The following is a 115343-nucleotide window of genomic DNA, read 5'->3' as shown; positions in this document are numbered from 1 at the left end:
ATTTGTCAGATTACTTTTCACTTCTTTAACAACTTGTTGAAAGCTCATATCTGATAATATTTCCATACCTTCTTCTATGGTTTTTATTGGATATATATGAAATAACCCATTTTTTGTTGCTTTTATCACTTCATCATCTAATACGAGATCTATTATATTTTGTTCTGGAATTATAACTCCATGTTCCCCTGTTAAGCCATGTTCCTTACACAAACTAAAGAACCCTTCAATCTTCTGCGTTACTCCTCCAACAGGTTGTATCTCCCCCTTTTGGTTTATAGAACCTGTCACAGCAATATGTTGTTTTAATGGAATTCTGCCTAAGCTAGACAATATGGCATATAATTCAGTACTCGATGCACTATCTCCATCTATACCTCCATAATTTTGTTCAAAGCATACTTTTGCAGTGACCTCTAACGGGTCATATTTTCCAAATTTTTCATTTAAATATCCTTCTAGAATCATAATTCCTTTATTGTGTATGTTTCCACTCATATCCGCTTCTCGCTCTATGTTTATAACTCCGTAGCTGCCAGAATAAGTAGTTACTGTTATTACCGATGGCTTTCCAAAGGAATGGTCTCCTAGATCAATAACTGATAACCCATTTATTTTACCTATCTTTTTACCCTTCGTATCTATTAATATTCTTCCTAGAGTATACATTTCACTAGCTCTTTCCTCTATTTTTCCATTTCTATAAGATTTTTCTTCAAATGCCCTTTTTACGTGTTTAGAACTAATATATTCGTCACCTTCGTATTCTGCCCAAGTATTAGCTTCAATTATTAATTCTATAAGTTTATCAAACTCTGTAGTCAACTTTCTTTGGTTCCCAGTGATTTTATGACTATATTCTAGTATCTTTGCCACGCCCCTGTGATTAATTTCTTTAAGGCTCGTTTTATTACAATAATCATATACGAATTTTGCCATTCTCATTTGATTTCCTAAATTAGCATCCATATTCAAATCAAAGTCTACCTTTATCTTAAAATACTTTTCAAATTCATCATCATAATTATAGAGTAAATAATATATATGAGGACTACCTATTATTATTATTTTCAAATCCATTTGTATATCTTCTGGTTTTAAAGACACTATATCGAAAAGACCTAGTTGATTTTTTAAACTTTCAAGAGTAAGCTTTTTAGTCTTTAAAACTCTTTTTATAGTATTCCAAGATTGAACATTGCTAAGAAGATCATTTGCCTGTAGTATTAAATAACCTCCATTAGCTTTATGAATAGCTCCAGGTGTTATCATAGTAAAGTCCGTTTTTAAGGTGCCCTGTTCATTTTCATATTCAATTTTACCTACTAAATTACTATAATTAGGATTATCTACTAATACTACTGGTGCTCCTATTTCTTTACTATTATCTACAAATACATTTACTTCGTATTTTTTTAATATACTAATCTGAGCAGCTATTTCTTCATCTTGTTCCCCACCATCAAGCTCATAGATATTTTTTAAAATATCCATCTGTACTAATCCAAGATATTTTCCTATCCTATTATATTCACTATATTTATCTTTCATATGGCTAATAAGAGGAGAGACTATACCTTTAACTATTTTATTATCTAATTCCATTATTTTGTCTTTAGCTTCATTCTCTAATACTTTGATCTTCTTTACACATTCAATCGCCTCTAACTCAACCTCTACAGCCTTTCTCTCTATTTCTCTCTTTACTTCAGTCTCCAGCTTTTCATATTCATCATCATCTATAGGCTTTCCATCTACTAAGGGTCTTAAGGTAAATCCCTTAACACTGTTTCTTAATAAAAATCCATTTTCTAAACAGTAATCTTTTAAATATGCCATTAAAGTGTCACCTTTATTTTGGTAAACTTTTATTATTTCAGTCTTTTCCTTTTCATATTCCCCCTTACTAAAGGCCCTATTTATTTTTTCTATAATATCATCTAATAATTCTCTCATATCATCTTTAAACATATTTCCCATTCCAGGCGGCATACTTATAGACATAGGTGAAAAAGGATCTTCAAAATTATATACATAACACCAATCATCGGCTACGTTCTCTGTTTTCGCATAACTTTTAACAATTTTCTCCACATATGTTTTTCTACCTGTTCCTACATTTCCCATTACAAATATATTATATTTAGGATTTCTTACCTTAAGGCCAAATTCCATTGCTCTTACTACTCTTTCTTGGCCTATAATGTCTAAATCAATGTCTAAGTTACCTATTTTACTATATTGAAAATGTTCGGGGTTATATGTTTTTTTCAATTTGTTATAACTCAATTCTTTGTATCCCATAAAAATCCCCCTTGTAGTATAAAGACTTTTAATCCATATTATTCAAGTCTCTTGTCTTTTTCTACATAAAATTTTCTTTTAACTTTTTAATTTTTGTCATCTATTAAATTAATATATGCTAGAATAGGTTTGGAGGTGAGAAAATGATTAAAATAGTTGTTCCAGGAAAACCCATTAGCAAGTCTAACTTTAAACTAAAAAACGTTCATGGTCATTTTTGGATGCCTAAATCAGGTAAGCATAGTAAATATGTTGCCTATGAAAATACAATTGCAGGCCACATAAACCAACAGTACTCAGGGCCTACTCTAGAGGGAAATATAATAACTATCCTAAACTTATATTTTTCAGACAAAAGGATGGGAGATATACACAATTACCCTAAAAGTATTTGTGATGGTATAGAGAAAAGTGGAATAATATTAAATGATAAACAACTAAAACCCGTTTTAATATTTGACCATATAGATAAGGAGAATCCACGAATAGAAATAGAATTATACGAGAAAGATAAATATGCTATTTCCTATGAAATCAAAAAAAAATAAAAAGGTAGATAAAAAATCATCTACCCTTTTATACTATTTTATTAATACTAACTATTATTTTTTTAAGTCCTTTAATAATTTTATTTCTCTGGCATATCCTTCTATTTCATTTGGTGTTTCAAGTAGCAATGGAATATCTTTTAATTTAGGATGATTAATAATATTAATAATTGCATCCAATCCAATAGTTCCTTCTCCTATACATTCATGCCTATCCTTGTTACTATTAAAAGGCATTTTACTATCATTTAAATGTATGGCCTTTAGTCTATCTAATCCTAATATTTCATCAAATTCCTCTAGTACCCCGTCTAAGTCGTTTACTATATCATAACCAGATGAGTATATGTGGCATGTGTCTAGGCACACACCAAACTTTTCAGGATACTTGGTTCCATCTATAATCCTTTTTAATTCTTCAAAAGTTCTTCCCACTTCACTTCCTTTGCCAGCCATAACTTCTAATAAAATAGTAGTAGTATGTTCTTCTTTTACCACATCATTTAATATTTCTAATATTAACTCTATACCCTTATCTGCACCCTGACCTGTGTGGCTACCAGGATGGAAATTATATAGACTGCATGGTAATTGTTCTAATCTTTCTAAATCATCTGCAAAGATCATCTTTGCAAATTCTCTAGTTTCTTCCTTTTGTGAACACATGTTTAAAGTGTATGGAGCATGGGCTAATAGAGGCCCAAAGTTGTTTTCCTCCATTATCTTTTTTAATCCTTCTATATCCTTTAAATCTAATTTTCTAGCTTTACCACCCCTAGGATTTCTAGTGAAAAATTGAAAAGTATTAGCTCCTATTTCTAAAGCTACCTTCCCCATGTTTTTAAACCCCTTAGAAGTGGATAAATGACATCCTATATACATATCTTAGCTCCTTTTCTTTTGTTATATATAACTTAGTCTCTAAAGCAACTTCCTCCTACGAACTCTTTAAGAATTGAAGTTTGAGGAATCACTTCGTCTCTCTCTATTGATAAGAAATAATGCAGGAATTTAAGAAGTCTTTTAGCTTCTAAGAATTCTTTATCATCCTTAGTTATTTCTTTAAGTAGTGGTTCTGCATATTTTTTAAGTACTGCCAACTCATAAAATAATGCTGAGTTAAACATTACATCAGCTTCTTCTTGATATGGGAATATGTTTCTCTTTTCTCCCCTTCTTACAGATTTCCAAAGACCTAAAGTAGTTTTAGCAGAGTGTCCCCTGTATTTAGAGTCCCTAACTATTCTTCTAATAAGTCTTGTATCTGTTGTAGGAATTCTGTTATGTCCATCAATGTTTAATTGAGTAAGGGCACTAATATAGATTTTAAATTTCTTATCATCTGAAATGGCCTCTGTTAATTTATTGTTAAGACCATGAATACCTTCTATTATTATTATTTGGTCCTCATCTATTTGCATGAACTTTCCTCTATATTCCCTTTTTCCCGTTTTAAAATTAAATGTAGGTATTTCTACCTTTTCTCCCTTTACAAGCTTATTTAAGTGTTCATTAAACAATTTCAAATCTACGGCCTCTACAGCCTCAAAATCGTACTCTCCATTTTCATCTAGTGGTGTATCCTCCCTATTGACAAAATAGTCGTCTACAGACAATTCTATAGGTCTCAAGCCATTTACTTTAAGCTGAATAGATAACCTCTTAGAAAAAGTAGTTTTGCCTGAGGAGGAAGGCCCTGCTATAAGGACTATTCTCTTATTTTGTTCCTTTATCATGTCTGCTATTTCAACAGTTTTCTTTTCATGTAATCCTTCTGCCACCCTTATTAGTTCAGGATAAGTATTGTCTTTTATATGTGTATTTAAATTTGCTATATAGGCGACTTCTAATATTTCTCCCCATTTTTCCGACTCTCTAAATATACTTGAAAGCTTCTTTTGTTCAGTGAATTCAGGAATTTCATTTGGATTTTCCTTTTGTGGATATCTTATTATGACCCCTGGTTCATAAAATCTTAATTGGAAATTTTTCAAATAAGAAGTATTCGGTACCATATATCCATAAAAATAATCTTGCAGCCAACCACATGTATAAATATTTAACTCAGTTCTATCTTGGAACTCAAATAGTTTAGTTTTTGACTCCATTCCAAGATTTTTAAATATATCTTTAGCTTTATTAAGAGGTACTCGATCTTTTTTAATATCCACACCTTCATCTACTATTTCTTTCATTCTTTCTTCTATTCTTGTAACATCATCCTCACTAATAGGCCTTTTATAGTGAATCTCACAATATAACCCCTTACTAAGGGAATGTTCTACACTAATTCTTGCTCCCGATAAAATTTCTTTGGCAGCTCTTATAAATACAAATGATAAACTTCTTCTATATATTCTGTAACCATCAGAATCCGTTAAGTCTAAGAATTTTAACTCACAAGATTCTTTTAATCTATAGTTTAACTCCCTAAGTTCATTTTCAATTTTAGCTGCCACTATGACAGATTCTTTCTTTGGTTTTAAGTCTTCCATAATATCTAAAATTTTAGTTCCCTCATTTACTTCTATTACTTTACCTTCATATTCAACATTAATCTTTTTATTCTTACTCATTAATCTACCCCCGCTTTTTACTCAATTATATGTATTATACCCAATATAACATGACATAAAATTATAATTTAGACATAATTCTAATTATAATTTTTTTCCTAACATAAGATTAAATTCTCATTATCTATATAGTAAAAAGATGTGACTGTGGATTATACCATGTCACATCACTTATACTACTTCACTTTTCCAATTTTATTAAAAGGATATAGCCTAACTAAGACCTTTCCTCTTACCGTATCTGTTGGGACAAAACCTACTCGTTCATCTCTACTATCTAAACTATTTTCCCTATTGTCCCCCATTACAAATAAAGTATCTTCAGGAATGACAGCATCAATTTCACCAGATGTATATTCACCATTTATATATTTCTCATCTAGCATTTCTCCATTCACACTTACTTTCCCATCTGTAATAGTTATCTGATCACCTTCTACAGCTATGACTCTTTTAATTAAATCCTTTTCTCCACCCGTGTCCGTTTTTAGGTGGGACTTAAAAACTACAATGTCGCCCTTTTCAGGATCATGAATCATATATGGAACTTTATTTATTATCAAATAATTATATGGACTCAAAGTAGGGTACATGGAGTATCCTTTTACCAAAGTAGGTCTTACAAAGGCTGTTATCACCATGGCTATAACAACTGCTATAACTATGGTCTTTAGCCATTCATATATTTCTTTTCTCAATCTCCCCATCTCCTCTGAAAATCATTTCCATATTTATTTTAGCACTTATTTAGCCTTTAAACAATTATAATACATGTCTCTTTCTATTTCATCTATTAAGTATCGGTTTACCCTATCAAATTGGTTTTTATATATTTTTACATTTAGTGAGTCTAATATATATATGAAGTCATCTACAATTTCAAAGGGGTCTCCATATATATCATTTAGTATTTGTCTGCTTACTCCCAAAAAGCCATGCCCAGATATACTATTATGTCTCAGCTCTATAATATTATTCATCTTAGTTGAATTTAAAATACTTAAAACTCTCACATATCTTTTATCTGAATATAAATGCTTATTTATATATTGAGTTACACCTAAACTTAAATTTGGATTATATATTTTATATCTTTTTTTTAAAATTTTTAGTATTGCTTTTTTTTGCACTCCTTCATCCATGAAAGAAAATTTTTCTTTCCCCGTATGATTTACTATAAATATATATTTTAATATGGCTTCTTTCAGTCTATATACCCTACTCAAAAAGTCTATATATCTACTACTTAAAAGTTGTATTTTCGTATTTTCTATTAACTCTGAAAAGATTTCTTCTGCACTTCCATATTGTAATAACTTCATATAGGTTTCTAACATTTTTATAGTTTTATCCCTGGAATTTGGCTTAATTTTCTCTATTTCCTCCATTGCAGATTTAAAATCAAAATTTAATCTATGTTTACATGAATATAATATTTTCAAGGCCTTGTGGTTTAGAATTCCTTCTATCTCCATAATTTCTATTGCCCCTCTATAATCATATCTTTCAATAAGTCTTTCTATTATTATTCTGTTGTCCGATAGATCCATAATGCCCCCCCTATTAAAACAATGATTTCTCTATTTTTTAAGTTTAGAAGGAAGTTCTCCTTTAAACTCCTTCCCTTCTAAGTATTTTAAATTTCCTAAAGTGCCATTAAATCTTATTTTATAAGCATGTAAAAATTGATTTCTCAACTTATATTTTTTATTAAACTCTTCATTTGTTTTTTTATCTCCATACTTTCTATCTCCTATTATAGGTGTGTTATTAGAAGATAAATGCAGCCTAATTTGATGACTTCTTCCTGTAATTAACATTACTTCTACTAAACTGAAATTTTTATTAGTACTTATTACACTGTATTTCGTATGTATTTCCTTTGCTCCATTTACTTTTCTATTTGTAAATACAGTTTTATTATTCCTTTCATCTTTTACCAAATAACCCTTTAATTCTCTTTTTCCTTCTATTGTTCCCTTTACAACTGTAATATAATACTTTTCTATAAAATCCTTATTTCTCATCATTTCATTTAGGTTTTTTAAAGACTCATAATTTTTAGCAATAATCACTAAACCACTAGTATTTCTATCTAATCTATTTACACAGGCAGGCACAAAGGTCTTCTCACTCTCAGGATCATAATCTCCCTTACTATGTAAATAACTAAGAACTTGATTAACTAATGTATTTTTACTTTCACTTTTATCTTCATGGATCAATAAATTATCCGGTTTACTTACAATGAGAATATTATTATCTTCATATACTATTATAAAATCCCTTTTCAAATTAAATATTTCCTTTTTTTCTATAAACTTCTCTATAGTATCCTCACTAAAATATAATTGAATTTTGTCATTTCTATTTAATATGTAGTTTTTTTCTACCCTTTTATTATTTACTTTTATATTCTTCTTCCTTATCATTTTATATAAAAAGCTTAAAGAAGCTTTGCTTAAATATTTTTTTAAAAATCTATCTACCCTTTGTCCCTCTTCGTTTTCTTTTATAACTATTTCTCTCATTTCTTCACCTCTTTTAATATTATGCCATAATAACAAGTTATTTTGCATTTTTTTCTATTTGTATCTTTAAAATAACAATTTATTATGATATCCTAAAACTATCCTTATTATACACAAGAAAAGAGGTGTAGGCATGATTGATAGATTGAAAGATTTACTATATGAAATTAGTGATATACTAGTAGCTGTCCTAATAGTTATCCTAGTTAGTGGAGTAATAGTATGGCAAGTTACAGATACACTGGCCTTTTCAAAGGAACAGGCAGATTCAATTACTGTGGAAAAACAACCTGTTACTGAAGTCATATCAAATGAGCCAGTGGAAGAACCAGTAGAAGAATCAGTAGAAGAACCTTCCATTATAGTGGAAGAAAACAATCCATCTAGTAATCAGGCAGAAGTCATTCCTGAAGAACCTAAAGAGGAAACTCCTCCACCAAAACCTGTTTCTAAGGATGTTAAGGTAACTATTCCAAGCGGAAGTCCTGGAATTAAAATTGCAAATATCTTACAAGAAGCTGGACTAATAAAAGATTCTAATGACTTTGTAAAAAGATCATCTGAACTAAAAATGGATTCTAAATTAAAATCAGGTACTTATACAATAAGCACATCTAATTCTATCGATGATATGATATACATCATTGCTGGCAAGAAAAGATAGTCGTAGAACCCTTAACGGGTTCACGGCTTTTTTATTTAAATAACAATAAGCTACCAAACATTTAATCTAATCCGTACATCTTCTTCAGGTAATATATATTATTATATATATATGTCTTAAACGCCTTTCCTGATACTATAAATCTGCCTCCGTTTTCACTATGAAACAAATTTTCTTTGAAATCATCTACAAGCTTCTTAGTTCTTTCTTTTATAATACATTTTTTACCATTGGAACTATAAAAAAATATACTCCCTTATGCACATAAAGCATAGGAGTACTATAGGAACTTAATATATTAATTGTTATGTAAATCCTTTAAATTAAATATTAGATATTTCCCCCAATTTTACCATGTAAAATTATTGAAAATGATTTCAATAATTAAGTATTATTAATAAAACTATAATAACTTTAGGAGCAGTACAATTATTATTCCTATAATGCCTAAAAGCCCTATAGTTCTAAATATGAATTTTTCTTTATATTCCCTATTTTTAGCTTCTAACTCTGCAGCAATTTCTAGTTTTTCTCTTTCAACCTGTAACATGTTTTCCCTATGGATTCTTCCTTTCTCTTCTTCAATTTCACACATGGCCTTCTTCTCTATTTCCATTGTTTCTTTTTTATACTCAATTAAATATTTATTAAGTTGCATGCCTAAGGTAGCCACTGTAGCAACTATCACCGTCACATCATCCGCTAACCCTGCCACAGGTACTATATCTGGCATAGCATCTGCTGGACTAATTAAATATAACAAGGATGCAATAGCCATTGCCTTTGAAGTCCAAGCAGCCTCCGGGTCTTTTGCCATCTTATATAAGGCCTGTACTTTGGGCCAAATATTTTTTATCTTGCCTTTATTCATGGCGCTTAAATTACTTTGAATTTTTTTAATATCCTCTTCCTTAGCATTTTCTTGAAAATCTTTAAGCATATTTTCTTTTTTTCCCAAAGGTAGTCCTCCTCATATTAGAATTTCATCATACTTCCTATTATATAAGATTAATTAGTTAAACAATACTTTTCCATTTGACTTAAAGTTAGTCTTAATTCTTTCAGTATTCTCAATACTCTTCACAAGTATTTTACCATATAATATATGTACTAGATTATATAGGAAGTAGCAATATACTTATATTTCAAGTTGTTTTTCTTATTAACTTGAATATATAATTGTAAATATGAAAAAATTAATGAAGAGACTATGGACAAAGTATGAATGCAAGATTTCATAAAGATACAATATTGGAGGTAAAAATGAAAAAACATATAAAAAAAGTCCTATCTATTATTCTAATAGGAATTGTAATAGGAATATTTTCAATTGGATTAATTAATTACCATGTAACTAATTTTGCAAATGATTATATAACATCTATTGAAGATGTTCCACAATCACAGGCATCTTTGGTTTTAGGAGCATTAGTTTATAAAAATGGAAATGTATCTCCAATCTTATCTGATAGATTAGATATTGGAATTGAACTTTATAAAAATGATAAAGCAGAAAAACTTTTGTTAAGTGGAGATCATGGAAGAACAGATTACGATGAAGTTAATCCCATGAAACTATATGCAATGAAAAACCATGTAACAGAGGCAGATATCTTCATGGACCATGCAGGATTTAGCACTTATGAAAGTTTATATCGGGCTAAAGATGTATTCGGAGCAAAAAAGATAATTATAGTAACACAAAAATATCATTTATCTAGAGCCGTATATATTGCTAGAAAACTAGGCTTGGAAGCTTATGGTGTACCCTCAGACAAGCATCTTTATCCAAAGATTACACAATACAAGTTAAGGGAAAGTATCGCTAGATGTAAAGACTATGTTTTAGTTAATTTTTTAAAAACAAAACCTAAATATTTAGGCGAGCCAATTAACCTCACGGGAGATGGACGAGCAACTAAAGGATAAAGTATATAAATGCTCCTCCTGCCAAACTCTTAGTATACTTCTATTTTCAATTAATAACACTCATCCCACGCAAAAACACCTAGACTAATTTAGGTGTTTTTATTGTGACCTCTATTTTTATCCTTAATTATTTATTCTCACAAGCTACTATTGCTGAAATATTTTTATTAGTAATATTATATAAAACTCCAATATCACCATTAATAAGGCGAGGAGCTGCTTCTATTAGTTCCATAGTATATGTGCAGCAGTCACTATCACAGCAATCTAAACATTCACAAAATATAACTGTAAAGAAATCTTTAGATTCTCTCTCTCCCTCTTCATCTTCAAGATTACCTTGGATATACTCCCATTCTTCTAATATCTCTTTTTCTTTATTTTTACACTCTCTAATCAATCTAAATTTTAAAGTTATATCAAGGCTTTCATCAATAGTAGCTATAGTGTCAATAACAGAAGAATATTCAATGTTTACACAAGGCTTACGTATATGTTTAGTATCTACAGTAACAGAAGCTAGCTTTATTGGTGGCATTATTGAATTATTTGGATCATCGTTAAGTCTAGGTGGTAAAGATGGATTGAATATTTGCCCACATTTTACTTGATCTTCACAAGCTACGATTGCTGACATATCTTTATTGGTAATGTCATATAAAACTCCAGGATTATCACCAATAATGAGAGTAGGTGCTGCTTCTATTAATTCAATAGTATATTGACAGCAGTCACTATCAAAACAATCTAAACACTCACAAAAACTAATTGTAAATGTATCTTTAGATTCCCTCTCTGCATCTTCATCTTCAAGACCAGATTGTATATACTCCCATTCTTCTAATATTTCTTTTTCTCTCTCTTTACACTCTTTAATTAATCTAAATTTTAAGGTTATCTCAACGTCTGGACTAGTAGGATCACTAGCAGCTAAAGTTCTAATAATAGAAGAATATTTAATGTTTACACAGGGCTTACTTAAAAATCGAGTATCCACAGTAACAGAAGCTAGTTTTACTGGAGGGCTCATTGGATTACTTGGATCATCATTAAGTCTCGGTGGTAAAGGTGGATTAAATATTTTCCCACATTGTAAGTGATTTTCACAAGATATAATTGCTAAAATGTTTTTATTTGTAATGTTATATACAATTTCAACATTGTCATTATCAAGAGATGGAGCAGCCTTAATTAGTTCTATAGTGTATGTGCAACAGTCACTATGAAAACAGTCTACACATTCACAAAAAGTCACTGTAAATGCATCTTTAGCTTCACCCTCTCCCTCGTCATCCTGAAGACTCCCTTCTACATACTCCCATTCCTGTAATATTTCTTTTTCTCTATTTCTACATTCTCTTGTTAGTCTAAATTTTAGAGTTATAGTAGTATCAGAACCAGGATCAAGAGATACAACGTTAATAATAGATGAATATTCAACATTTACACAGGCCTTACTTAAAAATCGAGTGTCAACAGTAACAGACGCAAGTTTTACAGAATGCCTCATTGGATTATTTGGATCATCATTAAGTCTAGGGGGTAAAACTGGATCAAATATTTTCCCACATTCTAAAATTAACTTACAATCTTTTTCTTTTTTTTCCTTATAATACATGACTATATAAAATTCTCCTTTCTAATTTTCTTTAAGTGTACAGGCTATGGTTAATACATTTTATTCAGTAGTTGGACTATAAGCTACTACTTTTATAATTTATAAGATTTCTTAAAAAGGTTTCACTACCACAAGCATCTGACCCGTACCCACAATAAAAACACCTAAACTAATTTAGGTGTTTTTATTGTGGCATCTATTTTTATCATTAATTATTTACACAAAACAAAAGCCACAAACCCTTATTAGGTTCATGGCTTTTTCCATTTAATCCTTTAAATATTTCATTACCTTCTCTAACTTTTTCCTTTGCTCATCATCTAAGAATCCTTTTAATTCTTCTATGGCCTTCATCTGCTTTTTATATTTATTAGTATTTTTCATCATACTATTTTTTACCTTCTTTAATTCTTTCATGATTTCTTCTTCACTTTTATCTTTATATTTATCAGATAAATCATTAAGCATTTCCATTTGGTCGTCGTCTGGCTGTGCATTCTTCATTGCTTTCATCATTGCTTGCATTTTTTTCTTATCCATCAATAGCCCTCCTTATAATTTCAAGTTCATTACAACTTATGAGTTTCACCTGATTTTTATTACTTAAACTCAGATTATTAATAGAAAGTTTGAAAATATGCACTTAGTTTTGAATTTTCTATTAATAATCTGAGTTACAATTTATTCTAGTCCTCATTTAACAACCTAGTAACAGAATTTCTTCTATGGCATATGATAAATCAAGAGTTTATTAATAGGAGGCTTATTATGAACAATATTGTTCCTAGGGAAAATTACGAATTAATTGGTCCAATTGAGGAAGAAATCAGCTTAACTCGCCTACTTCCTATAGCTGCTTCAAATCCTGCTGCTTTGGTCCTTATCCCCTTTGCATTTATAGCATTTAACAAGAATATAAAGGGTGCCACCACATCTGGTGCTACAAGTGAACGTAGAAAAAGAAAACCTAGGCCAAAGGTTAAAAAAGAGAGAGCAGGCATACTTGATCAAAAATCAATAGATAAAGTATCTTACTTATTAGATACCCTTGAGAAAGCTTCTTCTTTGAACGATGCAAAGAAATCGGCTAATAAAACCCATAAAACCAATTTTAACTTTATGAAAGAAGCTATAGATATACTAGGAGGGTCTCAATCAAAAGAAATTATGCAAAGTGTATCTAACGTAGTCACTTTAATGGACAGAGCTAGAGACATAAAAAATATTGCAAATTTGAAAAAAGTATTTACGTCTGATTCAGCTAATTTTAGTGACCAGATAGATACTGTAGTTCAAACTATAAAACCAATGCTCTCTAAACAGCAGTTCCAAAATGTAGAAAACTTCAAGAAAATGGCCCAAATGATGAAGGTCATGTCAGCTTTAAATATGGATGATGATGATGACGATGATGATTTAGCTGTTGATACAGATGTGGAAGTTTCAACTGTAGATGATGCTCCAATCCAAGTTGAAGAGGAAGACTTTAAAGAACTAGAAACTGACCAGGAAGAAGATATTCCTACAACAGAGAAAGTAAGCAATGTAGATGACAATGACATCTTTGAAGAGTTGACCACCATAAAAGATAATGATGAACTTGAAGAATCACAATAAAAAATAGAGCTTTAAAGGATTAATCCCTATCCTTTAAAAGCTCTATTTCTTCTTTTGTTATTTCCCTATATTCGCCTAACTCTAAGCTCTCATCAATTTTTAATCTCCCCATTTGAATGCGCTTTAAATAAACAACTTCCATGCCTATGGCCTTAAACATTCTCTTTACTTGATGAAATTTCCCTTCATGTATAGTAACTTCTATTTTAGAAGTAGGACCCCCTTCTAAAACTCTTAAGTCAGCTGGAAGAGTTTTGTAGTCTTCATCTATGTAAACTCCCTCTTTAAACTTTTTCACATGAATATCAGTTACGTGTCCATCTATATGAGCGTAATAGGTCTTAGGTACATGCTTCTTAGGAGATAATACCTCATGGGATAATTTACCATCATTAGTAATAATCAACAGGCCCTCTGTGTCCTTATCTAGTCTTCCCACAGGAAATGGCTCAAATACTCTAAATTCATCTTCTAATAAATCTACAACCGTTTCATGTAAATTGTCATAGGTAGCTGAGATTACTCCTTGAGGCTTATTTAACATTATGTATACAAATTCTCTATAGTTTATTTCTTCATCATTTACTTTTATCACGTCTTCGTAAGGGTCTACATGGGTTTTGGCTTGTTTTATGACTTCTCCATTAACTGTAATATATCCCCTTTTTAAATAATCCTTTATTTCTTTTCTAGTTCCATACCCTATGCTGGATAAAACCTTATCTATTCTTTGCTTTTTCACCACATTTCCTCCTACATCCATCTCCAAGGAGCTGGATAATAATTTTTCAAAGTATTGCCCATCTGTTTAGCCCATCCTAGTGGATAATTATCTACACACACTAGTGTCCAACCCTTTTCTGATTCCACATTTATAGTCTCGCCCTTTAGATACTTAATTACATTAGGATCATCACTACTGAAGTTTACTACTCTTTTAGCATCTTTCCATGTAAGTCCCATAGCAAAGGCTTGAGATGGCTCAAATCTATTTTTCTTGTATTTACCTAGTAACCATCCAGATCTAACTACTCTTATACCTGCTAAATTAGGCATATTATCCGGTACAATATATAGGTTTTCATTTATTTCTCTAAATTCACCATGAATTTGGCAATTTAGATTATCCTCTACAAACTTGCTAAAAGATTCTAATGGCTTGTGTTTTTTATCTTTATTTTTTATCTTTGACAGTTCATCACTATCTTTTTTCAGAACTGCTACGAAATGTCCTTCTCCCTTTAATTTATGGGGCCATAGCCTAATACATTTTTCTACTCGTTTATCTCCATGAGCAAATTCACTAAGACCATCCATAAGGCCATTATCCTTTGGAATTTCTACTGTATCATAATCTATATTCTCTTCTAAAAAACCATGGATTATTTCTTCATTTTCATCCGGGGAAAAGGTACAAGTTGAATAAACTAACCTGGAATCTCCGCTCATGACTTCATCCACCTGGGATAAAATATCCTTTTGAATGTTACTATATTCACTAGTAGGGGTTCTCTCCCAACTCTTTACCATAGATGGATCTTTCCTAAACATGCCTTCTCCAGAACATGGAGCATCTATTAAAACCTTGTTGAAAAAGTGTCTGCAACTTCTATTTAAATCTTCTATGACTCCATTAATAACTATGGCATTTTTTATACCACACAGTTCCACATTCTTTAAAAGAGCCTTTGTCCTACTATGCTTTATATCATTAGTAATAAGTATTCCTTCGCCCTTCAGCTTCGCCCCTATTTGAGTAGTCTTTCCTCCAGGAGCAGCACATAAATCTAATACTCTATCTCCGGATTCCACATGGAGAACTTCTGCCGGTAGCATGGCACTTGGTTCTTGTATGTAATAAAGTCCTGCATGATAATATGCATGTTTGGCAGGTCTTTCATTTTCTTCATAATAAAATCCCGTTTCACACCAGGGTACTTTAGTTAATTTAAAGGGGTTTATCTTTAAAAATTCTTCTACAGATATTTTTAAAGTGTTAACTCTCAACCCTTGTATTTTACCATCATTATAAGAATTCATAAATTCATCATATTCATCTTTTAATAATTCTTTCATCTTGTCTAAATATATCTTAGGTAAATTCATTTACTGTATTCCTTTCATCATAAGATAAGGATAGGTTATTAATTATATTATTGCAAATTTCAAGGTTTTTATTAGTTTATAACCTTAATGTTCAATAACCGTCCCCATAATTAGTTTTCCTTTTAAACGAAACTATACCCACCTATGATAGGTGGGTTTAAAAATTATCTCTTTTTTAATTTTATTTTCTTGCTAACCATAGCATAAGATAGGAATATCATTAATCCTAACACTAACACAAGATTTGTAGCATATTTAGTAGAATATAGAGCCATTAAAGCAACTAATCCACCACAGGCCGTTATAGGTATACCCATATATACACCTTCAAATTCAGTTATGTTGTATCTTGCTAATCTTACCGTTCCACATAGTGCAAATATTAATGTAACTAAAATTCCTAGTGTTCCCATTTTTATTAAACTTAAATTCCACATTAAAAGTGCCGGTGCAACCCCAAAAGAAATTAAATCACACAAAGAATCTAGCTCTTTTCCAAAATCACTAACCACATCTAGCTTTCTAGCTAATTGACCGTCCATTCTATCTAGCATGGTAGCTACTATTATAAGTAGAGCCGATTTACTGTACTGACCAGAAAAAGTGTATATAATGGCCAATATACCCATAGACATATTTAACAAGGTAAACATGTTTGGGATTTGCTGTTTATATTTCACATTAATCCTCCTCAATTCTATTACTTTACTACGATCTTAGGACATATTCGTACCCATATTATAATTTCATGTACATAAAAACAATAATATAATAATCTGTCTATAATAATATTCTACAGTAAAACATTTCACAATGGAAGTTTTTTTATATTTTTTAATCGTTTTTTAAGGTTTGTCATTTAATGGCAATAGCTATGAAATCCTTTTAAATGGCCATAGTAGGTACCTTTAATTGAATAATGTCCTATTTTATGGTATAAATAAATAAATGTTTTTAAGAAAAAATCATACTATAATATAAGAGGTGATGCTGGTGGATAAAGCTGTATTGGGAATTGTAATAAATAAAGACAAATGCCTCCTTGTACATAGAAGATGGCCTCCTTGTACTTGGGGTCCTCCTGGAGGTTTTATGGACAAGGGAGAATGTGAGCTAGAAACTGTGCAAAGAGAAATATTTGAAGAAACTGAAATAGTTTGTGAAGTTATAGAAAAGATTCATGACTTTATATATAGCGATGCCTATTATAACTCTTCCATAAGTGTATATGTTTGTAAATACATGTCTGGAGAATTATCCTTTGATAAAGAAAGTTTAGATGCAGGATGGTTTTCAATAGATGAAATGCCAAAGGGAGTTTCCCCTGGTGTAGAAGTTTTTGAAAAAGCCTTTAGCATAGTAAAAGAAGTGGATTAATTAATCCACTTCTTTTTATTATTAAAGCTTCTCTGGTGCTTCGTATTCTTCTCCAAAAGTATCCACTGTTACTTTCTTCATTTTTTGCTCTTCTTTTGGCTTATCTTGGAAATTAGTCTTAGTTCCAGCGATCTCATCAACTACATCTATTCCTTCTATTACCTTTCCAAAGGCTGCATATTGTCCATCTAAGTGCGGAGACTTTGCATGCATAATGAAAAATTGAGAACCTGCTGAATCTGGATGACCAGATCTTGCCATTGATAATACTCCCTTATCATGCTTTAAATCATTTTCAAAATTGTTCATTGAGAATTCACCTTTAATACTATATCCAGGTCCACCAGTTCCAACTCCCTTTGGACAACCACCTTGGATCATAAATCCAGAAATTACTCTATGGAATATTAATCCGTCATAGAATCCTTCCTTTACTAAGGATACAAAGTTCTTCACCGTATTAGGTGCAACCTCAGGATAAAGCTCTGCTTTTATTACCTTACCATTTTCCATTTCAATAGTTACTACTGGTTTTTTCATAATTACATCCCTCTCTATCTATTATTTTAGTTTATATTCAATAGTTTTAGTTAAGTTTTCTAACTTTCCTAATATTGACCAATATTTTATTCCTAGTTTATTGTAATATTTTACACATATCTTTTCAATAATATATAAGATATTATTTACATAAAATAAGACACATCATTCAATTCATAACATACTTCCTTTGAATTAGTTTCATTCTTAATATAATTACCTATTTTTTCTATCCTATCTAGTATATTATCATAATTTTTCAAATATGAAAGTATTACTTTAGTATCCATTTTTTTCTTAACTCCCGCTGCATCTCTCCAGTAGCCAACTCCTTCTAATACAGTAGCTCCACCCCCTAACTTTATAAGTTCATCTACAACATAATCTTCTATATGTTTAATCTTTTTCTTATCTAAATTCATATCATTTCCATCTTCATAGGGTATATAAAATATTGCCTTCTTATTTAGCATCTTCATTGAAATCAACTCCTTGCGGAAACTAGTATTAGTATTTAATAGGAACTCTTAAATAATTCAATTTTTTTCAAAAAGAAAAAAGGTAGCTGGTAAATAGCTACCTTTTTCTAAGATATTCATATGTAGATACATTCTAACCTTTTATTCTTCTCAGGTTATATAAGATGCCAATAAGAAAACTTATTGCAAATATAACATTTAAACCTAGTAACTTTCCTAACAAAAAGAAAATCATAATCCCCATGGCTATATTAGCCATCATAAAGCTTTTCTCCATAACACTCACCCTTATTGTTAAGACATAATGTATTAATTTAATTTTACAAAATTTGAATGAAAATTTCAACTATTTTGCATTTCCTCGACAAAAGAAGAGGATTTTCTATGATTCTCCTGTCTTAATGCAATAATATTAATTTGTCCCTACAAGGTAAGAGGATTAAATCTCCATTACCTACAAGGTGAAATGAATTAAAATTTTTTTAAAGTTGGAACATCAGAATATCCTATGCTGCAAACAATTATGACCCTTCTAGCCTGATAGTGACTTAACTTTGAAACGTTTTAATTTATTGAGCTGAAGTAGGTTCAACAAACTATCTAAGAACATCTACTCCTCAATCTCTTTCAATATTCCATCAACTACATGTTCATTTCCTACTACTACAAATATATGTCTTCTATCTAGAAACTTAACAACGCCGCCAGCTTCCTTTAATATCACATTGGCAGCCGCCACATCCCAAGGACCTAAATTCATCTCCCAGTATCCGTCTATTCTTCCACAAGCCACGTTAACTATATCGTAACTAGCAGCTCCCATTCTCCTAATTCCCCTTATCTTTGGAATCATTTTAGAAACATACTCCACATTATTCTCAGGATTTCTATCCTTATCATAAGGAAATCCTGTAGCTAGTACACATTCCTTTAGAGTTTTCTTAGTACCCACATTAATTTTTTTACCATTTAAATAGGCACCTTCACCCTTTACTCCATAAAACATTTCGTCAAGCATTGGAAAATATACTACTCCTAATACACCCTCGTTCTTATATCTAAGACCTATACATACGGAAAATATAGGTAATCCATATAAAAAATTAGTAGTTCCATCAATTGGATCTATTACCCATACATAGTCAGATTCTATGTCAGACTTTCCCGTTTCCTCTCCTAAGATACCATGATCAGGGTAAGTAGTCTTTATTAATTTAATCAATTCATTCTCACAAAGTTCATCAACTTCCGTAACAAAATCTGAATGATTTGATTTAGTACTATATTTTAAATCTGCTCTCTCATAATTTTTCCCTTGGATTTCACCAATTTCTTTTGCCCACTTTTTTGCATTTTCTAATACATCTTTTAATATCAGCATCTCTTTCACCTCTATTTATTAGTTATTTAACAACATATTATATATAATACTACCAATGAAAACCAATTGTCCATAGTACTTAGTAATAAAAAATAGAGTCCAAAATGGACTCTATCTCATATTAAATACTTTTTCTCTTAGATATAACTAAGTTCTTCCAAGCATGTAATCCTAATGATACACCTATAACTCCATAGGCAACGAAAGTTCTGAAGTACTCTCCGATTTGAGCATTTCCGAATAGGTTTTTACCTGCTTGAGGTGATACGATAAATAGGGTATGGAATAATGTAACCCCTAGTATGGCCTGACCTATAGTTGCCCTTGATACAGAAGCTCCACCTACAAGTAGGGCAGCAACGGCAAACATACCTGCCTGTTCATGAGAACCATAAGTGTTTAATATTCCTAAGTTCTGTAAGAATATTAATTGTCCCCATGCAGCTAATACTGTGGAGATTATTATGGATATGATCCTTACCTTATCCACATTAATACCAGCAATTCCAGCTATATGTCTACTTTGACCTACTGTCCTAAAGTCTTGACCAAGTTTTGTTTTTATTATTAATACATTAAACACACAAAGTCCAACTATAACTGCATAAGTTGAAATTGGTACTTTAATATTTGCAAATAATGATCCAGTAGATTTAAAGTATACAGATAAAGCTATGAATAAAGCGGATACTCCAATATAAACAAATGGCTTATTTCCAACTTTTTCTTTGTATACTTTACTTCCCTTAGATTTCTTCATTATCCATAGGGATAATAATATTCCCATTACTCCCATTATGATTAATAACTCAGAGAATGGTCTTTTATATATAGTATCAACGGCATATCTAATACTATGATTCATATCAACAACATTCTTTATCCCTACTCCACCACTAATCATTAAAACAGGGTTTTCCATAGGTATTAATGTTCCCACTAGGAATAAGAATAATAATTGATATAATCCATTTGCAAAGAAACCTAGCATCATGGATGTTATCATTTCTTGACCCTTAGTTTTATTTAATATAAGACCCGTTACCCATCCAAAGAAAATGGCAATAGGAGTACTTATAACTACTGCAATTAAAAATCCTGTTACTCCTGTACATGCTTCAACACCCTTTAGGGCATAGTTAGTAACTAGTATTATGGACATTTGTCCAGCCATGGCACCAACTACTATACCGAAGTTTAGACCCATACCAGCTAGTACTGGAATAATCAAAGACAATACTAAGAATGAGTTTCTTCCTATTCTAGTTAACAATTGGGATGCTATGAAGAAAAGAGGCAATTTAGAAGCCACTATCCCTGCTAAACATAAAATCACAAAGATTATAGTAACTATATTATCAAATATTATACGCGAAAACTTATTATTCATGACTATTTGCCACCTCCAGCCTTAGTAAGAGCATAAAGAATTATTCCATACTGTACAACAACTCTCATTACTTCCGATAAGTTACCTTCAGGTACTAATACATTGGCAACAGGTAGGGCTACAACTAATAGTCCTTGGAATAGGAATGATCCTAATATTACATGGAATATAGTCGCATAAGTAGATGATGCTCCCCCTATTAGTATGGCAGCAACTGCACCAAAGGCCATCATAAGCGGAGCTGTATACAATTGGAAGAATCCATAACTTTGTGCATATACTATTATTCCTATAGCTCCTAGTACAGTAGATACTACAGTAGATATTATTCTATATTTATCTACGTTTATACCTGATGCTATGGCAAACTTAGGATTTTCTCCAACAGCTTTCATGGCAATACCTGCTTTAGAGTTTAAGTATAACCATACCAAGAAACACATGGCAAAGAAGAATACAAATAACATAGTAGGTATAGTTATAGAACCTATATTAAAAGCAAGAGAATCATTTAATATTTTATCAAATCTCTTTCCTAAAGAAATAGTCGTTCTAAGCCCTGTACCTATAGGCCATTTCATTTCATTACTAGTAAAAGGTAGTATTAACCATCCTATACACATTAGTGATACTACAGAGAAACCTGCATAAGTAGCAACCATCATTTCTGATCCTTTTACCTTATTAAGTAATACTCCATAGAAATATCCTCCAACAGCAGCTAGTGGAATAGAAATAAGTACTGCTACCATAAATGCATTAGCTCCATATAGATCTAATTCAATACTCATAAGTCCACCAATTATTCCACAAACGATTCCAATTGGGATACCAAAGTTTGGACCGATTCCTGATAAAATTCCAGGTACCATGGCAAGTACAAGTACTCCATTCATACCCATACGCACTAAATGACTATTAACAAGACCAGCCACTGGCAACTTTAAAAAGAAGGCTGATACATATAAGATAGCTAAGAATGATATTATTATAAGTCTTGGTATTCCTAAAGGTTTAACAACTTTTTCTGCTATAGTTTTCATCTTATTTTGCCTCCTTTCTATTTGCCTTATGATAATCCCCAGACATCATAAGACCAAAGTCCACATCAGAATCATTAGGTCTTAATATTCCTTCAACTTTACCTTCTGTTACAATGGCAATTCTGTCGCATATGGACCTTAATTCTCCCAATTCAGAAGAAGTCATAATTATAGTCATTCCTTGCTTTTCATTTAATTCTTTTAATACATCAAGTACTAATTTCTTAGCACCAATATCTATACCACGTGTTGGTTCTGATACTAAAAGGATATTTGGTTCTAGGGTAATAGCACGAGCTAAACATACCTTTTGCTGATTTCCACCACTTAACCTTCTAGTTAATTGATGAGGGCCAACACATCTAATATCAAATTGTTCAACCATATTATTAGCATGATTTCTTATATGTTTTGTATCCTTATGACTGAAAAATCCAAACTTCTTTAAGAATTTTTCATTTACCTGCATGGCTGTCATGGCAATATTATTCTCTATTGATTCATCTAGTAAAAGCCCAACTTCACGTCTATCTTCAGACACAAAGGAAAGTCCACTTTTAAGTGAATCTATAGGAGAATTAAGTGTTAGTTCTTTGCCGTTTATATAAACTTCCCCCTGGGAAGGATAAAGCCCCATTATACCATTGGCAACACCAATTTTTCCTTGACCTGCAAGTCCTCCTATACCAAATATTTCTCCCTTATATATTTCTAAATCAATACCCTTTACTTCTTCACCAGGCATTTCAACTACAAAGTCCTTAGCTTTTACAGCAATTTCTCTGTTTTCATAATCTTGTGACCCTTCATTTATATCAGACAAACCTTCAATTTTTCTTCCTACCATAAGTTCTGCTAATTCCATTACATTCGTATCTACCTTCTTAAGAGCAGCCACACTTTCACCATCTCTTAAAATACTAATGTTTTTAGACACATTCATAACCTCATCTAATCTGTGGGTTATAAATATAATAGATATTCCAGAATCCGTAATACGCCTCATGGCATCTAATAGGTTGTCCGCTTCACTTTCTGTAAGAACGGCCGTTGGCTCATCAAATACCAATAATTTAACATTTAACTTATCTATTTCCCTGGCAATTTCTATGAACTGCATATATCCAACCGGAAGTCCTGATACCTTTACCCACTCATCAATATTCATATCTAATTTGTCTAGGGCAACTCTAGCATCCTTATCCATAGACTTAGTATCTAGCGTCTTTAAAGATTGTCCAAAAACTCTACTAAATCCATTGTCCTTTAGTGTTTCTCTATTTAATTTAATATTTTCACTTATAGTAAATCCAGGTATCAGCATGAATTCTTGATGCACCATTCCGATTCCCATTTCCATAGCCATTTGAGGTGAATTAATGTTTACTTTTTTACCATCTATAAGTACCTCTCCCTCAAACCCACCAGTAGAATGGATAACTGGCATACCAAATAAAATATTCATAAGTGTAGATTTTCCTGCACCATTTTCTCCTAAAAGAGCGTAAACTTCTCCCTTTTCTACCTTTAAATCTATTCCTTTTAAAACCTTATTCCCAAAATAGTCCTTTTTTATATTCCTCATTTCTAGTACATACTCAGACATTCAATATAGCCTCCTTCATACTTCAAACAAATTTCTGACTCACAACTTTCAATTTTTCATTGTTTAAAGTAGTCCATAAACAAAATCCATTTACACAAATTTATCTTAAATCATATTACGTAAAACAAACCTTTTCATTTGAATCCGCCATCCATGTTTTTTCAATCTTTCCCATTACCTTAATAAAGAATTTTAATAAAGGTTGTCGAAAATACGACAACCTTTATACTTTGATTTAGAAAGTTATATAACCAGATAGAACCATAAAGAAGTTGTCATGCTTTTTGCCTGTCTCTTCGTTTTCATATGTAGTAAGTTCCATTTCAACTCCTGCATACTTTTCAAATAATTCTTTAACCTTAGCTTGGTCAGCTTTTCCGTCAGTTTGACCTTCAATGTAAGCCTTTGCATATTCAACTCCAGCTTCAACGAACATCATATTAACTGGTACTGGCCAAGTTGAGAATCTTCCAGTTCCATTTCCTTCTGCAACTTTTCCTTTGATTTGCTCTACAGCAAACTCAATGTCACCTTTTTTGTCATCTGGAATCTCAATTCCTAATGCCCCTGGATATCCATGGTATGGAGAAGGACAACATTGTTGTGGTAATATAGCTCCACCTTGTAATGATGCTTTAATAAGTGGCTCTTGCATAGAACAGTTTGTTGAGAAGAATGCAGTATCTTTACCAAATTCTTCAATCTTTCTAGGAACATCTTCTAAAATAAATTGTTGCGCTCCTGGAACACCAGCATCTCCTGTTGGATCTGGAGCAGTTGCGTCTACAAACTTAATTCCTAATTCTTCACATCTAACTTTAAATAAGTCTCTTCTCTTTGCAAGTAATGCATAAGACATATGTCTTGGGAAAGAGTAGTGTACGAAAGTCTTAGCTCCCATTTTGTTAGCTTGATCTATAACAGCAGTACCCATTCCAAGTTCATCTGCCTGGAATACTACGTCTGCTTTAGAAGCGATAACGTCTGGGTCTTCACCAGGAACTCCAGCTATGAATAGGATATCTGGTCTTACTTCTCTTAATTGGTCAATAGCTGCAGATGTTCCAGGAATAGCCTGAACCATAACTATAGCTTTTACATCAGGATCTGATGCAACACCTAATATGTTAGAGATTGTAGTTTCTTGCTCTTTCATGAAGTTATCAGGATATGTTTGAGTAACAATCATGTCACCATACATTTCCTTAATTTTTTGTCCAGCTCTAAACTCTTCTTCACCTTGTGATACAGTTCCAGTTATTACTCCTATTTTATACTTAGGAGCTTCTGTAGTTTCTTCAGCCTTAGCTTCTTCCTTAGTTTCTTCTGTACTAGTTTCTTGTTGGCTTCCACATGCTGCTAATGAAAACATCAACACGAAAATTAGCAAGAACGATAATAATCTTTTCAACCTTCATTCCTCCCTATTTTTTGGATTAGTTTTGTGCTTAAGTTTTTGGAGTTTTAATCCTCCTGACACAACTCTCTTAAACTATATTCTCTCCAAAATCGGAAATTCCTTCAATTTTTACAAAAATTTTGATAGAAATGTCAATTTCAAATTTTCAAACTCCTAAAAACATATGTCCCTAATATACATACTATTACTGCATCTTCACTTTTATGAACAAGTTTATAAAATTTGATATTTTTAAAAAAAGAATGGGAGAATATTATACTCTCCCATTCTTTTAGCTTATACCTTTTCTAATTTTTTCTGCAAAGGCGCTAGGAATTTCACTTTCCTCTATGGCCTTTGCCATTTTCTCATAATCATATTCAACTTCCACAATTTCCATATGTATGTCATCTTTAATATCTAAGATCACATAGGTTCCATTTGGATTGCCATGTTTAGGTTTACCTACACTACCAGCATTTACTACAAATACATTATTTACATATTTTCCGTAGGGTTTGTGTGTATGACCACAAACTAATATATTAAAATCTGCCTTTTCAGTTACTTCCTCTAAAACATCTGCATCTTCATAAAGATACTCGTTATTTCGTCTCGGGCTACCATGAACTAATTTTATTTTATTTTCCTCTACTTCCACATCCATTTCCTTTGGTAATTCCCTTAACCATTTTTTATTTTCATCACTTGTATTTTCTTGAGTCCAATATAGGGATTTCACACCCATTTCCATTACCTTTTGATCCTTATAATCACAACCGCAGGCCATGAGCTCTTCTCCTACACTTTGGTCATAGTTCCCTTGAATTGTAGGTATTTTTTCTTCCTTTATCTTATTTATCACTTCATTTGGAAAGGGGCCATATCCAACTAAATCTCCCATACAAAATATTTTATCTAAGTTTCTCTTTTTTGTATCCTTTAGTATCTCCTCTAATGCATATTTATTAGAATGAATATCTGTTATAAATCCTATTCTCACCATAATCCTCCTTTGTATTTTATAATTTAATTATAATTTTATAATAATATATTAAAAGTTAAAAGGTTATTTTTATTGTAAGGAAGAGAATCTTAAATAGTATTTTATTCTTCCCTAATCTTTGTCACCTTTTTTAGTAAGCTTATTTTCTAAGTGTTCTATTTGTTCTTTTAACATTTTAATTTGATAATACATTTCATAATCTTTTGATTCAGGCATATTGGCCTTTTCTTGCTGTTCACCTGCCGCACTTATAGTTAGAATACTTTGCCCTAGAGTTTGTATAAAGTTTCCGAATACATTTTGTTGGTTTAAATCTAGTCTTTCTGCCACTATTATGGCAAAAACAGCAGCTAAAATAGCATATGCATTTGTTATAGTATTATTTATGTTTTTCCCCATAGTTTTCTCTCCTTACTTTTTGATAGTACATTATACTCAGGAGAAAAGACCATTGTGTATAGGTTGTCTTAATTCTTACAGAAAGTATAAAATAATCATATTTTCTTTAATGTCCTAGATTAACTTTCATTATTTCAGCCATATTTTTAGGAATTGTTGTATTATCATTGTATCCACCAAACTTTTCAGCTCCTACCCCAATGGCTGTAAGTGGCACTGGTACCCCTGTGTGCACAAAGGTAGTCCAATGTATATTAGCCCTTTCGGATATTATATGGGCTGTTGCCAGAGCCACTGGACTTTTAAACAAATGGCCGTATTCATCTTTATCACCTTCTATGTTTTTGTCCTCTAATTCCATGGCTTTTTCTAATTTTTCCATTTCCCTTTTAGTTAAATTATCCAATCCATATACTTCTTCTAAAAAGTTCAAGTATGCCAATCTATCTCCTGCATATTTTTTATTTCCCGTTACTAAGTGGTCAATAGAGCGTTTCACATCTTTTAGTTCTTCTAGCTTCATAAAATAACCAACACCTGTGCCAAGTCCCAAGCCACCAGTTTCATGGTCTGCTGTCACTACTATTAAAGTTTCTTTGGGATGTTTTTTATAAAATTCATAGGCCTTTTTGATAGCATGATCAAAAGCCAGTACTTCATGTATAGTTCCCACCACATCATTATAATGACAGGCATGGTCTATTCTTCCGCCTTCAACTACCATAAAGAAACCCTTTTCGTATTTACATAATGCATCTATTCCCTTTTGAGTCAATTGCTCTAAATTTGGAGTATTTAAATTATTCCCCCTATCAAGCTCGTAGGGTAGATGGGAATCTACAAGTAGAGCAATTACTTTTTCCTTTCCTACGGGCTTATGTTTCAAGAAATTATTAGTTTCCTTTTCTGTTGCAAAAACTCTGTAACCCTTCCTATGAAATTCCTTTAATATATTCCAATTGTCTTTTCTATCTGACTCTCCATATTTCCAATTTTCAGGTACAAAATGTCCATATCCTCCAGCTCCTAAAAATTCCACATTACTATTTAAAAAATCTACTGCAATTTCATTTTCATTATGTCTATCCCAATTGTGAGAAACAAATGAAGCTAATGTGGCGTGGGTTAATCTAGTATCTGATATCAATCCCGTTGCATATCCCTTTTCTTCTGCCGCTTCTAATATGCTCTTTACATCTGTACCATCTGGCAATTTCCCTATAACACCATTATTAGTTTTATATCCTGTGGCCAAGGCAGTACCTGCTGCTGCCGAATCTGTCACCAGCGAATCGGCAGAGTGGGTAGTTTTAATTCCTACAACAGGAAAAGTATTCATGGTAAGTTTACAATTAGAGTCACCCTTTTTAATTCTTACGAACAATTGAGCAATTGCCCTTTGAGATAGGCCTAAGCCATCTCCTATAAAATAAAATACATACTTAGGTGCTTTTTCTTGAGAAAATGATATACTTGATAATAGAAATAAAAAAGTTAATGTGAAAGTAAAAATTCTCTTTAAAATTTTTTTTGTCATAAATACCTCCAGAAGTATCTTAATATAAAAGTTTATAAGTTAATATTTAAGGATATTTAATATTAGTGTTAACTTTAAGTAAATATTTTAAAATCTATGTTTTTGCTATTTAATTGTAAGTTTCTGTAGATTTTGTAAATTTTTATTTTTTTATTTATTATTAAATATCTTATATAATAATGTTATTGGCGAAAGGAGTGCAATTTATGGATAATTTATTAAAAAAGCTCTACGAAAAAAATAAAGTTTCTGAGGATGAGCTTCTTTATATTTTAGATAATATGAATGAGAGCTACAAAGAAAAACTTTTTACATATGCCCATGAGACAAGCAAAAGATATTATGATAATAGAATATATATGAGAGGTCTTATAGAGTTTTCAAATCATTGTAAGCAAGATTGTATGTACTGTGGTATTCGTGCTTCTAACAAGGTAGCTCATAGATACAGATTAACTCACGATCAAATATTACAATGTTGTGAAATTGGATATAATCTAGGATATAGAACCTTCGTATTACAAAGTGGTGAAGATTTTTATTATGATACGGAAAAACTCTGTACCATAATAAAGGACATAAAGAGTAAATATGCAGATGCAGCCATTACCATGTCCATAGGAGAGAGAGATTACGACACATATAAAGCTCTATACGAAGCAGGAGCTGATAGATATTTATTAAGACACGAAGCTGCTTCTGAAAATCTTTACAATAGATTTCATCCAGGAATGAAATTATCTAATAGAATAGAATGTCTTAACAATTTAAAGGAAATTGGTTTCCAAGTTGGAGCAGGATTCATGGTAGGACTTCCCTATCAAACAAATGAGGATTTAGTAGAAGATTTATTGTTTTTAAAAAAATTAAATCCCCACATGATAGGAATTGGACCATATCTACCTCACAAGGATACACCTCTTAAGGATGAGAATAGTGGTACCCTTGAAAAGACTTTAATAATGCTTGCTTTAACTAGATTATTAATTCCCGATTGCCTACTTCCTTCTACTACAGCTGTAGGGACTATTGACAACAAGGGTAGAGAGAAGGCCCTCCAAGCAGGAGCTAATGTAGTTATGCCAAATCTTTCTCCAACTAACGTACGTGAGCTTTATTCCCTATACGATAACAAAATTTGCACAGGTGATGAAGCAGCCCATTGTAGGGTATGTATTCAAAAGAGAATTGAGAGTGTTGGCTTTGAAGTTGATATGGGTCGCGGAGACAGTGTTAGATTATAAAAATAAAAAAGGCATACGGAGTATGCCTTTTTTATTTTAAGTAAACCATATAGCCTACAATCTTTTTTATAACCTAATAGACTTTAATACACTTCCTTCTATATCTTTAATTTCTAATAGATTATTTTCTAATATACCATAGGAATTTGGATTATTTTCCTTTGGTAATGTTATAGAACCTGGGTTTACTACGTATTTATCTGCCACTTCCTTAGCCACAGGAATATGGGTATGGCCATGGATTAATACATCTCCACCAGATAATCTATCCATATTATTCTCATTATATATATGTCCATGGGTTAAAAATAATCTTTTATTTCCGTATAATATGTAATTATAATCTGCCATCATAGGAAAGTTTAACACCATTTGATCCACCTCTGAATCACAATTTCCCCTAATGGCTATTATTTTACCCTTATAAGCATTTAACAGTTCTGCCACTTCAGAAGGACTATAGTCCTTAGGTAACGGATTCCTTGGTCCATGATATAATACATCCCCTAATATAATTAATTGGTCTGCTTTTTCCTTCTCAAATATATCTATGGCCCTTTTAGCATAATATATGGAGCCATGTATATCTGATACAAACATTAATTTCATACTTATCAACCTTTCTTTATGTATAGATTGGTCAAATCAGAGCTTTCCCTATACGTAATTTGTCTATGGAGGTAAATATACTCCCATAAAGCTAGCTTAAACATTTTATACTTAATTATAACAAAAAAGAGCACATACTTAGTTATGCACCCTTTAAAAATAATTATTTGTCTTCTGTCATATCTTCTTTAAGAATTTCTAATAACTTCTCTGCTCTTTCTTTCGTAGATCCACTTAGTTGAATAAATGGGACATTTTCTGCTTTTAAGAAAGACAAGATAGCTTCATCTACTTCTTTAGCAACTTCTTCATCTTGCCATCTTACTCCGTCTTTTTTATATCCAAATTCTCTAGGTAAGTATATTATGTGATCGTATCTAGGAATATCTTCAATAGCTAAAACATATAGGTCTTTTAGGATTTCAATTTCTTTTTTATTTCTTTTCTTACTACCTAACATGAATCTTCCGTATATATACGGAACAAATGTAGCATAGTCTGTCAATGCATATTCGTGATTTTCTAAATTGTCTTCTATTCTCTTTTGTCCTAAATAGATTCCGTATTGTTCGCTTATTGATTGGATCATTCCCTTATCTCTTAAATACTCTGTAGAATATTCTAGTGCATAACCTACGTTAATTCCCATAATTTTCATATCAACATATAATTGCTGTATTAAAGTTGTTTTACCACAACGTGGTCCACCTAAAACTGCTACTCTCTTTGCCATTTGCCTAACTCCATCTCTTTTTTTGTTTTATTGACCTATTTAGTATACTATTTAATCCTTCATTTTTCAACAAAATATGCAGATATTTTTGATGAAATACCGAACAATAAATTTTTAAAGAAAATTAAAAGGCGGTTATTTTTCGCCCCCTTTTTATATTTTTTTCTTGTTGACATTTATTCCACATGTGATAAAATCGTACTGACCCTTATCTTTACAATATCAAACTCAAATAAAAAGGAGTGACGGTATTGTGTCTTTAAACCAATTTTCCACACCATTAATTGATGCTTTAAAAAAATATTCAAATAGTAGTATAACACCCTTTGACGTACCTGGACATAAATTCGGTAAAGGCACAAAGGAACTTAGAGACTTTTTCGGACCCAATCTAATGAAAATAGATGTAAATTCCATGAAATGTCTAGATAATTTATCTAATCCTACTAGTGTTATAAAAAAAGCCCAAGAACTTTTAGCAAATGCATACGGGTGTGACCATAGTTTCTTTTTAGTAAATGGTACATCTTCTGGGATACAAGCTATGATAATGAGTGTTTGTGCTCCTTATGATAAAATTATCATGCCTAGAAACGTTCATAAGTCTGCTGTAAGTGGATTAGTTTTAAGTGGTGCTATACCCGTTTATATTCAACCAGAAACTAATAAGGATTTAGGAATTGCTATGGGTATGTCTTATGAATCTATAAAAAAGGCTATTTTAAGTAACTTAGATGCAAAGGCAGTATTTATTATAAATCCTACCTATTATGGAATGACATGTGATTTAAAAGCTATTGTAGATTTAGCTCATAAACATAATATGGTAGTACTAGTAGATGAGGCCCATGGTGCTCACTTTCATTTTCATGATGAACTACCCATGTCAGCTATGGCAGCTGGAGCGGATATGTCTGCCATAAGTCTTCATAAAACAGGTGGTTCTTTGACTCAAAGTTCTGCTATTTTATTAAAAGAAGGAAATATTTCTCCTATGAGAATTAAAAATATTTTAAATTTAACTCAAACAACTAGTGCGTCCTATCTTTTAATGAGTAGTTTAGATGGTGCTAGAAAAATATTAGCCACTCGTGGCGAAGAAGTTTTTTCTGAAATTCTTAGTGTGTGTAGATATGCTAGGGAAAAGATAAATACAATACCACACTTATATGCTTTTTCTAAAGAGTTAATTGACAATAAGGGTGTTTACGATTTTGATGAAACAAAACTGAGCATTAAAGTTTCAGACTTAGGTCTTACAGGATTTGAAGTCTATGAACTTTTAAGAGATAAATACAAAATCCAAGTAGAACTTGGAGATATTAACAATATACTTGCAATAGTTAGTTTAGGTGATGATAAAAGCTCTGTAGATAAACTAATTAATGCTCTATTCCATATAAGTAAAAATCATAAAAAAGATAAATCCTTTAACTATAATATATTATTAGAAAATCCAGATATAATAGTTTCTCCTAGGGATGCCTTTTATAGTAGAACAAAAATAATCCCTTTAAAGGATTCTATTGGAGAAGTTAGTGGAGAATCTATCATGGCATACCCTCCAGGGATTCCTATAATAAGCCCTGGTGAAAGGATTAGTAAGGAAATAGTTGATTATATAGAAGAACTAAAAAATCAACACACATTAATTACAGATTGTCATGACCCTGAAATTAATCATATTAAAATATTAGGAGCCTAGAAGAAGCCTTTTTACAGGCTTCTTTTTTTTATTCTTATTTTATAAAAATTTCTTTCATATTTTTCCTATGAAAACTATTGACTTTTTTTCAAAACATAGTATATTTATATTTAGTAAAAATAAACTGTATGTTTAGTAATAGAAAACAAACACTAAAAATAAACTGAAAGTTTAGTAATAAAAAACCATTCTATTTTTAAACACAAAGTTTATTATTATTAAACTTTTTTCATTGAAAATAATTTATTTTTAAAATTATATAATATTGTAAAGATGGGTCAAAGGTTGAAATTTAAAAGTTCAGGAGTGATTAATTATGAAAATAGAACAATTAGGAAGACATATCTTAGTAGAATTTTATAATTGCGATAAAGAAGTATTAAACAACCATGCTTTAATTGAAAAATACATGAACGAAGCTGCTATAAAGGCAAAAGCTACAATTGTGCAAAGTGCGTTTCACATGTTTAATCCATGGGGTGTGAGTGGTGCTGTAATCATTCAAGAATCTCATCTTACTATACATACATGGCCTGAATATGGATATGCAGCAGTGGATTTATTCACATGTGGAGATAGTGTAGATCCATGGGTTGCTTTTGATTATTTAGCAGAAACGCTAAAATCTGAAAAAAGTGAAACTACGGAAGTTCCAAGGGGATTAGTAGATAAGATAAAACATTATTCAAAAGAGGATTTAGGTACTATTACATTTAAACCTGTAGATAATGCTGCATCTTAATATTTAGGAGGAATAGACATTATGGAATTATGGTATAGCGAAAAACATACTGAAGACGTAAAGTTTTCTATTAAAGTTAACAATCATTTGTTTACAGGACAAAGTGATTTTCAACGTGTAGATGTTTTTGAAAGTGACGAATTTGGAAAGTTTTTAACATTAGATGGATTAATGATGGTAACAGAAAAAGATGAATTCATATATCATGACATGATTTGTCACGTACCGATGGCAACTAACCCAAATATTAAAAACGTGTTAGTTATTGGTGGTGGAGATGGTGGTACAGTAAGGGAGCTTACTAGATATCCTTCTATCGAAAAGATTCATATGGTTGAAATAGATAAAATGGTAGTTGACGTATCTAGAGAATTTTTACCTATTACATCATCAAAATTAGACGATACTAGAGTTACATTATTTTATGAAGATGGTATTGAGTTTGTAAAAAACAAGCCTAATACTTACGACTTAATATTAGTTGACTCTACTGACCCTATTGGTCCTGGAGAAGGATTATTCACTAGGGAGTTTTATAGAAATTGTTTTGAGGCTCTAACTGAAGAGGGAATATTAGTTAATCAAAATGAAAGTCCTTATTATGAAGGTGATGCAAGAGAGATGATACGTGCAAGCCAAAAGGTTAAAGAAATTTTCCCAATTGCTAAGGTATATCAATTCCATATGCCTACATATCCATCTGGACATTGGTTATTTGGATTTGCATCTAAGAAATACGATCCTATTAAAGACTTTAATCCTTCTAAATGGGAAGAATTTGGCTTAAAGACAAAATACTATAATACGGATATTCACGTAGGATCATTTATGCTTCCTACATACGTGAAGGAGATGATTGAAAGTGGTACTTGCTAAAAACACTTTATCATTTATAGGTTTTGAAAATGATTATGAGGAATCTAGTTTAGTATTATTTGGCGCTCCCTTTGATGGAACCACGTCCTTTAGACCCGGAACTAGATTTGGTCCAATGCATATGAGAAATGACTCTTATGGATTAGAAACTTATAGTCCCTACATTGATATGGATTTAGAAGATTATAATTTATATGATTATGGAGATTTAGACTTTCCCTTTGGTAATACAAAAAAAGTCTTAGACATGATAAGAGATTTTTCTAATAAAGTAGTACAAGCTAATAAAATTCCCCTAATGATAGGTGGAGAACACTTAGTAACTCTTCCTGCTGTGGAAGCTGTATATAATAAGTATGAGGATTTACATATTATCCACTTTGATGCTCATACTGACTTAAGGGAAGATTATATGGGAGAAAAACTTTCCCATGCTACTGTTATAAGAAAAACTTGGGATTTCCTTGGCGACAATAGAATCCATCAATTTGGAATTCGTTCAGGATTAAAGGAAGAATTCATGTGGGCCAAAGAGCACACTAATTTAAATAAATTTGACTTTACTAATTTAGATAAAACAGTTGAATCTTTAAAAGGAAAGCCCGTTTATGTGACTATAGATTTAGATGTACTAGACCCATCTATCTTCTCTGGTACTGGTACTATAGAACCTGGTGGTGTTACTTTTAAAGAACTAATGGATGCCATAGTATTATTAAAAGATTTAAATATTGTAGGTGCTGATGTGGTTGAATTATCACCCCATTATGACCAAAGTGGTATGTCGACTGCTGTTGCATGTAAAGTATTAAGAGAATTAACATTGAGCATATTATCTAAGTAAACAGGACTGGTAACTGGTGGATAATATTCTTTAATAATAAACAGAGACTGGGTTTCTCACCCAGTTTTTTGTTTTTTGATTGTTTATTGTACTTTTTTAGCTTTGTTCATATTTTATTAATATTTATCCTGTATTATAAATACCAAGCACAACACTCCTTTATTCTATCCCCTTAAAACAAGACCACTAAGAAAAGTGGTCTTTTTATTTTATAGGAAATTATAATTTTGCATAGGTTGTCGAAAAATAAGGTTTTGTTCATATTTTATTAACATTTATCCTGTATTATAAATATTAAGCACAACACTCCTTTATTCTATCCCCTAAATAGGTCACATTAAAAGTGACCTATTTTTATTTTTTGTAAAAATATAAAAGCCTACTAAAAAAATTTATTATAATATAAATTTTAAAAACTTACTAAAATATTAATACTTTATTCATAGTTTATTAATATTTATCCTGTATTATAATTATTAAGCACAACACTCCTTTATTCTATCCCCATAAGAACAGTAAGTTCTTATATAATAAAGTGTAAGTGAAAAACAATTTTTTTCATACCTCCTTAATAGGCTTCTAATTAGAAGCCTATTATTTTGGGAAATTAAGAAAACAGGTAGTAATCTAAAGCTTACTACCTGTTTTTTTACCTATTTTTTATTTAACTATTTCTCCATTTATTATAACTTTGTGTACTTTACTTCTTAAATCAAATGGATGTCCATCAAAGATTACCACATCTGCATCCTTTCCAACTTCAAGACTTCCTACCCTATGGTCTATACCCAATATTTTAGCTGGGTTTATAGTTATGCTCCTAAGAGCTGTATCTTCCTTTAACCCTTCCCTAGCAGCTAAACCTGCACATACGGGTAAATATTGAAGAGGAATTACTGGATGGTCTGTCATTATGGCAAACTCAATACCTTCCTTTTCTAATATGCCTGCCGTTTCAAAAGTAAGATTTTTAAGTTCTATTTTAGATCTATTAGATAGAGTTGGCCCTATTACTATACCCTTTTGGTAACCTTCTTTTAAGTATTTAGTTATTAAATGGGCTTCTGTACAATGCTCTAGTGTAATATCTAAATCAAATTCTTTAGCTATTCTTAAAGCCGTCAAAATATCATCAGCCCTATGTGCATGAGCCTTTAACGGAATTTCCTTATTAATAACCTTTTCTAATGCTTCATACTTCATATTAAATTTAGCATCTTTATCCTTTTTCTTGTTTTGAACATATTCCTTTGCCTTCATAAGAGTTTCCCTCATAATAGATGCTGTTGCCATCCTAGTAGAGGGAGATTTTTTAATATCACTATAACATCTCTTAGGATTTTCTCCAAAGGCACACTTCATGGCTAAGGTTTCCTTTACTATCATGTCATCAACCCTATCTCCATGGGTTTTTATAACAGAAAATTGACCTCCTATAACATTTGCACTCCCAGGTCCTGTTGCTACAGTAGTTATCCCCCCAAGTAGTGCCTCTTCAAAACATCTGTCCATAGGATTAATTGCATCGATGGCTCTTAACTCAGGACTTACAGGATCTACTATTTCATTTCCATCAGCCCCTTCAAAACCAACAGCATCTTCCCACATACCTAAGTGACAATGGGCATCAATCATACCAGGCATTACAAACTTCCCTTTAGCATCTATGACTATTTCAGCGTCTTTCTCTTCTAAATTAGGACCTACATATTCTATCTTCTTGTCTTTAATTAATAGCGATCCATGTTCATAATTTTTCTCACCCATAGTGTAAATATAAGCGTTTTTGATTAAAATCATTTTATCCACCTCCATATTTTCTTTAAATGACTTGATTTTACAAATTTAGCATGTTACTATTTTCTTATATATTAAAATTATTTTAATAATAATAATTAAATTTAGAAAACTAATATAAACTACACTTATAAAAAGGAGCTATGTTATGAAAGTTAGTATGCAAGAATTAATGGATTTAGTGATACAAAATTTCAAAGCACCTATTAGTCTATTAGAATTTAAAGCTGGTAAGACTCAATTAATTAACGGCTTACCAATAACTTACTTTTTAAGATTCATATCTAAAAATGCTGAAGAAATAGCAGACTTTAACGGTGAATTTCATGTGGAAGAAATTTCATCTACCATATTGAAAATAAAGGTTACTGAATCTTATATAATTATAATTGAACAAGATACAGAGGAAAATGTATTAAATTTTGATATTGGATAAAGTGAGTCCCTTGACTCACTTTATCTTTTTTTAATTGCTTTTGATTAATTCTTTATTATAAATGAAAACTCCTCTTTTCTTCATAATCTTTTTTATATTAAAATTTCACAAACAAAAGGATGTGCTAATATTTATTTATCACATCCTTCTTCCCTTGTTACTATTTAAAATCCATACTAATTTTCACTATTTCTGCATTAGTTCCAAACCTTATAGGTGGACCCCAAGTACCAACCCCTGATGATACTATCACATTTAAATTATCCTTTTTAACATGGCCCCAATCTACTTCATAGACCCTTTGGGTAATGAAATTATTAGGAAACATTTGGCCCCTATGTGTATGGCCTGATAACTGCATATCTGCCCCAATATTCTTTGCTTCCTCTAACTCTTTAGGCTGATGATCCAATACTATTATGGGCAAACTCTTATCTATCCCTTTAGTTAACTCATCTAAAGATTTCCTTTCAGTTCCCTTTATATATCCACTAGCTAGGTCATCCCTTCCTACCACATAAAAGCTATTATCTACTTTTGTAACCTCATCTACTAATACATTTATATTTGCACTTTTTAACTCTTCAATTATCTCTTTATCTTTTCTTCCTATATATTCATGATTTCCCATGACAAAATATGTTCCATACTTAGATTTTAACTTTTCTAACACTTCCCCCATCTTGTGTTCCAAAATAGGTGAAATATCTTCATCAACTAAATCTCCACAGATAAAAATTATATCTGGATTTTCTCCGTTAACTTTCTCCACTATTTTCTCTAATTTTTCCTTATCTATTAAAACCCCTAAATGCACATCACTAATCATTATGGCATTTAACTTTTTAATATCTCCAGCACTTTTAGGTATTTTCACATTATAATTTATAACCTTTAAATTATTAGCATTTATATACCCTATAGTGCATATTACAATTACTGTGGATACTATTAAAATACCACTTCTCATTGCAAATTTACTACTATTAATAATATCCTGAGGAATTATTTTTACTCCTTTGTTTATTAACAGAAACATATATACAATTCCCAATAATAGAACCATATAAAATAATAGGGCCATCCAATAGGAACCTACTTTTAAAAAAATATTCGCCAATCTCCTAGGAAGAATTTCATGCCCAAATCTAGATATTATAAACGAAAAGGCTGTAATCCAAAATAATATCCAAAATATATATTTATTAACTTGTATAATTCCTAGATTGGCAAAATTGAATATATACCTTCCCACAAAAAAATTTATTGCCCCATATATTCCTAAAAATATTATCATAAAAACATATTGCAACCATATCACCACTTTCTTTAATTCATTATATATTTCCATATATTATTAGGTTTGACTTTTTTTGTTTATCTTATTATAACTATAATATTTATTTTTGAGATGAATTTATTAAATTCTTAATATTAGTTAATATTTTTTTAATATAAGAAAAATTACTTATGATACGGTTCACCTCACAACATTCTAAAGGATTTATCCTTTTAGAATTGCATCATTAGAACTATAGGAGTTGCTCAACTATACTTGAATCATTCCTATTGCGACACCATCAGAAAAAAGTTGGGAATAAAAAACACTCACCTCTCTAATTGAAAAGTGAGTATTTCTAATATTTGTAGCGTGCCTAAGGGATTTGAACCCTTTAGGGTGGCCAGGATATTGGAAGCGCTGGGTTGTTATAATGCAACCTAGCATTTCTTTATTTTTTCATTGCAGATAATTCTAGATAGATTCATTTCTTATTTTTCTCCCTACGTATTTTATTGAACTGCGAGCCAATATCTTTGTAGGATCTATGTATTTTTCATTGATGTCAAACATTTCAAAAGCTATAGGAAGCTCTGTGCATCCCAGAATAAAAGCTTCTACCTCTTGCTCTTTCAAATCCTGTAATACAGTATGGAAATTCGTAATGTCTATGTCACTCCTACCGCTTTTTATCCCATATATTAAATCCATAATATATTTCATTTTATCAGAATCAGGCTTTATTAATTCCAAGCCATATTCACTGAACACTTTATCGTATATCCCAGAGTTATAAGTACCTGCTGTTGCCAGGAGACCTACTTTTTTACCAGAATACAGTTTTTCTGTCTCCTTTGCTGTTTCTACTATCATATTCAAAAAAGGAATATCTATATACTTAACAACTTCATCATAAAAATAGTGGGCAGTATTACAAGGCATGATGATTACATCTGCTCCCATCATTTCCAAGCGTATTGCAGATTTAATTAAATAGTTTGTTGGGTTTTCTCCATTATTGATTATATGGTTTGTTCTATCAGGAATTCTTGTATTGTTATCTACAATTATTTCAATATGCTCATTATCACTATTTGCTTCGGTTAAGGTAATTATTTTGTTGAATATATCTACTGTTGCAAGTGGTCCCATTCCACCTAATATTCCTATGGTTCCCATTATAATCGCCTCCCTTTACTTAATCCATGACATTGTCTTCTTTCCACCAGCATCTTTTGCCTTACATAAAATCAATTAAGCGTTTATTCAGCATACAATAGTCGTTTTTGCACATAGTCAGATGTCATGAGACTTAAACACCCGCCATATGTCAACTCAAACACCATATCATCACCTATTTGATAGTCGGTCTTGCTTTGAGTTACATCTAATATTAAATGGTCACTGCTGCCTCCAAGGATCACAATATCCTTATCGATTGGAATCAGATTCGACGGACTAACATCTTGCTTTCCAATCCCACAGATACATCGAACAATATCACCTTTATCTTCAAATACAGGTTTATTGCCGAATGCATCTAAACCAATTTTTCCAACCGGTACAGAAGGTTTTTTCTTCACCTCAATCACTTCACATACCAATCGAAATGCATTATGGTTCAAGCCCTCTATTGGTTCATCATTGAGACCAATTCCCATGAAGAGTGATGCTCCCAATCTCAACTGATTAATCCCTTTGGGCAATTTCCCTTCATTCATCAGTAAACTCAGGGTTCCAGAATTCCCTCCTGATACAATCTTCATGTCTAAACCATAATTATTATTCAATGTCTCTTTTAATGCAACAAGGTTTTCCAATACTTCCTGCGTGGGCATCACGCCACCATAACATGATAAGTTGGTTCCAATTCCGATAATCCGAATTCCTGACAAATCACGGGCTCTATTGATTGTGGTATGAATATTATCCTCGTAGAAAATCCCTTCCCTTAAGTCGCCCATATCAATCATCACGATCACATCATGGATTGTATGCCTTTTCAATGCAGATTCACTAAGAAGACGCATCATTTCAAGGTCAGATACTAAAGATACATTACAAAATTCAACCACTTGATCAACTTGACTTCGCATTGGAAGTCGAATCATCATTTTAGGTATATTGATGTGCTTATATTTTTTTATGTTTTCAATTCTCGCATCAGAGAGCATTTCGATTCCCGATTCCACTAAAACCTCGACAATCTGTGGATTGCCGCAGATAAGTTTTGTAACAGCTGCAATCTTAATATCCAGATATTCACAAAGTTCAACGACCTTGTTGACATTTTCCTTTATTAATTTGAGATTCATCTCAATTCTTGGATAATTGTACTCATCAATAACAACTGAATTGTCTGATGCTGGTTTTAAAGGCTCATTACATTGAAAAAACTTCATACAATCGCTCCTTTACCTCAGTAAACTCATTACTAATAAAAGTTTCATGATTTCATCAATTGCAAAATAGCATTGCAGTAAAAGAATGAGATAGTGTAAAATTACGCTATCTCATAATCAGTCCCTAAAACACATTCAATTTGCGTCTCGCTCATACATGGAATAATGCACTAAAACGTCTGTGTTTATTGGTATAAAGGGTAGCTATAGGCAATACCCCTTAACTAAATCCCAGCAGAACTGCTGCGATTATGAAAATTGATGCAAAAAGCATCAGGATTGCTTGAATCTTAATCATAAATTTCGCCCAGGTACTCCATTCCAATCTTGCTATTCCAAGCACTCCCATCAGTACACCTGAAGTTGGAACAATCATATTCGTGAACCCATCACCTAACTGGAATGCCAACACTGCAACCTGTCTATTAACGCCTACTAAATCGGCAAGCGGCGCCATAATCGGCATTGTTAATGCAGCCTGCCCTGAACCTGACACAACGAAAAAGTTGAAAATAGATTGGAATATATACATGAACCATGCCGATACAGCTGCAGGCATGCCAGCTAGACCAGATGACATCCAGTTAAGAACCGTATTTAAAACAGAAGGTGTACCTGCATCAGTCCCTCCAAGTACTAATACAATCCCATTGGCCATACCAACGACTAAAGCTGCACCTAAAAGGTCTTTCGCACCATCTCTAAAGCTTGTAGCAATATCATTTAATTTCATATTATTTAGCTTAAATATGACGCCAATAATACCTGAAACTACACCCATAATGAAAAATTGAGTAGCTATCTCAGGCAAATAGTATTCGTATCTTACAACACCATATATTATCCAACATATCCCCAGAAAGATAGTCAGTAGAACCAATTTATGTCCAGTGGTAAATTGGATCTTAATATCCTTTTTAGCCTGAAGATCATTTCGGAAATATGCATCTGTTTGATAAGCTATAGAGCTTTCAGGATTTTTCTTAACTTTCTTTGCATATCTGTATGAGTATACTATCCCAAACAGAGTGAAAAAACTCCACATGACCAGTCTGAAACCGGCACCAGATAGAATAGGTACATCTGATACACCTTGTGCGATTGCCACAGTAAAAGGATTCATCCATGAAGTTGCAAATCCGATTTGTGCACCAATATAGGTCACAAACAGTCCTGTTATTGAGTCATAGCCTAGGGCAACAATAATAGGGATTAAAATCATTGCAAACGCTATTGTTTCTTCTGCCATCCCGAAAATCGCACCACCAAGTGAGAACAGGACAAATATAATTGGAATGAAATAATTTTCATTACCTTTGGTCTTCTTAATGAGTTCAAACATTCCGGCATCAACAGCACTTGTTTTAATGACAATACCGAATGCACCACCAATTATCAAAATAAAGGCAATTACACCTACTGCCGTACCCCACTTACTACCGCTAACCAAACCTTCGAACATGTAATTCGTAATTCCTACACCGCCATAAGGTTCGAAGATTCTAATGCCATTTCTTATAGGCGTTCCAGAATCATCTGTTTCAAAATGAAAACTGTCTGCGACTGGTACTGTTTTTGTTTTTTCCACCCCTTTATACAGATAAGTTACCTCTTCCATCTCGAATGATCCGATGGGAACCAGATAGGTCAATAGAGCTGCAAATAGAATAACAAAAAATATTATTAAGTATGTGTCTGGCATTTCCCACGCTCGTGGTTTCTTATCCCCTTCAATCTGATGCTTCCCTTTGATAGACATTTATATCACCCCTTTAAATTTGTTACTATAATATAGAGCAAATTCCATGCCAACTTTAAAACAATACTCAGTCCAATAAAATTTGACCAAATCACAATTTATGGTCACCATATTCATAAAAAATGGTGATATGTGGTGAATCGACATCACCATATACCACCACTTTTAACCACATATTTTATTTGTTGATTAGGTTCGCTCCTGCATCTGTCAGTGAAGTTCCAAAGCGTCCTTTCCTCTTCTGAATAAATCCTTCCCTTTCCAGTTTATTCAATCTGCTTCGAATCTGATTTTCTGTCAGTCCAACTTCAGCTGCATAGCTCAATTCAGACAACAATTTTCTGCCTATTCCTGGATTCTCATAAATCGTATTCAGTAGAAAGCTTTCAAAACGGTCGAGTCTATACTTTTCTTCATTTCCAATCCTCTCATCCTTGCTTTCCACCGGTTTTCTTTCTTTGAAAAAAGACTTTTGAGGTAAGTCATTAACTGTCACTACATTACCAGATTTAACAGCCAACATATAGGTGATCGTGTTCTTTAATTCCCGTACATTACCCAACCACTCATATTCTTTCAATTTATCATACACTTCGTCAGAAATCTCAACGTTCTCTATTGTTGAGGTGCTTAAAAGCTGATTCAACAACAATGGAATATCCTCTCTTCTCTGTCTTAAAGTAGGCAACTGGATATAGCCCATCTTTAGCCTGAAATAGAGGTCTTCTCGAAATTGTTTTTCTTCAACCAGTTCAGATAGATTCTTGTTTGTTGCAGCAATAACACGAACTTTTACAGGACGGATCTTATTCCCTCCTACCCGCATTATTTCTTTCTCCTCAAGGACCCTTAGCAACCTAGCTTGAACCTTCAAAGAAACATCTCCAATTTCATCTAAGAAAATAGTTCCCCCATCTGCCTGTTCGAAAAAGCCTTCTTTTCCACCTTTCTTGGCTCCTGTAAATGCGCCTTCCTCATAACCAAAAAGTTCACTTTCAATGAGATCGTCAGTCAAAGCACTGAAATTGATTGCAAGAAACGGCCCATTTTTGCGATCTGAAATGTTATGAATTGCACTAGCAAACATTTCTTTTCCAGTGCCGCTTTCCCCCTCAATTAAAATGGTCATATCCCTTTGGCCAAGTTTTTCGGCAATGCTTTTCGCCTCTATGATTGAACGGCTTGCCCCAACAATGTCATCCATCGAATATTTAGCAATATAGCCTTTATTTATAACTTTCTTCCTATTGATACCAATCGCAAAAGCATCAGGACGCCTTGCTTTAAAGGTTGCAATCGTAACACCCTTCCACATGACTTGCGTTTTATGAATGATGACCTCTTCACCTTCCAAAGTCATGATCATATTCTCATGCCTCTTCTCATCCATTAAGTATTCAAGCAACTTCTTATTAAAAATCACTTGATTCAGCTTCATGCCTATCATTTCATCAAATCGTGGTTTTAAAATCCGTTTCAGATTTTCATTAAACACTGTAATTTTTCCATTTTGATCATAAGCAATGAGACCTTCTTCCAAACCTTCAATTACATTCTTGAGGTTCTCACGCAGCTCAGAAATTCGATTTTTTGACATTGAAAGCTTTTGGGCTACCCTAATGATTTTTTGGAGGTAATTCTTGGAAAACATACCACCTTTGTCATTAATTACTCCAAATGCACCCAGTATTTTCGCAATGGTTGTGAAGTCAAAAATCCTGGTTCCAATATCAATAACTGTTTCAATTCCATCAGGAATTAGCCCCGACTCTCCCGGAGTTATTCCAATGGTCGCTTTTATATCAGTCAATTCCACACCCGGATAATAGGGAATGTATTTGATATGATTCACACCTAATTCATTCAATATTTTAATACTGTCGTAGGTTGATTCTTCTGAATCATTAACAAATAACACTTCTGTTTTATCAGGTATTTCAACAATCTGATCCAAATTCTCCATATTAACAGTTCGCTTTCCAATAATGACATTTTTGCCTTCAAATGGATAGCCTGCTTCCACTAGTTCACGGTATTGAAGGTCACTTGATACGATATATATATCCGCGTCAACCATGTCCTCAAGGCCGTGCTCCACAGTGTACCCAATAACTTCAATATCATTATCGAGGTATTCATTAAGTTGGTTAACCAAAGCATCCCGAGTCACATCAGACGTTGTAAGCAGCACTGCACGTTTTTTATTCATAATCCCTCCCTAAACAAATACTACGGCTTATTCAAACATATCTCCAATCACAGGTGCTCCATCTCTGCACATGATAATACCCTTTGATATAACTGTTTGAATTTCGTAGTTTCGATCATCGACAAGAACGATGTCGGCATCCATTCCTTTTTCAATTCGACCTTTATTCTTCAATTGTAATATATTTGCCGGATTCTCAGTAATTACTCTAATAGCATCTTCTATCTCCACATTCAACTCCATAATGGCTTCTCTAACTGACTCATATAAAGAAGATACCCTTCCAATTTTTAAACCTTCAAATTCCCCGTTTTCATCAAAACAAGGCAAGCTTCCTTGAGCGTCTGATGAAAAAGTTATATGTCTCTTGGACACCCCTTTTTCCAAACAGATCTTCAGTGCTTCAGCTGCTTTCACCTCCCCTTCTGCAATGTATTGCGGGGTAGTACTTGTTGTAAAATCAACATAACCACCCTCTTTTGCATATTCAACTGCACAAGAGAAAAGCTCTGGATTCTGATTCACATGTGTTGGATGAAACTGAGTACGCGGCAGTTCCGTTTCTCTTATAATCTCATTAATTATATCCAGCATGGCTTTACCACTACCAAGATGCATATGAGCCACACCGGCTTTTCCAGCCAGCAAACCACCCATTCTTGCATCTGCAACCAATTTGGTAAGGATTTCCTTCGAAGGCTGAGATGATCGGTGATCCGAAATTGCTATCTCACCAACACCAATGACCTCATCTATAAACATGATATCTTTCACTACATCACCTGTCAATGTTCTAACAGGCACTTGGTAAGATCCAGTATAAACATAGGCAGATAAGCCCTCTTCTTTGAGTCCTTTTGCTTTCGAAATAAGGTTGGCCATATTCCTTCCCATACCATCTGTCCCTAAACACCCAACAACTGTTGTTACACCTGCAGCCGTTAAGTCCGTCATTTTAATCTCGGGAGTTCTTGTTTTGAATCCCCCTTCTCCGCCACCTCCACAAATATGCACATGGGAGTCAACGAAGCCTGGGAATGCCATTTGCTTGTCACATTCCAAAACCGTCACTTCTGATAGCTGAGCATATTTATTTAAATCCTCAGAGACTACTAGGATCTTCCCTCCACTCATTAAAATGTCTTTCTTCCCTAAATACTCAGGTGAATAGATTTCACAATTCTTCAATAAAAGCATAATATTCTCCTCCAATACAATATTCGTCATTTATATAATGCAAAATTCATGCCATTTTTAATGTTCTAACATTACAATCAACTTTTCTCTCCATTGCCAAGTATCAGAGAAGACAGTTGAATCTGACGAATATAATGGAGAATATAATGAACCGGAGAAGCTAGATGATACATCAATGAACTTTAAGCTGATTGCTTTAAACAAATACAAATATCACTCAAATAAAAGAGTGATATTTATAGCTTTATTATAGAATTTTTGGCTACAAGCAAGCTTCCCTCAATCTTCCCTTTGTCTACTAAATACCACAAAAATCATATCACTACTCCAAACGAGGATGAACATCCTTAGCTTGAGTAAACCAGTTTATCAAAGAAGTCATGTACTCATGAATAAATTCAGCTGGAGGTGTCATATGTACAAGATGGTCTTCTGCAAATATGCCGACACCACCTTACCTAAATACACCAGCTTCATTTGTCAATCCTTCCATCAATATTCTGTGAGCAAGTAAGAAATCATTTAGAGATTATTGATTCATATCAAGTAATCGTTCATACACATCCAAAGCGTTTTCTACTTCTTGGATTTCTTTCGGTGGTCCCAAAACTCTCTTTCCATTAATTATGTCTGTTACTTGATTCATCATCTACAACTGGAGCCAACAACATTTGGGTGAACATAGAATATAACTCACTAGCTAAGGATTCAATTTCTAGATCTTCATAATTCTGAATACTCCTAACTTCATCATCATCTACTCCTCTGAACTCAAAAGTATCAATTTCAATTTCATAGGTGAATTATACTATATAAATTAATTAAAAGGGCCGTCAAGAGAAATAGAACTTTCGGAAGTAATTATAAGCTAGTTGCAAAAACCGCAAACTTATTTAGATTAAAAATAAGTTTGCGGTTTTTTTATTTAGAAATTGATTCTATAATCATTGTTTTTTATGACTTTTTTAAAGTTTAGTCTTGATAAGAAATCCTATCTCCTTTTCAATATATTATATATGTATAATATATAATTATTTAGATTTTTCAAGCACTTTTTAAAATTAGGTATTGATAAATATTAAACTATTCATCCTATATCTATAATACTATATTTAAGAGGTCCCTACTTATTTTCAAACGCATCTTTAATTGCTTTTAATAATTCTTTATCCATTATTACATCATATCCACTTAAAGCCATGGCACATGCACCTTGAATTATTCTTTCGTGGGCCTTAGGTGTAATAGTATTATCTGCAAATTCTTTAGTGTGTGCTACTACACCCTCCTTTATGCCTATATATGGGTGTATGGATGGTACTACATAACTTACATTGCCCATATCTATAGACCCAAGGCCTGATCTATTCTCTTCTAAATCATCTACATCCATATATTTCATATTATCTTTAAAAACCTTCGATAAGACCTCATTAGTTCTCATATCGTCATAACTAATCTCATAATTTCTAATATTTAATGTGGCACCAGTCATCAAAGAAGCACCCTTAGCTATATCGTTCACCTTATCTACCACTTCATTTAAATAATTTCTTTTCTTTGATCTCACATAAAATTGTGCTACAGCCCTTTCTGGAACTATATTAGCTGCCACACCACCTTCTTTTATGATTCCATGGATTCTAACATCTGATTTTAAATGTTCCCTTAAAGCATTTATACCATTGAAGGTCATAATAACTCCATCTAATGCATTTATTCCTGCCTCTGGTTCTGCTGCAGCATGACTAGGTTTCCCTATAAATTCAAACTCTATGGCATCCATAGCTAATGAAGTTCCACTATTAAAACTCTTTTCTGCTGGATGAACAATCATAGCCACATCTATGTCTTCAAATACTCCTGCATTTACCATATGTACCTTTCCTCCATCTGTTTCTTCAGCTGGAGTTCCTAGTACGACTATCTTCCCTCCTATTTCATCTATCACCTTACTAAGAGCAATACCAGCTCCTACTCCCATAGTACCTATCATGTTATGTCCACATCCATGTCCTATATCTGGTAGCGCATCATATTCGCATAAAAATCCAATGGTAGGACCATCTTTTTTACTATCATAAACTGCCTTAAATGAAGTTTTTTGATTAGCTAGATTACTTTCCACTGTAAAACCATATTTTATTAGAATGTCCTTCAGCAATTTAGAGCTTTTAAACTCTTCATTCCCAAGTTCCGGATAATTATACATAAAATCATTTATCTCTATAAGTTCGTCTTTTATCTCTTTAATCTCACTTACAATAATATTTTTCACAATGCTTCCCCCTCTACTTTTTGTATATATATACATTTTACTTATTTAAATGTGCACTTTCAACCAAAATTTTCAAAAATAAAAAGCTTTATTCTAAAATTTTAGAATAAAGCTTTTAACCCTAAATACTTCTGTCTATATTATTAAATCCATCTTTAAACCAATGATAGATAGATTTTTTTAAAGCTAATAAATTAGTCTTTTTATCTTCTGCCTTTAAGTCTTTAAATCTTTTCACATTAGTAGATATAGCATCTGCTCCTATTAATAGGCCATTACCCATAGGAGTTTCTATTCTAAAGGACTTATTATCTTCGTATGTACAATTCTCTTCCTTAGAAAAGGCCATGAAAGTTCTGCATTTAACAGGTCTTACTTGATAGATACCACATTCCTTCTCCTCATTTAAAAAAGGACAGGGTATTTGTTTACTCCAATAGGAATCTAACTGATCACTCATCTTTTCTAATCCTACTAATTCTCTATAGTCTGGAACAAGGTCTTTATTTTCTTCTAATCTACACATTATTTTTTCAATTTCTTCATTAGTAAAATTTTCAATTACAAACTTTCTTATAACTTCTGCTTCCATAGCTGTTAAGTCCACGTACATATGGCAACATTGACTACATCCTTTAGTACAAGAAGAATATTTACTAAAGATAGATATGGAGTCTTCATATAATCCATATAATTGCTTTAATGATTCCACCCCATAAGACACACTTAACCCATTTTCCATATCTGCCTTATTAATAGTATCTAATACTACTCCTGTGATTTTTCTGTATTCCCTATCACATTCACTTTCTTCTATTAAAATATTTTTATCCTCATGATTTTTTCCGTAATTTCTATATTTTAATCCTTTTTTAAGACAACATTTTTCATAGGTCTTTTCACTTCCACAAGGACAAGCTTCCTTCTTCTCAACATTCTTAGGTATCCATATTCTGCCTTCCATTTTTAGCCCTCCCACCATTATAATCCATCTTAGATTTTATCACTTTTTATCCTCTCTGTGTACAAATAAAAGAACTAAGGGTAAAAATTTCCCTTAGTTCTTTCAATCTTATAAATTAACTATTTGTATCATATTTATATATAATTTCTTCTTCTCCCTGTCGAAGTTCACTCATAGAACCACCTTTAATTCCATATTTATGGGCAGTAATCCAAATTAAAGTTCCAAAAATAACGAAACATACTAAACCTGTAATTAGTCCATATCCATTAACCATTAAAATAGGTAATAGGGATATTAATAGTATTTCAATAAATGACATGAATACATAAGCCATACCATAATCCTCTAGGGTTTTGCTCTTAAATTCTGGATCAACTATTCTCAAAAGAGTTACTCCTATGGCTATAACACCTGTTGACCAACCAAATATAAATATGGACCTTTCAAACCAAAAGTTATTAAATAATCTTCTTCCCACTAAAAATAAATAAGTTACACAGAATATGGCTCCAACTAAAAATAATATAAATATAGGAGCAGCATATTTAACAACTATAGCAAGTTTTATTGATGCTACTCCAAATGCTACTAAATAGTCTGTGGCTGAGCTACCTATCCTTGTCATAATCTTCTTATCCACGTATTCCCCTAATCCAATTAGGTTTAATATTAATTGTAACAGCACTCCCATAATCATTGTCACAGAAAACATAGGTAAGCTTATTTTAGGAAGTATAATTTTAAACCAGTTAGTGAAATAATACCCTCCAGCCGTAGCCATTAATACTAATAGTACATGCCAAGTAAGGGGATCTATAGACATGGGGTTAACTGTTTCATACCCCATAGGACCTCTTTCATTTAAAGGAACTAACCCTGTTTGCATACTTTCTGGCAATTGACTCATGGTTTTAATAAATCTAGTTGCCTTTTTCCTAGTTCCTATATTAATTATGACAAGTCCTCCTAATACTCCAAATAGTAATCCTACAGTAGCAAAAGTCTGTCCAATAGGAAGTGCTTCTTCCCATCCAATAAGTTCCTTAAATGCTCCTCCAAAGGCTGCTGCTGCTCCATGTCCACCTATGAATCCACCTGGCATTAATATGGAAAACCCTTGGTTTATATTCGGATAAAATTTACTTAGGATAAATCCACCTATTAAAATTGCTACTCCATATTGTCCAAAATATACAGCCGAATTAATAGTGAAAGTATCTCCTACTTTATCTATAACCTCTTTAAAGGAACTTTTTTCTGTTCTCCCTATAAAAAGAGACGCAAATAAAACTACAACTAACATATATGGATAAGTACTTATTTTATCTGAAAATGGTATGATATTTATAAACTGCTTCCCTAAGAATAGACCTATAAATCCCGCCACTAGGGATGATGGCAAATATAAGTTTTGTATTAATTTTATTTTAGCCCTCATTAATTGGGCCATGAAAAGTAATATGGACATTAAGGCAAAATCCATCAACATATTGTAGGGTCCAAAGTTCATAGAAAAACCACCTTTCAAATTTAATAGTATTTAAAGTCTGATTTCCTATAGATGTAATTAATTTAGTAGCATGGGATAATTTACCCCATGCCCCTATATAGTAACGAACCTAACCTAATATTGGATTTTCCCATAAAGGTAATCTCTTTCCGATTCCCATTTTCATGGCATTTTCATATACCCTATGAGCTTCTGATAAGTCATGAATTCCCATTCCTATTGGATTAAAGAATATTTTTTCTTTTCTACCTTGTCTTCCAGGTTTTGTTCCAACGATAATTTCTCCAAGATCACCTCTTATTTTATCTTCTGGTATGACCCCATCTCTCACAGCTCTACAACTTACGTCTACTCCATGGTGTTTTACTTGATACCAGCTATCTACAACTACAAAATCCATAGCTTTTAGAGCTTCTGGTGGTGTATCCCAAAATGAAATTTCACAATGAAAAGCTCCTTCTTTATACCACTCTCCATTTACATAAGCCTCTTTAGCCATAGTAGCAGTACTAATAACATCAGAATCTCTAAATGCTTTCTCAGCACTATCAACAATTACAAATTCCATATCCACTTTATCTTTCATTTCTTCTACAAATTTTTTACTTGTTTCTGGATTTATATCAAACACCTTACATACTTCTAATGATGGAACACCTTCTTTAAGAGCTAATGTTTGGGTTATCCCTTGTACACTTGCACCAACAAGTCCCATTACCTTTGAATCTGGATTTGCAAGATATTTTGCTGCTACACCTGATGCTGCACCTGTTCTCATTGCACTTACTAACGTGCCATCCATAATACAAGAAGGCATCAATGTATCAGGGTCATTAATGATAATTACTGCATTTGCTCTAGGCAAACCATATTTCTTTGGATTGTGAGGCTTACTAGGTATGTATTTGATTCCTGAAGTATTTATAGGTCCAATCAAGTCCATATCTTCTAATTCTTTTGCATATTTTTGTCCCCCTAAAAATGCAGGCATAGACATAATTCTACCAGTTTTTTCTTCTGTCTCTGGGCCACCCCATCTAATAACAGGTTTTCCTGGTAGTATGAAATCACCTTTACCATGTAAGAAGAATGATCTTTCAGTAGCTTTCATACAGCCTTTCATGTCATATCCGCCAGCTTTTACACAGTCCTCTTGTTGTAAATATAAAAATTCTACTTTTCTACTCACTTATAATCCCTCCAAACAATTTTATTAATAATAAGATCTATTAATAAAATAATTTAAGGACTACAAAAAACTATAAAAACTATATAGATTCCTATATAGTTTTTTCTAAGTTTTTCGAATTTTGATTTTATTCTTATTTTATAATTCATTTAAAACTTCTATTACTATTCCATCTATGAACTTTTTTATGTTTATTTTTCCTGGGTGTGTACTTTTGCCTTTTATATAGTTCATCTCTCTTCTCACTTCACTAAAATCAAATAATGAATTAGAGTATTTCATGTATATATCATTAGCATAATCTTCTAATCCTAAGTTAGCTATATTCTTTAACCCCTTACCAACTGCCCTTCTTATTCTCTGCTCAAAAGCACCTATACTTAACTCTTTTTCATACAAATTTTTATATCTATTTTTTAACATATCGTAAATTTCATATACTTTCTTATTACTAATTGTATTTATATTCATTTCATTTTTTTCCATTAGCATGTTAATGATTTCTATAATGTCATTACTTCCCGCTTCACCTATTATGCCTAATTCTAATAATATTTTCTCCCCTTTATGCTTTTTATTTTTCTTATGACTTCCAAATTCATCATTACCTTTTAGATCCATTATACTATGTAAGGTTTTTTCTAATGAATTCACAATTTTTTTCATTTTTATGTTCCCTTTAACTTTGTTTATAATGGATATTACTTCTATTTGATTTATTGGTTTATGAATAAAAAATTCAATATTTTTCTTGTAAGCTTCTCCCACCATATTAGGTGAATCCACTTGAGATATCATAATAAAGGATATATCCCTATTCATTGAGGTCACCTTATCTACTATGGTAATCCCATCACACTTTGGTAGCAATAAATCTACTAATACAATATTAGGTTTTAAGTCTATTATGTTTTCAATTCCATGTATGCCATCACTAGACTCTCCTATTACATATCCTAATTTGTTATCCCTTATGACCTTTTTTAATATGGCCCTTATATTCTCATCATCATCTACTATATATATGCTAAATTCCATTTTCCCCCTCCTATCCACAAAGCCTTTTATTCCTAATTAATCATGTACATCTTCGGTATTTCTATTTTAAATACAGTTCCAACCCCTTCTTTAGATTCAACTTTTATTCTACCTTTAAAATAATCTCCAACTATATTATGCACATGGGTCAATCCTATGCCCGTTGATATTGCTCCTGTGTCCTTATTAAATTTAGTTGAATATCCAGGATTAAAAATTAATTTAATTTCATCTTTATGAATACCTTCTCCATTGTCTTCTATAGTAAATACAATGTAGTCTCCATGTATTTTTTCTTCTATACATATATATCCACTTTCATTAATTGATTCTATGGAATTTACAATCAAATTATTTAGTATGGATATGATAGGATAAAATTCATTTGTATGAAAGTCATCTTCCACATTAATCTCCAACCTTATTTTCTTATGAGATAATTCTATAATTTTTTGTGTATTCCCCTTTATTATGTTTTTTATTTCTTCAAAGGACATTACAGAGATAATACTTTCTCCATCTAAATTTTTCTCCATACCCAATATTACTCTTATATAATCCTTTTTTATTTCGTGTATATCCTTTGATATGGATAAGGCATCCTCTTTCAAATCTTCTATCTCTAATCGTTTATACATATGGAAGCATTTGTCCATGGCATTCTCAATATCCCTACTAGATTTTTTTAATAAAAATAATTCTGATTTTAAATTTGCAATGAATGAAACTAATTGTCTATATTTATTTTCCTCCTCCTTAATTTTTCTTCTTTTCAAATAATTACATATTCCATAATACAAGGCTAAAGTTATACAAGTTCTTATGGTCCCAACTAGGATTATTATCTTTAACATTTCATCAAAGGAATAATTAATATTTCCTTTACTTAAGAATATTTCTATGAAATTAGCCAGTACTTCACATATAAATAAAAATATAAAGTTTAATCCTATTTTGTCTATTTTTTCTCTTATTTTAAATACATAAAATAGCACTCCAAAAAATATATAAAAGAGGGCTCCCCTATAATACCCTACAATTGATTCATATAATGGAATATTAGGATTAGTTATTAGTTGTACAGATACTCTAAAAATAAGAACTGACATACTAACCATTATAGAGGTTGTTATTATTGAAATTTCTTTAAAATATATAAATAAAAGAGATAATGTTGTGACACTAAATGAAAATCTAAGGGTCCATTCAAAAAAAGGAGTTATATATATTTGACCTGTAAATACTACCAGTACACAAATGGCGCCTATAGTTTCTACTACTTTCCTATTCATAGTCTCCTTCTCCTTTTTATATAATTTTTAATTTTATATATTTTTCTATATTCCTTTCATAATTCCTCCTTATTGAGGACCATATGTAAAGATGATTTTTTTCTCACCTTATTATGATTTTTAATTTTCTCATAAAAATGATATAATATAGGTTAGTATAGTTTTAAGGAAGAGGTATGCAATGACAAAGGATATAGGTAAAAAAATTAAATTTCTAAGACAAACTAACGAAATGACTCTAAAGGATTTAAGTGAAAAAACAGGTCTTTCTTCTGGTTTTTTATCACAGCTAGAAAGGGGCCTAACTACTATTGCAATTGATTCTTTAGACAAAATAGCCTCTGCATTAAATATAGAGTTAACTTATTTCTTTTCTTCTCCTAAGAAGAACAGTGGCCTTATAATGAAGAGTTATGAACAAGAAGTTTCTCAAATAATGAACTCTAAAATAATTTATTATAGTCTTTCTAATAACTTATCTGAAAGTACAATGGTTCCAAAATTAGTAACAGTATTACCAAATGAAGATAGTGAAGAAATCCAAAAGTATCCCCATGAGGGAGAAGAGTTTATATACATATTAGAAGGTATATTGACCCTTTATATAGACAAGGAGAAGCACATTCTTCATCCTGGTGATTCAGCCCATTTCAATTCTTCATTAGATCATAATTGGACAAATCACACTAATAAGAATGTGAAATTATTAGTAGTAAATACACCAAACTTTTTTAAGTCTAAAAAAAGTGATTAGGATAGCCTAATCACTTTTTATTTATAACTCTATCTTCTGACCAATATTTTTTTCCTTAGCCTTTTCATAGATTATTTGAGATACTACCATATCAAATAAAGCCATTCCTACTGATTTAAACAAAGTAGTCTCTCCCTTTTCAACTTTTCTATCCATTAACTCTGTAAATAATTTTACCTGCTCTTTTTCTATCCATCCTTCATTTAATGGAGTTATTAAATCTCCCGATTCTTCACAGGCAAAATCATTATCAATATATATATTGTCAATTAGGCCATATAAACTCTTTGGAAACTCATGCATATCAGGTTTATAAGACCCAATACCCACAATATGCTTACCCTTTAATAGTTCTTCATCATCTGGAAGAACTGGCTCATTAGATGATGTGGCCGTAATAATAACCTCTGAGTTTTTTACCAACTCTTCTGTAGTATCTGCACTTACAATTTCCATATTAGGTAGTTCCTTTTTTAATCTCGCAATAAATCCTTCTACCTTTTCCTTTGTTCTGTTATACACAGTAACCTTTTTAAAATCCCTGGCTTCACATGCAAATAATACTTGATAAAATCCCTGCACTCCAGTTCCTATAAGGCCTAGACTAGTCACATCTTCAGGTGTAACATATTTTACTCCAACTCCGCCTACAGCTCCTGTTCTATAGGCTGTAAGGTAGGCACCATTTAGCATACCCACTGGTTTGCCCGTTTCTATATTATTAAGTAATACTAATCCATCTATCACCGGTAGATTCTTATGTGTGTTTTCTGGAAATAAACTAATTATCTTAGTACCAAATATATCTTTAGTAAAACAAGGCATATATAACAAAGTGTTTGGTTCCTTATCTATGTGAATTCTATCTGGCATAAAGAAGTTCTTGTCCTTATATATATGAAAGGCCTTTTCTACACCTTCCATAACATCCTTAAGTGATACAGACCTTTTTATATCCCTTTCATTAAGATATAACATATAAATTCCCCCTCAACTTAAATTCCAATATAATTGTATCACTTTTTGTCATAAAAATCCTTTTCTTTAAAAAGAAAAGACCCCTACGATAAACGTGTGGGCCTAAACTTTTTTAATTAACTATTCTTTTATTGGTTTTTTAAGAAAACCTAACATTAAAGCTGTAATTCCAGAACCTATTAGGATGGCTACTGAATATAATAGTGGACTTCCTTCCACAATAGGAATTACAAACAGTCCACCATGGGGTGCTGGTAAACCTATATTAAATACCATAGTTAATGCTCCTGCTATGGCAGATCCTACTATTATAGAAGGAATAACTCTACCTGGGTCTGCTGCTGCAAATGGTATAGCTCCCTCTGTAATAAATGAAGCCCCCATAATATAACACGTTTTTCCTGCATCCTGCTCACTCTTAGTAAATCTATTTTTAAATATAGTAGTAGCTAACGCAATACCAAGGGGTGGAACCATTCCACCTGCCATAACTGCTGCATGAGGTGCAAAGTTACCTCCATCTATCATAGCTATACCAAAAGTAAAAGCAGCTTTGTTAATAGGACCTCCCATGTCCACAGCCATCATTGCACCAAGTATTAATCCTAATAATACCTTGTTTGCTGTTCCCATGCCATCTAACCAGCTTTGAAGGGCTAAGTTTGCTCCCTTAACTGGATTTACTACTACAAGTAACATGATAGCTCCCGTTAAAAATATTCCAAACAGAGGATATAACAATACGGGCTTTATTCCTTCTAAAGAATCTGGTAACTTTGAGAACGTTTTTCTTAGGAATAAAATAATATAACCACCTAAGAAACCTGCTATTAGTCCGCCTAAAAATCCTGCGCCATTATTAGCTGCTATAAATCCACCTACCATGGCTGGTGCAAATCCTGGTCTATCTGCTATACTCATTCCTATAAATCCTGCTAATACGGGAATCATAAGGGCAAAGGCACTACCTCCACCTATATCCATAAGTAATTTAGCAAAGGGATGGAATGCTGGATCACTTGGGTCAAAGGCCTTAATACCGAATATGAATGATATGGCTATTAATATACCTCCACCTACTACAAAAGGTAACATGTTAGAAACACCATTCATTAAGTGTTTATAAAAACCTTTTCTTTCTACCTTCTTGTTAAAATCACCATCTTTTTTATTATGATGATAAGTAGTACCATCTCCCTTTATGGCAGCATCTATTAATTCTCCTGCCTTTTTTATGCCCTGGGCAACGGGTACTTGTATAATCTTTTTACCTTCAAAACGGGACATTTCCACTTGCTTATCTGCTGCAATTATAATTGCCTTGGCTCTTTTTATCTCATCATCTGTCAACCTATTTTTTACACCAGTAGAACCGTTAGTCTCTACCTTTATGGAAACTGCCTTTTTGCTCCCCTCATTTTTAAGGGCATCAGCTGCCATATAAGTATGAGCTATACCTGTAGGACAAGCCGTTACAGCTAAAATCAGTTCATCACTATTATTCACTTCATTAGAATCTTCTAACTCTATATTTTGTTCTTTATCTATAATATTTAATAATTCCTCTTTATTCTTTATCTTTGATATTTTGCTTCTAAACTCTTCTCTCATAAGAAGTACGGATAATTTAGATAAAGTATCTAGATGTTCATTATTTGAATCATCTTTTCCTGCTATCATAAAGAATATATGTGCTTTTTTCCCATCTAATGAATCGTAGTCTATACCCTCTTTAGAATATCCAAAGGCTAGTGCCGGTTTTTTCACTGCTCCTGTTTTAGCATGTGGAATAGCTACCCCATCACCTACCCCTGTTGAAAATTCCTTTTCTCTTTTAAAGATTGCCTCTCTAAATTCTTCTTTGTCATTTAATTTATCTGCTGTGTCTAATTTCTTAATAAGTTCATTTAATACTTCTTCTTTTGTTGTACCTTTTAAATTAAGTATTATGGTATCTTTCTTTAAAAGATCTGTTATTTTCATACTTTCCCTCCTTTAATAGATTTATTTATATTAGCTTTGCAAAACTACAGGGTTAAAATTTTAATTTCCTTTAATAACTTCTCAACAAGGGGTCTTTCACATAAATCCATAGAAAATGCTGTAGCACTCCCACAGGCAATGCCCCATTTAAAACCATCTAATAGATTTTTATTTTTGCCATATCCATATATGAATCCTGCCACCAATGAATCTCCTGCTCCTACAGAATTTTTACTTTCTCCCTTTGGTGCCTCTCCATAAAGGATTACGTCCTTATTTACTAATAATGCTCCATCTTTTCCCATGGATATAATTACATTTTGAGCACCCATGGCTACTAGCTTCTTTCCATAGGAAATTACATCTTCTCTTGTTTCTATATTTGTTTCAAATATTTCTTCTAGTTCCTTAATATTTGGCTTTATTAAAAAAGGCTTATTTTCAAGGGTGCTAATAAGAGCTTCCTTAGTAGTATCTACTATTACTTTTACCCTTTTGTCTTTAAGAAGACTTTGAATCTTAGAATACATATTTCTAGGAAGACTATTTTGTATATTTCCTGATAGAACTAAGTAATCATCTTCCTTTATTTTTTTTATTTTATTAAATAATCTTTCTAAGCTTTCATCATCTATATGAGGACCATTTCCATTTATTTCAGTTTCCTCATTAGATTTTACTTTTACGTTTATTCTTGTGTCTTCATATATTTTTATGAAATGGGTGTCTATATTCTCTTTTTTTAAAAATTCTTCTATAAAATCACCTGTAAATCCACCTATAAACCCTAGGGCCTTACTCTTTTTCCCTAGATTATTAAGCACTCTAGATACGTTTATCCCTTTTCCTCCAGGGTATTTAGCATCTTTCGTAACTCTATTTACAGTGCCCAATCCAAAATCCTCTAGGGAAACTATATAATCTATAGAAGGATTAAAAGTTACTGTATATATCATTATTTAGTCACAACCTTTATTTTAGTTTTTTCTTCATATAATCTATAATTTTCTACTTCTGCATTTGTTAGAATTATTGCCTTATCTAACTGAGCTACCTTAACAAAGGCTACTTCTCCAAATTTGCTTTCATCTGCTAGTACATATGCCTTTTTAGATAAACTTATGGCAGCTTCCTTTAATATGGATTCTTCTGAATCAGGTGTAGTAAATCCATACTTCAAGTCAATACCATTCATCCCCATAAAACATTTGTCAAATCTAAACCTCTCCAAATTCTTAAGGGCATCTACTCCTATTATGGCCTTAGTTCTAGCCTTGGCCTTTCCACCAATAATATAAGCGTTCATATTTTTTTCTAAAAGAATGTCTATATGCTTAAGACCATTAGTTACCACTATTACGTCTTTTTTATCTATATACTTAATCATGTTAAATACAGTAGTTCCAGCATCTAGGTATATACAATCTCCCTCTTCTATAAGGGATGCTGCATATTTGGCTATTCTCTCTTTTTCATCTATATACTTATCCTGTTTTTCATTATAACTAGGTTCAATAGACCTTCCCTTTAACAACTTAGCTCCACCATGAACCCTTTTTAAAATTCCTTCATTTTCTAGCTGAGTTAAATCTCTTCTTATGGTAGATTCTGATGTATTTGTAACTTTTACAAGTTCGTTTATCTTAACTATTTCCTTTTCCTTAAAAACCTCTAAAATTATCCTTTGTCTTTCCTCTGTTAACAAATCCATCACGCCTTCCTTAAATTTATTATAAAACATTTCCCTTTCAATTTCAATCATTTTCTTTCATTTTCTTTCATGTTTTTGAAAGAATACGAAAGTTTTCTCTTCAATTTCAATCATTTTCTTTCAAAATCACCACATATATATTTTACCAATTCTATAGAAAAAAAGCCTTCTTTTTTAAATAAAAATGACTAGAAATGTGTTTATTTCACATTTCTAGTCATTTAGTTCTATGATTCCAATATTTCTTTTTTTGCATATATCTTTCACATGACTTACCAATCTATCTTTATCTGCCACATTATCTAAAGAGTGAGCTTCTGAAAAATAATCACTATCATCTCCAAATTTCCCCACATGAACTAATTTAAGACCATCATCTATATATCCTATGCCATCACCAATTATATTTCCCACTTCTACTATTTCTACATCATCCCAATATATTTTTATAAATTGCCTATCTCCTAATATTTTAAATCCTATATAATCATCATTTACTGTTATTTTCTTTTTATTAGAGATTTTAATAAATAGAGCAAATGCAACTCCTAAGCATATGCCTCTAATTAAACCTACAAGATTTGAATTTGCTATTAACAATCCTAATATCATTAATATTATTATAAGATTAACAGCACTATTGTATTTATTGTCATTTGAAATATATAATCTGTCCATGGCCTCCACCCCCATACCTATTTCACAAATAACAAAAGCTCCTTCTAATATTTATGTGCCTATGTAAAAAAAATGCCCATAAAATATTAAAAAATGCTTTTGGAAACACTATGCCTATATATTAAGAATCTTAGGAGGATCAAAGCTAATGGAAAATAACTTTAATAATAATGAATTGTATGAATTGCCTCTTATAAAAAAATATACTCCCACAAAGAAAGATCTATTTAAGGAAATTTTATCAGCCATATTTTTTATCATATTATTATTTCTATTCAAGCAAGATACTATTACTAAAATATTAACCTTTTCATTAATTATATATATCATTTACCGTGTATGGTCTCATATTTTCCTATCACCTATATATCTAGAGATAAATCACAAATTAATAAAACTATCTTCTAAAAGAGGTGAAAAAATCGTATTTTTAAACGAAATAATAAACGCAGAATTTTTTCTATCCATGAATAATAATTACATTCTTGGAATAACTACTAAAAAAAATGAAATCAACAAAGATTTACATTCAATAGTTAAATTTATTATTATTTTGTTTAAATCTCAATACACTTTGAAAATCCCCCTAATTGGATTAGAATCAATAGACAAGAACAAATTAATTAACACCATATATAATGCAGTTAATCCAGAAGTGGATGAAGATTTTCATATTGATAATGTTTTAGATGAATTATCTGATAAGAAAATTTATGATGAAACTCCATTTAGAGCTTTCACCTATATTTTTAGTATTTCTATATTAATTGGATTGTTGCAAGGATTTTTACTTTCTCTATTCCCATATAGTTCATCAACTACTCTTTTTAGTCTAGAAATACTTTTACCAATAGTAGGCACTCTATTTATTATAGATGTTTTTCACAATAGGTATAAAGAAAAAAAATATAACCTTTTTAATAGGATGGTTATTTGTCTTTCTATTTTACTAATGGTGGGATTAGGTATTGTAACAGAGTTTTCTTTGACAGTAGGAGAATTCCCTACAAGAGACAATTTTAGAAGAAGCCCACTGATTAGTAGGCATTTAGGAGACTTACACTTCTATCTCATTCTTAACCTCCCTATCCCCTTGTTCATAGGATTAACCCACGGATATTCTTTTAAGTTCATAAAAAAAGTTAAAAAGAAACTCTTGTGGAAAAAATTTGGTGAGTATTACTATCGCTACAGCAAACAAGATGATATGTTTGTAATATATATGTTAGACCCTGTAAAAATAAATGAAGAATACGATGAACTCTTTATTTTACGACTGGCCCAAGGATGTCTCATTGAAAGGGATAAGAAAAACCTACTATCATTCTATCTAACAAAGGATATTATAGATGAGTTTTCTTTGAAATTCCCAATAAAAAGCTATGTCCATTTTAATGCTAAAGAATATTTTTATATAGATTTAGATACTCGTACAGAAAGAAACCCAAAACCGTATCTATTACCCTGTCAGTTACACTTAGATAGAAATAAGGAAGTAAAGAAATTGTATGTGGAAAATTTTAATGCAGGTAATAAGGAATAGCCTCTTAATTTCAATCCTTTCTTTTGGCATAAGCACATATATATTTTACTACTTCTATAAAAAGCTATTAAAAAATGACTAGTGATGTGATTATTTCACATTCCTAGTCATTTAGCTCTATGATTCTAATATTTCTTTATTTTTAAGTTGTATATCTACTTTCTTTACGTAGGCCAAATACATAATTAAAAGTAAAGTACAGATCTCACCTATAACAATAGATACCCAAATTCCTATATCTCCCATTATCATAGGAAGTACCATTAAAGAAACTATTGTAAATACCATTCCTCTGCTTGTAGATATAATATTTGCTGTTTTTGAGTTTTCTGTAGCTTGATGATAAGTTACATTAACTATATTTATTGAAGCAATAACAAATGAGAATGCATAGATTATAATAGCATCATAAGTTAACTTTATTAATCCCTGGTCTCCATTGAAAATGCTGATTATTTCCTTTCCAAAGAAGAATATTATACCATATATTATTAATGATGCAGTAAAATTTGTCTTTACTCCCATTTTAAATACTTTATCTACCTTATCACTATCTCCCTTTCCATGATTATAGCTTAGCAATGGCTGTATTCCCTGGGAAATACCAATGAATAAAGCAATTAGCACAGTACTTATATATCCAATAATACTAAAACCTGCAACGCCAATTTCTCCAATTCTACTCATAATCACTATGTTAAAAGCAAATACACTAACTGCTGGTGATACTTGAACGATAAACTCTGGTGTTCCAACTTTTAAAATTCTTATAAGATCATTCTTATTTAACTTTGGAACATATAACTTAAGTTTTCCCTTTTTTCTACTAAAATGAGTTAACAGAAGAAATACACTAGATAATTGTCCTAATCCTGATGCTATTGCTGCTCCTTTTATTCCAAGATTAAAAACAAATATGAAAATATAATCTAAAACTATATTAGTTATTGCACCTAAAATAAGAGAAATCATGGCTAAATTTGGATTACCATCATTTCTAACAAAGGCACTTAAAGCTAAGCTACCTGAAAATCCAATACCAAACATCATATAATAACGAAGATATTCTGCTGTTCCTACAACTAATTCATCACTAGCACCTAGCATTCTAGCTATTTCCTGTGGAAATATAACACTAACGATTGACAATACACCTGTTATAGCTACTATTAAGAATAAGCTTTCTAAAAATATATTATTACCTTCCTCATGCTTATTCTCTCCAAACTTTATGGACATTATTGCTGCCCCTCCCATAGTTATCATCATACTTATAGCTATCATAAGAGTTGTAACAGGTAAAGCTACATTTATTGAACCTAAAGCGCTTACACCTACTCCCCTACCTACAAATATTCCATCAACAACTATATAAAGTGCTGAAACCATCATACCTATTACAGATGGTACAGCATATTTAATAAATTCTTTCCATAATGACTTCATATCTCATCCCTCCTAAGGGAGATTATAAAGTCTATACCAAGTATAGAGTCAACACTTTTTTAAAGTTTTTTAATTATTCCATTCCAAATTCCTTAACTAGCTTTTCCTTTTGTTTTTTATTAAGTTTTTTAAATGCATATTCCCTTTTCATGGCTTCACTTTTACTCTGAAACTTTTCGAAATATACTAATTTAACGGGTAACCTAGCTCTAGTATATTTACTACCGATTCCTCTGTTATGCATTTCAATCCTTTTTTCTGGACCATTCCCCTTTGTATATCCACTATACAAGGAATTATCACTACATCTTACCATATATGCAAAGTGCATTTAACCACCCTTTTCTATGTAAATAAGTCAAAGTACTATCATACTAAAGTATACTATATGAAATCTTTATATCAAATAAAGTTCTATAAACTTTTTCTATTTGTAAAATAACTAAAATTTTTATAGACTATATCTAGAATACAATGATTTTCGACAAACTTCAGGGGGTAGATAAAAGTGTTTCAGACAAAATTCAAAAACAAATTTATAGTATTAGCTACTTTACTTTTAATAGTAAGTTCTATTTTCATAGGATGTTCTGATAAAAGTGAAGTAACAGAGACTACTAACACAGAATCAAAGGAAATGGTTTACATAGATACATCTGCTTTAAAGGAAAAGTTACAAAGTGAGGCCACAGTATTAGTAGATACTCGTTCAGATGAAGCTTTTAACGGTTTTAAAGAAAATGAAGATGTACGAGGAGGACATATTCCTGGTGCTATTCAATTTCCTGCAACTTGGTTAAATAAGGTTAAGGATGATAGTGAGTTAAATAATTTATTAGAAGAAAAGGGAATCACAAAGGAAAAAGAAATTATAGTTTATTCTGATTATGGAAAAGTTAGTGAAAGCCTATATAATAAATTAGTTAGTTTAGGTTATGAAAAAGTTTCAAACTATAAGTTCTTAGATTGGTCTAAGGATGAATCTAATGAAGTAATTCAATATGAAAACTACCAAGTTTTAGTTTCTCCCAAATGGGTTAAGGATCTAATTGATGGTAAAAACCCTGAGACTTATCCAGGAGGCGGTTACGCACTACTTGAGTCTAACTATAATGGATTAGACATATACAAAGAAGGTCATATACCAACAGCCCTTCAATTTGATACTAATGAAATAGAAAAGGGTCCTGAGTGGAATGTAAAAACTGATGCTGAACTTGAAGAAGTAGTTAAAAAGTTTGGTATAACAAAGGATACTACAGTAATTGTATACGGTACTCCTTCCATGGGAGCTGAGAGAGTTGCCCTTGTGATGATGTACTTAGGAGTTGAAGATGTTCGTGTATTAAACGGTGGAAAACAAGCTTGGTTAGATGCTGGTTTAGAACTTGAAACTACTATGAATGAACCTAAGGCTATTGCAGATTTTGGAGCTAAAATCCCTCAAAATCCAGATTTAATAATAAATATTCCAGAAGCTAAGGAAGTTCTAAAGGATGGTAAATTAGTAAGTGTTAGAACTTGGGATGAATATATAGGTAAAACTAGTGGTTACAGCTACTTTGATAGAAAAGGCAGAATAAAGGGAGCTATATGGGCTAACTCTGGAAATACATCTCAAGATATGGCTAACTTTGAAGATATAGATGGTACTCATAGAAGTATTGCAGAAGTTGAAAACTACTACAAGGAAATTGGTTTAAATAAAAATGATAAAACGTCCTTCTATTGCGGTACAGGTTGGAGAGCATCTTTAACATTCATAGATGCCCATGTACTAGGTTGGAAGAACATAAGTGTATTTGATGATGGCTGGTTCCAATGGAGCCTTGATCCAGATAATAATCCTATTGAAATTGGAAATCCTCAAAACTAACAGAATTAAGGAGCTTTACAGCTCCTTGTTTCTGTTTTATTCTTTTTATAAGGAGATGATGTATTGAGTAAAATTATAATTATTTTTATAAATTTATTATCCATAATTGGACTTTATTTAGATTTTATCCCTAAATTAAAATTGTATTTGAAATTTAAATCTATTTTCCAACTAGGTGAAGTTTTATTTCAGTTTTCACAAATGATATTTTTAATAGGTTTATTATTCTATATAATATTTAATTTTAAATACAAAAAAATATTTTTGGTAAGTATATATGTGGCCTTTATAGGAGCATTTACTAATTTAATATTAGATATATATAATGATTACTTAACCTTTAAAAATATGAGTTGGTTAATCGGATATGTATTATTTTACTTCACTTTAATAATAATTATGAAAAAACGTAAATCATCCTTAATGAACATATGCCTTATCTTTGGTATAATAGGCACCCTATTTATAACCTATGAAGAAGTGAGAAGCGGCATATTTGAAGGGACCTTATTTACATTAAATAGCTTTTATCCCCTAGGTATATTAGTTTTAATATTGTACTTAAAAAGGACAGTTATTAGATAACTGTCCTCAGATTGTAGACAAAGTCTACAAGGTTATAGACCTTTGACAAATTTCAAGTTCGAGGCGTGATGAAAGTAAGAGACCGCAGCGTATATGGCCATACGTAAGGGGTCTTGGTTTCAGCAACAAAGAAGAAATTCAGATTTGCCAAAAGCCTAAAGACAGTTATTAAATAACTGTCCTTTAATTAATATAATTCTTTTAATTCCTTAGTAATAGAATATTCTCCATTATTGTCTCTATGTATTTTAACCCTGTTAATTATGGAACTTACATTGATTTTTCCATATACATGCGGAAACTTCTCTCCCATATTCTTTAAATCTTCAACTCTAAGTTCTGATGTTAATTTTTCTTCATCTATACAAAGAAGCCATGTACTTTCTTCACCTTTATAGTGCTTATTAAGGACCCACAGTGTTTGCTTTGGATAGCAACAATGGATAAATCCTTCTTGTTCCAAGCTAGAACTTTGAAAATACTCTTTATCTTTTATTTCTTCCCATTCCTTTAAAGTAGCTGTATATATGATCATCTTTTTTCCTCCTTATTACACGAAGAACCTCCAATCATTATATCACATAATATAACCGTGAATTTAATACATTACATTAACTTTTACTACATTTGCCTTTGATTCTTTATTTAATATGCTAATAGCTACTTTTTCTTTAATAGAACTTATTAAACAAGTATCTCCCTCTTTTAAAATTATAGATTCCTCTTCATCTATTTCCACATGTGTTTCTCCATTAACACAATAAAGGGCCACATCTTGGTTTTCTTCTTCAGAAAAACTTACCACATTATTTTCATCAAGCTTTATAGGCTCTACTCTCCCACTACAGCCTATGGTCATTAAATTAAAATCTGTAACCTTCCCAAAACTTTTAGTAGTCCAATCTCCACTAAAGGAATCCTGGTCAAATTCCCTTAATTCACAACTATGATGTCCTTCATGTTCAAGTTTAAGTTCTCCCTTAAGAACCATTAATATTCTATCCACATTAGGTAGTGAAGTAAATGTGGACTCGTCCACCTCCACCTTAGCCGAACTAATTCTCCACTTAAAATTTTTGTCTTTGTATATGGAATCCTTTGGCCTAATGGCAATTTCAGTTGTAGTTCCACCAGACCACTGCCTTGTTATTAAATCTGAGCCTTTAATTAATTCTATATTATAATTCATATCGCCACTCCTTATATTATATCGTCATGGAAATTTTAACATAAAAACGTCTATAAAAGAGTCTATAAACAAAAAGTCATACTTCGCATGATTCGTTATGGAACCCTATGGTTCCCGCAGGCGTCTGCTCTCGCAATCTGAACACCCTCCTTTAAAGAGGCAGGGGATGTTCCCCCACACCCCCTTCCTTTTTTACTTACCCACAGTTTTAGAAATTTATAATTTCCTAGTAAGTAAAAAAGTTCCTTAACATAAGTTAAAGAACTTTTTAAATTTATAAATCCATTTCATTTAATATATCCCTTAAGTTTTTTAAATCTTCTTTAGATAGGGTAATACCCTTCCCCATTTTTTCATGCCCTGCTGCCCAATCTCTCAAATCATATTTAGGTGGTCTATCATTCCAACTTATTAAATTTAGTTCCTTAGTCCATCCCCTAGAAGATTCTGATATTACTCCTTCTGTTTTAATTATTTCGTATTTTATTCCAGCCATTTTATTCACCTCTTATGTACTATTAGTCATTGTAAAACTCTATTTAAGTTTAAACCATAATAATTATACCATATTCTAGATATTAAAGTACTTTTCACTATTGGTAATAATCTGCTTATCACCAATAAACCTCCGTAAAATAAAGAGACCTGCCTCATGACTTTTTTGTCCACTAGTACTACCACAATATTCCGTTAAAACATAAGATCTATAGTTTAATTCAAATAAATCTACTGCTGTTTTTAAAACACATATATCTGTATTTATACCGACTAAGAAGAATTGCTTTATCTTTTTCTTTGCTATATAATCTAAAAACTCTTTAGTACATGCACTATAATAATATTTATCTATTATCAAACTATTGTTTAATTTAAGTCCATTAGGAAAACTAATCTCCTCACGAGTTAAAAGACCCGTCCAATTTAAAATATTCACATAGGGACTATCTGGCTTATTTATAAATCTAGTTTGGATAATATGTTCAAACTTTACTTTTTCTATTAAGTCTGTAATTTTACCAGGTATATGTTTTGTGTTTTCATTTATAAACCCCTTTTGTACATCTATTATTATAAGGGCTGAATGTTGTAAGTTCATATTAGAATCACCTCAACCTTTTTAAATAATCCTAATAATGAGTATTCCTATAAAATACATTTATATACAAAGGACTATTATATTTTTTATAATAGCCTTTAATAACATCAATATATATTTAGGTTAATATCTTTACTCCTATCCAAGTCATATCCTTGTGGGATTATGGTTATTTTAGCACTCCCCTTACTATTAACTTTAAATAGTCCTGCTCTCATATACTTGACACAATTAGGAGGTATACTAGATATTAACGTTCTATCCGTGTAATTATTTAAGTCTTTCTTTAATAGTTGAACTATACTTCCAATCTTTATACTTTCATTATAGGGATGTACATATACATTTCCCTTTGAATCTATTCCATATCTTATAATATGGGCATTTGGATATGGAGGTATAATAAATGGTTTAAATGCAAATTTATTGTGATCCATTGACCATACTTTAAATTTATTTCCTACACCCCTTATGAGTCTAGTATCATAAAAAAATACAGTTCCTTGAAATAAAGCCTTTTCTCCTATGAGGATTCTTGGCACCTTCTCCTTAATTCCTAATACATCATAGGATATAAACTCTCCATTTCCTTCTGGTTCAGAATAAAATACTACAACATGATCATTGGTCACATTCCACACCTTATTGTATATTTTAACTCCCACATAATTTAAACTAGTATAGTATAAGGTAACAGGTCTATCATCATGATTCTTTTTTAATTGAATATTGGTTTTATTGTTATTTCTGTCCTCACTCATTAAAAGAATATATTTATCTTTACCTAATATTATATTAAAAGTATTTGTCAATATAATCACCCCTTATACTAAACATATACCATATTATCCGTACAAATGACTTTTTGACAAAAAAAAGAAGCTACTTTTATGTAACTTCTAATGTTTTTTCTTTTCTACTTTCTGCTATTATTTCATGTTGTTTTTCCACATGGGATAGGGCCTTTAATACTTCTTTTACCACATTGCTACAGACTACTTTGCTATTTTTATTATAAAACTCTATGGCATGCTTTTCTCTCTTTCTAGCCTCTTCTAATAATAGGTCATCACTATCATATTTAGTATAGTCTGGCTTATGAAGCTTAGGCATTTCCTTAAAACCACCTAACATTTTATGCACTCTAGCATGCATAAATTCTACAGAGCTTAGTTCCTTAAACAATTCCTTTATTTCATTATTTTTAGCTAATTCACTGGCTTCCTTGTAAAATTCACCATTAAATACTTCTAATTTCATGGCCTTATCTAATACTTTTAAAGTTTCTTCGTCTAACTCTTTACTTTCCACTTTAAATAGGGCCTTATTATTATCTAGATAAACTTTTCCCACTCCACAAAAGGGGCAATTTATTATATGCTCTTCCTCATTTTTTTCTAAAAAGGTATTTTCATTTAGTCTATAGTTTTTTAAGTTTATATTCATCCCACAAATTAAACATTTTAATTGCTCCATCTATACTCTCTCCCTTCAATTTATGATTTTACCCAAATTAACAGGGGTCCTTTCTTCTACCTGTATATTTCTTTCTTTTACTATTTTATCAAATTTTTCTCTGTCATTTACTGTAGCTCCATTTAATTTTATCTTTTCAAGGTTTTTAAGTTCAAATATTTTGTCTATATCTAAATTATGTATTTTATAAAAACTCAATGTTTTGATGGATTGCAATGCCTCTAGCCCATAAAGGCTTTTAACGTATCCATCTGAAACATGTAATTCTTCTAAATGTTTAAGGCCCTTTAACATATTTAGATTATCCATATCCATTCCCTGTATTGCTAATTTTTTTAAATTAGGCATATTCTTAAGAGATTCTAAGCTTCCCCCCTTAGGGTATGTAATCTCTAACCACGTAACAGATTCCATAGTATCTAGCTCTTGTATTTTATCTAAGTTAATATACCAAAACCATAACTCTTCCACATTTTTTAATTTATCAATAGGTTTTAAACTCTCTATTTTTCTTCCGTACCAAAACCTTAATACCTTTAAGTTCTTGAATTTTTCTATTCCATCTAATCTATTTATGTTATCCTTTAAGCTTAACTTTTCTATTTTTCCTAAATCTTCTTCAGTTATATCTCCTGTTATATTGTATTCTTTCTTAACAAATTTATAAAACGCTCTATCTTTTATGATATTATCTTTAAACATATAATAATTTAAAAATAAAAATACGCTTAATAAAATAAGAATCAATGGAATAATAATCCTTTTACTACGTTCATATCCCTTATGAACATAATAAATTAATAGACCTGATAAACTTCCAAACAATACAAACTCTGTTGGTATATACACACCTACCTTAAATAAAAGATAATTTATTATCATAACTATAGGAACTACAAATCCTTCTTTCTCAGTAAATCCTTTATTGCAGTTTCTTATGGTAACACCTATTAAAAGCCCTATCCATACAGCAGGGCTGGCACCATTTATAAACATGTCCGTAACAAACAGATGGATAACCATAAAAGCCACCATACCTACAGATCCCCACAAAATGTCTCTTTTATAATCCCTAATATTCTTCGCCTCCACTTATACCCCTCCCTAACAGGACTTTATATATTTCTATACATATATATCTTATTCCTTCTTCTCCAAACTAAAAATACTGTAACCAACTTTATATCCCTTTCATATTTTATATTAACAGCTAAATTTGCGTTTTAACAAAGGAGGTGCACATTCATGACTGTTGAAGCTTTATCAAATCTCTTTGAAGATAATACTATTTTATTATTTTTCTTCTTATTGCTAATTGTATTATTCTTCATGCCTTATTTTGACTTTTTCTAATAGGCACCAAACTTACCTAACATACAAAGGAATAAATTAGACAATATAACCTTCAAAGAATATCGCCACACTAGGAAGGCTATCCTTGTAGTATTTAATTTAAAACATCTGCCAAAGAGCTCACTACTATACCTAGTACTGAGCTTTAAATTATTTTTGTTCTATATGAGAGATACTTTTATAAACTTTCTATTAAATGGACCAAACTGTAAATTCAATGTAACATACTAGCTCTAAACATCATATTTTATACTATCAGGTGTAATTTACATAAAAGATAAGGGGGGTGCAATATACATGGCTGACAAGAATTGTATAGATTCTTTTATGTGTCCAACTGATTTATTATTCTTCTTCCTATTACTAGTTATTTTATATAAAATGCCATTTTGTGGCTACGAGCCATATTGTGGATATTAGACAATCCCTTAATTAATATATATGCAAAATAGAGCCCATTACTTTCTAGTAATGGTTTTCTATTGTTTTGTTTTTTTATGAGTTTTCGTTAAGTTTATGACTAAGTTATTTTACTTCTCAGAATAGATATATAGGTTTATATAGCTTAGTTGTCATAACTGTATGTTTGCAAATAAATAAAGATACTTTCTATTATATTATAGAAAATATCTCTATTTATTATCTCAATTCTTTCTATTTATTTGTATTGCTAGAATACTGCAAACAGGAAAATATGTTAATCACGACTCAATTGTATACTATACCATTAAATCTCTCTTATTATAAAATACATAAGTTCCTACCAGTGATACTGCAATAATTACAACGGATAGTATTATAAAAATAAAATCAATACCATTACCTAAAATTATGGATTCAGCTTCAAAGTATTTAAAGGGAGTGAGGTACTTTAGATTTTCAAGCTTATCATACATATTTATGACCATATATAAAACGAAAGTAATGAGTAATACTCCAGTGGCAGTAGAAGCGGCCGTCTTAGATTTTTTACTGACAGATGCAATCAATGAGCCTATACATATAAATATAAGCTGTAGACCAAACATACCCACCATCAACATTATTATATCCCTCAATATTCCATCACTTTCATTAAAATAACTTACAATAACTAATGATGCAATCAATGTAACTGTATTTAAAATTATACTGTTTAAAAGTACAGCTAATAACTTTGACGTTATAACCTTATTTCTTGAAACAGGTTTTACAAATAAAAACTCTGCTGTTTTATCCCTTTCTTCCTTTGCTATAATATTTGCTCCTAACATTGCAGCATGGGTACTAGAAATTAATACAAGATATAAAAAGGTAACTCCATAAAACCCCATGGCAGTTGATAAATCAAAACTACTTATACCCATTATGTTTAATAATGATTTAGGAAATATAGCCAATATATCATTTATAGACTCTCCTGAACTAGCATAGCCTGCATATTTCCCCATGCCTGACCCAATCATTCCTACCATACCTATACACCATATAATTAATGATCTTCTATGTGCCTTCATTTCTCTAGTAAATATATTCATCCATTAAACCTCCTAGTTTTTAAAACGAATCCACTAAACAGCATGAATATCTCTTTTAGAATAAATCACATAACTTGCTGTAATAGAGGCTACAATAAACACCAAAGTTATAATAAGAAAGGGTGTCTCATATGCACTATTCTCTATAATATAAGTAGGATCAAAGTACTTAAAGGGAGTTATATATCGAATCATATCATCTGGATCCTGTGAACTTAAAAAACTTATAAAATAAAAAACAAACACAGTAGCTAGAGAAATAGGTAGAACAGATTTAATTCTAGGCAGTATTACTGAAATAATAACGCCTAAAGACATAAATATTAATTGTACAAATAACAATGTTATAGAAATCATAAATAATATTTTAGAATCATAGTCATTATTCTTTACAGCAGAGATAGTCATGATTGTAGCTCCTATGTAAATTACATTTGTAATTACTAATGCTGTAATTACTGCCATTATCTTAGAAGTTAAAATTTGTGTCCGTCTAATAGGTTTTGTTAACAGAAAATCTGCTGTCTTTTGCCTTACTTCCTTCGATACAACGGAAGTACCAAAATTCATAGCTTGAATTGACCCAATCAAAAGTACAAATGTGAAGGGAAAGGAATAATATCCTAATATGCTAGCAAAACTATCTAAAGAAATGCCCATACCAATTCTTATGGCCTCAGGAAAGCCTTCCATTAAACTTTTTATCTTTTCAACATCCTTTGAAAAGGACGGATATAATGAAAAAAACACAATATTCACCAAAACCAATGATATGGTCCATAAAATAGTGGATTTCCTATAAGCTTTTAATTCATGTAGGAATATATTCATTCTATCTATTCCTCCTTTGAATAATAGTGCATAAAAATTTCTTCAAGATCAGGCTCATCTATCCAAATATTACTTATGTCAACAGTTGCAATCTTTTGCATAATTGTATTGATATTCCCTTTAAACATGAAATTAACCACATTTCCCTTGGATTCTAATTTATTTACACCTGCAATATTAAAGTAATTTTTATCTAGTTTTGATATAGTTTCAATCTTGAACTTTTTATAATTATTTTCTTTTAAAGTACTAATTTTCTCTAGTTTTATTATTCTACCCTCTTTAATAATTGCCACACGATCACACAATCTTTGAACTTCACTTAATATATGAGAGGAAAAAAAGATTGTTGCACCTTTCTTATTTTCTTCTTCTAATAAATCGAAGAATTTCTGCTGCATAAGAGGATCTAGGCCACTAGTAGGCTCATCAAGAATAATTAATTTTGGTTCATGAAGTAGCCCCTGAACTATACCAACCTTCTTCTTGTTTCCAAAGGACAAATCATCAATTTTTTTATTTAGGTCAAGATTCATTACCTCTGCTAAATATTTGATTTTTTCTGTACAATCTTTTTTATAAAAGCTGGCTGAATACTTTAGAAGGTCAATAACCTTCATATTGTCATAATAAAAAACTTCAGAGGGTAAATAACCAATTTCTTTTTTTATTTCAGGACCATGTTCTACAACGTCCTTTCCAAATATCTTAGCACTTCCACTAGTTGGATATATTAGAGATAAAAGTGTCCTAATAGTGGTTGATTTACCAGCACCATTTGGCCCAATAAACCCAAAGACTTCACCTTCCTTAACACTAAAATTAATATCCACAATCCCCCTTGATTTCCCGTAACTTTTAGTTAAATTGTTCGTTTCAATAACATTCATTTTTAAAACATCCCTTTAAAATATAATTTAATTTTGAATATTGTTAACAAGTTAAACATTATTAACCATATTATTTGCAAGAAAGTTTCTATTATTCTTCTTATACTTGCAAAATCAAATGTAAATCTAATTTAAAGTAACAGGGTTAAGCCCTCACTCATAACCTATATTATCAGAGAAACTTATAACCTCAACAAAGGAGGTGCAATATATGGCTGAAATATTCAACGACAATAGTACTTTATTGTTCTTCTTCTTACTATTAGTTGTTTTATTCTGCATGCCTTATTTCTGTGGCTCTTATGAGTATTAGAACATAGCTCAACGAACATACTTAATCAGATAGAAAATCATTACTGAGGGGTAATGATTTTTTATCTGATTAAATTATTTATATAATAATGCCCTAACCTAACTTCTTTGGGAAATCACCTAATAATGCGTTTTTTATTTAACTAATTTAGTGTAACGAACTCTTATGTTAACACATAATGTATATTAGCTAACAATTACTAAATTTACTTCCTCGGTAAAGGAGGTGTGAGTACATGGGCGGTTGCTGTGACAGCAGTTTATTATTCTTTTTCCTATTGTTAGTTGTTATATTCTGTACGTGTTGTAATCCTGAGCCAAGATGTGGTTGCTAGATTAAATATGAAAAATTTTTCATATACAGAAAATCAACAATTATAACACTCCTAAAACCTTTTATAAAATTTGTATACAAAAGTTATAAATACACACGCTTTTAATTAGCTTATAATTCCCTAATAATCACAAAATAAGGACACTGATTTTTATAATCTAGAGTCCTTATTTTTCTATAGTCTTTTCTAAATATTTTCCACAAATTGAACATTTCCCCTGCAAAATTAACTCATATTTGTTTTCTTCTATATAATATATTATTATTTTTACACAATCGTCACAATGACCACAATACACCTCATTAATGAGTTCACATCTTATCTCTTTAGGAATTCTTCTCCAATTTAAATTCACAATATTTGATTTGCCTGTTATGTCTTTTAAACAACCCTTTTCTTTTTCTCCCATGTGCAACTCCCATTCCTTCTTCAATTTCTATAATAGCTTTTTCAAATCTAGGTTTTCACATTTTTCAACTTAAGTCTAAATTATCTATATATTTAATTTTCCCTTTTTACATCTATTTAGAATTCCATTTTATGTCTCTTATAAATTATACATTTTAAAAAATTTAAATATAAAAAAGGCATACCCCGTATGCTTCGCTATGGAACCCTATGGTTCCCTTCGACGCAACTAAAGTTGCTGAGCACCCTCCTTTAAAGAGGTAGGTGAATTCTTCCCCTACAACCCCTTATTTTTTTACTTATCCACAGTTTTTAAAATTTATAATTTCCTTGTAAGTAAAAATAGGGAGATAATTGATTAATTCAATCATCTCCCATCATTCATAGACATATTCTATTTCTTTACTACTACAAGACCATAGAAACATTGTGCAAACTCAAGTTCTTCCTTCATATGTAATCCTAAATCATTACACAACTGACCTACTTCTTCTTTACTAATTCTATGATCAATTGGAGGTCCTATTTTTGTTTCTTTCTTCTCCCATTCTATTACTGCAACTTTTCCTTTAGGTTTTAATATTCGAGATACTTCCCTTAAAAATTTTTCTTTATCCTCCACCTCATGAACTATATTTGCAAGAAGTGCAAAACTAACAGATTCATCAGGAATTTTTAGATCATATTCACTAGTCTGTATGGTATGAATATTTGTAATTTTAGCATCTTCTCCTCTTTTAATAACTTCAGCCAGCATTTCTTCTGAAATATCTAGAGCATAAACACTATTCTCTTCATTTACAATTTGTGCAGCAGGAACAGTAAAATATCCTATACCGCACCCCACATCTGCCACCGTATCATCTGCTACTAACCCTAATTTTTCAAGGGTCCCTTGTGGAGGTAGGTTTTCTCTTCTCCACTCATTATCAAGTTTACTCTTATTCTTTGGTTGAAATTTATGCATTGTGATTCCTCCCTAAATTAGTATAGCTCATATTATAATTATATTCTTATATTATAACCTTCTCAATTAATATTACTATAGTTCACACTCACCTATACCCTTTAATTAACTTTAATAAACATAAAAGTAATCCTACTCTTCATGTTGACATACATGTAATTTACAAAATACAATGGGCATGGGAATAGAAAGGAAGGGATTTTACATGAAAAATAATATGATAGGTGTAAATACCATGATAAATCATTTTGGAGAAGAAAGGTTTGAACATGGAGGTGCAGTTGTACCTCCCATATACCAAAATACTCTCTTTACCTTTGAAAATTGGGATCATATAGATAAAGCATTTTCCGATCCCATAAACAATAACATTTACACCAGGGGGAATAATCCATCTGTAACAATAGCTGAAAAAAAATTGGCTAAACTGGCTGGCGGTGAAAGGGCTAAGTTATTTTCTTCTGGAATGGCAGCCATCTCCGCTGCCATAATGTATTGCGTTAAAAGTGGTGATCACATAATCACCCTTAAAAACCTTTATGGACCCTCTTTAAATTTCATAAATGAATACTTAAAGAATAAATGGAATGTAGGTGTGACCCTTATAAACGGTGAAGATGTGGAAGAAATTGAAAAGGCAATTCGCCCTAATACAACTCTTATTTATCTGGAGTCTCCTTCATCAGCAGTATTTACCATTCAAGACTTAAGTAAAATATCTGAAATAGCAAGGGCTAATGGAATAAAAACAATAGTAGATAATTCTTGGGCCACTCCCCTCTTTCAAAAAACCCTTTTAATGGGTATAGATATGGAGGTCCATTCTTGTTCTAAATATATTGGAGGTCACTCTGATGTGGTAGCTGGAGTTGTTATAGGGAAAAAAGATCACATTGAAAGTATAGCTTTAAATGAATACCTTTTATTTGGAGGAAAGTTAGCTCCCTTTGAAGGATGGCTCCTTACAAGGTCTCTTAGGACTCTATCTATGAGAATGGATAGGCACCAGTCTAACGGTATGATGGTAGCTAAATTTTTAGAATCCCATCCAAAGGTTAAAACAGTAAGATATCCAGGCCTAGAATCTCATCCTCAACATAAGTTAGCTAAAAGTCAGATGAAAGGTTTTACCGGTCTAATGAGTTTTGAGCTACATACGGAGGATTTAGATAAGATAAAAGGATTTGTAAATGTTCTTAACTACTTTAAAATAGGAGTTAGTTGGGGAGGCCATGAAAGTCTTATCTATGCTCCTGCCATATCCTATTTACGAGAGATGACTTCAGAAGCATTTAAAGAAACGGGTCTGTCCTTAGGAGTTATTAGAATCTCTGTAGGACTTGAGGATTCTAAAGATCTAATAGATGATTTAGCAAATGCTCTATCAAAGATTTAACTTACTACTCATGATAGATTCCTATTTTATTTAGAAATTAGCCAAATAGTTTCTGAAGAAAAATTGCTATAGTAAGTTGAAACTTTCAAATTTCTTACAAAAATAAGAATGATACAGATTCTTCTGTATCATTCTTATTTTTCAACCACATTATTAAATTGACCATTTTTTAGCCTTTTCCATTTCATTATACATGTTCCAATATCTCTTTTTATTCTCCATTAATTCCTCATGACTTCCTTGTTCTTCTATAGTTCCTTCATTTAACACTATGATTTGGTCTGCATCTTTAATGGTGTTTAATCTATGTGCTATTACTATTACTGTTTTATCTGCCGTAAGTTTTTTTATAGATTTTCTAATTTCTATCTCATTATCTGTATCAAGGGACGCTGTAGCTTCATCTAGTAATATTATAGGTGCATCTTTGAGTATTGCCCTAGCTATTGATATTCTTTGTTTTTCTCCTCCTGATAAAGTAGATCCACCTTCACCTACTATGGTATCATACTTGTTTTCTAGCTTCTCTATGAACTCATGACAATTCGCAATTTTAGCCGCTCTTACTACATCTTCTTTAGTTGCCCTTTGATTCCCTAATTTTATATTATTGTATATTGTGTCATTTAAGAGATATACATCTTGAAATACCATACTTACATGTTTTAGTAGGGAATCTGGTTTTATGTCTTTTATATCTTTTCCCCCTATTTTTATAGTCCCATCCTTAACATCCCAAAATCTAGCTATTAAGCTTGTAATTGTAGTTTTTCCTGAACCCGAAGGCCCAATTAGGGCTGTCATTGTACCTTCCTTCGATTGAAAGCTTAAATTATTTATAATATTTTCTCCTTCTTCATATTCAAAGTTTACATTTTCAAATTCAATATCATAATTTTGAAAATTCCCTTCTTCATATGTATAGGTCATTTCTGGATGATTATATGTTTGTATTAGTTTTTTAGACGCCAGTTTGAGATATCTAAAGACTCCATACTGAGCAGCAAATGCTCTTAATATATTTGTAAGGGCTAAATTTATTATGATAAATGTTAGAAATTCTCTCTTGTCAATACTTCCTTCTCCAAATCTCATTGTAGCTATAATAAGTAATAGGGGAAAGCTTATATCAACTATTATTTGAAATATCAACACAAAGGGTACAATGGCCACCTCTGTTCTTATACTTTCTTTCTTAAAATCCCTAAATGCTTTTTCTAGTCTTTCAAACTTTTCTCCTACCAGGTTATACGCTTTAAATACCTGTATTCCATTAAGGTATTCAACTAACCTTGATATAACTTCGTTCATAACTTCTTTCTTTTGCTTTCCTATAGTTGTAACCCTCTGACCTCCTATATAAATAACAGGCATGGCCACACATATTACCATCAGCTGAATTAAACCTAGCTTATAGTCAATAAAAAATGTTATTATGAGAAGATATATAGTAAGAAACACTGTTTTTATCAAATCACCAGTACTATGGGTTATTACCATTTCAAAATCTTGCAAATCATTAGTCATTATGTTTGATAGATTCCCTATGCTATTTTTATTAAAAAATCCAAGGTTTATATTCCTAATATGATCTCCCAACGATATACGCATACTTTCAATAGCTCGTGCTCCTTCAGCCTGTATTTCTGTATACCCCTTTGAATTTATTAACATTCTTCCTACTAATGCAGGTATCATGATCATTGAATAGGTCTTAATTTTTGAAAAACTCAATTCTTCTTTAATCAAATCTAGCAATACAAAGTATAACATTGAATAAAAAAACATATTAAAGAAAGTATCCACAGTCAATAAAAGTATAGGCTTCTTAAGCTTTTTACTCTCTTCACCTAATAATTTTTTTATATCTCCCAACATATTAAGCCCCTCCTTTCACTTCTGCAACTTCATAATCATACATATCCCACAAATGCCTATATAGTCCATTTTTGTTCATAAGGTAATTATGATCTCCCTGCTCTACAATTTTTCCTTCTTCTAAAACCACAATCTTATCCACATTCTTTATTGTATATAGCCTATGAGCTATAATTATAGCCGTTTTATCTTTTAATAGGGTTCTAAGGGCCTCTTGTATTTTACTTTCATTCTCTATATCTGAATAAGAAGTTACTTCATCAAGAATTAGAATAGGGCTATCTTTTAATATGGCTCTGGCAATAGATATTCTTTGTTTTTCTCCTCCACTAAGTTTGATTCCATGCTCTCCAAGTAATGTATTATAGCCATCAGGTAAGGCCATTATAAAGTCATGAATTTGTGCTTTTTTACTAGCTTTAATAACCTCTTCTTCACTTTTATTTGACCCCATTCTTATATTTTCTAATATGGTATCTTGTAACATAAAAATATTTTGAAACACAAAGGATATCTTATCCATCAATTCTTCCATTTTAATATGCTTTATATCTATCCCATCTATTGTAATATTACCTTCCTGAACATCCCAAAATCTTCCTACTAATTGACCTAATGTGGTTTTTCCTGAACCTGAAGGCCCCACAAGTGCAACTATATTCTTAGGCTCTATGGTTAGAGATAGATCTTTTATCACTTCTTTTTTGTCGTATTTAAATGTAATATTATTGAACTCTATTTTTCCCTCAATCACTTCATTTAAAGTTCTATTTCCTGACACTTGTCCCTCTTGTTCAATAATGTTCCTTACTTTTCCTGCTCCTTCTAGAAGCATTGAAAACTTTGATCCAAATTCCAGTAATTGTTTAAAAGAAGTAAGAAAGTTTGCACTTAGAATTAAAAATAATATATAGGTAGAGGAATTTATACTTCCATTTAAAAACATTATTCCTCCAATAGGGATTATAAATAAAAGTCCCGAATCTATAAGAACTAAGAACACGCCATAAAGTGGAGCTGATTCCATGGTTATGTCAATCCAATATTCTGCATATTCCTCCGTTGTATCCTTATAGTTTTTAAAAGATTTTGCAGATAAATTAAATGCTTTCATTACATTCATTCCATTTATGTATTGGATGATGGTAGAATTAAGCTTTTCAAGCAATTCATGATAATGTTCCATACGTTTTTTCATACCCTTAAACATGGCCATTTGACTTAGAAATGCTAAAATAATTGGAATAAACAAAACTAATGCCAACTTCCAATTTAAATATAAAAGATAGGATATGACTATAATAGGTGTTACCACTGCTGAAGCTAAATCTGGAATTTGATGTGCTATAAAATTTTCTAATTTCTCTATGTCTTCATTTATAGTTTTCTTAACTTCTCCAATTGTATGACCTGTGAAAAATCCCATATTGAATTTTGAAATATGTTCTACAGCCTTCATTCTAAGTTCATACAGTATTGTAAAGGCTGCCACATGAGAAAATATTCCTGATGCTAAGAATATTATCATTCTCATAACTACAATAACACTTACGATTATAGCCATAGATTTTATTTTTTCATAACTCACTGATTCTTTAAAAAGCTCTAATATTATGTTGTACATTAAAATATATGGTCCTATGGCAAACACTGAACTTATTACACTAAATATGGCAGCTAAATATAATTTATTTTTTTCTCTGCCAGATACTTCTAGCAGAAATTTAAAATTTGATTTTCTTTCCATAGTTTCCCTCCTTCAAACAATTCTTTAATTTTTGTACTATTTATTCTCTATAATTATAATTGATAATCATTATCATTTTCCACTCCACAAAACAAATGAAAAATGCTCCAAAAAACAAAAATCATATACTCGATTTTTATTCCTCTGAAGCATTTTCATATTATTATTTAATAAAGTTTTATTCATTTTACTTTTCATTGTAATTTTCTATACTTTAATGGGGTTATATTATTATATCGCTTAAATAAATTTGCAAATTTACTTGGATTTTCGTATCCTAATTCATTTGTAATTTCCATAATTGTCATATTTGTATTTTTTAATAAATCTTCTGCCTTGTGTATCCTTGCTTTTTTTATGTATTCATAAACTGTATTTCCTGTAATATTTTTAAATCCCTTTTGAAGTTTATATACACTTATATTCAAATCACTAGCTAATTCTTTAACAGATGGTGGATTTTCAAGATTCTTACCTATTATGTCTTTGGCTCTTATTACCTCTTGCACTACTTCTTCTTTTGAATTTTGACATGAATTTTCAGCAAATTTTTCTTCAAAAAGGGTGGTTATAAACTCTATTGCTTTTAATTTAAGTTTCATATATCCCATTACATTATCTATGGAAATTGAATCTATCTGCTCTGCTATTTGCTTTAAATTATAGCTATTTTTTTCAACCAATAATATATTCCCTTTAAACATATTATTAATATTTTCTTGCCAGTCTACTATAAATCTATCTTCCCAAATTGGGTTTATAGTATTTTTCGCAGTATTAAAATTCATGGTAATAGATACGGTTTTACATTTCTCATATTTAAATTTAAAATAATCTATATTATTTAATGTTTTATAGATGAAAATATCTCCACCTTTGAGCTCATACTCCCTATTGTCAGGGAATGAAAAAATTTTTATATGGCCCCCATAACAATATCCCACTTCTAGTATCTCATCTTGAAAATATCTATTATCAAAATCAATCTCTATTGGAGAATTAATCTTGAGTTTTGAAATTTCTAACCCTTCTTCTATTTTCATCCTTGAAAAATTCCCAGACCCAAATTCTTCTCCTATAATATATTTTTTGCCTAACAATTCATCTAATGTTTTACAGCAATATGTCTCTTCCACATGTTTATAATATCCATCTACTATACTTTTTTTTATTTTCATTCTAAATTTAATCCTCCTCCATAGGTAGGTAGAATCTAATTTCATTCTATTATATTATTAATTTTATTTAGATAAATATAGAATATAACTTTAATAATGAATATCATTTTCTTTTAGGTAATTATATTATTACCCCCATATATTGTCAATTAATTTATATTTTTACACAGTATTAAATTGCTTCAGGAAAAATAAATCGTATACTAACTAAACGTTTTTTTCAGCTCTTATATGAAAATATGATTCATGCCATTGACCTTTCTCTTAACTAAAGGATATAATTTATATAAATATGATATTTAATTTACACATGTATACAATATGTATTAGACGTACTAGGAGGTAACTATGTTAAATTTTGATTTTCAAAACAAAACAAAGATAATTTTCGGTAAAGATACTGAAAACAGGGTTGGACAAGAATTAAAAATATACGGAAAAAAGGTTCTTCTGCATTTCGGTGGAGGAAGCATAAAGAAATATGGTTTATATGATAAAGTCCTACATAGTTTACAAGAAGCAGGAATAGTGGTAGTTGAATTAGGAGGAGTAGAGCCTAACCCTAAACTAAGTTTAGTTAACAAGGGTATAGAAATATGCAAAAGTGAAAATATAGACTCCATATTGGCAGTTGGAGGTGGCAGTGTTATTGACTCTGCAAAGGCCATAGGAGTAGGAGCTAAATACGATGGTGATGTATGGGACTTTTGCTTAGGTAAGGCAGAAGTTAAGGATACTCTACCAGTAGGAGTTATTCTTACCATACCAGCAGCGGGAAGTGAATCTAGTAGTGGAAGTGTTATAACTAAAGAAGAGGGGCTTTATAAAAAGGCCTTTGGTAGTCCCCTTATCAGACCTAAGTTTGCTATTTTAAATCCAGAGATCACATTTACTTTACCTAAATATCAGACGGCTGCAGGTATTGTTGATATGATGGCTCATATAATGGAGAGATATTTTACAAATGAACAGAATGTTGATTTAACTGATAGACTTTGTGAAGGAACCCTAAAGGCAATAATTGATAATGCATCTACTGTTTTAGAAACTCCAGATGATTATGACGCTAGGGCAGAGATCATGTGGGCATCTACTATTGCTCACAATGATTTATTAAGTACTGGAAGGATGGGCGATTGGGCATCTCATAATATTGAGCATGAACTTAGCGGAATCTATGACATGACCCACGGAGCAGGTTTAGCTATTATATTCCCTGCATGGATGAAGTATGTATATAAACATGATTTAAGCAGATTCATACAATTTGCAACTAGAGTTTGGGACGTTCCTATGAGCTTTGATGACCCACAGTGGACAGCATTAGAAGGTATTAACAGAATGGAATCCTTCTTCAAATCCCTTGGAATGCCTACAACATTGAAAGATGCAGGTATAACAGAAGATAGATATGAGGAAATGGCTAAAAAGGCTACAGAGTTTGGACCTCAAGGTAATTTTATTAAGCTTGAGAAGGATGACATAGTTAATATTTATAAGTTAGCTAAATAAACTACTTATATGAATTTAAAAGGGGTTAAAGATTATAATCTTTAACCCCTTTTCATTATATAGATAACTAATCTAAATTACTATTTTATGATAGATAACTCCTTAGAATAGTTGTTTAATACTTCGCAACCATCTTTTGTAACTACAACTAAATCTTCAATTCTTACGCCATACTTGCCTGTTAAATATATACCTGGTTCTATGGAGAAAACCATTCCTTCTTCCACTACCATGTCATTTACTGAACTTACATCAGGAAACTCATGTACATTAATCCCAATATTGTGCCCTGTTCTATGGGTGAAGTACTTTCCGTAACCCCCATCTTCTATGACCTTTCTTGCAGCTTTATCAATATGACTAAATTTCACTCCTGGCTTTACTGCTTCTATACCAGCTTTATTGGCTTCTCTAACAAGTTCATATATCTTTTTATATTCTTCACTTGGCTCTCCATAGAAAAAGCTTCTTGTCATATCAGATGCATAGTTTTTGCTAAAGCAACCTATGTCAATAATTATAGAGCTATTCTCTTCTAATGCGGTATCATCCGAACTATGATGAGGTTCAGCAGCATTTTCTCCATAACAAATTAATGGACTAAATGAAAAACCATGAGTATCGTATTTAGCATAGATTGTTTCTAAAATTTTTCCTAACTGGGATTCTGTATGTTTTCCCTCTTTAACATATTCTAACAACTCGCCCATGGCTTTATCATTTATTTCTGAAGCCTTTCTCATTAAATCCAATTCTTCTTTATCTTTAATCATTCTCACTTCATCTACAACAATAGAACTATTTATAACCCTTAATCCTTCTTTTTGACTTAACAGCTCAATTAAAAAGCGAGATGGCCATTCTTTATCAATTCCCATTACAGTTTCTTCATTTATAAGCTCTCCAAGGTAATCTACAGGATTTTCAGTATCATTATAAATTACTAAATCTACCCCTAAATCCCTTTGCATTGGGAATAATTCGTTTATAATTAGCTTTGGCTTTTCTGTCTTATTTAAAAACAGTGCCAACATTCTTTCACCTGGATGAATCCATTCTTCTAATAAGTAAAAAATTGAATCAGGACAAGTAATAATTAATTGCTCAATATTATGTTTATCCATGTTTCCTAATATGCGATTTAATCTCTCTTTTTTCATTCTCTTCACCCCTTGACGATTATCTCTTACTATATGTAATTTACATAAAATAAAAAGCTATTTTACATGTACGAGTACTTATTAACCTATTCGTACCTCAAGTCATGCAAAATAGCTTTATTTTAATCAAATTCAATTATGCATTAACTTGTTGTAAATTTTCATCTTTCTCTTCAGTCACAACCATTAGCTTTTGGAATACTGGAGTAATTACAACAAGTAGTACTCCTGCACCTGCTGATACGGCAGCTACGAAACCAAACACTTGCAGTCCACCCCATGACTCAACAAAAGCAGCTGACATACCTGCAATATAGTTACCAAATCCAGTTGCAAATAACCAAACTCCCATCATTAAAGCACCGATTTGTTTTGGAGCAAGTTTACTTACCATTGACAATCCTACTGGAGATAAGAACATTTCACCTACTGTATGAAGTGTATATGCGCCTACTAACCAAATAATATGTGCTTTTACTGCAACATCTGTTGAATTACCTCTTTGAATTGCAGCTGCAGCCATTAGACCAAATCCAAGACCAAGAATAATTAATCCGTAACCCATCTTTCTAGGTGTTGGAATATCACCTTTAGGACGTTTGGAAAGCTTTAAGAACCATGCTGCGAAAATCGGACCTAAAACTACACATAAAAATGGATTGATTGATTGGAACCAGCTTGTAGGAACTATGAATCCATTAATATCTCTATCTATAAAATCATTTGTATATAGGGTTAAACTTGAACCTGCTTGCTCAAATCCTGCCCAGAAGATGATAACAAATACTGATAATCCTAAAATTGCCATTACTCTCTTTTTCTCTTCTTTTGTTAAAGGTTTCTTTTCAACTTTTTCTACAACTTCATTTTTAATTGACTTTTTAGTTAATTTACCAATTTCACCACATAATTTGTCAGCAAATATTAAATATAAAACTGAACCTATTAACATACCAAATCCAGCTGTTAAAAATCCATATTTATAACCATAGCTAATTACTTCAGCTCCTTGCTTAACAGCAAAAGTTTTTTCTGCAATTGTACCACACACAAGTGGTGCAAAGAATGCGCCTATATTAACAAAGGTATAATGGATTGAATATGCACCATCTTTTCTTGGATCTGTGTTTGAGTAAAAATCTCCAACGATAGCCGTAATATTCGGTTTCCACATTCCATTACCTGCGATAATTAAAGCAAGGCCAGCAAGGACAACTGCTTTCGATGGGGCTAAAAATAGTGTTACCATACCAGCAATAATTAATAAGGAACCAATAAAGAAACTTTTTCTTTTTCCTAAATAATTATCAGCAATATAACCACCAAGTAAAGGTGCAAAATACACAAGCATCGTAAAGTTTGCATAAATTGTTGAAGCTGTAACCTTATCCATTCCAAGGCCACCTTTAATTGCTTCAGTTGTAAGAAATAAAATTAATAATGCCCTCATTCCATAATAACTAAATCTTTCACATGTTTGAAGCACCGAAACAAACCAAAATCCGGCTGGATGCCCCTTTAACTTTACTGTTGATGTAGCCAAAGTAACTCCCCCTTTTTTAGCATACGTTTTCCTCTAGTATGCAAATTAAATAACCTTTAGAATCTTTAGACAATTCTCCGGTTTACGGGTTAAGTATATCATCTCATTTTCACTATTGCAATAATTTTTATAGTAAAACTTAAATTATTTCAGAAAATTAATAATTATTTCATTTTAACCCCATTTTTTTTAATGTATGTAAAAAATTATTCATATTTTTTAACCTTTGTTTACTATGTAAATTTCCTATTCTATCAGCTAGTTTTTTGAAAATTAATTCTATTATGGTTGAATTTATTTTCCTTTTACACTAGAATGGTGTAAAGAGAATTTTTGTCAAATGCAATATTTAAAGATTTTTGAAAAGTAGGGATATTATGATTAATGAAATTTCACAAAAAATTAAGACACTGCGTAAACAACAAAATCTTACTTTAAAAGATTTAAGCGAAAAATCTGGATTTTCAGTTAGCTTTTTATCTCAAGTGGAAAATGGTACTTCTTCTTTAGCAATTATGTCGTTAAAGAAAATTGCTGATGCTTTAAATGTTCCAATTATTTATTTTTTTCAAGAATATGAAGATAATAAATATCTTGTTAAATCAGAAGATCATAAAACATTTGAACTCGAAGGAACACCATCAAAATTCATACGAATTAGTGGTGATTTCCCAAGTAGGACAATGGAAACTCTTATCGTTACCATAGCACCAGAGACTGAACACGGCCAAAGTATGACCCATGCGGGTGAAGAGTTTGTGTATGTCTTTGAGGGGGTTCTCATAGTTACTATAGGTGACACTGATTATCTATTAAAGGCTGGAGATTCTATTCATTATCCATCTACCATTTCTCATGTATGGAAAAACCCACTAAAACAAGAAGCTCGTATTCTTTCTACAACTTCAAATAGAATTTTCTAACATGATTCTAGTAGGAATGACTTTTTTATTTAAAAATGTCTTTTAAAGTATATCATTGGCAAAAGGAGTAGCTTATAAACAGCACCCTTTTTCCAATTAGTTATATTTTTAAAAAATATAACTAGACTAATCAAATTATTAAATATAATAAGCAGGGTTTCCCCTGCTATGTTTAGTTTGCTATTCTTTTCTTATAGATTCATGAAATAATTAGGATTCCCAAATTTTTAGGAATCCTCTTTAGTAATTTAATATTTCCTTTTATTAGTTCTATTTTTTTAACTTACTTTTCTTTTGAGTATTTTTTTCTGTAATAAGATTACTGTTATTCAACATTTCTTCGTTGTCAATAGCTCCAATGTCACCTGCAAGCTCATATGCCATTTCATTAAAAAAATTGTTCATATTATTTTCTATAGTTTTTTTCTTTTTCACTAAAATCACCTCATTTATATTTTTTACTCAATTCTTTCTTAAATACAAGGTGATTTTTACTCATTTATTTAATATCTTACATATGCTGATCTAAAATTTATTACTTATAATAATCTTCTTTAAATCCTAAATCAGATAATGTGTCCTTTGCTCCAACAGTTTCTAACCATTCTTAATATATATAACCAAATAACAAGCCCTCTATCCTAGTTTAATAACTACAATAGAGGGCTTCATTACATATTAAGCAACCTTATCATTTTTTCTAATAACGATTTCTTTTCCTTCTTTTCTCCACTCTGCAAATTCAGAAACAGCAGTGAAAAGTGCATCTGTTGAAGAGTTAAGTGCAGTTTCACAAGAGTCTTGAATAACCCCTACGATAAAACCTACACCAACTACTTGCATTGCTACGTCATTTGGAATACCAAATAAACTACATGCAAGAGGAATCAGTAGTAATGAACCACCAGCTACTCCAGAAGCTCCACAAGCACTTACAGCTGAAAGTATGCTCAGGATTAATGCTGTACCCATATCTACTTGAATACCTAGTGTATTAACTGCTGCAAGTGTTAATACAGAAATTGTAATAGCTGCACCAGCCATGTTTATAGTAGCACCCAGTGGAATTGATACTGAGTAAGTATCCTTATCTAAACCTAATCTTTCACATAAGTTCATATTCACTGGAATATTCGCAGCTGAACTACGTGTGAAGAATGCTGTAATACCACTCTCTCTTAAACACTTTAATACAAGTGGATAAGGATTTTGACGAATCATAACAAACGTAATAATTGGATTTACAACAAGTGCCACGAAAGCCATACAACCAACTAATACTGCAAGTAATTTTCCATAGTCTAGTAAAGCTCCAATACCACTTGTAGCGATTGTACCAGCTACTAGACCCATAATACCAAGTGGTGCAAAGTTGATTACCCATCTTACGATTTGAGCTAAAGCGTCTGAGAAATTGCTAACCATTGTCTTCGTAGTTTCAGGTGCTTTCTTTAAAGCAAGACCAAGAAGTAATGCCCAACCTAAAATTCCGATGTAGTTAGCGTTTGAAAGCGCTTTCACAGGGTTGTCAACTATATTCATTAATAATGTTTTTAATACCTCAGTAACTCCTTCTGGAGGCGCCACATTCTCAACCCCTGCACCAAGTGTTAATGATACTGGGAACATGAAACTTGCCACAACGGCAACAAGACCTGCTAAAAATGTTCCTAAAAGATAAAGAACGATGATTGATTTCATGTTAGTTTTTTGTCCACTTTTATGTTGAGATATAGCAGACATTACTAGGAAGAATACTAATATAGGTGCAACTGCTTTTAAAGCACCTACGAATAATGAACCCAAAATAGCAATTGGCTTTGCTACATTTGGAGCTACAATAGCTAAAATAATTCCGATAGTCAAACCTACAATAATTCGCTTAACCAAACTTAATTGATTCCATTGTTTTAATAAACCTGTCATTTTCTCTTTCCCCTCCATGACTATATTAAGATGACTTTTGCCTAAATCCAAATGTAATCAACTTGCAAAAAAACAAAGGACGAATAGCTTAAACCCTTCACTTTCGTCAAATTGAAAACTTCTAAAATTCAGACAACACTGAAAGTTTACCATAACTTTCGTTTAATTACAAGGGTTGTTAATTGCCTATTGTTGGTATATCAAAGAAATTGTCGTAAAATCAGCATGTCTATACCCTTAATAAAGTTCGTTTTCTATACTACCTGAGATTTCATCTAGATTTATAGTACGAAGGTTTTATTCGTACTATAAATCTACTTTTTTAGTTTTCCAAACTTTTATTTTTTTATTCATTCACAATCTAACATAGGTATTTACCCCTACACGCAAAATGTAAGGGACAGTATAATAATTCAAGTTGTTTTGAATATATTGTAAAATATATAAAAAATATGAAAATATACACTTTTATTAATAGTTTTGATGAATATAAATTTTGAAAAAATTTAATAATATAAAAAATTTCCTTGTGTTTAAACTCATTTCTCAAGAAACTACAACACAAGAATGTTTTATGCTCTATTTCCATAAGAAGTTGTTTTTTTATTGAAGTAAAAATAAATTTATGTAATAATATAGAAATTAAGTAATAATTTGGTAATTATGTACTATTAAATTATTACTAAATATTCACACGTAGGATAAACATCCTTTCTTTAAAATTTCTCACAATACTAAACAAAAAGGGGGGGAGTAATGTTATGATTAAGCAAGCTTCACATGCTAAGTATGACATTTCTTGGGACAATGGAAAAAAAGTTATATTAATGGAGGTAAGGGGATTTTTCAGACCAGAAGATGGAGAATCTTTCTTAAAGGATTATAACAGTATGGTATCTAAAGTAAAACCTTCTGAATATACCTTGGTTGTAGATCCAGAAAATTTAAAAACTTCTGCAAAAGATATGCTACCAGTTTTAAAAGGATGCTTTGAATTGTATGGATCTAGTGGATTTAAAAAAATATTAATGATTACACCTACTTCTGCTACTTCTGCAATGCAGCTTAAAAATGTTCAAAAGGATACAGGAGTAAAAATGGAATTTGCTAAAACTAATCCTTATAAGTAAACATGGTAAATAAAAAATGTATCTCTAAAGAATGACGTTCTTCACTCTTTAGAGACACCCTAAGACTGAACTCAAAAGATTCTTTTATGAGTCAGTCTTTTTTATCTTTAGCAAACATATATTATGGTAGACATTGTATATCCTACACCTACTGAACAAAACATTAGTTTTGAACCTTCTTTAATTTTCTCTTCCTTAATAGCTTCATTTAATGCAAACATGGGGGAGGCTACTCCTGTATACCCATATTTTTCTCCAACAAAAGTATGCCTATTAAGATCTACCTCCATTTTCTCTAATGTTTCTTTCACTTCTTCTTTATTAAATTGTGAAAACAAAAAATGATCTATATCATCTATTCTTAGACTATTTTCATCTAACATATCTGTCATAATTTTTTTCCATTCATCTGAGAAATAACTAACGTCATGGCGTATAAAATTCATTTTTTTATCTTCTTTTAATATCTCAGGTTTGTTTATATTAGAATAACCACATTTAGGATATTCTACTTTATCACAAATATCTGAACAAGTAGTATAATTTGAATCTATAAATCCTCTTATTCTATTTTCTTCTTTTGCTTCTAAAATTACAGCACTACTACCATCAGAAAAATTAGGATATGACACAACATCATCTTTTCTAGTTATCTTACTAAAACATGCTGAACCAACTAGGAGAATAGTTCTTATTTTTTCATTGTTCTTTGCATATCTACAAGCAAAATCCAATGAAGTTAGCATTCCTATACAATTAGCATTTATATCTAAAACTATATGGGCATTTGTAGCTCCTATAGCCTGATGTATTTTAACTGCATTTGTTGGTAATGCATATTCAGGATTATCAGACGTAAATAATATCATATCTATATCTTTTGGATTTGTTTTTGTCTTTTCTATAACCTTTTTAGAAGCATCTATGGCCATAGTCAAAGTATTTTCTCCTTCGGAGACGAAATATCTTTCATTCCTTCCAAAATAGTTCATTAACTCTCCAGCCTCTTTATCTTGTCTGAACTTTTTAAAATGTCTTTCAAAATAATTGTTATCTACTTTCTTTTTTGGTGTGTATATTTCTTCACCTTTTATTACAATATTTCTGTACATCTTCAAAAAAAAGCACCTCCTAATATTTTTTTAACTTTTGAATTTTTTGATTTATTGTTTAGTACAATTATGAAGTGAAAGGAATTGTACATACTTTTAACTTTCTCCCATTACAAATTAACTGGTAATTATTACTATTTATACAATTTTTGCAAAATCCCTTTGCCTATTATTGTCGTTATCTCGCTAATTTTGTTGAATATAAAAAGTAGGGCCTTAAGCCCTACTCACTCATACAAAAATGCATACTAATTTAATCTTATTTTCAAGAAACTTACCGTCTCAACATGTATTTAGACAGATTCTACATATTTTCTCTCTATTTTAAATCCATTAAGCCAACATTCTTCATTAATTCTCGCCCATATCAAAATTCAACTTTTCGTTGCTACCTTTTAAAACCTTAAATTCCATACCTACGATGATAGCGGCCCATAAGGTAATAATTAAATCTATTAGAAAGGAGCCAATATATACCCATTTAATCCCAAAGAACCTTGGCATTATCATCATAACTGGTACATAAAATAACAATTGTCTGGCTATACCCATGATAGATGCTTGTTTTCCCTTATTAATAGCAGGGAAGAAAGTCATTGCCATAAATATTATAGGTAATATTGGAAGTAACGCCATATAAATTCTAAAGTTCATAATCTCTCTAAAAACAAAGTTATTGCCTGGTAACATTAAGTTCAAAATCATTTTAGGCGATAACATCATGACTAACCAAAGGGGCAGCATAATCAATGCTCCTCCTATGGCAAAAACCTTAAAACTCCTAATTACCCGATTATACTTAGTTGCTCCAAAATTTATTCCAATCACTGGTTGCAATGCACGCATCAATCCAAAAATAGGTGTAAGCATAAATGTAAATACCCTATATGTTAATCCATAAAAAGCTATATCAGATGTTGTTCCAAAATTAGTTATGGCATTTAATACAACAATAGCCTGAATTAAGCACATAATTGTCATAATAAATGAAGGTATTCCCATAGATATAATAGCCTTTATGATTTTTTTGTCCCTGTTAATTGAAAAAGGTCTTGCCTCAAAACTTGCTTTTTTTCTACTAAAATAAACTAAAGAAGTTATAGTGTATACAATCATACCTATATTGGTACCAATGGCAGCACCTTCAACTCCTAAATCCAAAATAACGATTAATATATAATTTGCAATAATATTAACTATAAGGCCTATCCCCATCATAACGGCAGCTGACTTCATCTTCCCTTCTGCTCTAACAATCATATTTCCAGCAAGGCCTGCTATCCAAAAAAATGCACCATAGACTGTAACTCTGAAATAATTCACTCCAAAAATAAGTTCTTCACCAGAACCACCCATCATTTTCACTAACCCTGTAGCAAAAACAGTTCCAATAAGTGTAAATATCAAAGCAAATAATATATTCAAGTAATTTGCATTGCCTAATAATTTTTTCTGGGTATCATAATCATTAGCACCAATGGCAATGCTAAGAGCGGAGCCAGCTCCAACACCTACTAAAGATCCTAAACCCAATGTTATCTGAGTCAAAGGATATGCCAAAGATACTCCTGCAAGAGCAGTTTCCCCTACAAATCTTCCTACAAAAATTACATCTGCTACAGTATTTAACCCATATAAAATCATTGCAATTACTGCTGGCCACGATAACTTAAACATTACTTTCCATAGGTTTTCATTTAAAATCATCTCTTTTTCATTACTATTTTTCACTTCATACCGCCTCTTTTCTCTTCAATATATTTTTTAATAATTCTTTAACTGCCTCTGAAAAATTTCTTTAGTTTTTCGCTACCGACGTCACCGTCGATTATATTGTAATAAAAAAGGCCTTTCACTTAATAAATTACTCAGCTTCATGATAATGATTCTCATTTTTATTATATTCTTTTTTTCCTTTATCTGTCAATAGATATAATCTTATTTAATCACACAATATGGACCTATAATCGAATTTATAACTTCTATAGTTCTTCGTCCACATGAACATATACATTTTCTAATCATTTTACTAGTAGCATGGACAAGTAAAAGGGCAATGTAAACTTAACTTCAGTTTAAACATTGCCCTTATTCTCTATCAGTGATGTACATATTTCTTCTTGAAGTACTTAATAATCATATCAAAAAGTGCTGCAATAAAAATGGCAATTAGGGACCAAGCAAAAACCCCTGCAGTGTTTAAGGTAGATTTCTCAATCTGGAAACTGGTACCGATGGATATATTAGGTTGACTCAATACCTCTGCAGCAATAGTAATCTTTAAGTTTAATCCTAAAGCAGTTGAAATAACTGAAAAAAGAGATGAGCGAATGGCTGGTATATATATGCGCATTACTTTGGTATATACGCTTAATTCATAGACATTTGCCATCTCAATTAGCTTAGGATCCATATCCCTAACCCCTTGCACTACAGCACTATATATAATGGGAAATATAACGAGAAATCCCACTAGAATAGGGGCCATCTCTGAATCTAACCATATAATTGCCAGTAGAATGATAGCCATGGTAGGCACAGATTTTTGTAGTAGTACAATAGGTTTTAGTAAATAATAAAATGGTGTCACAAAAGCTGATATAATCCCCAAAATAAGGGCCAATAGAAAAGATAAACTAAAACCTATTAAAACTCTAGTTAAAGTGCTCATTACAGCCCTTAAGAAATCCGTAGACATAAGAATGGTCACCAGATTTTCTAATGTTTCCTCTGGTGACGGAATAATAATAGAGCGACCTACCATTATAGATGTAATTTTCCACAGTAGTATCAAGACTACTGTGGAAATTATTATATAGGACCTATCTTTCAAGGTATAATCCTTCATCAGGAAGTTTTCCTCCTAATAATTTAGGATTGAATTCAAAGAGTACATTAAGGTACGCCTCTAAAGACTCTTTAGCATCAGTTGCTCCCACATAACGAATGTTGCAACCTGCCATGGCTTTATTAATCAAAGGAGCTTTCAGACCAATACCTAAATTCTCATAGTATTTACCAGCTTCTAAAGGATTATCATTTGCCCATTTAATACCTTCTTCATAGGCATTTAAAAACTTATCTACAACTTCAGGGTGATTGTTGATTAGGTCATCACTTACAATAATTGAAGCTTGTGGATAGCTCTCTAACCCAGTGGCTGTTGACCACTCTCTTTGCATATCAAGAACTACTTTTGCATCTTTACGCTTCATAAGAACTTTTGTTAAAAGAGGCTCAGGAATTAAAGCATATTCACCTTTACCAGATATAAAACTTGCAGCTAACTCTGATCCTCCTGAGAAATACTTAAGAGATACATCTTTGTCTGGCTCAACATTGTTCTTAGTTAATAAATAACGAAAAGTAGCGTCTGGTGTTAAACCTCTACCGATCATGCTTATTTCTTTACCCTTTAAGTCTTCCCAGCCATTAACTTCTTCCGTACTAACAAGATAAAGTATTCCCCATACACTGGAACCTGCTAACTTATAAGGTACTTCTTTGTTATACATATTAGCCGCTAGATTTGTTGGTACAATAGCAATATCTGCTTCTTGCTGAGTCAATTTTGAAGCTAATACATCTGTTGCAGCAATACTTTCATAGGTAACGGTCACACCATCACCCATGCTTGGATTTTCCTCAAACAATTTCACCATACTCAATGTTGGTGTTCCGTTAGGAGCTATTACATGAATATTAACAGGTTCAACCTTAACTTCTTCCTTATCTACTTCTTTACTACCGCAACCTACGAATAAAATCATTAATGCTAAAGCAATGAATATGGTGCTAAATAATTTTTTCATTCACAACATCCTCCCTGTTTATCTTTGATATTAAATTAATTATCTCATTACGCATATGGTTTAATGAAGTATCCGTTAGATCACGTTCATTGTGATGCGTATTGATATTATATTGTTTGATAGGCCTTGTAGGCCCTTTTGATAATACCATAACTTGATGGCCTAATAACAAAGCTTCATCTATATTATGGGTGACAAAAATAATGGTGTTTTTCGTCTGCTCCCATAGCTTCAATAAGTACTTAATCATACTTATACGTAAGTCATGATCAAGTGATTTAAAAGGTTCATCCATTAAAAGAATACTGGCTTCATAGTAAAAGCCCCTAGCAATGGAACACCTTTGTTTCATACCACCACTTAGCTCTTCTGGGTAACAGTTTTCAAACCCTTGTAATCCCACATTTTTTATAATGTTCTGTATGGCCCTTGTGTCCTTATTTTTTCTCACAATAGCTATATTTTCAAATACGGTTTCCCAAGGCAGAAGACGGTCCTCTTGAAAGATATAACCTACTTTCTCACCCTTTGTATTAACAGTACCACAATCTGGTTCTATAACATTTGCTAATAGATTTAGTATTGTAGATTTGCCACAACCTGAAGGTCCCACAATACAATGGATTTTCCCTTCTTCAAGGGTTAAGGTTAAGTCCTCCACCACTTTCAATTTATCATAATTCTTACTGACTCTATCCAACATAGTTAACATATGGCCACCTCCCAACTATTTGAGATAATACATGAAGGACTCTATTTTGGTATTTAAGGTTTCGTTGACTGTACCATCAAAACTTAAGTTAAGGATTGGCAATTTACTCTTCTGTCTACTTTGAAGAATCTGAATAATAGTTCCTGTATTCTCATACATAGAAGATAGAGTAATGATTCCCCTATAACATTCTGTATCCTGAGATTTCATCATTCTATATCTGCCGCCAGAGCCTACATAGTGCTTACTTAGAGGTTCCTCTGATACATGCTTTTCCCCTAGGAATGGACTATGGTCCCCTAATATTTTATGGACTGTCATAACCATTTTCTTTATTACTAAGCAGTTCTTAAGCCCTACTTTCAACTTCTCTACTTGGGGTTGTTCAAGGTATTGTGACCATAGGACTAATACATACTCACTAAGTGGTGCTCGACGGACCAAGTGCCCCTTCTTTTCTAAATCATACAGGGTATTTTGATTAAGAAAATCATTAAAGAGTACCAGGGGTTCCCCAAGGGCTAAAAGAGGTTTATCTTGCCCAATTGTAGCAAGTTCTTTCCCCACCTCTTTACTTAACTCTATTATTCTTTCAAAGGACAATGCCTCTTTAGATAATACATTAAGAACTTTATGAAGATAGTCATCCCTTACCTGTACAGGGGCTAGATTGATTAAATCTCCAGCAAGTAATAAGAGTATAGTATCCTTAGCCTTCTTTTCATCATAAATAATGTCCTCAATAAATGGGGCGTATATATGCGTATCCTTCTTATCTTCTTTATCCAAAATATTACGGATAACACGATTATATTGACCTTGCACTTCTGAACCGAGAGTTTTAGGAATTAGGAAAGTACCTCTGTTTTGTTCCTTTTCACACCTATCCACTTGTTCCAATACATCACCAATTAATGTGGTTAAAGAGAAGGTCTCTTTAGTTGTTATATAAGCCAAACCACGTTTAAGTGCCTGTTTGTCTGTAGGTTTAATGGTTTTTACTCTAATGCCTCTCCTGTTTAAATCTTTCTCAAATAGCTTTGAGTATGGGAAAATATGAGGTATATAAAGTACTTTTTCAAAGTCCAGGTCTCTAAAATCATATTTAATATTAACTTTTTCATGGGTTAATAGCTTAGGATATTCCATTAAGTCCTTTGGTTGTTCATGGATTTTTTTATGTTGATCTAAACTATTAATAAATGCTTCTATTCGAGTGACTACACCTACTGCTGAAGCGTGTTCATCCACTTCAATATGAAGGTAAGGTTTATCTCCCATCTCTTCCTCAAAGTACTTGGATATGATTGTATCGGGCCCACAGCCATGATTTGTTAAGTACACAGCATATAGATTAGGGTGATTTTTAATAATCTGTGCACCAGATATCATATGCTGACCAAAGGGCCAATACATATTTGGATACTCCTCAGATAAATCTACATCATGAGCAGGTAAATGTGATAAAGTAAGTACCTTATGACCCATCTTAGATAGTTTCTCTGGTATTCCCATATTTAAAATAGGATCAATAATACCATAAGCTCTGGTAATGATTACAAAAGCTCTTTCATCTGGTTTCAAACTGTTTACCTTTTCTTGACCGATTTCCTCAATGGCCTTCATATAATTACCTAGATGTCTCATACCCTTTTGAAGAGCCATCATAGTTGCTACTTTACTTTTACCCAGTTGCTTACCTAACTCCAACATGGTTTTCATCATGTACGCCTTACCAAACTCGAAAGATAAAACAGGTGCTAATAAACCAATACCTAAGTCATCAAGATTCATGGTCTGCTGAATTATTTTAGATACACTTTGCATATATACACATCCATAATCCCGTCTTGACTTGGATATTTCGTGCTTCATAGTAAGAAGGCTAGGTAGGAATATATAATCAACTTTCTCTTGTATTAGTTGAGCCACATGTCCATGAACTAATTTAATGGGATAACAGGTATCTTCTGCCGCATATTCTTGGCTCAAAGCAACAGTTTCTTCATTGGACATATCTGTTAAGACCGTATTAAAACCTAACTCTTTGAAGAAAATATTAAAAGCTGGAAAGAGCTTGTATAGAAACAGAACCCTAGGAATGCCTACTGTCTTTTTAAGAGGATCTCTCTTACCTGTATAACCCTTAAGGAACATATCATTTAGCCGATTGTCTTTAAGTTCCTTACCAACTGCTAACTCATTATTTCTATCATTTTCTATATGCTCATCTTCCATGAGATGTTGAAGAATATCATTAAGGCTATCCACTTTTTCGTTACCCATTTCACTAGCATTGGCAGCTAATCGTCCTACACCAAACGCCCCTGTAACACTGAAAAAAGGTAGTATATGGATAGGCTTGCCTGTTAATTCTTTAAATGCATTAACAACCCCTTGGTTATAGGCAACACCACCTTGAAACGATATTTTGCTACCTATCTTCTTCTGGCCTACAACTTTGTGAAGATAATTCTTTGCAACGGAATAACATAAGCCCGCAGCTATATCTTCTTCCTGTGCTCCCTTAGATAAATATTCCATAATGCTTGATTCAATAAAAACAGTACAACGCTCACCTAAATTAAGGAGGTTTTTACTACTTAATGCTTTATTACCAAATTCATTAATAGGTATAGCTAATTTTTTTGCTTGTTCTTCAATAAAAGCACCTGTACCTGCTGCACAGATTTTGTTCATCTGAAAGTCCTTAACAGCACCATTCTCAATGACAATAAACTTAGAATCCTGTCCACCTATCTCTATAATAGTATCTATTTCTGGGTCAATAGTCAGTGTGGCTGTAGCCTGTGCCGTAATCTCATCTTTAATAACAGTTGCTCCTAGCTTTTTTCCAATTAAATAACGTCCTGACCCTGTAGTACCAATGCCATGAATAATATAGTCATCACTCAATTCATCCATCAGCTGAGTAAGTGCACCTTTTACTGTATTAATAGGGTCTCCTAATGTTTTAACATAACGATAGGCTATCACATCATTGTTCTCATTCATGATGACAAGATTAGTTGATGTGGAACCAATATCAATGCCTAGGAAAGATTTTTCCTTTTGGGAATTGGCTTGAGACTTAATCACATGTTTGTTTTCACTTTCTTGTCTACCTAAACCATCTAGAATGTTAAGACCTGAATCAAGGATTAAGCCCTCTTTACTGTCTTCCATGCTCTTAAAGATATTATCCCATTTGATAACATGACCTTCTTTAGCTGCTAAAACTGCTGATCCTATTGCAGTGGTTACATCAAAATACTGTGGAATAATAAGCTCCTCTTTATCCAGTTTCAAAACATCACTTAAGGCTTGAACCATGCCTTCGTTATGGGCAACACCACCTAGAAAAAGTACCGGTTTAATAAGAGGACTTTTTCTAATTATGGTTGAGCGATAATTCTTAGCCACTGCATAAGCTAGACCTAATAAGACATCTTCCACAGGAACACCTTCTTGTTGATGATGAATTATATCTGTCTTGGCAAACACACTGCAACGCCCTGCTATCCTTGGTATACTTTTGGCACGTAATGCATGCTTAGAGTAATCATCGATGTTTAGTTCAAGACGGTGAATCTGCTCCTCTAGAAAGGAACCTGTACCTGCCGAACAATTGGAGTTAATAGATATGGACATACCACTTTTTTGTTCTTTTTCTATATTTGTAATATACTTAGCGCTTTGACCGCCTAACTCCACAATGGAACCTACCTGAGGGTTGATTAAAAGAGCACCTTCAACTAAAGCTGTAACTTCATTAACAGATTCTATTCCTTCATATTGAGTTAATAAAGTCTTTCCACTACCTGTTATTGCTCCTCCACCTATGGATGCTTTGTCATATTGCTTACATACTTCATCAATCATATGAGAGGTTATTTCTTTAAGTTTACCCTTATGAAATCTATAATCTGAATACTTCACTTGTTGTTCTTCATCAATTAAAGCAAGTTTAACGGTAGAATATCCGATATCAATGCCTAAATAGTTCATCTTATACCTCCCCTGGTTTTAATAATGATAATTATTCTCATTTACATCTTGGATTAATTATACTATAATAAAAATACTAAAACCTTAACTTTCGTTAATTTTTCACCTTATTTTCTTCTTCTAGGAAAGGTAATGTTTAACAAATACGATTTGAGGTAATACATATGGGGAGGCAGGTAAATTGCTTGAAACTTTTGGATTAGAAAATTGTTATATATTTAAAAATTCCACAAAAGAAGAGATTTATCGATTAGTGAGGTCCATGACCTTTACAATTAAAACATTTGATAAAGATATTATCATTTTTAGCCCCAATGACAAATCCAATACCTTGTCCATTCTCTTAGATGGTACCTTAGAGATTCAAAAAATTCGTATGTCAGGAGAATCCATTATCGTAGCTACAAAAAAAGCTTATGATATTATTGCTGCTCCGTCTGTTTTCTCTAAGAAACACTCTTATGCAGGAACAGTAATAGCAACAAGTCCCTGCAAACTTATGCTTATTGATAAAGAAGAATTTACTAAGGTTCTCATGATGGATAGAAAGGTCATGAGTTTGTTCTTAGAGTTCATTTCTAATCAAGTTATCTTTATGAATAACCGACTGGAACTCATTTCTCACAGTACACTGAACAAAAAAATAATCTCTTATTTGTTAGCAGAATACAGACGTACCAATAGTAAAACCATACATATTCCTTATACCAAAAAGAAGTGGGCCGATTATCTTAATGCTCAACCCCCTTCCATTTCACGTTCCTTAAGTGAATTAGAGAAAAAAGGGTTCATTGAAGTTAACAAACGTGAAATAAAGATTACTAACTTAGAAGGACTTTATGATGACCTATCTTAATAGTCATGGAACATTACACATGAAGCACATTACCTGAAGATAAAATTAAAAAGGCAGTGTTACGATGGAAGCCAATAAAAAGTAAAAAATCTGCAAGAAAAAGTCCCCACATGATTGGGGATTTAAACTAGCACAAGATGTGATAAAAAGTTTTTATTTAGATATGACTTATACAGAATGTAATTTTGTAATCTAGTATAAAAGTTAAACCCCCTCATACTAAAGGGGGCAATAAACTTTTATAAACATTCATATTTAACACTTATATTCATTGTTTCTATATTATTAGTCTTCAAAAGCCTCATTAACTTTCCATTCTTTCCATACATTTCCTACAAGCTCTGGTCCTGGTTTTAAAGTCGTTTTTCCTGGCTTCCACCCTGAAGGAGTAACCTCTCCACCTTTTGTAGATCTTACTAGTTGAAAAGCTTTTACTTGTCTTATAGACTCTTCTACATTTCTACCAACTGGTGGTGTAAGTACTTCAAAGGCCTGAACTATACCATCTGGATCTATTATAAATCTCCCTCTCGTTTCTACTCCACTATCTTCATCATATATTCCATACATCTTTCCAATACTACCATCTTGATCTGATAACATTGGAAATGGTATGTTTTTACCAACCATCTTTGACAATTCGTTATCATTCCACATTTTATGAACAAATACAGAATCTACACTAATTGATAAAACTTGTATATCTAATGCTTGTAAATCTGCATACTTTTCAGCAACCGCTGAAACTTCTGTAGCTCAGACAAAAGTAAAGTCTCCTGGGTAAAAGCATAGTAGTACCCATTTCCCCTTATAATCTTCTAAATTTACATTTATGAATTTTCCCTCATGAAAAGCTGGTGCTGTAAATAATGGTGCTGGTTTACCTACTCTTATCATTTTCTGTTTCTCCTCCCCTTTAATGTCATTTAATGTTTCCTGAATTTCTTCTACAGGTTTTTTCATCAATTCAGGTCTTGTACAACCTGCCTTAATTACTTCATCCAAAAAAAACACCCCCTATTAATAACCTTTCGGATATAATAATACCCTAATCAAATGACTATAAACAATCAGTTTTTCATATTCTAATCTTTTTGATATTAGTATAATAATATAAACATAAAAATCCGAACACTAGTTATTATATTTAGTAAGTCTAAAAGGTATGCTTGTGAATTTAATTTTTCAATCTTCAATATTAGATCTTCATTTTCATAAAAGATAACATTTTATCTAATATTATACAATTATTCACATTAATTTTATAATAAATAAAAAAACATCTACCCTCAACGGATAGATGTTTTTTATATATTATTAATATCTATTTATTTAATTCTGCATATTTATATACCCCCAGGGGTGTAAAATATATTCTATTCTCCACCTACCCTTGTAGTAACAAAATAATATAAACTCTACACACTAGTTATTCCAACACTTACGCCTTTTCTATCTGCACTACCGTCTCAACATGAGGTGTATGAGGGAACATATCCATACATCTCACCTTCTTAACTTTATATCCAGACTCTTGCATATCCGCTAAATTCTCTGCTAAAGACTTTGGATTACATGATACATACACAATCTCTTTACACTTATACTTTAATATCTTCTTAAGTGCTTTTGGGTTGATTCCTACCCTTGGTGGGTCTACAATAATAACCTCTGGCTTTTTAGCTAATTCATCTAGCTTTTCAAATACATCCCCAGCTATAAAGTGACAATTAGTAAGTCCATTTAACTTGGCATTTTCATTAGCCGCTTCAACTGCTTCCTCAATAAGCTCTATACCGTATACTTCTTTAGTACGAGTTGATGCAATCTGCCCTATAGTTCCTGTTCCACAATATAGGTCATATACAATCTTATCCTTTGCATCTCCCATATAGTCCATAGCTATAGAGTATAGTTTTTCCGCTCCAAGTGGATTTGTTTGGAAGAATGAAAATGCTGATATTTTAAATTTAAGTCCTAATATTTCTTCATAGAAATAATCTCTTCCATATAGTATTTCTAATCTTTCATTAGTTACACAGTCAGATAAGTTGTCATTGAAAGTATGTAAGTATCCTACTAACTTACCCTTTAAATCTAAGCTCTTGGTCTTCTCTACTAATTCACTCATATCCATATCCATTTGAGTAGATGTAACTAAGTTTACTAATATTTCTTCCGTTCCTTTAGCTTTTCTAACGATAAAGTGTCTTAAGAAACCTTTATGCGTTTTTGCATTATAGTGAGGAACTTCTTTTTCTCTAAAATAATCTAGAGCTGTCTTTAATATCTTATTAAAATCATTATCCACAAGTTTACACTCATCTACTGTTACTACTGATTGGAAAGATCCTCTTTTGTGCATTCCAAGATTCAATATGCCACCCTTTGTTTCATCTCCAAAAGAGTATTCCATCTTATTTCTATATTCATAGACCTCAGGACTTTTTTCTATCCCTTCAAATTCATATCCTTTTATTCCAGCATCATCAAGGAGTTTTTTAACTAACTTTTCCTTTAATTGTACTTGGTCATCATATGCAACCGTTTGGTTAGCACATCCACCACATAGACCAAAGTGAGGACAAAAGGAATCTCTTTCTCTTTCTGATCTGGAAATTACCTCTAGTAATTTCCCTTCTGCATATTCTTTTCTTACCTTTTTAATATATACTTTAACAACCTGGCCTACAATACCATTTTTCACATATACTTTCTTTCCTTCATAATAACCTATTCCCTTTGAAGGAAATTCTACTTCTTCAATTTTTATTTCAATTATAGCTTTCTTTTTCATATCTTTCTCCTTTTAAATAATCTTCTCATCTATATAGTTTTCCCAAATTTATCATTATTAAAGCCGAGCTTTTAAGCTCGACCTTTAAGCAATTTCATGGTATCCATTTAAATATCTATCTGCATCCTTCATAATATCATCTTTAAAAGGCAGTGAAGTTTCATCTGCTATGGCAAATACTTTCATTCCTGCATTCTTAGCTGCTAATACACCTGCATGGGTATCTTCAAAGGCAAGACAATTTTTAGGATTTACACCTAAATCCTCTGCAACTTTTAAATATATATCAGGATGGGGCTTTCCCTTTTCAACTTCACATGAAGTTCTTATTGTTTCAAAATAATCATGTATTTCGTTCTTTTTAAGAACCACATCTACCAATTCCTTTGTGTTACTAGTGGCAACACCAAGTTTTAATTCCCTATCTTTTATGTTATCTAGAAGTGTCTTTACTCCATTTTTCAATAGGATCTTTTCAGCATAAAATTCCCTAGTCATATCTAGCCAATCAGCTTTTATCTGTTCTATTGAATCTTCTAGATTAAAGTTCTCTTTAAAGTATATGGCAACTTCCGTATAGCTCATACCTTCTATATCCTTTTGTAATTTTAAGTGGTCTATACTATCTACATCTACTTCTTTTCTTTTTAAATATTCTATATCAATATCTAACCATATCCACATGGAATCTACTAATGTTCCATCTAAGTCAAATATTACAGCTTCAATGTTATTAAACACTTACTACCACCTACTTTCAACTTATCTATCGAAAATAGATTATCATATATATATCATATATGCAAACCTTAATACGATATTTTTCGATAAAATGCGGTAGCTCATCTATCCCTTGACACTTATAGGTCCATAGGAATCTTTATCGTAATTTAATAATAATAATGTTAACATTTCCACATGACGCTTTTCATCCCTTATTACCCCTTCTAATGCTTTCCTCACTTTTGGTATATTTACCATTGATAAGTGCTTTTCATATAATAATATGGCCTCACATTCTCCCTTTATATCTTCCCTAATCATATTTAGTAAGGAATCATCTTGTCTAAGTATACACTTTTTAGCACTTCCCTTTTTCACATGAAGTTTTTCTTTTACACTTAGATACTCTTCATATTCTACTGGATCATATTCTCTTATTAAATCTAAAAATATTCCATAATGAATCTTCTCTCTTTTTAAAATATATGACCAAACCCTATTGAACTCTGCATTTGCACTTTGAGCCATATGTCTTTCATATGCATCAATAGCTACTATCTCCCCTACCAGCCCTTCCCTTAATAGGCTACACATATTTAAGGGTAACTTCTGTGGTATTCCATTTGTAGTATAACTCATAGAAAAATCCCCCTTCATACTATTATTCAAATCCAATTACATCTTTTCATATTAATTGTCCCTTATTAATAAATACAAACTAGTCATTTAGTTTATTCCATTACATTAAAAAAGAGAACTTTAAAAGTTCCCCTATCTATATGATTTCATCATGGATAATCACTTCTGATATTTGTCATCTAATATCTTTATGTTTTGGATAAAATCTATATTAATCAAATCTATTTTCCCTTTTCCTTCAACCTTAATCCAATTTTCCATCACTTCAATAATTTTTACTCTTTGGAACTTAGGACCAAAGGAACCAGATGATATGTTACAAACCTTACCTATATAACTTTTAATTAAGTCATTTGACATTTTAACACCTCTTTTCTTCTTTTGCTTAATTTTAGCAGTAATAATTCTATTTTCAGATGGTATTAAAATAAATAGTACTACGAACATTGGTAAATATATGGATATCCATATTGCAGGATTCAAAATTATCATCACCTCTAAAAAAATTATGGATTATTTAATATTATCATTCTCTTTTTTAATTAAACTTAAATAAATTAAAGGTAATATATTTTTGCGAATATTATCCCTCTTATTCATTTCTTCGGCTCTATTTCCATTTTTATCATATTCATAATAGATTTTCTTCATATTAAAAAAGGGAACTTTAAAAGTTCCCTTATCTATAATAATCTATAGTATTGTATTCTAACTGGTCATCCTTGTAATATTCCTTTAGGGCATCTAAATAACTCTTAAAAGTATATACATTAGTAAATGTAGGTATCTTATATTGGTGAGCCATACTTCTTATGACAAATCCCCTTTTACTTTTATCCTTTCCCTTATTAGGAGTATTAAGGACAATATTTATTTCTCCCTTATCCATTAATTTTTTAATTTCTTCAGGAGTATTAACATTAATTTTATTTACCTTAAGACCCTTTTCCTTATAATATTCATAAGTTCCTTCTGTACAGGATATTTTAAATCCTAACTTTGCAAAACCTAATAGTGGATAATAGGCTTCTTCTCTGCTTCTTTTATTTAGGGAAACTAATATTTTTCCCTCTTTAGGAAAATCATATAGTGCTCCTTTAAAAGCTTTTATTAATGCCTTTTCATAAGTCTTATCTACACCTAATACCTCTCCTGTAGATTTCATTTCAGGGGTTAGGGCCACATCTACATTATCTAACTTTTGGAAAGAGAATACGGGCATCTTTACAGCATACATATCTCTATCTGGAAGTAACCCGATTCCATAGGATAATTTTTTAAGACTTTTACCTAATATGGTTTTAACAGCTAAATCTATCATAGGTACACTAGTAACCTTGCTTAAAATAGGTACCGTTCTTGATGATCTTGGGTTTACTTCTATTATATATACATTCTCATCTTTAATTACAAATTGAATATTCATAAGACCTACTACTCCTAGGGCCTTTCCAATTTTCTTGGAGTATTCAACTATTTTACCCTTTACCTTTGAAGAAATATTCATGGCAGGATACACACTTATACTGTCTCCTGAATGAACTCCTGTAGGCTCTATATGTTCCATTATTCCTGGAATTAAAATGTCCTTACCATCACAAATGGCATCTATTTCTACTTCCTTGCCCTCTATATATTGGTCTATGAGTATTTTGTAGTCCTTACTTACCTCACTTGCTTCTTTCATATATTCACATAATTGTTCTTCATTTCTTATAATATCCATTGATCGACCTCCAATTACATAGGATGGTCTTATTATTAATGGATAGCCTATTTCCTTAGCAACCTCTTTAGCTTCTTCTACAGTACTAACGGCAGCCCCTTTTGGTTGAGGAATTTGTAATTTTTCTAATAATTGTCCAAAATAATATCTGTCCTCTGCCACATTTATGGATTCTACTGAGGTTCCTAATATACTTACTCCCCTTTTCATAAGTCCATTGGCTAAGTTTATGGAGGTCTGACCTCCAAATTGAAGTATTACGCCCTTTGGCTTTTCCTTTTTTATAACATTTATAACATCTTCAATAAATAGGGGCTCAAAATATAATTTGTCAGCCACATCAAAATCTGTACTAACAGTCTCTGGATTGTTATTTATCATTATGGCTTCATAACCACAATCTTTTATAGCTTTTACAGAATGTACTGAACAATAGTCAAATTCTATTCCCTGGCCAATTCTTATGGCTCCAGAGCCTACTACTATGATCTTTTCCTTCTCCGTTATTATATTATCGTCTTCCTTATCATAGGTAGAATAATAGTATGGTGTATCTGATTTAAACTCAGCAGAGCAGGTATCTACCATTTTGTACACGGGATAAATATCATGGGCTCGTCTTAATATGTCTATAGTGTACGCCTTCTCTCCTGTAAGGTTTATTATCTCCTTATCTGTAAATCCCATTTCCTGTGCCTTTTTCAGTAGATGTAATTCTAATCCTGATGCCTTTAATTTATTTTCCATCTGAATAATATTGTCTATTTTACATAAGAACCATTTATCAATTTTTGTAATGTGATTAATAGATTCTATACTCATATTTCTTCTTAAAGCTTCCCCTATAACAAATATTCTCTCGTCAGTGGCATTTTCTAACTCCTTTATTAACTGAGTCTCATCCATACTTTCGAACTTTTTTCTGCGAAGTGCCGTATCTTCTCCCTCTAGGGATGACACTGCCTTTAATAGACTACTCTCAAAATTTCTATCTATGGCCATAACCTCACCTGTGGCCTTCATTTGAGTTCCTAATTTTCTATTGGCATAAGAGAATTTATCAAAGGGCCATTTAGGCATTTTAGTGACCACATAATCGAGACTAGGCTCAAAGGCTGCCTTGGTAGTTTTAGTAACATAATTAGGTATTTCATGTAAATCATATCCTATGGCTATTTTAGCTGCAATTTTAGCAATGGGATAGGCCGTTGCCTTTGATGCTAAAGCAGATGATCTACTTACCCTTGGATTTACTTCTATTACCACATACTCAGAAGATTTAGTATCTAGAGCAAATTGTACATTACAACCACCCTCAATTTTTAGGGCCTTTATAATCTTTATGGATGATTTTCTAAGCATGTGATACTCCTTATCAGATAAGGTCTGAGATGGAGCCACTACTATACTATCTCCCGTGTGTATCCCTACAGGATCCATATTTTCCATATTACAAACTACAATGGCCGTATCATTACTATCTCGCATTACTTCATATTCTATTTCTTTCCATCCATACACACTCTTTTCAAGTAATACCTGACCTATTTTACTATGGAGTATTCCCTTTTTAATAGTATCCTTTAACTGATCCATGTCATAGGCTATTCCTCCACCAGTTCCACCTAGTGTATATGCAGGTCTTACTATTATGGGAAATCCTATTTCCGCTACAAAGTCCATAGCCTCATCTATGGAACTTATGATTTTACTAGGACATATGGGCTCATCTATGTCATTCATAAGTTTTTTAAACAACTCCCTATCTTCTGCCTTTTTTATACTTTCTAGGGAAGTTCCCAGTAATTTCACATTATATTTTTTTAATATATTTTTCTCAACTAACTCTACAGCTAAATTAAGGGCCGTTTGGCCACCTAAAGTAGGAATTAAACCCTGGGGCTTTTCCTTTTTTATTATTTCCTCTATTACATCCACAGTAAGTGGCTCTATATACACTTTATCAGCCACATTCTCATCAGTCATAATGGTGGCTGGATTACTATTTATTAATACAACTTGAATATTTTCTTCCTTCAAGGCTTTACAAGCCTGAGTCCCCGCATAATCGAATTCAGCCCCTTGCCCTATTACTATGGGCCCTGAGCCTATGACAATAACCTTTTTTAGTTCTTCATTCTTAGGCATAATACATCCCCCCTTTTGTAATTTTTATGTGTAGACATACTACCGACTTCCAAATTCAATAACCTTCACCACTTACAAGGGAATATGAATAAAAAAATTGAAATCATAGAACATCACAACATTTTGCTGTAAACATTTATGAACTTTCTGTAGTAGCTATAAGACAAGAACTCTATAGTCTGATAGTGACTTACCTTATAAAATATTTTTTATTTATATGAGTGAAGTAAGTTCACACACCTTTAGCTTAAATACAATATATCTACGCAAGATTCTTAATTTCATCTATCCATTCTTTAATTATTACATTCCCATCTACAGGTCCTGGTCCTGCCTCTGGGTGGAACTGCACTGATTTTATAAATTTATCCTTAACCATAAATCCTTCAATAGTATCATCATTTAAATTCTTATAAGTAATCTCCATTTCATTAGTTAAACTCTTTTCATCCACTGCATAACCATGATTTTGACTACTTATAATAACCTTATTATTTAATAAATTCATAACAGGATGATTACTTCCCCTATGACCATACTTTAACTTATAAGTATCTGCTCCTAGGACCAATGCTAGAAGTTGGTGGCCTAGACAAATTCCATATAAGGGCATTTTACCTATTAGATTTTTTATATTTTCTATTACATTATCTAAATCCTTAGGATCTCCTGGCCCATTAGATAAAAATAATCCATCTAAATTATCTTCTAAAATTTCGCTTGCCTTTGTATTGTGAGGATATATGGTAACATTACATCCATTTTCCACAAGTTTATCTACAATAGATTTTTTTACTCCAAAATCCACGAGACCAATATTTATTGTGGAATTTTTATTCTCTATTATTTTTTTATCTTTAATAGAAACCTTAGATACTATATCCTTTGGAAAAGTATAATTATCCAATTGTTCCTTCATAAAGGAGCTAATAGTCTCGGTAGTTATTAGGCACTTCATAACTCCCTTTTCTCTTATCTTTTTAGTGAGCATTCTAGTATCCACATTACTAACTCCAAGGATATTATTTTCTTCTAAGTACTCATCTAAATTTTTTATACTTCTATAATTACTAGGATGGTTAATATATTCTTTAACAATCAAGGCCTTAGGTTGAACTTTTTCCGACTCCTTATCCTCTAAATTTATACCATAATTCCCTATTAAGGGATATGTCATGACTACTACTTGGCCCGCATAGGATGGATCTGTTAGAATCTCTTCATATCCAGTCATCCCCGTATTAAAAACTATCTCTCCCACAATAGTCTTTTTGCTTCCAAAGGAAATACCTTCTAGGATAGTTCCATCTTCTAGTAAAATACTAGCCTTCATCTTTCATCCCTCCTAAGACATCTTTTAATATGTCTATTCCTTCATAAATATGTTTCTTTTCTATAATAAGAGGCGGCACTATTCTTATAACCTTCTCTCCAGCTCCTACTAATAATAGTCCCTTCTCCTTACAATTATCTATAATCCCATTAACTGGTACATTAAATTCCACACCTAGCATATAACCAACGCCCCTAATGAAACTTATTAAATCATTATGGACCTTTAATTTTTCTAATTCTTCATATAGTAACTTAGAGTTTTCTCTTATGCTATCTAACATATTTTCACTAGATAATTTCTCTATTACTACCTTTGCTCCACTTGTAGCTAGTGGATTTCCACCAAAGGTACATCCATGATCTCCTGGAACAAATGCACTAGCTACCTTTTCATTAGCCATAACAGCCCCTATGGGAAATCCTGCCCCTAGGCCCTTTGCCATACAGATTATATCTGGACATATATTGAAATATTCATAAGCAAACAAATATCCCGTCCTACCTATTCCACATTGAACTTCATCGAATATTAAAACTATATCTTCCTTAGTACATAGATCTCTTAAGTCTTGTAAAAATTCCTTTGTTGCCACATGAATGCCGCCCTCACCTTGGATTGGCTCAACTATTATGGCACAAGTCTTTTTATTCACTAGTTTTTTTACACTTTCAAAATCATTAAATTCTCCAAACTTTATACCAGGTATTAAGGGCTTAAAATCATCTTGATATTTACCCTGCCCCGTAACACTTAAAGCTCCTAAAGTTCTTCCATGGAAGGAATTTTTCATGGCTATAATTTCATTTTTATCATCTTTAAGTCCATATTTTCTACCAAGTTTAATGGCAGCCTCCACAGCTTCCGTACCACTATTTACAAAGAATACCTTATCTAGCTCACTTTTACTTACAAGAGCCTTGGCCAGTTCAATGGACGGTTTATTCCAGTAGATATTTGAACAATGATGTATCTTATTTAATTGTTCCACTATATTATCCATCCATTCTTTGTTCTTGTAGCCTAATGAGTTAACTGCCACTCCCGATACAAAATCTACATACTTTTTTCCATCCGTATCCCATACATAGGGTCCGTCCCCATGGTCTATAACTAAATCCTTTTGCTTATATACATTCATAAATAGATTCTTACCTTCATTAATCCAATTTTTCTCCACTCGTCTCCCTCCCCTTGTACCTTCTAAACTACTAAGGTTTTCTTTAGTTTTTTATTAAAAAACACATCTCTTACACAGTTTTTATTTTTCCCATTAGTTATATAAACCTTTTTTACATTATCTTTTATCCCTTTTACACAACATTTAATTTTAGGTATCATTCCGCCACTTATAATACCTTTCTCTATATAGTCATCCACTTCATCAATTTCTATCTTTTCTATTAAAGAAGACTCATCATTACTGTCCCTTAATATGCCCGCCACATCTGTTAAAAATATTAATGTATGAGCACCTAAGGCTGTGGCTATATGAGTTGCTCCATAATCTGCATTTACATTATATACGTCATTTTTTTCATCTACTCCAAGGGGAGCGATTACAGGTGTATAACCTGATTCAATTAAAATCTTCAATATGTTCTTATTTATCTTTTCTATATTACCTACAAATCCCAAATCCATATTATTTATATATTTTTTACTTACTTCTATTAAATTTCCATCAATGCCACTAATGCCTATAGCATTTCCTTTAAATTTATTTATCTCTACAACAAGGTCCTTATTTACTTGGCCTATTAGAACTTTTTTTACTATCTCCACCGTCTCTTTATCAGTAACCCTTAAACCTTCTATGAATAGACTTTCCTTTCCACTTTTTTTCATCTCTTCACTTATATAAGGGCCCCCTCCATGGACAATTACGGGATACATTCCCTTGCTTTTTAAATAGCATATATCTTCACTTATATTTTTTATGGAATCACTTTTTGAAAGAGCACTTCCCCCATATTTAATTACTACTATCTTTTTCCCATCTATACTCATACTCAACTTCTATAGGATGCATTTATCTTCACATAATCATGACTAAAATCACATCCCCAACCTTTCACATGATTATTTCCTTCCTTAAGGTCTATACTTATTATTATTAAGTCTGATTCCATAATCTTTTTGGCTGTTTTTTCGTGAAATATACAAGGAGTTCCATCCTTCATAAGTTCTATTTCCTCCTCACTATTACTTAGGGATAAATCTACTTTGTGAGGATTAAAATTCCCCTTTGAATATCCAGCTGCTGCTATTATTCTTCCCCAATTAGGGTCCTCTCCATATATGGCCGTCTTAACTAAGTTAGACATTAATATGGATTTACATATTTTTTTACCATCATCCTTGCTTATTGCACCTTTAACCTGTACTTCTATTAATTTAGTAGCGCCTTCCCCATCCTTTGCTATCTTCTTAGCTAAAGTAGTGTTTATAAGATGAAGGGCATCTTTAAATTTTTTATAATCCTCATCTTCATTGTTAATTAAATCATTTTTCCCCTGCCCACTGGCCATTAAAATTACCATGTCATTTGTGGATGTATCTCCATCTACAGAAATCATATTATAAGAATCTTCCACACTTTCTTTTAATGCCTTATTTAATAACTCCTTATCCATGTTTATATCTGTAGTTACAAAACTAAGCATAGTGGCCATATTAGGATGTATCATTCCAGATCCCTTTGCCATGGCTCCTATTTTTATAGGTACTCCACCTATATTTATTTCAACGGCCATCTCCTTTATAAATGTATCTGTAGTCATTATTCCTTCTGCTGCCCATTTTCCATGATCAATACTATTGCCTAACTCCTTACTCAATTTCTTTATGCCCTCTTCAATCTTATCCATAGGTAAAAACTCACCTATTACTCCCGTAGACGCAACTAATACTTCATTACTTTTTATATTTAAACTTTGGCCTGTTATCTTTGTCATTTCTTTAGCATCTTCATATCCCTTTTTCCCAGTGCAGGCATTTGCCACACCACTATTTATCACTAGGGCCTTTATATTATTGTTTTTATTTAATGTTTCCTCATTTACTAATACGGGAGCCGCCTTTACTTTGTTAGTAGTAAACATGCCCACAGTAGTAGTTCCACCTTTACAATATATTAAGGATAAGTCCTTTCTCTTTCTTTTAACTCCTGAATAAATTCCCGATGCCATAAATCCCTTTGGTGAAATAACTCCTCCCTTAATTAGTTTCATCCTAATTCCTCCTTTTAAGCTGTAAATATGGGTACCATTTTTAATCCTGTAGTTTCATCTAAATTAAATATTAAATTCATATTCTGAACGGCCTGACCTGCTGCTCCCTTAACTAAATTATCAAGGGCTGATATGACTATTAATCTACCATCCTTTACAAAGAAATTCATATCCACATAATTGGATCCTTTAACCCATTTAGTAGATGGGCTTATGTTTTCATTTAAAATCCTTATAAATGGTGAATCCTTATAATAATCTAAGTACAATTTTTTTATATGATCATAATCTACATCCTTGGTTAATTTACAATAGGAAGTAGTTAATATTCCCCTATTCATGGGAATTAAATGGGGTGTAAAGGTCACATTCACCTTATTCTCACCTATTTCTGATAATTTTTCTTCAATTTCTGGTGTGTGTCTATGGTTAAATATTTTATAAGCTTCTATGGATTCATTAGATTGAGTGTAATGGGCCTCTAGATTAAGACCCCTTCCCATTCCAGATATACCCGATTTTGCATCTATTATAATATGGTTAAAGTCTATTAATTTATTTTTTACTAGAGGTGCTAAACTAAGTATGGAACAAGTAGTATAGCACCCTGGATTTCCCACTAAAGATGATTTTTTTATCTTATCTTTATATACTTCGCATAATCCATATACGGCCTCTTCATTTAATTTTTTATTTTCATGATGTACCTTATAATATTCTTCATAGGTGCCTATGTTATCAAATCTAAAGTCTGCTCCTAGGTCAATGACTTTTACCTTATTGAGGATCTTTTCATGAATTTTTTCATGGGCCATGCCATGGGGTAGAGCCATAAATAAAAGATCTACCTTTTTTATTAACTCATTAATATTTTCCTCTTCACATATGTGGTTAAATATATTATTGTAATTTAAATAGATATTGTTATATTCTTCTCCTTCATAGGAACTAGAAGTTATAAACTCTATTTTCACCTTATTGTGATTAGTTAAAATTCTTATGAGTTCTTGGCCCACATACCCAGTAGCACCCACAATTCCTACCTTTATCATACGGCTTCCTCTTTTTCAATTAAGGTTGCCACCATAACGGCCTTTATGGTATGCATTCTATTTTCTGCCTGATCAAATACTACAGATTTATCTCCATCTATAACTTCCTTAGTTACTTCATTTCCTCTGACTGCTGGTAGACAATGCATGAATATGGTGTTATAGGATTTATTCATGTTCATGAACTCTTCTGTCACTTGATAGTCCTTTAATAATTCAATTCTCTCTTTCGCCTTGTCTTCTTCACCCATGGAACACCATACATCTGTATATATGACCTGGGCATTTTTTACACAATCTTCAATATTTTCTGTAACTTCTATCTTTGATGTTGCAATTTTCTTACACTCTTGTAATAATTCTTCTTCTGGCCATAATTCCTTAGGACCTATTATGGTAAAATTAATACCTACCTTAGCTGCTCCTATCATGAGACTATTAGCCATATTATTTCTGCCATCACCCATATAAACCATATTAACTCCCTCTAGCTTTCCTACATGTTCTTTAATAGTTAAAAAGTCTGCTAACACTTGAGTTGGGTGAAATAAATCCGTAAGTCCGTTCCATACGGGAACTCCACTATATTTAGCTAGGGCTTCCACCGTATGTTGCTCAAACCCTCTAAACTGTATTCCATCAAAATATCTACCTAAAACTCTCGCCGTATCCTCTATACTTTCCTTATGTCCCAATTGAATATCATTTTTACCTA

Annotated in this window: 104 protein-coding genes (2 of these 104 running past the window's edge); 21 read left to right on the top strand and 83 right to left on the bottom strand. The window is 31.7% G+C overall.

Going from position 1 to position 115343, the window contains the following annotated elements:
* Positions 1 to 2304: the 5' portion of a Lon protease family protein gene (locus CCE28_RS04245; protein ID WP_095131293.1), read on the bottom strand. It extends 45 nt beyond the left edge of the window; the window shows 2304 of its 2349 coding nt (coding positions 1–2304); its start codon is at positions 2302 to 2304; its stop codon lies beyond the left edge, outside the window.
* Between the two features lie 143 nt (positions 2305 to 2447).
* Between CCE28_RS04245 and CCE28_RS04240 the strand changes: the two genes are divergently transcribed.
* Positions 2448 to 2852, top strand: a complete 405-nt coding sequence (locus CCE28_RS04240; RefSeq protein WP_095131291.1) for a RusA family crossover junction endodeoxyribonuclease — start codon at positions 2448 to 2450, stop codon at positions 2850 to 2852.
* 54 nt (positions 2853 to 2906) lie between these two features.
* Here the strand turns inward: CCE28_RS04240 and CCE28_RS04235 are convergent, their stop codons facing one another.
* The 5 genes from CCE28_RS04235 to CCE28_RS04215 form a co-directional block, all read right to left on the bottom strand.
* A complete protein-coding gene (locus tag CCE28_RS04235) occupies positions 2907 to 3734 on the bottom strand; it encodes a deoxyribonuclease IV (protein ID WP_095131289.1) in 828 nt (275 codons plus the stop codon).
* Between the two features lie 32 nt (positions 3735 to 3766).
* A complete protein-coding gene (locus CCE28_RS04230; protein WP_095131287.1) occupies positions 3767 to 5428 on the bottom strand; it encodes a nucleoside kinase in 1662 nt (553 codons plus the stop codon).
* Between the two features lie 176 nt (positions 5429 to 5604).
* Positions 5605 to 6135: a signal peptidase I gene (gene lepB, locus CCE28_RS04225; RefSeq protein WP_095131285.1), complete on the bottom strand. Its 531-nt coding sequence runs from the start codon at positions 6133 to 6135 to the stop codon at positions 5605 to 5607.
* Between the two features lie 36 nt (positions 6136 to 6171).
* Entirely contained in the window at positions 6172 to 6978 is an 807-nt protein-coding gene (locus CCE28_RS04220; protein ID WP_095131283.1) for a hypothetical protein, read from the bottom strand.
* A 30-nt stretch (positions 6979 to 7008) separates the two neighbouring features.
* Positions 7009 to 7959, bottom strand: coding sequence for an RluA family pseudouridine synthase (locus CCE28_RS04215; RefSeq protein ID WP_095131281.1), 951 nt, complete (start codon positions 7957 to 7959; stop codon positions 7009 to 7011).
* Between the two features lie 133 nt (positions 7960 to 8092).
* Between CCE28_RS04215 and CCE28_RS04210 the strand changes: the two genes are divergently transcribed.
* A complete protein-coding gene (locus tag CCE28_RS04210) occupies positions 8093 to 8623 on the top strand; it encodes an MltG/YceG/YrrL family protein (RefSeq protein WP_095131279.1) in 531 nt (176 codons plus the stop codon).
* A 403-nt stretch (positions 8624 to 9026) separates the two neighbouring features.
* Here the strand turns inward: CCE28_RS04210 and CCE28_RS04205 are convergent, their stop codons facing one another.
* Positions 9027 to 9581 (bottom strand): YkvA family protein, encoded by a 555-nt coding sequence (locus CCE28_RS04205; RefSeq protein ID WP_095131277.1) that lies wholly within the window; start codon positions 9579 to 9581, stop codon positions 9027 to 9029.
* A gap of 305 nt (positions 9582 to 9886) precedes the next feature.
* Between CCE28_RS04205 and CCE28_RS04200 the strand changes: the two genes are divergently transcribed.
* The gene (locus CCE28_RS04200) at positions 9887 to 10552 is read left to right on the top strand and encodes a SanA/YdcF family protein (RefSeq protein WP_095131275.1); all 666 of its coding nucleotides are present in this window, start codon (positions 9887 to 9889) and stop codon (positions 10550 to 10552) included.
* A 127-nt stretch (positions 10553 to 10679) separates the two neighbouring features.
* On the opposite strand, the gene CCE28_RS04195 is transcribed toward CCE28_RS04200, so the two are convergent.
* The gene (locus tag CCE28_RS04195) at positions 10680 to 12170 is read right to left on the bottom strand and encodes a DUF4489 domain-containing protein (protein WP_095131273.1); all 1491 of its coding nucleotides are present in this window, start codon (positions 12168 to 12170) and stop codon (positions 10680 to 10682) included.
* Between the two features lie 267 nt (positions 12171 to 12437).
* Positions 12438 to 12710 (bottom strand): hypothetical protein, encoded by a 273-nt coding sequence (locus CCE28_RS04190; RefSeq protein WP_095131271.1) that lies wholly within the window; start codon positions 12708 to 12710, stop codon positions 12438 to 12440.
* A gap of 228 nt (positions 12711 to 12938) precedes the next feature.
* Here CCE28_RS04190 and CCE28_RS04185 point away from each other — a divergent pair, with 228 nt between their 5' ends.
* Complete coding sequence (locus CCE28_RS04185; RefSeq protein ID WP_095131269.1) at positions 12939 to 13787, top strand: hypothetical protein; 849 nt, start codon at positions 12939 to 12941, stop codon at positions 13785 to 13787.
* A gap of 19 nt (positions 13788 to 13806) precedes the next feature.
* On the opposite strand, the gene CCE28_RS04180 is transcribed toward CCE28_RS04185, so the two are convergent.
* The 3 genes from CCE28_RS04180 to pssA all read right to left on the bottom strand — a co-directional run bounded on the left by CCE28_RS04180 (position 13807) and on the right by pssA (position 16573).
* A complete protein-coding gene (locus tag CCE28_RS04180) occupies positions 13807 to 14532 on the bottom strand; it encodes a pseudouridine synthase (protein ID WP_095131267.1) in 726 nt (241 codons plus the stop codon).
* 8 nt (positions 14533 to 14540) lie between these two features.
* Positions 14541 to 15893, bottom strand: a complete 1353-nt coding sequence (locus tag CCE28_RS04175; protein WP_095131265.1) for an RsmF rRNA methyltransferase first C-terminal domain-containing protein — start codon at positions 15891 to 15893, stop codon at positions 14541 to 14543.
* A gap of 164 nt (positions 15894 to 16057) precedes the next feature.
* A complete protein-coding gene (gene pssA / locus CCE28_RS04170; RefSeq protein WP_242972893.1) occupies positions 16058 to 16573 on the bottom strand; it encodes a CDP-diacylglycerol--serine O-phosphatidyltransferase in 516 nt (171 codons plus the stop codon).
* A gap of 313 nt (positions 16574 to 16886) precedes the next feature.
* On the opposite strand from pssA, the gene CCE28_RS04165 reads away from it, so the two are divergent.
* Positions 16887 to 17270 carry an NUDIX hydrolase gene (locus CCE28_RS04165; protein WP_176461656.1) on the top strand — a complete coding sequence of 128 codons (384 nt, stop codon included), beginning with the start codon at positions 16887 to 16889 and terminating at the stop codon, positions 17268 to 17270.
* Between the two features lie 21 nt (positions 17271 to 17291).
* Here the strand turns inward: CCE28_RS04165 and CCE28_RS04160 are convergent, their stop codons facing one another.
* The 11 genes from CCE28_RS04160 to CCE28_RS04115 form a co-directional block, all read right to left on the bottom strand.
* Positions 17292 to 17810 carry a peptidylprolyl isomerase gene (locus tag CCE28_RS04160; protein WP_095131261.1) on the bottom strand — a complete coding sequence of 173 codons (519 nt, stop codon included), beginning with the start codon at positions 17808 to 17810 and terminating at the stop codon, positions 17292 to 17294.
* 146 nt (positions 17811 to 17956) lie between these two features.
* Positions 17957 to 18289, bottom strand: coding sequence for a hypothetical protein (locus tag CCE28_RS04155; RefSeq protein ID WP_095131259.1), 333 nt, complete (start codon positions 18287 to 18289; stop codon positions 17957 to 17959).
* Between the two features lie 133 nt (positions 18290 to 18422).
* A complete protein-coding gene (locus tag CCE28_RS22115) occupies positions 18423 to 18566 on the bottom strand; it encodes a hypothetical protein (RefSeq protein ID WP_176461655.1) in 144 nt (47 codons plus the stop codon).
* A 333-nt stretch (positions 18567 to 18899) separates the two neighbouring features.
* Complete coding sequence (locus CCE28_RS04150) at positions 18900 to 19670, bottom strand: inositol monophosphatase family protein (protein WP_095131257.1); 771 nt, start codon at positions 19668 to 19670, stop codon at positions 18900 to 18902.
* Between the two features lie 121 nt (positions 19671 to 19791).
* Positions 19792 to 21060, bottom strand: a complete 1269-nt coding sequence (locus CCE28_RS04145; RefSeq protein ID WP_095131255.1) for an ABC transporter permease subunit — start codon at positions 21058 to 21060, stop codon at positions 19792 to 19794.
* Between the two features lie 2 nt (positions 21061 to 21062).
* A complete protein-coding gene (locus tag CCE28_RS04140; protein WP_095131253.1) occupies positions 21063 to 22103 on the bottom strand; it encodes an ABC transporter permease subunit in 1041 nt (346 codons plus the stop codon).
* Position 22104: 1 nt separating this feature from the next.
* Positions 22105 to 23709 (bottom strand): sugar ABC transporter ATP-binding protein, encoded by a 1605-nt coding sequence (locus CCE28_RS04135; protein ID WP_095131251.1) that lies wholly within the window; start codon positions 23707 to 23709, stop codon positions 22105 to 22107.
* A gap of 235 nt (positions 23710 to 23944) precedes the next feature.
* A complete protein-coding gene (locus CCE28_RS04130) occupies positions 23945 to 25120 on the bottom strand; it encodes a DUF3798 domain-containing protein (protein WP_242972892.1) in 1176 nt (391 codons plus the stop codon).
* Between the two features lie 280 nt (positions 25121 to 25400).
* Complete coding sequence (locus CCE28_RS04125; protein WP_095131249.1) at positions 25401 to 26111, bottom strand: metallophosphoesterase family protein; 711 nt, start codon at positions 26109 to 26111, stop codon at positions 25401 to 25403.
* Between the two features lie 114 nt (positions 26112 to 26225).
* Positions 26226 to 26513 (bottom strand): hypothetical protein, encoded by a 288-nt coding sequence (locus CCE28_RS04120; protein WP_095131247.1) that lies wholly within the window; start codon positions 26511 to 26513, stop codon positions 26226 to 26228.
* Positions 26514 to 26619: 106 nt separating this feature from the next.
* On the bottom strand, positions 26620 to 28050 hold the full coding sequence (locus CCE28_RS04115; RefSeq protein ID WP_095131245.1) for an alkaline phosphatase: 1431 nt from the start codon (positions 28048 to 28050) through the stop codon (positions 26620 to 26622).
* Between the two features lie 206 nt (positions 28051 to 28256).
* Here CCE28_RS04115 and hydE point away from each other — a divergent pair, with 206 nt between their 5' ends.
* Complete coding sequence (hydE, locus tag CCE28_RS04110; RefSeq protein ID WP_095131243.1) at positions 28257 to 29294, top strand: [FeFe] hydrogenase H-cluster radical SAM maturase HydE; 1038 nt, start codon at positions 28257 to 28259, stop codon at positions 29292 to 29294.
* A gap of 66 nt (positions 29295 to 29360) precedes the next feature.
* On the opposite strand, the gene yfcE is transcribed toward hydE, so the two are convergent.
* A complete protein-coding gene (gene yfcE / locus CCE28_RS04105; protein WP_095131241.1) occupies positions 29361 to 29903 on the bottom strand; it encodes a phosphodiesterase in 543 nt (180 codons plus the stop codon).
* A gap of 163 nt (positions 29904 to 30066) precedes the next feature.
* Complete coding sequence (locus CCE28_RS04100; RefSeq protein ID WP_095131239.1) at positions 30067 to 30636, bottom strand: AAA family ATPase; 570 nt, start codon at positions 30634 to 30636, stop codon at positions 30067 to 30069.
* Positions 30637 to 30889: 253 nt separating this feature from the next.
* Between CCE28_RS04100 and CCE28_RS04095 the strand changes: the two genes are divergently transcribed.
* The 4 genes from CCE28_RS04095 to speB all read left to right on the top strand — a co-directional run bounded on the left by CCE28_RS04095 (position 30890) and on the right by speB (position 34803).
* Entirely contained in the window at positions 30890 to 32341 is a 1452-nt protein-coding gene (locus CCE28_RS04095) for an aminotransferase class I/II-fold pyridoxal phosphate-dependent enzyme (protein ID WP_176461654.1), read from the top strand.
* Positions 32342 to 32657: 316 nt separating this feature from the next.
* The gene (gene speD / locus CCE28_RS04090) at positions 32658 to 33083 is read left to right on the top strand and encodes an adenosylmethionine decarboxylase (RefSeq protein WP_095131235.1); all 426 of its coding nucleotides are present in this window, start codon (positions 32658 to 32660) and stop codon (positions 33081 to 33083) included.
* A gap of 21 nt (positions 33084 to 33104) precedes the next feature.
* A complete protein-coding gene (speE, locus tag CCE28_RS04085) occupies positions 33105 to 33959 on the top strand; it encodes a polyamine aminopropyltransferase (protein ID WP_095131233.1) in 855 nt (284 codons plus the stop codon).
* Positions 33946 to 34803: an agmatinase gene (gene speB / locus CCE28_RS04080; protein WP_095131231.1), complete on the top strand. Its 858-nt coding sequence runs from the start codon at positions 33946 to 33948 to the stop codon at positions 34801 to 34803. Before speE ends, speB begins: the two co-directional genes overlap by 14 nt.
* A 660-nt stretch (positions 34804 to 35463) precedes the next feature.
* On the opposite strand, the gene CCE28_RS04075 is transcribed toward speB, so the two are convergent.
* Positions 35464 to 36603, bottom strand: a complete 1140-nt coding sequence (locus CCE28_RS04075; protein WP_095131229.1) for an amidohydrolase — start codon at positions 36601 to 36603, stop codon at positions 35464 to 35466.
* 145 nt (positions 36604 to 36748) lie between these two features.
* Here CCE28_RS04075 and CCE28_RS04070 point away from each other — a divergent pair, with 145 nt between their 5' ends.
* A complete protein-coding gene (locus CCE28_RS04070; protein ID WP_095131227.1) occupies positions 36749 to 37036 on the top strand; it encodes a hypothetical protein in 288 nt (95 codons plus the stop codon).
* Between the two features lie 160 nt (positions 37037 to 37196).
* Here CCE28_RS04070 and CCE28_RS04065 read toward each other — a convergent pair whose 3' ends face one another.
* From CCE28_RS04065 to CCE28_RS04010, 12 genes are all read right to left on the bottom strand, one after another.
* Positions 37197 to 38333 (bottom strand): metallophosphoesterase, encoded by a 1137-nt coding sequence (locus CCE28_RS04065; RefSeq protein ID WP_176461653.1) that lies wholly within the window; start codon positions 38331 to 38333, stop codon positions 37197 to 37199.
* A 456-nt stretch (positions 38334 to 38789) separates the two neighbouring features.
* On the bottom strand, positions 38790 to 39494 hold the full coding sequence (gene cuyB, locus CCE28_RS04060) for a cysteate racemase (protein ID WP_242972890.1): 705 nt from the start codon (positions 39492 to 39494) through the stop codon (positions 38790 to 38792).
* Positions 39495 to 39577: 83 nt separating this feature from the next.
* Entirely contained in the window at positions 39578 to 40717 is a 1140-nt protein-coding gene (gene orr, locus CCE28_RS04055) for an ornithine racemase Orr (protein WP_176461652.1), read from the bottom strand.
* A gap of 220 nt (positions 40718 to 40937) precedes the next feature.
* On the bottom strand, positions 40938 to 42476 hold the full coding sequence (gene yfcC, locus CCE28_RS04050; protein ID WP_095131221.1) for a putative basic amino acid antiporter YfcC: 1539 nt from the start codon (positions 42474 to 42476) through the stop codon (positions 40938 to 40940).
* Between the two features lie 178 nt (positions 42477 to 42654).
* Positions 42655 to 44685, bottom strand: a complete 2031-nt coding sequence (locus CCE28_RS04045) for a sigma 54-interacting transcriptional regulator (protein ID WP_095131219.1) — start codon at positions 44683 to 44685, stop codon at positions 42655 to 42657.
* Between the two features lie 27 nt (positions 44686 to 44712).
* Positions 44713 to 45882 carry a beta-aspartyl-peptidase gene (iadA, locus tag CCE28_RS04040; RefSeq protein WP_330396811.1) on the bottom strand — a complete coding sequence of 390 codons (1170 nt, stop codon included), beginning with the start codon at positions 45880 to 45882 and terminating at the stop codon, positions 44713 to 44715.
* Between the two features lie 1123 nt (positions 45883 to 47005).
* A complete protein-coding gene (locus CCE28_RS04035; protein WP_207652849.1) occupies positions 47006 to 48160 on the bottom strand; it encodes a M20 family metallopeptidase in 1155 nt (384 codons plus the stop codon).
* 121 nt (positions 48161 to 48281) lie between these two features.
* Entirely contained in the window at positions 48282 to 49124 is an 843-nt protein-coding gene (locus CCE28_RS04030) for a YkgJ family cysteine cluster protein (protein ID WP_176461651.1), read from the bottom strand.
* Positions 49125 to 49239: 115 nt separating this feature from the next.
* Positions 49240 to 50637: a sodium/glutamate symporter gene (locus CCE28_RS04025; protein ID WP_095131213.1), complete on the bottom strand. Its 1398-nt coding sequence runs from the start codon at positions 50635 to 50637 to the stop codon at positions 49240 to 49242.
* Positions 50638 to 50746: 109 nt separating this feature from the next.
* Positions 50747 to 51826 (bottom strand): ornithine cyclodeaminase family protein, encoded by a 1080-nt coding sequence (locus CCE28_RS04020; protein WP_095131211.1) that lies wholly within the window; start codon positions 51824 to 51826, stop codon positions 50747 to 50749.
* 138 nt (positions 51827 to 51964) lie between these two features.
* Positions 51965 to 52864: a response regulator gene (locus CCE28_RS04015; RefSeq protein ID WP_095131209.1), complete on the bottom strand. Its 900-nt coding sequence runs from the start codon at positions 52862 to 52864 to the stop codon at positions 51965 to 51967.
* Between the two features lie 32 nt (positions 52865 to 52896).
* A complete protein-coding gene (locus tag CCE28_RS04010; RefSeq protein ID WP_095131207.1) occupies positions 52897 to 54156 on the bottom strand; it encodes an ATP-binding protein in 1260 nt (419 codons plus the stop codon).
* Positions 54157 to 54337: 181 nt separating this feature from the next.
* On the opposite strand from CCE28_RS04010, the gene CCE28_RS04005 reads away from it, so the two are divergent.
* A complete protein-coding gene (locus CCE28_RS04005; protein ID WP_095131205.1) occupies positions 54338 to 54910 on the top strand; it encodes a helix-turn-helix domain-containing protein in 573 nt (190 codons plus the stop codon).
* Positions 54911 to 54931: 21 nt separating this feature from the next.
* On the opposite strand, the gene CCE28_RS04000 is transcribed toward CCE28_RS04005, so the two are convergent.
* From CCE28_RS04000 to CCE28_RS03980, 5 genes are all read right to left on the bottom strand, one after another.
* Entirely contained in the window at positions 54932 to 55888 is a 957-nt protein-coding gene (locus CCE28_RS04000; protein WP_095131204.1) for an ornithine cyclodeaminase family protein, read from the bottom strand.
* Positions 55889 to 56008: 120 nt separating this feature from the next.
* The gene (locus CCE28_RS03995) at positions 56009 to 57871 is read right to left on the bottom strand and encodes a PTS fructose transporter subunit IIABC (protein ID WP_095131203.1); all 1863 of its coding nucleotides are present in this window, start codon (positions 57869 to 57871) and stop codon (positions 56009 to 56011) included.
* 44 nt (positions 57872 to 57915) lie between these two features.
* Positions 57916 to 58827, bottom strand: coding sequence for a 1-phosphofructokinase (pfkB, locus tag CCE28_RS03990; RefSeq protein WP_095131202.1), 912 nt, complete (start codon positions 58825 to 58827; stop codon positions 57916 to 57918).
* Positions 58827 to 59633 carry a DeoR/GlpR family DNA-binding transcription regulator gene (locus tag CCE28_RS03985; protein WP_330396810.1) on the bottom strand — a complete coding sequence of 269 codons (807 nt, stop codon included), beginning with the start codon at positions 59631 to 59633 and terminating at the stop codon, positions 58827 to 58829. The genes pfkB and CCE28_RS03985 overlap by 1 nt, the downstream gene beginning before the upstream one ends.
* A 162-nt stretch (positions 59634 to 59795) precedes the next feature.
* Complete coding sequence (locus tag CCE28_RS03980; RefSeq protein WP_095131201.1) at positions 59796 to 60260, bottom strand: hypothetical protein; 465 nt, start codon at positions 60258 to 60260, stop codon at positions 59796 to 59798.
* Between the two features lie 148 nt (positions 60261 to 60408).
* On the opposite strand from CCE28_RS03980, the gene CCE28_RS03975 reads away from it, so the two are divergent.
* Positions 60409 to 61803 (top strand): hypothetical protein, encoded by a 1395-nt coding sequence (locus CCE28_RS03975; protein ID WP_095131200.1) that lies wholly within the window; start codon positions 60409 to 60411, stop codon positions 61801 to 61803.
* Positions 61804 to 61920: 117 nt separating this feature from the next.
* Here CCE28_RS03975 and CCE28_RS03970 read toward each other — a convergent pair whose 3' ends face one another.
* Positions 61921 to 63249 (bottom strand): MATE family efflux transporter, encoded by a 1329-nt coding sequence (locus CCE28_RS03970; protein WP_095131199.1) that lies wholly within the window; start codon positions 63247 to 63249, stop codon positions 61921 to 61923.
* Between the two features lie 73 nt (positions 63250 to 63322).
* Positions 63323 to 63580: a GIY-YIG nuclease family protein gene (locus CCE28_RS03965; protein ID WP_095131197.1), complete on the bottom strand. Its 258-nt coding sequence runs from the start codon at positions 63578 to 63580 to the stop codon at positions 63323 to 63325.
* A 177-nt stretch (positions 63581 to 63757) separates the two neighbouring features.
* Between CCE28_RS03965 and CCE28_RS03960 the strand changes: the two genes are divergently transcribed.
* Both CCE28_RS03960 and CCE28_RS03955 read left to right on the top strand, forming a co-directional pair.
* Positions 63758 to 65125 carry a sulfurtransferase gene (locus CCE28_RS03960; RefSeq protein WP_095131195.1) on the top strand — a complete coding sequence of 456 codons (1368 nt, stop codon included), beginning with the start codon at positions 63758 to 63760 and terminating at the stop codon, positions 65123 to 65125.
* 63 nt (positions 65126 to 65188) lie between these two features.
* Positions 65189 to 65710, top strand: a complete 522-nt coding sequence (locus CCE28_RS03955; RefSeq protein ID WP_095131193.1) for a hypothetical protein — start codon at positions 65189 to 65191, stop codon at positions 65708 to 65710.
* Between the two features lie 187 nt (positions 65711 to 65897).
* Here the strand turns inward: CCE28_RS03955 and CCE28_RS03950 are convergent, their stop codons facing one another.
* From CCE28_RS03950 to CCE28_RS03920, 7 genes are all read right to left on the bottom strand, one after another.
* Positions 65898 to 66245, bottom strand: a complete 348-nt coding sequence (locus CCE28_RS03950; protein ID WP_095131191.1) for a DUF952 domain-containing protein — start codon at positions 66243 to 66245, stop codon at positions 65898 to 65900.
* Between the two features lie 63 nt (positions 66246 to 66308).
* Positions 66309 to 66899, bottom strand: coding sequence for a HutD/Ves family protein (locus tag CCE28_RS03945; RefSeq protein ID WP_095131189.1), 591 nt, complete (start codon positions 66897 to 66899; stop codon positions 66309 to 66311).
* A gap of 274 nt (positions 66900 to 67173) precedes the next feature.
* Positions 67174 to 67395 carry a YdbC family protein gene (locus CCE28_RS03940; RefSeq protein WP_095131187.1) on the bottom strand — a complete coding sequence of 74 codons (222 nt, stop codon included), beginning with the start codon at positions 67393 to 67395 and terminating at the stop codon, positions 67174 to 67176.
* Positions 67396 to 67470: 75 nt separating this feature from the next.
* A complete protein-coding gene (locus CCE28_RS03935; RefSeq protein WP_095131185.1) occupies positions 67471 to 67995 on the bottom strand; it encodes an isochorismatase family cysteine hydrolase in 525 nt (174 codons plus the stop codon).
* Positions 67996 to 68102: 107 nt separating this feature from the next.
* Complete coding sequence (locus CCE28_RS03930) at positions 68103 to 68807, bottom strand: hypothetical protein (protein ID WP_095131183.1); 705 nt, start codon at positions 68805 to 68807, stop codon at positions 68103 to 68105.
* A 76-nt stretch (positions 68808 to 68883) separates the two neighbouring features.
* Positions 68884 to 69471: a ferritin family protein gene (locus CCE28_RS03925; protein WP_095131181.1), complete on the bottom strand. Its 588-nt coding sequence runs from the start codon at positions 69469 to 69471 to the stop codon at positions 68884 to 68886.
* 15 nt (positions 69472 to 69486) lie between these two features.
* Entirely contained in the window at positions 69487 to 70563 is a 1077-nt protein-coding gene (locus CCE28_RS03920; protein WP_095131179.1) for a leucine-rich repeat domain-containing protein, read from the bottom strand.
* A gap of 558 nt (positions 70564 to 71121) precedes the next feature.
* On the opposite strand from CCE28_RS03920, the gene CCE28_RS22695 reads away from it, so the two are divergent.
* Positions 71122 to 71244 carry a hypothetical protein gene (locus CCE28_RS22695; protein ID WP_278277521.1) on the top strand — a complete coding sequence of 41 codons (123 nt, stop codon included), beginning with the start codon at positions 71122 to 71124 and terminating at the stop codon, positions 71242 to 71244.
* A gap of 299 nt (positions 71245 to 71543) precedes the next feature.
* Here the strand turns inward: CCE28_RS22695 and CCE28_RS03915 are convergent, their stop codons facing one another.
* The 5 genes from CCE28_RS03915 to CCE28_RS03895 form a co-directional block, all read right to left on the bottom strand.
* Entirely contained in the window at positions 71544 to 72341 is a 798-nt protein-coding gene (locus tag CCE28_RS03915) for an ABC transporter permease subunit (RefSeq protein ID WP_095131177.1), read from the bottom strand.
* A 33-nt stretch (positions 72342 to 72374) separates the two neighbouring features.
* The gene (locus tag CCE28_RS03910) at positions 72375 to 73172 is read right to left on the bottom strand and encodes an ABC transporter permease subunit (protein ID WP_095131175.1); all 798 of its coding nucleotides are present in this window, start codon (positions 73170 to 73172) and stop codon (positions 72375 to 72377) included.
* Positions 73173 to 73177: 5 nt separating this feature from the next.
* Entirely contained in the window at positions 73178 to 74062 is an 885-nt protein-coding gene (locus CCE28_RS03905; RefSeq protein WP_095131173.1) for an ABC transporter ATP-binding protein, read from the bottom strand.
* Between the two features lie 813 nt (positions 74063 to 74875).
* Positions 74876 to 75118, bottom strand: a complete 243-nt coding sequence (locus tag CCE28_RS03900; RefSeq protein ID WP_095131171.1) for a hypothetical protein — start codon at positions 75116 to 75118, stop codon at positions 74876 to 74878.
* A 393-nt stretch (positions 75119 to 75511) separates the two neighbouring features.
* Complete coding sequence (locus CCE28_RS03895; protein ID WP_095131170.1) at positions 75512 to 76084, bottom strand: class I SAM-dependent methyltransferase; 573 nt, start codon at positions 76082 to 76084, stop codon at positions 75512 to 75514.
* A 205-nt stretch (positions 76085 to 76289) separates the two neighbouring features.
* Here CCE28_RS03895 and CCE28_RS03890 point away from each other — a divergent pair, with 205 nt between their 5' ends.
* On the top strand, positions 76290 to 77480 hold the full coding sequence (locus CCE28_RS03890) for a trans-sulfuration enzyme family protein (protein WP_242972889.1): 1191 nt from the start codon (positions 76290 to 76292) through the stop codon (positions 77478 to 77480).
* Between the two features lie 153 nt (positions 77481 to 77633).
* Here CCE28_RS03890 and CCE28_RS03885 read toward each other — a convergent pair whose 3' ends face one another.
* The 3 genes from CCE28_RS03885 to CCE28_RS03875 all read right to left on the bottom strand — a co-directional run bounded on the left by CCE28_RS03885 (position 77634) and on the right by CCE28_RS03875 (position 82283).
* Complete coding sequence (locus CCE28_RS03885; RefSeq protein WP_095131168.1) at positions 77634 to 79358, bottom strand: ABC transporter ATP-binding protein; 1725 nt, start codon at positions 79356 to 79358, stop codon at positions 77634 to 77636.
* A 1-nt stretch (position 79359) separates the two neighbouring features.
* Positions 79360 to 81105: an ABC transporter ATP-binding protein gene (locus CCE28_RS03880; RefSeq protein ID WP_095131166.1), complete on the bottom strand. Its 1746-nt coding sequence runs from the start codon at positions 81103 to 81105 to the stop codon at positions 79360 to 79362.
* A 194-nt stretch (positions 81106 to 81299) separates the two neighbouring features.
* Complete coding sequence (locus CCE28_RS03875) at positions 81300 to 82283, bottom strand: helix-turn-helix domain-containing protein (RefSeq protein ID WP_095131165.1); 984 nt, start codon at positions 82281 to 82283, stop codon at positions 81300 to 81302.
* Positions 82284 to 82631: 348 nt separating this feature from the next.
* Here CCE28_RS03875 and CCE28_RS03870 point away from each other — a divergent pair, with 348 nt between their 5' ends.
* Positions 82632 to 83795 (top strand): iron-containing alcohol dehydrogenase, encoded by a 1164-nt coding sequence (locus CCE28_RS03870; RefSeq protein ID WP_095131164.1) that lies wholly within the window; start codon positions 82632 to 82634, stop codon positions 83793 to 83795.
* Positions 83796 to 83875: 80 nt separating this feature from the next.
* On the opposite strand, the gene CCE28_RS03865 is transcribed toward CCE28_RS03870, so the two are convergent.
* The gene (locus tag CCE28_RS03865; RefSeq protein WP_095131163.1) at positions 83876 to 84955 is read right to left on the bottom strand and encodes a M24 family metallopeptidase; all 1080 of its coding nucleotides are present in this window, start codon (positions 84953 to 84955) and stop codon (positions 83876 to 83878) included.
* 136 nt (positions 84956 to 85091) lie between these two features.
* Complete coding sequence (locus CCE28_RS03860; protein WP_095131162.1) at positions 85092 to 86498, bottom strand: peptide MFS transporter; 1407 nt, start codon at positions 86496 to 86498, stop codon at positions 85092 to 85094.
* A 377-nt stretch (positions 86499 to 86875) separates the two neighbouring features.
* Here CCE28_RS03860 and CCE28_RS03855 point away from each other — a divergent pair, with 377 nt between their 5' ends.
* Positions 86876 to 87421, top strand: coding sequence for a cupin domain-containing protein (locus tag CCE28_RS03855; RefSeq protein WP_095131161.1), 546 nt, complete (start codon positions 86876 to 86878; stop codon positions 87419 to 87421).
* A gap of 270 nt (positions 87422 to 87691) precedes the next feature.
* Here CCE28_RS03855 and CCE28_RS22110 read toward each other — a convergent pair whose 3' ends face one another.
* Together CCE28_RS22110 and sstT are read right to left on the bottom strand one after the other, a co-directional pair.
* Entirely contained in the window at positions 87692 to 87856 is a 165-nt protein-coding gene (locus CCE28_RS22110; protein WP_176461650.1) for a hypothetical protein, read from the bottom strand.
* Between the two features lie 243 nt (positions 87857 to 88099).
* Positions 88100 to 89347, bottom strand: a complete 1248-nt coding sequence (gene sstT, locus CCE28_RS03850; protein ID WP_095131160.1) for a serine/threonine transporter SstT — start codon at positions 89345 to 89347, stop codon at positions 88100 to 88102.
* Positions 89348 to 90108: 761 nt separating this feature from the next.
* Between sstT and CCE28_RS03845 the strand changes: the two genes are divergently transcribed.
* Positions 90109 to 90477, top strand: a complete 369-nt coding sequence (locus CCE28_RS03845; RefSeq protein ID WP_095131159.1) for a hypothetical protein — start codon at positions 90109 to 90111, stop codon at positions 90475 to 90477.
* Positions 90478 to 90584: 107 nt separating this feature from the next.
* Here the strand turns inward: CCE28_RS03845 and CCE28_RS03840 are convergent, their stop codons facing one another.
* The 6 genes from CCE28_RS03840 to CCE28_RS03815 form a co-directional block, all read right to left on the bottom strand.
* Positions 90585 to 91589 carry a 3-oxoacyl-[acyl-carrier-protein] synthase III C-terminal domain-containing protein gene (locus CCE28_RS03840; protein WP_242972900.1) on the bottom strand — a complete coding sequence of 335 codons (1005 nt, stop codon included), beginning with the start codon at positions 91587 to 91589 and terminating at the stop codon, positions 90585 to 90587.
* 351 nt (positions 91590 to 91940) lie between these two features.
* Positions 91941 to 93320 (bottom strand): MATE family efflux transporter, encoded by a 1380-nt coding sequence (locus CCE28_RS03835; RefSeq protein WP_242972888.1) that lies wholly within the window; start codon positions 93318 to 93320, stop codon positions 91941 to 91943.
* 367 nt (positions 93321 to 93687) lie between these two features.
* Positions 93688 to 94437, bottom strand: a complete 750-nt coding sequence (locus CCE28_RS03830) for an ABC transporter permease (RefSeq protein ID WP_095131157.1) — start codon at positions 94435 to 94437, stop codon at positions 93688 to 93690.
* Positions 94412 to 95401, bottom strand: coding sequence for an ABC transporter substrate-binding protein (locus CCE28_RS03825; RefSeq protein WP_095131156.1), 990 nt, complete (start codon positions 95399 to 95401; stop codon positions 94412 to 94414). The genes CCE28_RS03830 and CCE28_RS03825 overlap by 26 nt, the downstream gene beginning before the upstream one ends.
* Positions 95385 to 96113 (bottom strand): ABC transporter ATP-binding protein, encoded by a 729-nt coding sequence (locus CCE28_RS03820; protein ID WP_095131155.1) that lies wholly within the window; start codon positions 96111 to 96113, stop codon positions 95385 to 95387. Before CCE28_RS03820 ends, CCE28_RS03825 begins: the two co-directional genes overlap by 17 nt.
* Before the next feature lie 15 nt (positions 96114 to 96128).
* On the bottom strand, positions 96129 to 100121 hold the full coding sequence (locus CCE28_RS03815) for an acyl-CoA dehydratase activase (RefSeq protein WP_095131154.1): 3993 nt from the start codon (positions 100119 to 100121) through the stop codon (positions 96129 to 96131).
* 181 nt (positions 100122 to 100302) lie between these two features.
* Between CCE28_RS03815 and CCE28_RS03810 the strand changes: the two genes are divergently transcribed.
* The gene (locus CCE28_RS03810) at positions 100303 to 100977 is read left to right on the top strand and encodes a Crp/Fnr family transcriptional regulator (protein ID WP_095131152.1); all 675 of its coding nucleotides are present in this window, start codon (positions 100303 to 100305) and stop codon (positions 100975 to 100977) included.
* Between the two features lie 285 nt (positions 100978 to 101262).
* On the opposite strand, the gene prxU is transcribed toward CCE28_RS03810, so the two are convergent.
* The 13 genes from prxU to argF all read right to left on the bottom strand — a co-directional run.
* Positions 101263 to 101982: a thioredoxin-dependent peroxiredoxin gene (gene prxU / locus CCE28_RS22530; RefSeq protein WP_242972887.1), complete on the bottom strand. Its 720-nt coding sequence runs from the start codon at positions 101980 to 101982 to the stop codon at positions 101263 to 101265.
* 436 nt (positions 101983 to 102418) lie between these two features.
* A complete protein-coding gene (rlmD, locus tag CCE28_RS03795) occupies positions 102419 to 103774 on the bottom strand; it encodes a 23S rRNA (uracil(1939)-C(5))-methyltransferase RlmD (protein WP_095131148.1) in 1356 nt (451 codons plus the stop codon).
* Between the two features lie 84 nt (positions 103775 to 103858).
* Complete coding sequence (locus CCE28_RS03790) at positions 103859 to 104515, bottom strand: HAD family hydrolase (protein ID WP_095131146.1); 657 nt, start codon at positions 104513 to 104515, stop codon at positions 103859 to 103861.
* Between the two features lie 105 nt (positions 104516 to 104620).
* Positions 104621 to 105136, bottom strand: coding sequence for a ferritin family protein (locus CCE28_RS03785; RefSeq protein ID WP_176461649.1), 516 nt, complete (start codon positions 105134 to 105136; stop codon positions 104621 to 104623).
* A gap of 159 nt (positions 105137 to 105295) precedes the next feature.
* Positions 105296 to 105619 carry a DUF6897 domain-containing protein gene (locus tag CCE28_RS22525; RefSeq protein WP_242972886.1) on the bottom strand — a complete coding sequence of 108 codons (324 nt, stop codon included), beginning with the start codon at positions 105617 to 105619 and terminating at the stop codon, positions 105296 to 105298.
* 30 nt (positions 105620 to 105649) lie between these two features.
* Positions 105650 to 105787, bottom strand: coding sequence for a hypothetical protein (locus tag CCE28_RS22105; RefSeq protein ID WP_176461648.1), 138 nt, complete (start codon positions 105785 to 105787; stop codon positions 105650 to 105652).
* A 28-nt stretch (positions 105788 to 105815) separates the two neighbouring features.
* A complete protein-coding gene (gene carB / locus CCE28_RS03775) occupies positions 105816 to 109010 on the bottom strand; it encodes a carbamoyl-phosphate synthase large subunit (protein ID WP_095131142.1) in 3195 nt (1064 codons plus the stop codon).
* A gap of 262 nt (positions 109011 to 109272) precedes the next feature.
* The gene (gene carA, locus CCE28_RS03770; RefSeq protein WP_095131140.1) at positions 109273 to 110343 is read right to left on the bottom strand and encodes a glutamine-hydrolyzing carbamoyl-phosphate synthase small subunit; all 1071 of its coding nucleotides are present in this window, start codon (positions 110341 to 110343) and stop codon (positions 109273 to 109275) included.
* Positions 110333 to 111523, bottom strand: coding sequence for an aspartate aminotransferase family protein (locus CCE28_RS03765; protein WP_330396809.1), 1191 nt, complete (start codon positions 111521 to 111523; stop codon positions 110333 to 110335). The genes carA and CCE28_RS03765 overlap by 11 nt, the downstream gene beginning before the upstream one ends.
* A 23-nt stretch (positions 111524 to 111546) precedes the next feature.
* Positions 111547 to 112353: an acetylglutamate kinase gene (gene argB / locus CCE28_RS03760; protein WP_095131138.1), complete on the bottom strand. Its 807-nt coding sequence runs from the start codon at positions 112351 to 112353 to the stop codon at positions 111547 to 111549.
* A gap of 2 nt (positions 112354 to 112355) precedes the next feature.
* Entirely contained in the window at positions 112356 to 113576 is a 1221-nt protein-coding gene (gene argJ / locus CCE28_RS03755) for a bifunctional ornithine acetyltransferase/N-acetylglutamate synthase (protein ID WP_095131136.1), read from the bottom strand.
* A gap of 14 nt (positions 113577 to 113590) precedes the next feature.
* A complete protein-coding gene (gene argC, locus CCE28_RS03750) occupies positions 113591 to 114628 on the bottom strand; it encodes an N-acetyl-gamma-glutamyl-phosphate reductase (protein WP_095131134.1) in 1038 nt (345 codons plus the stop codon).
* Positions 114625 to 115343: the 3' portion of an ornithine carbamoyltransferase gene (gene argF / locus CCE28_RS03745; RefSeq protein WP_095131132.1), read on the bottom strand. Its footprint extends 226 nt past the window's final position; the window shows 719 of its 945 coding nt (coding positions 227–945); its start codon lies off the right edge, out of view — the gene reads right to left on this strand; its stop codon occupies positions 114625 to 114627. Before argF ends, argC begins: the two co-directional genes overlap by 4 nt.

The organism is Anaeromicrobium sediminis (assembly GCF_002270055.1).
Taxonomy (GTDB): Bacteria; Bacillota; Clostridia; order Peptostreptococcales; family Thermotaleaceae; genus Anaeromicrobium; species Anaeromicrobium sediminis.
Note: the sequence above shows the minus strand (reverse complement) of the source record. Positions and strands in the feature narration are given on the sequence as shown.

Bases quoted from the DNA above. Each gene is read 5' to 3' on its own strand.
- CCE28_RS04120 (WP_095131247.1), bottom strand. From the start codon at position 26,513: ATGGGGAAAAACATAAATAATACTATAACAAATGCATATGCTATTTTA.
- yfcC (WP_095131221.1), bottom strand. From the start codon at position 42,476: ATGTCTATCAAAGGGAAGCATCAGATTGAAGGGGATAAGAAACCACGA.
- CCE28_RS03855 (WP_095131161.1), top strand. From the start codon at position 86,876: ATGATTAATGAAATTTCACAAAAAATTAAGACACTGCGTAAACAACAA.
- CCE28_RS04145 (WP_095131255.1), bottom strand. From the start codon at position 21,060: ATGAATAATAAGTTTTCGCGTATAATATTTGATAATATAGTTACTATA.
- CCE28_RS03840 (WP_242972900.1), bottom strand. From the start codon at position 91,589: ATGTACAGAAATATTGTAATAAAAGGTGAAGAAATATACACACCAAAA.
- CCE28_RS03875 (WP_095131165.1), bottom strand. From the start codon at position 82,283: ATGAAAATAAAAAAAAGTATAGTAGATGGATATTATAAACATGTGGAA.
- lepB (WP_095131285.1), bottom strand. From the start codon at position 6,135: ATGGGGAGATTGAGAAAAGAAATATATGAATGGCTAAAGACCATAGTT.
- CCE28_RS04150 (WP_095131257.1), bottom strand. From the start codon at position 19,670: ATGCTGATATTAAAAGATGTATTAGAAAATGCAAAAAAGTGGGCAAAA.
- CCE28_RS03965 (WP_095131197.1), bottom strand. From the start codon at position 63,580: ATGCACTTTGCATATATGGTAAGATGTAGTGATAATTCCTTGTATAGT.
- pfkB (WP_095131202.1), bottom strand. From the start codon at position 58,827: ATGATATATACAGTAACTTTTAATCCTTCTATAGATTATATAGTTTCC.
- CCE28_RS03870 (WP_095131164.1), top strand. From the start codon at position 82,632: ATGTTAAATTTTGATTTTCAAAACAAAACAAAGATAATTTTCGGTAAA.
- CCE28_RS04010 (WP_095131207.1), bottom strand. From the start codon at position 54,156: ATGAATAGGAAAGTAGTAGAAACTATAGGCGCCATTTGTGTACTGGTA.
- CCE28_RS04195 (WP_095131273.1), bottom strand. From the start codon at position 12,170: ATGTATTATAAGGAAAAAAAAGAAAAAGATTGTAAGTTAATTTTAGAA.
- CCE28_RS22105 (WP_176461648.1), bottom strand. From the start codon at position 105,787: ATGAAGAAAATCTATTATGAATATGATAAAAATGGAAATAGAGCCGAA.
- carA (WP_095131140.1), bottom strand. From the start codon at position 110,343: ATGAAGGCTAGTATTTTACTAGAAGATGGAACTATCCTAGAAGGTATT.
- CCE28_RS04220 (WP_095131283.1), bottom strand. From the start codon at position 6,978: ATGGATCTATCGGACAACAGAATAATAATAGAAAGACTTATTGAAAGA.
- yfcE (WP_095131241.1), bottom strand. From the start codon at position 29,903: ATGAAATTAATGTTTGTATCAGATATACATGGCTCCATATATTATGCT.
- CCE28_RS03815 (WP_095131154.1), bottom strand. From the start codon at position 100,121: ATGAACTATTTAGGCATTGATATCGGATATTCTACCGTTAAACTTGCT.
- iadA (WP_330396811.1), bottom strand. From the start codon at position 45,882: ATGCTTTTATTGAAGAATTGTGAAATCTATTCACCTGAGTATTTAGGG.
- CCE28_RS04185 (WP_095131269.1), top strand. From the start codon at position 12,939: ATGAACAATATTGTTCCTAGGGAAAATTACGAATTAATTGGTCCAATT.
- CCE28_RS04200 (WP_095131275.1), top strand. From the start codon at position 9,887: ATGAAAAAACATATAAAAAAAGTCCTATCTATTATTCTAATAGGAATT.
- CCE28_RS03865 (WP_095131163.1), bottom strand. From the start codon at position 84,955: ATGAAAAAAGAGAGATTAAATCGCATATTAGGAAACATGGATAAACAT.
- CCE28_RS04240 (WP_095131291.1), top strand. From the start codon at position 2,448: ATGATTAAAATAGTTGTTCCAGGAAAACCCATTAGCAAGTCTAACTTT.
- CCE28_RS03995 (WP_095131203.1), bottom strand. From the start codon at position 57,871: ATGAAAATAACAGATCTTTTAAAGAAAGATACCATAATACTTAATTTA.
- argJ (WP_095131136.1), bottom strand. From the start codon at position 113,576: ATGAAACTAATTAAGGGAGGAGTTATTTCACCAAAGGGATTTATGGCA.
- CCE28_RS04030 (WP_176461651.1), bottom strand. From the start codon at position 49,124: ATGGAAGGCAGAATATGGATACCTAAGAATGTTGAGAAGAAGGAAGCT.
- CCE28_RS03935 (WP_095131185.1), bottom strand. From the start codon at position 67,995: ATGAACTTACAACATTCAGCCCTTATAATAATAGATGTACAAAAGGGG.
- speE (WP_095131233.1), top strand. From the start codon at position 33,105: ATGGAATTATGGTATAGCGAAAAACATACTGAAGACGTAAAGTTTTCT.
- CCE28_RS04135 (WP_095131251.1), bottom strand. From the start codon at position 23,709: ATGTCTGAGTATGTACTAGAAATGAGGAATATAAAAAAGGACTATTTT.
- CCE28_RS03825 (WP_095131156.1), bottom strand. From the start codon at position 95,401: ATGAAAAAATTATTTAGCACCATATTCATTGCTTTAGCATTAATGATT.
- CCE28_RS04175 (WP_095131265.1), bottom strand. From the start codon at position 15,893: ATGAATTTACCTAAGATATATTTAGACAAGATGAAAGAATTATTAAAA.
- CCE28_RS04025 (WP_095131213.1), bottom strand. From the start codon at position 50,637: ATGAACTTTGGACCCTACAATATGTTGATGGATTTTGCCTTAATGTCC.
- CCE28_RS04005 (WP_095131205.1), top strand. From the start codon at position 54,338: ATGACAAAGGATATAGGTAAAAAAATTAAATTTCTAAGACAAACTAAC.
- CCE28_RS04065 (WP_176461653.1), bottom strand. From the start codon at position 38,333: ATGATAATATTTTTAGGAATATATGGGGCAATAAATTTTTTTGTGGGA.
- CCE28_RS03905 (WP_095131173.1), bottom strand. From the start codon at position 74,062: ATGAATGTTATTGAAACGAACAATTTAACTAAAAGTTACGGGAAATCA.
- CCE28_RS22115 (WP_176461655.1), bottom strand. From the start codon at position 18,566: ATGGAGAAAAGCTTTATGATGGCTAATATAGCCATGGGGATTATGATT.
- CCE28_RS03970 (WP_095131199.1), bottom strand. From the start codon at position 63,249: ATGAAGTCATTATGGAAAGAATTTATTAAATATGCTGTACCATCTGTA.
- CCE28_RS04115 (WP_095131245.1), bottom strand. From the start codon at position 28,050: ATGACAAAAAAAATTTTAAAGAGAATTTTTACTTTCACATTAACTTTT.
- CCE28_RS03940 (WP_095131187.1), bottom strand. From the start codon at position 67,395: ATGGCTGGAATAAAATACGAAATAATTAAAACAGAAGGAGTAATATCA.
- CCE28_RS04140 (WP_095131253.1), bottom strand. From the start codon at position 22,103: ATGAAAACTATAGCAGAAAAAGTTGTTAAACCTTTAGGAATACCAAGA.
- CCE28_RS04210 (WP_095131279.1), top strand. From the start codon at position 8,093: ATGATTGATAGATTGAAAGATTTACTATATGAAATTAGTGATATACTA.
- CCE28_RS04155 (WP_095131259.1), bottom strand. From the start codon at position 18,289: ATGAAGATGCTAAATAAGAAGGCAATATTTTATATACCCTATGAAGAT.
- CCE28_RS04100 (WP_095131239.1), bottom strand. From the start codon at position 30,636: ATGGCAAAGAGAGTAGCAGTTTTAGGTGGACCACGTTGTGGTAAAACA.
- CCE28_RS04160 (WP_095131261.1), bottom strand. From the start codon at position 17,810: ATGAAAAAACCAGTAGTAACTATTGAAATGGAAAATGGTAAGGTAATA.
- CCE28_RS03890 (WP_242972889.1), top strand. From the start codon at position 76,290: ATGAAAAATAATATGATAGGTGTAAATACCATGATAAATCATTTTGGA.
- CCE28_RS04015 (WP_095131209.1), bottom strand. From the start codon at position 52,864: ATGGAATTTAGCATATATATAGTAGATGATGATGAGAATATAAGGGCC.
- CCE28_RS03975 (WP_095131200.1), top strand. From the start codon at position 60,409: ATGGAAAATAACTTTAATAATAATGAATTGTATGAATTGCCTCTTATA.
- CCE28_RS04235 (WP_095131289.1), bottom strand. From the start codon at position 3,734: ATGTATATAGGATGTCATTTATCCACTTCTAAGGGGTTTAAAAACATG.
- cuyB (WP_242972890.1), bottom strand. From the start codon at position 39,494: ATGGGAACCATAGGAATATTAGGTGGAATGGGACCACTTGCAACAGTA.
- orr (WP_176461652.1), bottom strand. From the start codon at position 40,717: ATGAAGTTTTTTCAATGTAATGAGCCTTTAAAACCAGCATCAGACAAT.
- hydE (WP_095131243.1), top strand. From the start codon at position 28,257: ATGGATAATTTATTAAAAAAGCTCTACGAAAAAAATAAAGTTTCTGAG.
- CCE28_RS03880 (WP_095131166.1), bottom strand. From the start codon at position 81,105: ATGGAAAGAAAATCAAATTTTAAATTTCTGCTAGAAGTATCTGGCAGA.
- speD (WP_095131235.1), top strand. From the start codon at position 32,658: ATGAAAATAGAACAATTAGGAAGACATATCTTAGTAGAATTTTATAAT.
- carB (WP_095131142.1), bottom strand. From the start codon at position 109,010: ATGCCTAAGAATGAAGAACTAAAAAAGGTTATTGTCATAGGCTCAGGG.
- rlmD (WP_095131148.1), bottom strand. From the start codon at position 103,774: ATGAAAAAGAAAGCTATAATTGAAATAAAAATTGAAGAAGTAGAATTT.
- sstT (WP_095131160.1), bottom strand. From the start codon at position 89,347: ATGACAGGTTTATTAAAACAATGGAATCAATTAAGTTTGGTTAAGCGA.
- CCE28_RS04045 (WP_095131219.1), bottom strand. From the start codon at position 44,685: ATGAATAAAAAACGTGCAGTGCTGCTTACAACGTCTGATGTGACTCGG.
- CCE28_RS03980 (WP_095131201.1), bottom strand. From the start codon at position 60,260: ATGGACAGATTATATATTTCAAATGACAATAAATACAATAGTGCTGTT.
- CCE28_RS22695 (WP_278277521.1), top strand. From the start codon at position 71,122: ATGGCTGACAAGAATTGTATAGATTCTTTTATGTGTCCAACTGATTTA.
- CCE28_RS04070 (WP_095131227.1), top strand. From the start codon at position 36,749: ATGAAAGTTAGTATGCAAGAATTAATGGATTTAGTGATACAAAATTTC.
- argB (WP_095131138.1), bottom strand. From the start codon at position 112,353: ATGAGTATAGATGGGAAAAAGATAGTAGTAATTAAATATGGGGGAAGT.
- CCE28_RS04075 (WP_095131229.1), bottom strand. From the start codon at position 36,603: ATGATTTTAATCAAAAACGCTTATATTTACACTATGGGTGAGAAAAAT.
- CCE28_RS03820 (WP_095131155.1), bottom strand. From the start codon at position 96,113: ATGTTAACTATGTTGGATAGAGTCAGTAAGAATTATGATAAATTGAAA.
- CCE28_RS03910 (WP_095131175.1), bottom strand. From the start codon at position 73,172: ATGAATATATTCCTACATGAATTAAAAGCTTATAGGAAATCCACTATT.
- CCE28_RS03950 (WP_095131191.1), bottom strand. From the start codon at position 66,245: ATGATCATATATACAGCTACTTTAAAGGAATGGGAAGAAATAAAAGAT.
- CCE28_RS04000 (WP_095131204.1), bottom strand. From the start codon at position 55,888: ATGTTATATCTTAATGAAAGGGATATAAAAAGGTCTGTATCACTTAAG.
- CCE28_RS04230 (WP_095131287.1), bottom strand. From the start codon at position 5,428: ATGAGTAAGAATAAAAAGATTAATGTTGAATATGAAGGTAAAGTAATA.
- CCE28_RS03925 (WP_095131181.1), bottom strand. From the start codon at position 69,471: ATGGAGCAATTAAAATGTTTAATTTGTGGGATGAATATAAACTTAAAA.
- CCE28_RS03915 (WP_095131177.1), bottom strand. From the start codon at position 72,341: ATGAATATATTTACTAGAGAAATGAAGGCACATAGAAGATCATTAATT.
- CCE28_RS04215 (WP_095131281.1), bottom strand. From the start codon at position 7,959: ATGAGAGAAATAGTTATAAAAGAAAACGAAGAGGGACAAAGGGTAGAT.
- CCE28_RS03830 (WP_095131157.1), bottom strand. From the start codon at position 94,437: ATGAAGGATTATACCTTGAAAGATAGGTCCTATATAATAATTTCCACA.
- CCE28_RS03945 (WP_095131189.1), bottom strand. From the start codon at position 66,899: ATGAATTATAATATAGAATTAATTAAAGGCTCAGATTTAATAACAAGG.
- CCE28_RS03895 (WP_095131170.1), bottom strand. From the start codon at position 76,084: ATGCATAAATTTCAACCAAAGAATAAGAGTAAACTTGATAATGAGTGG.
- CCE28_RS03985 (WP_330396810.1), bottom strand. From the start codon at position 59,633: ATGATTGAAATTGAAAGGGAAATGTTTTATAATAAATTTAAGGAAGGC.
- argC (WP_095131134.1), bottom strand. From the start codon at position 114,628: ATGATAAAGGTAGGAATTGTGGGTGCTACTGGGTATGTGGGCCAAGAA.
- CCE28_RS03845 (WP_095131159.1), top strand. From the start codon at position 90,109: ATGATTAAGCAAGCTTCACATGCTAAGTATGACATTTCTTGGGACAAT.
- CCE28_RS03785 (WP_176461649.1), bottom strand. From the start codon at position 105,136: ATGAGTTATACTACAAATGGAATACCACAGAAGTTACCCTTAAATATG.
- CCE28_RS03885 (WP_095131168.1), bottom strand. From the start codon at position 79,358: ATGTTGGGAGATATAAAAAAATTATTAGGTGAAGAGAGTAAAAAGCTT.
- CCE28_RS04190 (WP_095131271.1), bottom strand. From the start codon at position 12,710: ATGGATAAGAAAAAAATGCAAGCAATGATGAAAGCAATGAAGAATGCA.
- CCE28_RS03900 (WP_095131171.1), bottom strand. From the start codon at position 75,118: ATGGGAGAAAAAGAAAAGGGTTGTTTAAAAGACATAACAGGCAAATCA.